The sequence below is a fragment of the Acetobacter okinawensis JCM 25146 genome (genome assembly GCF_000613865.1).
In the GTDB taxonomy this organism is placed as follows: Bacteria; Pseudomonadota; Alphaproteobacteria; order Acetobacterales; family Acetobacteraceae; genus Acetobacter; species Acetobacter okinawensis.
In genome coordinates this window covers 1-115,343 of the sequence record NZ_BAJU01000002.1, presented here as the reverse complement: position 1 = coordinate 115,343, position 115,343 = coordinate 1, and the positions used below count along the sequence as shown (strand labels likewise).

General features: G+C 56.4%; 79 protein-coding genes, 2 tRNA genes and 17 pseudogenes (1 of these 98 running past the window's edge). 42 read left to right on the top strand and 56 right to left on the bottom strand.

Annotated elements, in window-relative coordinates; translation table 11 throughout:
- Positions 1 to 811, bottom strand: a pseudogene (locus JCM25146_RS16505) (NAD-dependent succinate-semialdehyde dehydrogenase) (it extends 579 nt beyond the left edge of the window).
- Positions 812 to 1,243: 432 nt separating this feature from the next.
- Positions 1,244 to 1,837 (bottom strand): TetR/AcrR family transcriptional regulator, encoded by a 594-nt coding sequence (locus JCM25146_RS01955; RefSeq protein WP_025825488.1) that lies wholly within the window; start codon positions 1,835 to 1,837, stop codon positions 1,244 to 1,246.
- Between the two features lie 145 nt (positions 1,838 to 1,982).
- Between JCM25146_RS01955 and JCM25146_RS01950 the strand changes: the two genes are divergently transcribed.
- Positions 1,983 to 3,182, top strand: a complete 1,200-nt coding sequence (locus JCM25146_RS01950; RefSeq protein WP_025825486.1) for an MFS transporter — start codon at positions 1,983 to 1,985, stop codon at positions 3,180 to 3,182.
- Between the two features lie 79 nt (positions 3,183 to 3,261).
- Here JCM25146_RS01950 and JCM25146_RS01945 read toward each other — a convergent pair whose 3' ends face one another.
- Positions 3,262 to 3,468, bottom strand: coding sequence for a cold-shock protein (locus tag JCM25146_RS01945; RefSeq protein WP_025825484.1), 207 nt, complete (start codon positions 3,466 to 3,468; stop codon positions 3,262 to 3,264).
- 431 nt (positions 3,469 to 3,899) lie between these two features.
- On the opposite strand from JCM25146_RS01945, the gene JCM25146_RS01935 reads away from it, so the two are divergent.
- Complete coding sequence (locus JCM25146_RS01935) at positions 3,900 to 4,637, top strand: hypothetical protein (protein WP_025825482.1); 738 nt, start codon at positions 3,900 to 3,902, stop codon at positions 4,635 to 4,637.
- Between the two features lie 32 nt (positions 4,638 to 4,669).
- On the opposite strand, the gene JCM25146_RS01930 is transcribed toward JCM25146_RS01935, so the two are convergent.
- From JCM25146_RS01930 to JCM25146_RS16490, 4 genes and pseudogenes are all read right to left on the bottom strand, one after another.
- Positions 4,670 to 5,602, bottom strand: coding sequence for a DMT family transporter (locus JCM25146_RS01930; RefSeq protein ID WP_025825480.1), 933 nt, complete (start codon positions 5,600 to 5,602; stop codon positions 4,670 to 4,672).
- Positions 5,603 to 5,808: 206 nt separating this feature from the next.
- On the bottom strand, positions 5,809 to 8,601 hold the full coding sequence (locus tag JCM25146_RS20475; RefSeq protein WP_025825478.1) for a diguanylate cyclase domain-containing protein: 2,793 nt from the start codon (positions 8,599 to 8,601) through the stop codon (positions 5,809 to 5,811).
- Positions 8,602 to 8,788: 187 nt separating this feature from the next.
- Positions 8,789 to 9,372, bottom strand: a pseudogene (locus JCM25146_RS16495) (thiopurine S-methyltransferase).
- 108 nt (positions 9,373 to 9,480) lie between these two features.
- A pseudogene (locus JCM25146_RS16490) lies at positions 9,481 to 9,803 on the bottom strand (YnfA family protein).
- 54 nt (positions 9,804 to 9,857) lie between these two features.
- Between JCM25146_RS16490 and JCM25146_RS21850 the strand changes: the two are divergent.
- The 10 genes from JCM25146_RS21850 (at position 9,858) to JCM25146_RS01880 (ending at position 19,917) form a co-directional block, all read left to right on the top strand.
- A complete protein-coding gene (locus tag JCM25146_RS21850; protein WP_148298930.1) occupies positions 9,858 to 10,457 on the top strand; it encodes a hypothetical protein in 600 nt (199 codons plus the stop codon).
- Between the two features lie 4 nt (positions 10,458 to 10,461).
- Positions 10,462 to 10,848, top strand: a complete 387-nt coding sequence (locus JCM25146_RS20470) for a PAS domain S-box protein (protein WP_051543892.1) — start codon at positions 10,462 to 10,464, stop codon at positions 10,846 to 10,848.
- Positions 10,835 to 11,956 (top strand): GGDEF domain-containing protein, encoded by a 1,122-nt coding sequence (locus tag JCM25146_RS23190; protein WP_051543890.1) that lies wholly within the window; start codon positions 10,835 to 10,837, stop codon positions 11,954 to 11,956. The genes JCM25146_RS20470 and JCM25146_RS23190 overlap by 14 nt, the downstream gene beginning before the upstream one ends.
- Positions 11,905 to 12,660 (top strand): putative bifunctional diguanylate cyclase/phosphodiesterase, encoded by a 756-nt coding sequence (locus JCM25146_RS23185; RefSeq protein WP_242400843.1) that lies wholly within the window; start codon positions 11,905 to 11,907, stop codon positions 12,658 to 12,660. The genes JCM25146_RS23190 and JCM25146_RS23185 overlap by 52 nt, the downstream gene beginning before the upstream one ends.
- Before the next feature lie 161 nt (positions 12,661 to 12,821).
- Entirely contained in the window at positions 12,822 to 13,739 is a 918-nt protein-coding gene (locus JCM25146_RS01905; RefSeq protein ID WP_051543886.1) for an NUDIX hydrolase, read from the top strand.
- An 86-nt stretch (positions 13,740 to 13,825) separates the two neighbouring features.
- The gene (nadA, locus tag JCM25146_RS01900; RefSeq protein ID WP_025825474.1) at positions 13,826 to 14,806 is read left to right on the top strand and encodes a quinolinate synthase NadA; all 981 of its coding nucleotides are present in this window, start codon (positions 13,826 to 13,828) and stop codon (positions 14,804 to 14,806) included.
- Between the two features lie 22 nt (positions 14,807 to 14,828).
- Entirely contained in the window at positions 14,829 to 15,692 is an 864-nt protein-coding gene (gene nadC, locus JCM25146_RS01895) for a carboxylating nicotinate-nucleotide diphosphorylase (RefSeq protein ID WP_025825473.1), read from the top strand.
- Between the two features lie 326 nt (positions 15,693 to 16,018).
- Positions 16,019 to 18,394, top strand: coding sequence for a TonB-dependent receptor (locus JCM25146_RS01890; RefSeq protein WP_025825470.1), 2,376 nt, complete (start codon positions 16,019 to 16,021; stop codon positions 18,392 to 18,394).
- Positions 18,395 to 18,432: 38 nt separating this feature from the next.
- Entirely contained in the window at positions 18,433 to 19,212 is a 780-nt protein-coding gene (locus JCM25146_RS01885) for a tetratricopeptide repeat protein (RefSeq protein WP_025825468.1), read from the top strand.
- An 87-nt stretch (positions 19,213 to 19,299) separates the two neighbouring features.
- The gene (locus tag JCM25146_RS01880) at positions 19,300 to 19,917 is read left to right on the top strand and encodes a GcrA family cell cycle regulator (protein WP_025825466.1); all 618 of its coding nucleotides are present in this window, start codon (positions 19,300 to 19,302) and stop codon (positions 19,915 to 19,917) included.
- Positions 19,918 to 19,993: 76 nt separating this feature from the next.
- Here the strand turns inward: JCM25146_RS01880 and JCM25146_RS16480 are convergent, their stop codons facing one another.
- Positions 19,994 to 20,497 (bottom strand): bactofilin family protein, encoded by a 504-nt coding sequence (locus tag JCM25146_RS16480; RefSeq protein ID WP_035371770.1) that lies wholly within the window; start codon positions 20,495 to 20,497, stop codon positions 19,994 to 19,996.
- Positions 20,498 to 20,895: 398 nt separating this feature from the next.
- Here JCM25146_RS16480 and JCM25146_RS16475 point away from each other — a divergent pair.
- Positions 20,896 to 21,893: pseudogene (locus JCM25146_RS16475) on the top strand (adenosine kinase).
- Positions 21,894 to 21,926: 33 nt separating this feature from the next.
- Here the strand turns inward: JCM25146_RS16475 and rnd are convergent.
- Entirely contained in the window at positions 21,927 to 23,129 is a 1,203-nt protein-coding gene (rnd, locus tag JCM25146_RS01860) for a ribonuclease D (RefSeq protein WP_025825464.1), read from the bottom strand.
- A gap of 123 nt (positions 23,130 to 23,252) precedes the next feature.
- Between rnd and queF the strand changes: the two are divergent.
- A pseudogene (gene queF, locus JCM25146_RS16470) lies at positions 23,253 to 23,722 on the top strand (preQ(1) synthase).
- A 65-nt stretch (positions 23,723 to 23,787) separates the two neighbouring features.
- On the opposite strand, the gene atpC reads toward queF, so the two are convergent.
- The 6 genes from atpC to JCM25146_RS01825 all read right to left on the bottom strand — a co-directional run bounded on the left by atpC (position 23,788) and on the right by JCM25146_RS01825 (position 29,156).
- On the bottom strand, positions 23,788 to 24,195 hold the full coding sequence (atpC, locus tag JCM25146_RS01850; protein WP_025825463.1) for an ATP synthase F1 subunit epsilon: 408 nt from the start codon (positions 24,193 to 24,195) through the stop codon (positions 23,788 to 23,790).
- Between the two features lie 28 nt (positions 24,196 to 24,223).
- On the bottom strand, positions 24,224 to 25,696 hold the full coding sequence (atpD, locus tag JCM25146_RS01845) for a F0F1 ATP synthase subunit beta (RefSeq protein ID WP_025825461.1): 1,473 nt from the start codon (positions 25,694 to 25,696) through the stop codon (positions 24,224 to 24,226).
- Between the two features lie 31 nt (positions 25,697 to 25,727).
- Entirely contained in the window at positions 25,728 to 26,615 is an 888-nt protein-coding gene (locus tag JCM25146_RS01840; RefSeq protein WP_025825459.1) for a F0F1 ATP synthase subunit gamma, read from the bottom strand.
- Between the two features lie 16 nt (positions 26,616 to 26,631).
- Positions 26,632 to 28,167 carry a F0F1 ATP synthase subunit alpha gene (gene atpA / locus JCM25146_RS01835; protein WP_025825457.1) on the bottom strand — a complete coding sequence of 512 codons (1,536 nt, stop codon included), beginning with the start codon at positions 28,165 to 28,167 and terminating at the stop codon, positions 26,632 to 26,634.
- Complete coding sequence (gene atpH, locus JCM25146_RS16465) at positions 28,167 to 28,784, bottom strand: ATP synthase F1 subunit delta (protein WP_051543884.1); 618 nt, start codon at positions 28,782 to 28,784, stop codon at positions 28,167 to 28,169. Before atpH ends, atpA begins: the two co-directional genes overlap by 1 nt.
- A gap of 298 nt (positions 28,785 to 29,082) precedes the next feature.
- Positions 29,083 to 29,156: transfer RNA gene (locus tag JCM25146_RS01825), tRNA-Gly, on the bottom strand.
- 225 nt (positions 29,157 to 29,381) lie between these two features.
- On the opposite strand from JCM25146_RS01825, the gene JCM25146_RS01815 reads away from it, so the two are divergent.
- The 4 genes from JCM25146_RS01815 to JCM25146_RS01800 all read left to right on the top strand — a co-directional run bounded on the left by JCM25146_RS01815 (position 29,382) and on the right by JCM25146_RS01800 (position 32,148).
- A tRNA-Trp gene (locus tag JCM25146_RS01815) sits at positions 29,382 to 29,458 on the top strand.
- A 135-nt stretch (positions 29,459 to 29,593) separates the two neighbouring features.
- Positions 29,594 to 29,788 carry a preprotein translocase subunit SecE gene (secE, locus tag JCM25146_RS01810; protein WP_025825454.1) on the top strand — a complete coding sequence of 65 codons (195 nt, stop codon included), beginning with the start codon at positions 29,594 to 29,596 and terminating at the stop codon, positions 29,786 to 29,788.
- A 9-nt stretch (positions 29,789 to 29,797) separates the two neighbouring features.
- On the top strand, positions 29,798 to 30,328 hold the full coding sequence (gene nusG / locus JCM25146_RS01805; protein ID WP_025825452.1) for a transcription termination/antitermination protein NusG: 531 nt from the start codon (positions 29,798 to 29,800) through the stop codon (positions 30,326 to 30,328).
- Positions 30,329 to 30,519: 191 nt separating this feature from the next.
- Positions 30,520 to 32,148 (top strand): NAD-dependent malic enzyme, encoded by a 1,629-nt coding sequence (locus JCM25146_RS01800; RefSeq protein WP_025825450.1) that lies wholly within the window; start codon positions 30,520 to 30,522, stop codon positions 32,146 to 32,148.
- Positions 32,149 to 32,220: 72 nt separating this feature from the next.
- Here JCM25146_RS01800 and JCM25146_RS01795 read toward each other — a convergent pair whose 3' ends face one another.
- Positions 32,221 to 34,182 (bottom strand): S9 family peptidase, encoded by a 1,962-nt coding sequence (locus tag JCM25146_RS01795; RefSeq protein ID WP_025825448.1) that lies wholly within the window; start codon positions 34,180 to 34,182, stop codon positions 32,221 to 32,223.
- A gap of 264 nt (positions 34,183 to 34,446) precedes the next feature.
- On the opposite strand from JCM25146_RS01795, the gene JCM25146_RS01790 reads away from it, so the two are divergent.
- Both JCM25146_RS01790 and JCM25146_RS01785 read left to right on the top strand, forming a co-directional pair.
- Entirely contained in the window at positions 34,447 to 35,031 is a 585-nt protein-coding gene (locus tag JCM25146_RS01790) for a DedA family protein (protein WP_081774715.1), read from the top strand.
- Entirely contained in the window at positions 35,028 to 35,978 is a 951-nt protein-coding gene (locus JCM25146_RS01785) for an SDR family oxidoreductase (protein ID WP_025825444.1), read from the top strand. Before JCM25146_RS01790 ends, JCM25146_RS01785 begins: the two co-directional genes overlap by 4 nt.
- Before the next feature lie 13 nt (positions 35,979 to 35,991).
- On the opposite strand, the pseudogene JCM25146_RS16460 reads toward JCM25146_RS01785, so the two are convergent.
- Positions 35,992 to 38,340: pseudogene (locus JCM25146_RS16460) on the bottom strand (helicase-related protein).
- Between the two features lie 127 nt (positions 38,341 to 38,467).
- Here JCM25146_RS16460 and JCM25146_RS22345 point away from each other — a divergent pair.
- The 4 genes and pseudogenes from JCM25146_RS22345 (at position 38,468) to JCM25146_RS01760 (ending at position 42,420) form a co-directional block, all read left to right on the top strand.
- A complete protein-coding gene (locus tag JCM25146_RS22345) occupies positions 38,468 to 38,632 on the top strand; it encodes a hypothetical protein (protein WP_159101941.1) in 165 nt (54 codons plus the stop codon).
- Between the two features lie 69 nt (positions 38,633 to 38,701).
- Positions 38,702 to 39,598, top strand: a complete 897-nt coding sequence (locus JCM25146_RS01770; protein ID WP_025825442.1) for a ferredoxin--NADP reductase — start codon at positions 38,702 to 38,704, stop codon at positions 39,596 to 39,598.
- A 58-nt stretch (positions 39,599 to 39,656) separates the two neighbouring features.
- Positions 39,657 to 41,053 (top strand): annotated as a pseudogene (gorA, locus tag JCM25146_RS16455) (glutathione-disulfide reductase).
- A gap of 11 nt (positions 41,054 to 41,064) precedes the next feature.
- Positions 41,065 to 42,420: a dihydroorotase gene (locus tag JCM25146_RS01760; protein ID WP_025825440.1), complete on the top strand. Its 1,356-nt coding sequence runs from the start codon at positions 41,065 to 41,067 to the stop codon at positions 42,418 to 42,420.
- A gap of 99 nt (positions 42,421 to 42,519) precedes the next feature.
- On the opposite strand, the gene JCM25146_RS01755 is transcribed toward JCM25146_RS01760, so the two are convergent.
- The 20 genes and pseudogenes from JCM25146_RS01755 to JCM25146_RS01675 all read right to left on the bottom strand — a co-directional run bounded on the left by JCM25146_RS01755 (position 42,520) and on the right by JCM25146_RS01675 (position 67,901).
- On the bottom strand, positions 42,520 to 43,122 hold the full coding sequence (locus JCM25146_RS01755; RefSeq protein ID WP_159101940.1) for an HD-GYP domain-containing protein: 603 nt from the start codon (positions 43,120 to 43,122) through the stop codon (positions 42,520 to 42,522).
- Positions 43,123 to 43,262: 140 nt separating this feature from the next.
- Positions 43,263 to 45,359, bottom strand: a complete 2,097-nt coding sequence (gene bcsA / locus JCM25146_RS01745; protein ID WP_025825438.1) for a UDP-forming cellulose synthase catalytic subunit — start codon at positions 45,357 to 45,359, stop codon at positions 43,263 to 43,265.
- Positions 45,360 to 45,450: 91 nt separating this feature from the next.
- Complete coding sequence (locus JCM25146_RS20455) at positions 45,451 to 46,506, bottom strand: SGNH/GDSL hydrolase family protein (protein WP_051543882.1); 1,056 nt, start codon at positions 46,504 to 46,506, stop codon at positions 45,451 to 45,453.
- Positions 46,493 to 47,080, bottom strand: coding sequence for a hypothetical protein (locus JCM25146_RS22340; protein ID WP_051543879.1), 588 nt, complete (start codon positions 47,078 to 47,080; stop codon positions 46,493 to 46,495). Before JCM25146_RS22340 ends, JCM25146_RS20455 begins: the two co-directional genes overlap by 14 nt.
- 75 nt (positions 47,081 to 47,155) lie before the next feature.
- A pseudogene (locus tag JCM25146_RS20445) lies at positions 47,156 to 48,174 on the bottom strand (cellulose synthase subunit BcsC-related outer membrane protein).
- 914 nt (positions 48,175 to 49,088) lie between these two features.
- Positions 49,089 to 50,867, bottom strand: coding sequence for a tetratricopeptide repeat protein (locus JCM25146_RS20435; RefSeq protein WP_051543874.1), 1,779 nt, complete (start codon positions 50,865 to 50,867; stop codon positions 49,089 to 49,091).
- A gap of 240 nt (positions 50,868 to 51,107) precedes the next feature.
- A complete protein-coding gene (locus JCM25146_RS01730) occupies positions 51,108 to 52,241 on the bottom strand; it encodes an acyltransferase family protein (RefSeq protein WP_242400841.1) in 1,134 nt (377 codons plus the stop codon).
- Positions 52,242 to 52,324: 83 nt separating this feature from the next.
- Positions 52,325 to 52,975: an SGNH/GDSL hydrolase family protein gene (locus JCM25146_RS01725; protein WP_025825435.1), complete on the bottom strand. Its 651-nt coding sequence runs from the start codon at positions 52,973 to 52,975 to the stop codon at positions 52,325 to 52,327.
- Positions 52,976 to 53,085: 110 nt separating this feature from the next.
- Positions 53,086 to 54,069 carry a cellulose biosynthesis cyclic di-GMP-binding regulatory protein BcsB gene (locus JCM25146_RS24380; protein WP_081774706.1) on the bottom strand — a complete coding sequence of 328 codons (984 nt, stop codon included), beginning with the start codon at positions 54,067 to 54,069 and terminating at the stop codon, positions 53,086 to 53,088.
- Positions 54,066 to 55,643, bottom strand: a complete 1,578-nt coding sequence (locus JCM25146_RS24375) for a cellulose biosynthesis cyclic di-GMP-binding regulatory protein BcsB (RefSeq protein ID WP_025825431.1) — start codon at positions 55,641 to 55,643, stop codon at positions 54,066 to 54,068. The genes JCM25146_RS24380 and JCM25146_RS24375 overlap by 4 nt, the downstream gene beginning before the upstream one ends.
- A gap of 502 nt (positions 55,644 to 56,145) precedes the next feature.
- On the bottom strand, positions 56,146 to 57,261 hold the full coding sequence (locus JCM25146_RS01710; RefSeq protein ID WP_081774705.1) for a glycosyl hydrolase family 8: 1,116 nt from the start codon (positions 57,259 to 57,261) through the stop codon (positions 56,146 to 56,148).
- Between the two features lie 7 nt (positions 57,262 to 57,268).
- A complete protein-coding gene (locus JCM25146_RS01705) occupies positions 57,269 to 57,883 on the bottom strand; it encodes an SGNH/GDSL hydrolase family protein (RefSeq protein ID WP_242400840.1) in 615 nt (204 codons plus the stop codon).
- A gap of 76 nt (positions 57,884 to 57,959) precedes the next feature.
- Complete coding sequence (gene bcsD, locus JCM25146_RS01700) at positions 57,960 to 58,394, bottom strand: cellulose biosynthesis protein BcsD (RefSeq protein WP_025825426.1); 435 nt, start codon at positions 58,392 to 58,394, stop codon at positions 57,960 to 57,962.
- Complete coding sequence (locus JCM25146_RS01695) at positions 58,391 to 61,018, bottom strand: cellulose synthase subunit BcsC-related outer membrane protein (protein WP_159101939.1); 2,628 nt, start codon at positions 61,016 to 61,018, stop codon at positions 58,391 to 58,393. The genes bcsD and JCM25146_RS01695 overlap by 4 nt, the downstream gene beginning before the upstream one ends.
- A complete protein-coding gene (locus tag JCM25146_RS22335) occupies positions 60,960 to 61,988 on the bottom strand; it encodes a hypothetical protein (RefSeq protein WP_025825422.1) in 1,029 nt (342 codons plus the stop codon). The genes JCM25146_RS01695 and JCM25146_RS22335 overlap by 59 nt, the downstream gene beginning before the upstream one ends.
- A gap of 5 nt (positions 61,989 to 61,993) precedes the next feature.
- Positions 61,994 to 64,113: pseudogene (locus JCM25146_RS16435) on the bottom strand (cellulose biosynthesis cyclic di-GMP-binding regulatory protein BcsB).
- A gap of 194 nt (positions 64,114 to 64,307) precedes the next feature.
- The gene (locus JCM25146_RS16430) at positions 64,308 to 66,167 is read right to left on the bottom strand and encodes a glycosyltransferase (protein WP_051543868.1); all 1,860 of its coding nucleotides are present in this window, start codon (positions 66,165 to 66,167) and stop codon (positions 64,308 to 64,310) included.
- Positions 66,143 to 66,670 carry a hypothetical protein gene (locus tag JCM25146_RS20415; protein WP_051543866.1) on the bottom strand — a complete coding sequence of 176 codons (528 nt, stop codon included), beginning with the start codon at positions 66,668 to 66,670 and terminating at the stop codon, positions 66,143 to 66,145. The genes JCM25146_RS16430 and JCM25146_RS20415 overlap by 25 nt, the downstream gene beginning before the upstream one ends.
- Positions 66,667 to 67,428 carry a cellulose biosynthesis protein BcsQ gene (gene bcsQ, locus JCM25146_RS01680; protein ID WP_025825420.1) on the bottom strand — a complete coding sequence of 254 codons (762 nt, stop codon included), beginning with the start codon at positions 67,426 to 67,428 and terminating at the stop codon, positions 66,667 to 66,669. Before bcsQ ends, JCM25146_RS20415 begins: the two co-directional genes overlap by 4 nt.
- Before the next feature lie 44 nt (positions 67,429 to 67,472).
- Positions 67,473 to 67,901, bottom strand: a complete 429-nt coding sequence (locus JCM25146_RS01675; protein WP_025825417.1) for a hypothetical protein — start codon at positions 67,899 to 67,901, stop codon at positions 67,473 to 67,475.
- Positions 67,902 to 68,133: 232 nt separating this feature from the next.
- Here JCM25146_RS01675 and JCM25146_RS21840 point away from each other — a divergent pair, with 232 nt between their 5' ends.
- Positions 68,134 to 68,397, top strand: a complete 264-nt coding sequence (locus tag JCM25146_RS21840; protein ID WP_148298925.1) for a hypothetical protein — start codon at positions 68,134 to 68,136, stop codon at positions 68,395 to 68,397.
- 26 nt (positions 68,398 to 68,423) lie between these two features.
- Here the strand turns inward: JCM25146_RS21840 and JCM25146_RS01670 are convergent, their stop codons facing one another.
- The 3 genes from JCM25146_RS01670 to JCM25146_RS01660 are packed head-to-tail and all read right to left on the bottom strand — an operon-like array spanning position 68,424 to position 72,051.
- On the bottom strand, positions 68,424 to 68,888 hold the full coding sequence (locus JCM25146_RS01670) for a hypothetical protein (protein ID WP_025825415.1): 465 nt from the start codon (positions 68,886 to 68,888) through the stop codon (positions 68,424 to 68,426).
- A gap of 14 nt (positions 68,889 to 68,902) precedes the next feature.
- The gene (locus JCM25146_RS01665) at positions 68,903 to 70,039 is read right to left on the bottom strand and encodes a DegT/DnrJ/EryC1/StrS family aminotransferase (protein ID WP_025825413.1); all 1,137 of its coding nucleotides are present in this window, start codon (positions 70,037 to 70,039) and stop codon (positions 68,903 to 68,905) included.
- Entirely contained in the window at positions 70,036 to 72,051 is a 2,016-nt protein-coding gene (locus tag JCM25146_RS01660; protein ID WP_025825410.1) for a polysaccharide biosynthesis protein, read from the bottom strand. Before JCM25146_RS01660 ends, JCM25146_RS01665 begins: the two co-directional genes overlap by 4 nt.
- Positions 72,052 to 72,225: 174 nt before the next feature.
- Here JCM25146_RS01660 and JCM25146_RS16425 point away from each other — a divergent pair, with 174 nt between their 5' ends.
- Positions 72,226 to 73,143, top strand: coding sequence for an MraY family glycosyltransferase (locus tag JCM25146_RS16425; RefSeq protein WP_242400839.1), 918 nt, complete (start codon positions 72,226 to 72,228; stop codon positions 73,141 to 73,143).
- A 21-nt stretch (positions 73,144 to 73,164) separates the two neighbouring features.
- Here the strand turns inward: JCM25146_RS16425 and JCM25146_RS01650 are convergent, their stop codons facing one another.
- The 3 genes from JCM25146_RS01650 to JCM25146_RS01640 form a co-directional block, all read right to left on the bottom strand.
- Positions 73,165 to 73,608 (bottom strand): hypothetical protein, encoded by a 444-nt coding sequence (locus tag JCM25146_RS01650; protein WP_025825408.1) that lies wholly within the window; start codon positions 73,606 to 73,608, stop codon positions 73,165 to 73,167.
- Positions 73,609 to 73,765: 157 nt separating this feature from the next.
- Positions 73,766 to 74,179 (bottom strand): MarR family transcriptional regulator, encoded by a 414-nt coding sequence (locus JCM25146_RS01645; protein ID WP_025825406.1) that lies wholly within the window; start codon positions 74,177 to 74,179, stop codon positions 73,766 to 73,768.
- 170 nt (positions 74,180 to 74,349) lie between these two features.
- The gene (locus JCM25146_RS01640) at positions 74,350 to 75,774 is read right to left on the bottom strand and encodes a leucyl aminopeptidase family protein (RefSeq protein WP_025825404.1); all 1,425 of its coding nucleotides are present in this window, start codon (positions 75,772 to 75,774) and stop codon (positions 74,350 to 74,352) included.
- 112 nt (positions 75,775 to 75,886) lie between these two features.
- On the opposite strand from JCM25146_RS01640, the pseudogene JCM25146_RS16420 reads away from it, so the two are divergent.
- Together JCM25146_RS16420 and fdxA are read left to right on the top strand one after the other, a co-directional pair.
- Positions 75,887 to 78,471 (top strand): annotated as a pseudogene (locus tag JCM25146_RS16420) (helicase-related protein).
- Between the two features lie 165 nt (positions 78,472 to 78,636).
- Positions 78,637 to 78,969 (top strand): ferredoxin FdxA, encoded by a 333-nt coding sequence (gene fdxA / locus JCM25146_RS01630; protein ID WP_025825402.1) that lies wholly within the window; start codon positions 78,637 to 78,639, stop codon positions 78,967 to 78,969.
- 253 nt (positions 78,970 to 79,222) lie between these two features.
- On the opposite strand, the gene cyoD is transcribed toward fdxA, so the two are convergent.
- The 5 genes and pseudogenes from cyoD to JCM25146_RS01595 all read right to left on the bottom strand — a co-directional run bounded on the left by cyoD (position 79,223) and on the right by JCM25146_RS01595 (position 84,448).
- On the bottom strand, positions 79,223 to 79,555 hold the full coding sequence (cyoD, locus tag JCM25146_RS01620; protein ID WP_025825400.1) for a cytochrome o ubiquinol oxidase subunit IV: 333 nt from the start codon (positions 79,553 to 79,555) through the stop codon (positions 79,223 to 79,225).
- Positions 79,555 to 80,160, bottom strand: a complete 606-nt coding sequence (cyoC, locus tag JCM25146_RS01615; RefSeq protein WP_025825398.1) for a cytochrome o ubiquinol oxidase subunit III — start codon at positions 80,158 to 80,160, stop codon at positions 79,555 to 79,557. The genes cyoD and cyoC overlap by 1 nt, the downstream gene beginning before the upstream one ends.
- Positions 80,160 to 82,150 (bottom strand): annotated as a pseudogene (gene cyoB / locus JCM25146_RS16415) (cytochrome o ubiquinol oxidase subunit I). Before cyoB ends, cyoC begins: the two are co-directional and overlap by 1 nt.
- 5 nt (positions 82,151 to 82,155) lie before the next feature.
- Positions 82,156 to 83,082 (bottom strand): ubiquinol oxidase subunit II, encoded by a 927-nt coding sequence (gene cyoA / locus JCM25146_RS01605; protein ID WP_025825396.1) that lies wholly within the window; start codon positions 83,080 to 83,082, stop codon positions 82,156 to 82,158.
- Positions 83,083 to 83,674: 592 nt separating this feature from the next.
- A complete protein-coding gene (locus JCM25146_RS01595; RefSeq protein ID WP_025825394.1) occupies positions 83,675 to 84,448 on the bottom strand; it encodes a Bax inhibitor-1/YccA family protein in 774 nt (257 codons plus the stop codon).
- A gap of 198 nt (positions 84,449 to 84,646) precedes the next feature.
- Here JCM25146_RS01595 and JCM25146_RS01590 point away from each other — a divergent pair, with 198 nt between their 5' ends.
- From JCM25146_RS01590 to JCM25146_RS01580, 3 genes and pseudogenes are all read left to right on the top strand, one after another.
- Complete coding sequence (locus JCM25146_RS01590) at positions 84,647 to 85,171, top strand: hypothetical protein (RefSeq protein WP_148298924.1); 525 nt, start codon at positions 84,647 to 84,649, stop codon at positions 85,169 to 85,171.
- A 208-nt stretch (positions 85,172 to 85,379) separates the two neighbouring features.
- Positions 85,380 to 87,609, top strand: a pseudogene (locus JCM25146_RS16410) (PQQ-dependent dehydrogenase, methanol/ethanol family).
- A gap of 47 nt (positions 87,610 to 87,656) precedes the next feature.
- Positions 87,657 to 89,075: a c-type cytochrome gene (locus JCM25146_RS01580; protein WP_025825390.1), complete on the top strand. Its 1,419-nt coding sequence runs from the start codon at positions 87,657 to 87,659 to the stop codon at positions 89,073 to 89,075.
- Positions 89,076 to 89,230: 155 nt separating this feature from the next.
- Here JCM25146_RS01580 and JCM25146_RS23170 read toward each other — a convergent pair whose 3' ends face one another.
- The gene (locus JCM25146_RS23170) at positions 89,231 to 89,371 is read right to left on the bottom strand and encodes a hypothetical protein (RefSeq protein ID WP_242400836.1); all 141 of its coding nucleotides are present in this window, start codon (positions 89,369 to 89,371) and stop codon (positions 89,231 to 89,233) included.
- Between JCM25146_RS23170 and JCM25146_RS16405 the strand changes: the two are divergent.
- Positions 89,333 to 89,892, top strand: a pseudogene (locus JCM25146_RS16405) (uracil-DNA glycosylase family protein). The gene JCM25146_RS23170 and the pseudogene JCM25146_RS16405 overlap by 39 nt on opposite strands.
- 58 nt (positions 89,893 to 89,950) lie before the next feature.
- Here the strand turns inward: JCM25146_RS16405 and JCM25146_RS16400 are convergent.
- The 6 genes and pseudogenes from JCM25146_RS16400 to JCM25146_RS01540 all read right to left on the bottom strand — a co-directional run bounded on the left by JCM25146_RS16400 (position 89,951) and on the right by JCM25146_RS01540 (position 98,856).
- Positions 89,951 to 91,248, bottom strand: a pseudogene (locus JCM25146_RS16400) (glycerate kinase type-2 family protein).
- A 78-nt stretch (positions 91,249 to 91,326) separates the two neighbouring features.
- Entirely contained in the window at positions 91,327 to 93,561 is a 2,235-nt protein-coding gene (locus JCM25146_RS01560) for an FUSC family protein (protein WP_025825388.1), read from the bottom strand.
- Positions 93,562 to 93,714: 153 nt separating this feature from the next.
- Positions 93,715 to 94,248: an adenine phosphoribosyltransferase gene (locus JCM25146_RS01555; protein WP_025825386.1), complete on the bottom strand. Its 534-nt coding sequence runs from the start codon at positions 94,246 to 94,248 to the stop codon at positions 93,715 to 93,717.
- Between the two features lie 160 nt (positions 94,249 to 94,408).
- A pseudogene (locus JCM25146_RS24745) lies at positions 94,409 to 96,668 on the bottom strand (ATP-binding protein).
- A gap of 94 nt (positions 96,669 to 96,762) precedes the next feature.
- Positions 96,763 to 98,025: a multidrug effflux MFS transporter gene (locus JCM25146_RS01545; RefSeq protein ID WP_148298946.1), complete on the bottom strand. Its 1,263-nt coding sequence runs from the start codon at positions 98,023 to 98,025 to the stop codon at positions 96,763 to 96,765.
- A 150-nt stretch (positions 98,026 to 98,175) separates the two neighbouring features.
- Positions 98,176 to 98,856, bottom strand: coding sequence for a TVP38/TMEM64 family protein (locus JCM25146_RS01540; protein WP_025825383.1), 681 nt, complete (start codon positions 98,854 to 98,856; stop codon positions 98,176 to 98,178).
- 118 nt (positions 98,857 to 98,974) lie between these two features.
- On the opposite strand from JCM25146_RS01540, the pseudogene JCM25146_RS16390 reads away from it, so the two are divergent.
- The 10 genes and pseudogenes from JCM25146_RS16390 to JCM25146_RS01485 all read left to right on the top strand — a co-directional run bounded on the left by JCM25146_RS16390 (position 98,975) and on the right by JCM25146_RS01485 (position 114,025).
- A pseudogene (locus tag JCM25146_RS16390) lies at positions 98,975 to 100,026 on the top strand (COX15/CtaA family protein).
- A 316-nt stretch (positions 100,027 to 100,342) separates the two neighbouring features.
- Positions 100,343 to 101,931, top strand: a pseudogene (locus tag JCM25146_RS16385) (2-isopropylmalate synthase).
- Positions 101,932 to 102,147: 216 nt separating this feature from the next.
- On the top strand, positions 102,148 to 103,194 hold the full coding sequence (locus JCM25146_RS01520) for a rod shape-determining protein (protein ID WP_025825379.1): 1,047 nt from the start codon (positions 102,148 to 102,150) through the stop codon (positions 103,192 to 103,194).
- Positions 103,195 to 103,282: 88 nt separating this feature from the next.
- Entirely contained in the window at positions 103,283 to 104,197 is a 915-nt protein-coding gene (gene mreC, locus JCM25146_RS01515) for a rod shape-determining protein MreC (RefSeq protein WP_025825377.1), read from the top strand.
- Between the two features lie 4 nt (positions 104,198 to 104,201).
- A complete protein-coding gene (locus tag JCM25146_RS01510) occupies positions 104,202 to 104,765 on the top strand; it encodes a hypothetical protein (RefSeq protein WP_025825375.1) in 564 nt (187 codons plus the stop codon).
- A gap of 19 nt (positions 104,766 to 104,784) precedes the next feature.
- A complete protein-coding gene (gene mrdA, locus JCM25146_RS01505; protein WP_025825373.1) occupies positions 104,785 to 106,707 on the top strand; it encodes a penicillin-binding protein 2 in 1,923 nt (640 codons plus the stop codon).
- Positions 106,708 to 106,711: 4 nt separating this feature from the next.
- Positions 106,712 to 107,866, top strand: coding sequence for a rod shape-determining protein RodA (gene rodA, locus JCM25146_RS01500; protein ID WP_025825371.1), 1,155 nt, complete (start codon positions 106,712 to 106,714; stop codon positions 107,864 to 107,866).
- Between the two features lie 260 nt (positions 107,867 to 108,126).
- The gene (locus tag JCM25146_RS01495; RefSeq protein WP_025825369.1) at positions 108,127 to 109,317 is read left to right on the top strand and encodes an efflux RND transporter periplasmic adaptor subunit; all 1,191 of its coding nucleotides are present in this window, start codon (positions 108,127 to 108,129) and stop codon (positions 109,315 to 109,317) included.
- A gap of 4 nt (positions 109,318 to 109,321) precedes the next feature.
- Positions 109,322 to 112,477 (top strand): efflux RND transporter permease subunit, encoded by a 3,156-nt coding sequence (locus tag JCM25146_RS01490; RefSeq protein ID WP_025825367.1) that lies wholly within the window; start codon positions 109,322 to 109,324, stop codon positions 112,475 to 112,477.
- A 3-nt stretch (positions 112,478 to 112,480) separates the two neighbouring features.
- Positions 112,481 to 114,025 carry an efflux transporter outer membrane subunit gene (locus JCM25146_RS01485; RefSeq protein WP_025825365.1) on the top strand — a complete coding sequence of 515 codons (1,545 nt, stop codon included), beginning with the start codon at positions 112,481 to 112,483 and terminating at the stop codon, positions 114,023 to 114,025.
- Between the two features lie 91 nt (positions 114,026 to 114,116).
- On the opposite strand, the gene JCM25146_RS01480 is transcribed toward JCM25146_RS01485, so the two are convergent.
- Positions 114,117 to 115,328, bottom strand: a complete 1,212-nt coding sequence (locus JCM25146_RS01480; protein WP_025825363.1) for a tetratricopeptide repeat protein — start codon at positions 115,326 to 115,328, stop codon at positions 114,117 to 114,119.
- Between the last annotated feature and the right edge of the window lie 15 nt (positions 115,329 to 115,343).

The following is a 115,343-nucleotide window of genomic DNA, read 5'->3' as shown; positions in this document are numbered from 1 at the left end:
AGACGCTTGGCAGAAACACAAACCTGCCCGGCATTCCAATGGCGGCCAATAACGGCCCATTTTGCCGCTTTTTCTACGTCTGCATCGTCCAGAACGATAAAAGCATCCGCCCCACCCAGTTCCATGGTGGCCTTTTTAAGCGCTTTACCAGCTGTGCCTGCAATAATAACACCTGCACCTTCGGAACCCGTCAGCGCCACACCGCAAACGCGGGGGTCATTCAGGATCATGGCTGTATGAGGGCGCGCGGCGTACAGGTTGCGGAACAGCCCCTTAGGCAGCCCAGCTTCTTCCATCAGGGTCTGACAGGCAGCGGCACATTGCGCAGGTTGGATGCATGCTTGAGCAGCACGGCATTCCCGGCAGAAAGCTGGGGCGCAATAATGCGGACAACCTGATAGAATGGGAAGTTCCACGGCTCAATGGCCAGCACAATACCCAGAGGTTCGTGCACCAGCGTTGCCTTGCCTTCCGATGGATGCGCAACGGGTAGGGATTCAGGCTTGAGAAGTTCTTCCGCAAATTTTGCGTAATATTCAAAAATTTCGGCAGAAAGAATGACTTCTTTCTTGGATTCCTCAAACAGTTTACCCATTTCCAGCGTACCGAGCAGGGCGTATTTATCTACATCCCTACGCAAAATGGCGGCAGCGGCATTCATGATCCGCGCACGTTCTGCAAAGGATGTTTCGCGCCAGCTTTCATAAGCCTCATGGGCCTGTGTCAGCGCGGTCTGGACTTCTGCGTCCGTAGCATCGGGGAAAGTTGCAAGAACTTCGCCTGTATAGGGGTTTGTTGTCGCGTAGGCCATTTTACCTCACAAATATGATAGCATCGCCAAGGCGAAAACGAACGCATTCCGCCTGACGTCCCGTTTCCAGGCCGTGTATGACCTCGGGATAAAAATAAATAGACCAGTCAACTCTTTTTGGGGCAAACCGAAAGCTCTGGTTCCCACCTGCCCCTTCTGTCCGCCGCCAGCACAATGCGGTCGGTCACCTCTGTGCACAAAACCTTATGGGCCAAACCATGGACCGGAATGCTGCCACGCCATGGTTCGCTTTTTTGTGCAGCGCACGCTGTCTGTATATGTGTAGATATAGATAAGGTCAACGCAAAAAATAGACCGATCGTCTTGAGATTTCTCTCAGTTCAGCCACCATTATTGTATAACCACATGTAAACAAAAGATTTTTTAATTAAGACCGTTTAGGTCCCAATTAACGCAGATCTGCCATCCAGATTAGGGGAGAAGCAGCTGCTCCGAAGCCCGCAAGGTTTTTTCAAACGGTTGCGAGCGATGGGTAATTTTGACCATCAAGGTCGCTCCCAGCCACAACTGGTACAGAGCACCCGCCAGAACCTGTGGTTCCAAGCCACGTCGCACCGATCCCTCCTGCTGCCCCTTGGCAATTGTGCTGGCAATACGATCGATAGCCTGAGCCGTACCGGAATCCAGAATTCTGCGCATACGCTCGGATAAATCAGAAACCTCGGCAGCCAGTTTGACAATCAGACATTTATCGCCTGTTTTGCCATCCACATGGGTTTCCTGCCAGAAACGGAAATACGCAAACAGCTGGTCCGCCGCATTCCCTGCATCTGGCGAGAAGAGTGCATCCATTTTTTGCAGATAATCAGCCATGTATATCCGCAGAAGTTCCTCGCCAAACGCTTCCTTGGAATCAAAATAATGGTAGAATGATCCTTTGGGAATGCTTGCCACTTCCAGTATCTGGGAAATACCTACTGCAGAAAACCCACGCTCTCCAACAATAGAACGTGCAGCTTCCACAATACGCTTTCTGGCTGCATTATGCTTTTCTTCAACACTCATGCGTATTGAATAGAGTATCCACTAAAAACAGTCAATACAACTAGACTGATCGGTCTATATTTATAGCTACCACTGCCCTTTCTCTCATTGCAGCCATCGCATTGCACTGACTGGCAAAAGGCCGGAAATCTGTTCCAATTGCATCATGGCCATAATCCAGACATCAACCCCTAGCCCGCTACAAAGGGTTCTTACCGTCGTTCTGTTCAATCTGCTTGTCTATATTGTTATTGGCCTGCCGAATGCCGTTCTGACCATTTTTGTGCACACCACACTGGGGTACAGCACAACACTGGCCGGGCTAACCTTTGCCTTGCAGTATGCAGCCACATTTGCCTCCCGTTCCTCTGCCGGGCGGCTCATAGACAAGCTTGGTCCCAAACCCGTAGTTGTCGGGGGGCTGGCCGCCTGCGTCTGTTCAGGGCTGCTGCTCGGCTGGTCCGCAACGCTCCATAATGCCCCCGCCATATCCTTAGCAGTTATGCTGCTCAGCCGCCTTTTTCTGGGCTGGGCGGAAAGCTGGACCTCCACAGGTGTTATCATCTGGAACATCCACCGCGCTGGCGCAGAAAACACTGCGCTTGCCATCTCGTGGAACGGCATATGCTCTTACGGGGGCATTGCACTGGGGGCGCCAATTGGTGCGGCTCTGGCACTTCTGCCGCCACCTTACGGCGGGCTTGTTGCCATTGGGGCACTCTCCATAGTCCTCCCCCTAGTTGGGCTTGCTCTTATTGGTTTTTATCAAGGCCCCAAACCCCATGCTGCCACGCAAGCCCCCATCTCCTTCCGCAAGGCCCTGCATCTGGTAGTATGGCACGGATCAGCTCTGGCTGCGGGCTCCATCGGATTTGCCGCCATTTCGTCTTTTCTGGCTCTTTATTATGCCGTGCATCACTGGGACGGAGCCGCTACCGCACTGGCGGTATTTGGCATGGTGTTTGTGTGCATCCGCTTTTTCTTTGCTAGGCAGATCAAACAGCGCGGCGGCGTATTTGTGGCCATTGTCTCCCTGCTGGTCGAGGCTCTGGGGCTGATGATTATCGGCACCTTCCCATCACACGCATGCGCCCTGTTGGGAGCGGCCTTAACTGGCGCTGGTTTTTCGTTACTTTTTCCTGCATTGGGAGTTCTGGCGGTCGACCGGGCTGGACCATACAATCGTGGTGCAGCGTTAAGTGCCTATTCCGTTTTTCTGGATCTGGCCGTCGCCTGTTCTGGCTTTACACTTGGACCCATTATTGAACTCTCTGGCTACCGCGCCATGTTCCTGAGCAGTGCAGGCTGCTGCCTGCTCGGGGCCACCATAAGCTACATGCTCAAACGCACCCCAACCACGCCCTGAGTCTTCAAGCACACAAACCCGGACATAAAAAAAGCCGCCCCGAGAGGCGGCTTCAGACAGCATTTCTGCCAGTCTGGTCTTAAACTGCCTTGAGATTGACAGCGGACTTTTTGCCGTTACGGCCTGCTTCGATTTCGTAAGAAACCTGCTGCCCTTCGCTAAGCGAAGCCATGCCTGCACGTTCAAGAGCAGAAATGTGAACGAACACGTCCTGCGCACCATCCTCAGGCTGGATAAAACCGAAACCCTTGGTCGAATTAAACCATTTTACGGTGCCTGTTGCCATAACTAGGCTCCTTTTTTAACGTCGTGGTCGCGCACAGAACACGTGCGCAATCGTAACTTCCAACAGGACAAACCCGACACAACGCGCGCCGGTCAGCCTTATAAGAGCATCCACTTTGTGTGTTTACGCAGATTTTTCATCAACCCGCAAGATTTTATTTTTATGGTGCAAGAAATGAATTTTTAAAATCAGGATAACTGATTTGTAATATTGAACTTATTCATGGTTTTTTATGCTATGATTATTCATATTTATTATCTCATTTTCCCATTTTTATAAATTTTTTAACCCTAACCAAGAACCACGCCGCTCAACCTTTTTATTGTCATTCTGCCACACATCCACGCCATCGCGACGCTACACAGACACTGGATGGAACACACCATTCACGTTATGAAAACTCCGCTCACACAACCTTCAAGGCCTTTTTCATGCCCCACGCCCAAACTCCACAAAGCCAGCAAGCCAGTACGCATGGTGTGGTCTGGAAAGATTGCCCTGAAGCCACTCTGCTTAACCTTGTCACATCAGAAATTGTGCGGAATTTCCCGCGTCCCTTGCAAGACGATAACAGACGTGTCCACACCCCCACGCTCTTTGCGGCTCTGGGAAGTGTCTGCGGGTTTACCGCTCAAGCAAGCCTGTCTGCATTGATGGACGCAGGAGTAAGACCGGAGCAGGATATGATGGCCCACACATTGGCTGGGGGACGGACATTTCTATTTGGCGAACAACTCAACCAGTTTCTGATGCACGGAGACCCCAGCGTCCATAACCCCGGTCTGTGGCCCTGCCTGACCAGCCCCGCCCTGCAGCAAGGCTGCACCACACAGGATCTGCCAGACCTGAATGCCCAGTTTGCATGTGTTGCCAGCCGCCTGGCCACCGCAGAAGAAGGCGTACCCGATGTTGAGGCTTCGTTTCGTCCCCTGATTGCAACAGAAGACCTGCGTGAAGCCATGTGGGTTTATATGGAACCCATTTTTTTACAAAATTATCCCGATAAACCCGGCCCGCATGGTCCACTACCCAAACCATTATGGAGTTCAGCAATGAATGTGGCTGCCGGAATGCTGTACGCCACGCTCTTCAAGGTCATGGCCCCACGCACGTCCATGACCATTCTGCTGCAATCTGCCATTTTTGGTTCAAAAATCATAGAAAGCTGAAGCACAGCCCCACAAGCACGCCCGCCCTTTGCTCAACTGGCCATTTGCCCGGCCTTGCGGGCTTTGCGGCGAGCAAGACGCTCCTTCATGGCCATGCGCTCATAACGAATTCTCTGTCGCACCCAGTTCAGTATGCCAGATGACATCAGCACAATAATGCCGACAAAAGTCCAGACATCCAGCGGCTGACGAAAAACAAGGTAACTCAGGGCCACACCCCACACCATCTGGCTATATTGGGGCAAAGCCACGCGGTTGGCCGGAGCACGGGCGGTCGCCATCATCATCATCAACTGCCCCAGAGCAGCCAGAAATCCATACCCGAACAGATAAACCCACGCCGTCATGCTTGCAGGCCACTGGGCATGCAGCCCCATAAGAAGCCCGTTCCCGACCAGAGGCCCAATCAGACTGGAGCCAAAAAGGGACAGGCGCGTACGCTCCTTATCCGCCAGCCGATAGGCAATAACACTGCCCGCATTGGCAAACGCGGCAATAAGAGCACACAAATGCCCCCAGTGCAGCGCCCGGAACCCAGGACGCAGCACAATCAACACCCCAACAAACCCCAACACAACCGCCAACCATGCCCAGAATGTCACTTTTTCCTTGAGCAGTATCACGGACAGGATTGTCACGAATAACGGCATCAGAAACATAAGAGAAAATGCTTCGGGCATAGGAAGCAGCATAAAGGCTTCCACGCTGGCAGCCGTGGCGGCAAAAACGCAGCCTGCCCGCAACAGCCACATACCCCATTGCTGCGGCCGGACAATATCCAAATAAGATTCATCTGGCCTGCGGATAAACGGCAGGATAAGAAAACCAAAAAGCCCGCCAGAAAACGCAACTTCAAATGGATCAAGCTGGCCTGCCAGCAATTTGGAAAACGCATCGCTGACAGAAAAAGATGCGTAAGCCCCAAAAGCTAACGCCATGCCGGAAAAAAGAGTTTTAGTGTCCATTGAAGCCGCTATATCTGTGAGAAAAATCCTGAATGCAGGATAGTATTTGGTAGCAATAAGGGCCGATCAGCACAAAGTAAAACCTATTTTCCAGTTTTGTATTTCTGGCATCAGGTTTTTTAAGCAATCCTGCAGATTACACTCCAGATGCGGCCAAAAACATGTGGGCCAGCATAGGTAGCATCCATCTGCTACCTCTTGCCGTCTTATGTCAGTTGGGTGTCTGGAACATCATCTGCAAGATCGCTGGCCAGAAACCACCATTTTTCACGCGTTTTTTTTGTTATGTTTGGCGTGGTACATAGCATGTCAGCATTTTTTAACAAATGCTCCGCATCCGTGCCATCCTGCGGATAAAAGGCAAGACCCAGCGTCATGCCCACCATGGCGGAAGCACCTGTTGCGACCACAAAAGAGTCTTCAACCGCACCATGCAGGGTATTGAGCGCGACTTCGGCCTGCTCGGTAGCCTGAGCCGTTATCAGACCTTCAAGCACCACAACAAATTCATCTCCGCCCAATCTGGCAATATAATCTGTCTGGCGTAGCAGGCTCTGCAAGCGTTGGCCAAGCTGGAGCAACAGCCTGTCTCCTGCCTCGTGCCCATAAGTGTCATTCACCTGCTTGAAGCCATCCAGATCAATCAGACCGACCGCTACGGTCGTGGCACTCCGTTGTGCACGCGCCAGCGCCTGCGGCAGATATTCCCCAAGCGCCAGACGGTTGGGCAGGCCTGTCAGCACATCCTGCCGGGCACGCTGTGCCTCCTGTTCCTGCAAACATTCAATCCGCTGTTTGACGTCCAGCTTATCCAGAGCATGCCCCAAAAGACTGGCAACCCGCTTGCACAGGGCAATACTGTGCTCATCAAAAACCTGTGCCTGTGGAGACGCAAAGGTCATCAACGCCCAAATTCGGTCTCCCCGCCAGATGGGTGCAGACAGAACGGCACGCCAGTTATTAGCCTGAATAAAAGCAAAACATGGATTGCTGGCCTGCTCGGTCAACTCGTCATTGCTATAAACAACCTCCCTGCCTTTCCATGCACGCATGAAAACAAGAGGCTGTACCCGCGAACAGTCATCATTCAAACAGGTATTGATCTGTTCAATACCACCTGTCCCCTTACCTGCGCGGGACAATACATGGACTTGCCCCGCATGATCCACCCGACCAATCCAGACAGCATGGAACAACGTGTCCCGCACAAGATCCGAGCAGGTGCGGCTGCACATCTCACCTTCATCTGTCGCAAGCAGAACGGCATCTGCTGCGTTGACCAGTGCATGATAAAGGCGTCTGGCCACATCCCGACTTGTAACATCCTCCAGTGTCCAGACAGAAATATCGCTATGCAAATCAGATAACTGAACACCTGAACAGTCAGCAATCAGAATCTGGCCATCAGCACGGGCAAGGCGCACGCCAGCTATCTGCACCTCCCGTTTTTGTGCCAGCTCGTCATAGCACTCGGCAACACGTCTGAATTCATGATGATCTGCAAAAAGAATTTCCGTTGATTTTCCAACAAGAGCGTCTTCTGGCATACCCAGCATGTGGGTGGCGTAGGAATTGGTCATCTGCACCACCCTGTCTTTTACAAGCAGAATGCCCACCACAGAGTTATCCAGCAATGCCGCTTTTAACCGCTGACTGTAAATCCGGTCCAGACCCATGGAGATATTGATACAGACCTCTTTGAGTAAGATCTGAACCTGATCATCAAAAATATCTGATTTTTCGTGGTAAACACTAAAAATTGCCCAGACTTTTCCGTCCCTGTAAATAGGCAGAGCGGTGTTTGAGCGCAGCCCCAGCCTGAGCGCCTTTTCTTTCCATGGTGCCAGTGTGGCATTTTCCATAAATGATGCGTTAAATATAGGCGCGCCCGTACGCCAGACCTGACCAATAGTGCCCCGACCTTCGGGCACATCTGCACGTGCAGAAATAACAATATTATCCAGATATGTACTCGAGCCGCTTATGGCCAGAAACTTGAAATGTTGATTTTCATCCGGTCTGGTTATCAAAGCAATTTTAAAATGGGCATATCGTATGGCCATATCGCAGATTTCCTGCAAAAGACCGGACTCATTATTAGCCTGACTGGCACATTGGCTGGCCTGTGCCATAAACATGTTAAAATCGGTCAGCCGACGCAAACGCACCATCTGCTCCCGATCACGCCGACGAATGAGAAACTCTCCAACTATAACCAGCAGTGCAAGAAAAAGAGCCTCTGCACTCCAACGTGCAGGGGCCTGCTGGCTGTAACTACGCCACACGCGTGAAGAGGGAACCAGTGTCTGCACCACAAAGGGATACCCCGGAACCGGAGCCTGTGCGATCATCTCCGGCTTGACGGACAGTAACGGATGAACCTGCACCTGCATGTGCAACAGATGCGTTAAAGATTGCCCATTGCGGGTATCTATAACCGTAAAATCCCATTTTCTGTAATCCGGAGGCAGTTCCTGCTCATCCAGAAACCTGCTCAGACGATAGGGAGATCCTAAAAAATATCCTGTTTCGCCAGCATCCTTTTCATGCACCCGCATGGGAAGCACGACAGTGCCCTGATTTTCCGAATAATGCACGGGACCCAAAAAATGATTGGGCATCTTGGGAACAGCAGAAAAATCCCGTAGCGGCTCAGCCTGATGCTTTTTCTGCCCGGAAGTCGACCACTGTATGCTGTCCCCATCAGCCCCAAGCACGCTGAACGTCGAATACGCAGGACGAGACAGCAGGTAATGACGGAGCAAAAGTTCCATTTGAGCAGACATGGTCTCCGGTCTGTCATCCGGTCCATGGAGTGCTACCAAAGCCATATCGAGCTCTGTAAAGCGCGTGTCCAGTCGCTCCATAATCAGATTGGCATATGCCTGACCATCCCTGCGCGCGGCCTCGTTTACTTCTGTAATGGCGTGCTGGTATTCATCAAACTCGATCGCGGTACCACATATCACCACCACCAGAACTGGCAGGGTATAGTTCATAACCACTCCGGTCCGTTTTTTTGCATTCCTGAAAGAATGATACAAAACGGAAGGGAAAGATGAAATTTTGCTCACGCGCAGGACCATGTGTTGAATTTTACAACAAAAAATATACTACACCTACACTATACACTCCATATTTTTCCAAAGAACATATGGAAAATATTTTTATTACAATCCAATAAAGTCATTTTTTAAATTCTCTTTTTTGAGCATGTAAAAACCAGATATGCTCATATCCCGGCTCCCTTCCCTTGATGCCATTGGCCACGGGAAAGTGCTCTATGCTCGCAATGGTATAATCCTGAGCATAATACCGCTCCACATCTTGTGCCATAACCGCAAAAGGTGGACCGGATAGACGCTCTTGATCATATTCTACGCAAACCAGAAGCTGATCAGCACTTTTGGTAAGATACGTAAGGTGATGCGCATAGAGCGCAGCCATCTGAGGAGCAAAGCCACCAAAGCCGCCCGATCATAAACAATATCAACCGAGCCAAGCACATCAGGCGTTAGAGAAAAAATATCCGCGGCAAAAATTCTAATATTTGGCCCTTCAAATACCACCACTCCAGAAGGCAAGCAGGATATGGCCGGATGAATATCCAACTCCACAAACAACTGCTCCACCGCCAGACGGCTCAGCTCCACACCGATTACTCTATAATTGCTTTTCAATAGCCAGTGTATATCAAGGCTTTTACCACATAATGGCACAAAAACGCACGCACCCTGCGGAGCACAAGGGCCAGAGAAATATGCCACCATGCAGGGTGAGCATGTAACGCATGGAACCCGATCTCGTTGCGTTTCCATTTTGCAAGCCAGAATTGAGCGTCCATTTACGAACCCGCACCCTCCCATAGATAATAATGATTACGCATGTGGTACAAATAGAATCACCGCCGCACCCAGCAGACATAGACCTGCCCCAGTCAGGTCCCACCAATCTGGTGGCATACCCTCTGCAAACCACATCCACAACACGGCAACTGTAATGTAGATTCCCCCATACGCCGCATAGGCACGACCAGCCACAGAGGTGTCTACCAAAGTCAACAAATAAGCGAACAGCAACAGGGAGCCGCATCCCGCAAAAGCCATAAAGCGGTCCTACCAAGACGTAACCACGCCCAGAATGCAAAACATCCACCAATTTCCGCCAATGCTGCGGCCAGAAAAATCAGCCCGGTTTTCATCCCACTTCACGGTGCATCATTGCGCCGACACTCCCTCAACCCCATAATTTTTATTTGCAGATTATCATTCTTCAAGAAAAAATCATTGCTAAAACAAAATTAGATATCACCACGCTCCTCAGATCAGTTTTCATTCAAACCGTCAATCCGCCCTCTCCAATTGCACCTCCCCCCTCAAGACTCTCGGCAAAGTTGCATTTGCCCGCCAATTGTCACGATAATGTGACTCCCCTCCCCTACCAGCCATTGCGGCACCAGCGCATCCATATCGTTGTTATAAAAGAATTTTATGTACATTTTGATGATATTTCCCCAGTATGCGAGATGGGTAACAATACCCCTCCACGCCAGCCCAGAAAATACATGGAATATGTTTGTTTATTTATCACAAATATAGAGAAAATATATGGATTGGCCTTCCCCACAAATGTCGATTGCATTGGTTTTATTTTAAATAACACATCACATTTTCATCAAATACCTATTTTTATAAATAAATATTCAGGATTTCCATTGACTTTGCAGATTGAGATATATTCAAAATTTAAGGGGCATCGCACAGGAAACTATGCCATAGTGTCTCATGTTCTTTCATCTGGCATAGTCGTCTTGCAATCGGCTTCCTTCAGGTTTAGCCACATAGTCAAAGATTGAGTTCATGCCAGATTATGCAAACCCGCTCTTATCTTCGCGCATTAACGATACGTTCTTTGCCGATATCCTGGAGCAGGCGGCAGATGGCATCATTATCATTGATGACAGGAACAGGATCGTTTTTTTCAACACCGCTGCCGAACAACTGTGGGGCTATCCTGCTTCCACCGTTTTAGGCAACGATGTGAATACACTTTTGCCTCTGGAACACCGCGACCACCATACAGGCTATATCACGCACAACCGGCAGACGGGGAATCATCGCGTTGTTAACACATCCCGCGAAGTCACTTTCGTGCGGAGCAATGGTGATTATGTCGCCGCTGAACTTTCGCTCTCCACAGCTTTATTAGGGCCCGAAAAAAAAACGTTATTATATGGCGTTTATTAAAGGCGTTACAGAGGAAGTACATCGGCGCAAGCTACTTGAACTTCAAAGTCAGGTTTTTACATCGCTCGCAGGCTACACCACCATACAGGATGTGGCCGATATGCTCTGCAACAAAGTGGAAAAACTGGTCCCCAACAGTATTGCCGCACTTCTTCTGGTGACCAGCCATGGGGGCATATCCATACTGTCCGCAAAAAACTTACCGGGAAGCAAGGCCAAACAACTGGCAGGACTGGTCCTTACGCCATCTGATATGGAAGACCTGCGTAAACACCCCCACCATGCCTATGCCGTGGTCTGGCAGCACAAGCAAAGCCATGAACCCAGCACTGACCTGCATGACTGCTGGGCCTCAGCCATATGCAACGGCACTGGAGAACTTCTGGGCATTTTTGTACTTTTTTCATGCAACAAGGATAAGATTACAGACTGGCCTCAAAAAATTGTCACAGGGTGCATTCCCTCCTGCGCCTCTATTATAGAGCATGAAAGAACACGTTACAGAATAAGCCAGTATAACAATATAGATCCCCTTACCGGACTGCTAAACCGCTCTGCCCTGACAACCCGCCTTAAACAGATGGCCGCACAAACCGGGCAGGCACCATTTGCCATCCTGATGCTTGATGTGGACCTGCTGCAGGATGTCAACAATGTCATGGGGTATAATAGTGGCGATATTCTCCTCCAGACGGTCGCACGCCGCATTGCCTCCCTATGCCGGGCACAACATCTGGTAGCACGCTTGGGTAGCGATGATTTTGTGGTCGTCATGCCCGGGGCGGACAGAACAAAATCTTGCAAACTTGCCCACGACCTGAACTGCATTGCACGCGAACCCATTGAAGTGAAAGGTCGTGATCTGGTCGCCTCACTCAGTATCGGTATCAGCCTGTATCCTGATGATGGCACAGAAATAGAGGAAATTCTCGGCGCATCGGAAATTGCCATGCGGCAGGCAAAAAAGCAGGCCCGCGGAGGATTCCGTTTTTTGGCAAAGACGGTAACAGCAATGTACGTGAGCGCCTTATTATTGGGTCCGCGCTCAGGGAAGCCTTGCACAAAAAAGAGCTTTATCTGGTGTACCAGCCTCAGGTCTGCGCACTGACCGGCACCTTATGCGGGGTAGAAGCACTCAGCCGCTGGCAACATCCTTCTCTGGGATTTATCCCCCCTTCCACCTTTATTCCCATTGCCGAGGAAACAGGGCAAATCGAGGCCATTGGCCTATGGTCCTTGGAGAAATCCTGCGAACAGATTCGCAAATGGGAGCAAGACAATGTTTATGTGCCCATTGTCAGCGTAAACATGTCTGCCGTGCATTTTTGCAGCATGGACCTGCCAGAGCAGATTTTGTCCACGTTACAAAAATACAGTCTGGCCCCCCAGCGCCTGACAATAGAGATTACCGAAAGCGTTGCCATGCGGCAGGACCCCGAAACCGCATCCAACCTGAAAGCCATACGAGATATGGGCGTTGGGTTATCCATGGACGATTTTGGTACGGGGTTTTCATCCCTGTCACGTCTGGCGCAGCTCCCTCTTACCGAGATTAAAATAGACCGAAGCTTTGTTGAAAATTTTGAAAACAATATCAGCTCTCTTGTCGTCGCTGAGGCGGCCATCAACATTGGCAAGCGGCTCGGCATCAAGGTTGTGACCGAAGGGGTCGAGCACGAAGCACAGGAAACAAAGCTGCAGGAACTGGGCTGCGATATTCTGCAAGGTTTCTTCTACAGCAAACCACTGCGCGCAGAGGAAATCCCTTTATGGCTTGCAGCCCGCCCGAGCAGACGGGCCAGCAGGGGATAGGGAACCGCCAGTTCCCTTAACCCGCACTCCCCCTTTGCCATAACGCACTAAAACAGAGTATTCTACAGCGGTCTAATAACCAGCGTATGTAACCACCACTCCCCCATGAGCGACCGTAGCGGCACCATGCCAGCCACTCCTTTCCTTCTTTCCTGCCCAATATGATCCGCGATCTGGAGCCTCTACTGCCCGCCAGCGCGCAGCCCGTATTGTGTGAAACGGAACTGGTGGCCGTTCTGGTCTGCATCAGCCACAATACACCCCATATCCTTACCCTTGAGCATGGGCGCTCCTTCCCCTCTGGCCCCCTTATGGTTGAGCACCGCTCCTTGCAAAAGGGCATGCGTAACTGGGTTGAGCGCCAGACAGGCCTTAAACTGGGCCATACAGAGCAACTTTATACATTTGCAGACCCACGGCATGGCCACGGCCACCAGATGGTTCGCATTTCCTATATGGCGTTCATCCGGGAGAATTCCGAACACGCTCTGGCTGCGCACTCCATTTACGACTATTTCCCATGGGAGGACAGGCGCGACCCGGCCTCTACCACCCTGCTCCATACAATTGCTGGCAGACTAAGGCTCTGGGCATCTGGCAATGCGCAGCGCTGGCAAAGATGCGCCACGGTTTTTGGCCTTGATGGTCATCACTGGAATGATGAACTCAGCCTGCAACGCTATGAACTCCTGTGGGAAGCAGGACTGGTGGCAGAATCCAACTGGCAGAATACCCCCCTCCTGCCGGGCCTGAGCATGGTCCGTGACTACAGGCGCATTCTGGCCACGGCGCTGTCACGCATGCGGGCAAAAATTCGCTACACTCCTGCGGTATTCGACCTCCTGCCACAACAGTTTACGCTGTTACAGCTCCAGCAGGCCATGGAGTCCCTGGCTGGTCGCTTCATGCACAAGCAGAACTTCCGTCGTCTTGTACAGCAACAAAAACTGGTCAGTCGGACTGCGGAATACGATTCTCCTGTACAGGGACGACCGGCACAGCTTTATCAATTCGCCCCCGAAATGGCTGAACACTGCTATCTGGCGGGAGCCAAGCTCCCACTCCCAGCCATCTCCTGAAAAAGTGTTTGCCAGCACTCTTGCAATTCCTAAGCGCTATATATACTCATTAAGAGCATATATACGCGGAACAATGGAGCAGAACAATGTCTGCATCACTCATGGCCAGCAGGGACCAACTCTACCACCCTGTTGCCCACATTATGCTGCGGGAACAATGGGAAGCCAGCTATGCGGCAGACATTGAGGCCATTCTACGCCTGAAGCAGGAAAAGAACGCCGTTATCCTTGCCCATAACTACCAGACGCCGGAAATTTTCCATTGCGTGGCCGATATACGGGGTGACAGTCTAGCGCTGGCCCGTGCCGCACAAACCATTGATGCCGACACCATGGTTATGGCCGGTGTGCATTTTATGGCCGAAACCGCAAAACTGCTTAACCCGGAAAAAACAGTCCTGATTCCCGATGCAACCGCAGGCTGTTCTCTGGCAGCAGGCATTACCGCCGAAAACGTACGTGAACTCAAAAAACGCTATCCGGGCGTACCTGTTGTTACCTATGTCAACAGCACCGCCGATGTTAAAGCGGAAAGTGATGTCTGCTGCACATCTGGCAATGCCAGACGGATTGTAGAAAGTCTTGGTGTGTCGCGCGTTATTATGATTCCGGATGAATTTTTAGCCCGGAACATAGAAGCCGAAACCGGGATAGAAATGCTGACATGGCCAGCCCACTGCGAAGTGCATGAACGGTTTACCCCGCAGGAGATCAAACAATACAGGCGACTGCACCCCGGCCTAAGCGTTATTGCCCACCCGGAATGCCCGCCAGACGTGTTGGCCGCGGCCGACCATGCAGGTTCCACTGCGCAGATGATCGACTTTATCGACCAGAAAAAGCCACCCAAAGTCCTTCTGGTTACAGAATGTTCCATGAGCGATAATCTGGCCGCATTATACCCTCAAACCCAGTTTGTGCGCCCATGCAACCTATGCCCACACATGAAGCGGATCACCCTGTCCAACATCCGTCAGGCATTGGAGACCATGCAAACCGAAGTGACCATACCCGAGCACCTGCAGCACCCCGCCCGTATGGCGGTTGAGCGGATGTTGGCCATTTAACCCGACCGGAGCCAAACACACCATGACCACCGGCCTGCACCTGCCCGCCCTGTTGTGGGAGCCGATCGTACGCACAGCACTTATGGAAGATCTGGGCATTGGGGGAGATGTCACCACGCAAGCACTGGCAAAACCGGGGCAACAGCTGCGTGCGGCCTTCTGTGCACGCAAGGATGGTGTTGTATGTGGCCTGGAAGGCGCGCGACAGACCTTTGCCATGCTCGACCCAACCGTGCGCTTCAGCATGCTCAAACAGGACGGGCATCAGATCAAAAGTGGAGATGTGCTGGCAACCGTGGAAGGCAGTGCCTATGCCCTGCTGGCAGGGGAACGTACGGCACTCAACCTGCTCTCCCATCTCAGCGGCATTGCCACGCATACGCAGCAGATTGTTCAGGCCGTAGCAGGTACCAAGGCCCGCATTGCATGCACCCGCAAAACCCTACCCGGCCTGAGATGTGCGCAAAAATACGCCGTCCGTGCTGGTGGGGGCAGCAGCCACAGACTGCGCCTGGATGACGCCATTCTTATCAAGGACAATCATATTGCCCTGTGCGGCGGCAACATCGAGCAGACCCTGCATGCTGCCAGACAGTATGCAGGGCACCTGATGAAGGTGGAGCTGGAGGTCGACACACTCGAACAGCTTGAACAGGCCCTGTCCTGCGCAGGGGCGGACGTGTATCTGCTCGACAATATGTCCATCCCACAACTGGAGCAGGCCGTGCACATGATTAACGGCCGCGCACTGGCGGAAGCCTCTGGCGGCATTACCCTGCAAACAGCCCTGCCCATTGCCCAAACGGGCGTGGATGTTCTCTCCCTCGGATGGCTGACCCATAGCGTGCATGCACTCGATATCGGTCTTGATATAGTCGAGAACTAAATTCCCCCGCATCCCCGCCGACACGCCAAAAATCTCCTGCTTTATGACGGGCAACGGCCTGTACGCCGAGCATTACATCAGTACGTCCGCATAAAGGTTGCATATCGATTTGCTCGAATCAGACACAGAGTGTCTTTTTTGCAACGATTTGATTTCTTCATTTTATAATCATAAAATTTCACATATTTTTATTCATAATTATTGAATTTTATCCATTTTTTGTCCGCTGCGGCATACCTCCCCCTCGTTTGCACCATTGCTAATGATTCGTATTTACACATATTTCGCAACTGCGAATCATAATCATTTATTTCAGGCTGCATCACATGGGCTCATCTCCTATTCGCCGCTATCTTAACCCCACTCCTCTGGCTGTAGGGCTGGCCATGAGCTGTAATGCTTTTCCAGCTCTGGCGGATGAGGCCCCTGACCCCGTCAGTCATCACCTCAAAACAGACAACAGCACCGAGCAGACCGACACAAAAAACTCGGCCAGCCTTGCAAATGGTAAGGGGAAAGGCCCCAAAACCATTAAGCAGGCTAACGGCACCGAGGTTGAGCAGTGGACCGTCGTTGCATCCCCCATGAACACGCTGCGTTCTTCAATCGGCTTCAGCCGTATGCAGGACGATGTGCTGCATACACCACAAACCATCAATGTTGTGCCTCAGATTCTGATGCAGCAGCAGAATGTAAAGTCTTTAGATGAAGCGCTTAAGAACGTCCCCGGCATTACCGCTTCGGTCGGTGAGGGCGAAGGAGGGATGTCAGGCGACCAGTTCCTGATCCGTGGTTTTGCCGCACAGAACGACATTTATGAAAATGGATTACGGGACTTTGGGGTTTATACCCGTGACAGCTTTGATTATGACCACATCACCGTTATAAAAGGCCCATCTTCACAGGTGTTCGGCAATGGCACCACGGGTGGGGCCATCAACATCACAACAAAAACGCCTTACGCAGGCAACCACGTGAACGCCAGTTTTTCGGGCGGAAGTGGTTCGTATTATCGTGGCACTCTGGACATCAATCGCAAAATTACAGACACCATTGCCGTCCGCCTGACCGCCATGGGCAATGAAAACAATGTAGTCGGCCGCGATTACATCTACTCGCACCGTTGGGGCATTGCACCATCCATTATTTTCGGTCTTGGAAAAAAACTTAATTATACGTTGGAATATTTCCACCAGACTGACAACAGAATTCCCGACTACGGTGTGCCCGTTGCCACCAAACCCGGCACGGCCTACGGCAAACCGATGACCGAATATGGTATCAACCGCAACAACTGGTATGGCACCACCTTTGATCAGGACGACACCTCCACAGACATGCTGACAGGCCGCCTGCAGTGGGAAATCAACAAATACGTCACGTTTTATAATGACACACGCGGCGGTCTTTACAGCCGCTACTACTCCGCATCGCAGGAAGCCTGCGGACTCGCGACCTGTGTCATTCCCTACTTCTCATCCAATCCAGCCAGCGCTGTCATCTCACGCAATGGTGGGCTTGGCGGACCTAACCCCTACCAGCAGGATGACTGGTCGGTGCAGAACGTTGCATCAGCCGTTGCAAACTTTAACACAGGCAAGATCAGGCACCAGATTATTGGCGGGATAGATATTGAACATATCTATGACCGCCGCCGCAACTACGCTTACGCCAGCACACGCCCAGGCACCAGCCTGATGTACCCCTCCATGTATGTGCCGGGTCTGAGCCTTTGTGGTGCCGGTAGCTGCGCAAACAACCTGACCAACATGCCCAATGGGGTCGGCAAGAAGGAATGGAAAAAAGGCGACGCCACGGATGTCGGTGCTTTTCTGTCTGAACAGGTGTGGTTTGTGCCTTGGTTCTCCGTCAAGGCGGGCTTCCGCTGGGATCACTGGGACAGTCATTACAACGCAACCGGGGGCGACCCTGCCTATGCCGATACGCATCTGGGACAAACGCAGGATACATTCAACCCCAACGTCAGCCTGATGTACACACCTAATGACCACGCCATGGTTTATTTTAACTGGTCGGAATCCACCACACCGCTCGGTCTGTATGTCGCCAACAGTTCCGAACCGCTAACACCCAAAAACCAGAACTTTTCACCCGAGCGCGCCAGACTTTATGAACTGGGTGCAAAATACTCGGCATTCCATGACCGGATCGGCTTTACCGCCTCCATCTTCCGTCTGGAAAAAGGCAACTCCCTGCTCACCGACCCCAGCACCGGCAGCGTCAGTTCCTCGGGCGATACACAGCGCAATCAAGGTATTGAGCTGAGTGTTTCGGGGCAAATTCTGAAAAACTGGAACATGATCGCCACCTATGCCCGCTATGACAGCCTGACAACGGGCGGCACTGCGGCGGATATTGGCAAGCAGGTCCAGTATGTGCCACGCAATCAGGCGACCGTCTGGAGCACTTACGAAATCGCACCCAAAAAAGTTTACAACCTTCTGGTCGGTGGTGGCCTGACCTGGCGTGAAGGCGTGTTTCTGGACACGGCCAATACAGCCCGCGTTCCTGCCAATGTCGAATTTGATGCTGTTATTTCACACCACTTTGACGACCACTGGAAAGTCAGCATGAATGGCTACAACCTTGCCAACCGCCTGAATTACGGCAACCTCTTCTCCAACCGTGTTACGCCTTCAATCGGTCGGGCATTCCTGTTCAATCTGTCTGCTTCTTATTAAAGAAGAATGGCATAATGATCGGCAGGTACACATCTTTTATGACCCGCGTGGTCAAACGCAAAAAGCAGAGTACACCCAAACCTCCTCCTCTGCCCGATCATGTGCAGGCCATCTACCAGAAGGCGGCAAACGGCCACCTTCTGGAGCAGGTTCTGTGGGGGAAAATTCTGCTTAACAGCGTTTTTGTCCCACCAGACCCCGCACAGGCCTATATATGGTTTTCCATTGCCGCCCAGACAAACTATGGCCCTGCACACAACATGCTGGGCCGCTGCCACCATTTTGGCTGGGGCACTGATAAAGACTTAAGCAAAGCAGCACACCACTATGCCGCAGCCGCAGCTGTGGGGGATGAGTGGGGACGGTACAACCTTGCCATCATGCATATGCGGGGCCTTGGCATGCCGCGTGACCTGCCAACAGCCTTCCAGTTGTTCCACACCGGTGCACATCATGGTCACGCCAAATCTATGAACATCATGGCGCGTTTTTACGAAGAAGGCTGGGTTGTGAAAAAAAATCAGGCCAGCGCCTTTGACTGGTACCGACGCTCGGCCGAAAGCGGAGACTACCGGGGCTGCCATAACCACGCGACCATTCTGGTCGAGCAGGGTCAGCTAGAGCAGGCTCTGCACTGGTGGCAAAAAGCTTTACCCGATGCAACGTCAGATATTCTGCTGGCCATGAACCGCACATTGGCATCTTACGACCACCCGGTCGCCCGCTCCGTGCTGAAGGCAACACAGGAACGCCTGCAAACCCTCCTACACAAACCTGAACAGACCTCAGAACACTCGGATTTTGGGCTTTCCGCTTGAGATCAGAGTGCCTTCCTCCTAATATGAGAACTGTAGAAGCACTGGTATTTTGCCAGCCCGCCATGCAATGCTCAAAGGTGCCTGTTAATGGAGTGGTCCGAAGAAATAATCGCCCAGCTTAAGGACCTATGGGCGGAAGGTCTTTCAACGGCGGAAATCGGCAGGCGTCTTTCCATTACCAAGAACGCAGTGGTCGGCAAGGCACACAGGCTGGGTCTGCCCCCGCGGCCATCCCCCATCCGCCGCAACGGCAGCAAGCCCAAAACGGCGGCAGACAAACCCGAGCAGACCACAGCGGCCACACCCGTGCCAGAGGCCTCCACTCCGCGTGCCACAGGCCCAGTGGCTCCGTCCGCTCCCCCTGTGCAGCCAGCAACTATTGCCACCCCTGCTCCCGTGACCGAACACGCCACGCCCGCGACGGCTGCACCAGTCATTGCTGGCGGGGATGACAAAACCGCGCGGAAAGAAAAAGCCGCCCCTGTGGCACGGAGCACGACCAAACCCAAAACGCTCCTGCGCAGTATCTCCGACCCCGAGCCGCAAAAGCGCCGTGGCCCCGCCTGCTGCTGGCCTATTGGTGACCCCGGCACACCGGGTTTTCATTTTTGTGGGGCAACACCCATTCCGGGCAAACCTTATTGCGAAGAGCATGCGCAAATCGCTTATGTGCGCCTGCGTGACCGGCGCGACAGTGTGGCCTGAACAACCACACTGCACCCGTTGACCTGAAGGTAGCCAGAACGGCGCCATTCAGGTCAACGAGAAAACATCAGTCCGGTCAGCCTTCAATCGACTTGACTGGCTCAGCCGCACTCTCGGCGGTTTTGGCAGCACCACTCCCTTCGGACAGCATTTCAAGCTGACCCGTAATCTGGCCGCCATCTTCAACCTTCAGGCGGTGGCAGGCAGCCTTGCCCAGCAGGCGGCCACTGCCACGCACGGTCAGGCTGCCGCGCGCAGTCAACGCGCCATCCACCGTACCGGCGATTTCCGCGTTTTCCACTTCCACGCCACCACGGAACAGGCCACCGGGCATGACAACCAGTTCCTTGGCCGTAATCATGCTGGATTCGACAGTACCTTCCACCACCAGACGCTCTGCGTCCTGAACCGTGCCCTGCACGCTAATCCCACGCCCGACAACCAGCGTACGCTGCTCCGGCCCTTCTTTTTTGGGCTGCATCTGCGTGGGCAGGCCACGGGCAGCAGCCGCACCAGGCATGGGGGGAATGCCCGCACCAGCGGGGAGAGAGGAACCAGAAGGAAGAGGTGCACGACCCATGGGTGAAGTTTCCTTTAAATTATCAGAACGCGATACGGGAGCGCCATTTGTGGCCCCCCCTGCACTCCCGCATTGGACGAAAGAACAGTGCCAGATGCCCCTGCCGGACGCGCAGAACCCTGCTGCACGGTAGAGGAGGCCTGAGTATTTGGCTGACTCTCTTCAGGCTTACGTCTTTTGAACAAGAAATTCCCCCGCCTTTCTGGCTGCCCGTATTCAGGCAGCAATCCACATTAACAAGCTGCTGGCAGCACCAGCCCGGCTCCTCCAAACTTTTGCATGCAGGCAACCGTCTGGTCAGCAGCCCAGATTGCTTACGCCTTACTGTTGCCCTTTTTGTGGCAGCGCGCTAGCCAAACAACCACACAGATCATTTTTTCAGGAAAAATTTTATCGCCATGACCGGTCAGGACACACAGTACGATATTCTCGGTATTGGTAATGCCATCACCGATATTCTCGCCCGCACGGACGCCACCTTCCTTCAGGGGCAGGGACTGACCCCCGGCAGCATGACACTGATTGACGTGGACCGCGCCAACGCGCTTGAAGCGGCCTTGAAGCCAGAACAGGTCATGGGTGGTGGATCTGCTGCCAACACCTGCGTGGTGGCAGCCCAGTTTGGCGCGCGCGTTGCCTACCTTGCAAGGTCTCACGCGATGATGCGGGGCTCAAGTTCACACAGGACCTGCGTGACAACGGGGTGCAGTTCCCATCCGCCCCCCTGAACACACAAGTGTTTGACAACCTGCCTACCGCGCGTTGCGTGGTCATGGTTACACCTGATGGCCAGCGCACCATGGCGACCTATCTGGGTGCCTGCACCTGCTTTACCCCCGATGACGTGCTGCCCGACATGATCGCTGCCTCCAGCATTATCTATCTGGAAGGGTATCTGTTTGATCCGCCGCATGCGCAGGAAGCTTTCCGCCGGGCCGCAGCCCTTGCCCACAAGAACGGACGTCAGGTCGCACTCTCCCTGTCAGATCCCTTCTGCGTTGGCCGCCACCGCGATGCATTCCTTGATCTGGTCAAAAACCATGTCGACATCCTGTTCGCCAATGAAGATGAAATCTGCGCATTGTACGAAACAGAGAATTTTGACACAGCCGCCCGCCGCACCTTGCAGGATACAACCTTTGCAGCCCTGACCCGCTCTGGTCTGGGCAGTGTTGTGGTGCATGATGGCCAGCTGACAACCGTGGCCCCGGTACCCACACAGGTGGTGGACACAACGGGTGCGGGCGATGCCTATGCGGCAGGTTTCCTTGCAGGTCTTACCTCTGGTCGCAGCCTGCCAGAATGTGGGCGACTGGCATCTGTCGCTGCGTCCGAAATCATTTCGCACTACGGAGCACGCCCGCTTTCCAACCTGTGGGAAGAAATGGGCTTCTGATTACACAGCCTGCTCCAGCAGGAACGCTGTCTCTTATGGAGCAGCGTCCTGACTGGGTAAGGTAATAACCCGTCCACCCCTGACCTGAAGCGCGACCTTGCCCTCACACAGGGCCTGAGCCGCGTTTCCAAAAACCTTGCTCCGCCAGCCTGACAGCAGTGCAGGGGCCTGTGCGGGGTCCAGAGCCAGTGCTTCCAGCTCATCCATGGACGCCACCAGACGGGGAGCGACATCATGCTCCTCGCAACATGCGGTGAGCAGCACTTTCAGCAATGCCACCAAAGATGCAGGAGGGCGGGCGTTATCCTTGCCCTTCCCACGGGCTGGGCGCGGTAACTCGGACTCTGGCAAAGCCTGCGCCTGCTTGACCGCCTCCAGCAAGGCAAGGCCAGTCCGCCCTTCTGCCAAACCGCGGGAGACCCCCCGCACGCGGGCAAGCGCATCCACCGTTGTGGGAGTTGTCGCGGCTATTTCCAGCAGACTTTCATCCTTGAGCAGGCGCTGGCGCGGTACGTTCACACGCTGGGCCTCACGCTCACGCAGGGCCGCAACAGCACGCAACACGCCCAACATGCGGCGGTTGCCTGTGCGTGCCTTCAGCCGCTCCCACTGTTTTTCCGGGTCAGGACGGAAGGTCGCTGGGTCTTCCAGCTCCGCCATTTCCGCTCCCACCCAACTCAGTCGCTTGTCCTGTTCGAGCTTGTGCACCAGTTTTTCATAAACAAGTCGCAGCCACGTCACATCCCCAGCCGCGTAGATCAGCTGCGCATCCGACAATGGACGCACGGACCAGTCCGTGAACCGATGGCTTTTATCAATCATATGCCCAGTCAGGGAGCCCACAAGACTGTCATACCCGACCTGATCACCAAAGCCTGCCACCATGGCGGCCACCTGCGTATCAAACACAGGCGTGGGCAGCGCATCAAACTCATGCAGGAAAATCTCCAGATCCTGCCGCGCTGCGTGAAACACCTTGAGCACTGCAGGATCGGCCATCAACTCCGCCAGAGGGGTCAGATCCAACCCTTCCGCCAGCGCATCAATCAGCACCACATCATGGGCACTACCCACCTGCACCAGACACAGTTCCGGCCAGTATGTGCGCTCGCGCATGAACTCCGTATCAACCGTAACAAAACGCTCGGCATGAAACGGCTTGAGAGCCTCTGCCAGTTCCGGCGTGGAAGACACAAGCCGCGGCTGGGGAAAAACGGGAGTGGGTAATTTGGCCATGTTTCCTCCATACACCAGCAAACCCGAAAGCGACAGACAGAACCCATAACCCTGCACAGGAAACTTGACGAACGCCCCAACAAGCCGGACATCAAAGACAATCATGACCATCTGGAGCAAACCATGAGCACTGCAGACGATGGCCGCCACGCGCTAACCCAGCTCGGCCGCCAGATTGCCCCCCCCAACAACCCCGAAGAAGCCGTGCTGGAGCGTGTGCCCGCCCCTTACCCGGACAAGCGTTACATGGTCCGCTTTACCGCGCCGGAATTTACGTCCCTATGCCCCATTACCGGCCAGCCGGACTTTGCCCATATTGTGCTGGATTACGTACCGGACAAATGGATTGTGGAAAGCAAGTCGCTCAAACTCTTCCTGACCAGCTTTCGCAACCACGGGGCTTTCCACGAGCCTGCTCCGTACAAATCGCCAGCACACTGGTTGATCTGCTTAACCCCGTATGGCTTCGGATTGGCGCTTACTGGTACCCACGCGGCGGGATTCCGATTGATGTCTTCTGGCAGACAGGAGATGCCCCGGCAGGCGTATGGATTCCTGCGCAGGATGTGCCCAATTATAAAGGCCGTGGTTAAAAAAAACGGGCATAAAAAAAGCCACCTCAAGGGTGGCTTTTCTTTGACCTGAACGTGCAGGAAAATCAGCGGGCAATGCCTGCTTCAATTTCTGCCCGAACGGCCTGAATCTGGTCCTGTAGCACAACAAGACGGGACGTATCGGTCTTGTCTGCCTTGTCCCATGCTTCTGACAGGGCTTCAAGCTGTGCGGTGGCCGTATCAATAGAGATATCGCTCACCGGCACGGCCTTGTCTGCCAGCACCGTGCAACGTGTGGGGGTTATGTCAGCAAAACCACCCCCAACAAAATAGCGATCGGTCACTTTATCACCCTCATAAAGGGCAACAACGCCACCACGCAGAAGAAGCATCATGGGTGCGTGTTCCGGCATGGCGGCAATATCACCCTCCATGCCCGGAAGAACGGCCATATCTACTTCACGCGACACCAGAACCTTTTCAGGGCTGATTATCTCAATCTGGATTGGCATGAATGGTGCTCCCTCCAGAAGCCGGCTATCAGGCCGACTCCCTCAGTTTTTCTGCCTTGGCAATAGCTTCTTCAATCGTCCCGACCATGTAGAAAGCGGCTTCGGGCAGATCGTCATATTCACCGGCACAGATTGCCTTGAAGGAACGCACCGTATCGGTCACGGACACCAGCTTACCAGGTGCACCCGTAAACACTTCTGCCACATGGAAAGGCTGGGACAGGAAGCGCTGGATGCGACGTGCGCGCGCCACGATCAGCTTGTCGTCTTCAGACAGTTCGTCCATCCCCAGAATGGCGATGATATCCTGCAAGGACTTGTAGGTCTGCAGAATACGCTGCACTTCACCAGCAACCGCATAGTGCTCTTCACCCACAATTTGCGGGTCCAGTGCGCGGGAGGTGGAGTCCAGCGGGTCCACAGCCGGGTAAATGCCCATTTCAGCAATGGAGCGGTTCAGCACGGTTGTGGCATCCAAGTGGGCAAAGGTTGCCGCAGGGGCCGGATCGGTCAAGTCATCGGCAGGGACGTACACGGCCTGCACAGACGTGATAGAGCCTTTTTTGGTGGACGTAATACGTTCCTGCAGGGCGCCCATTTCTGTCGCCAGCGTGGGCTGGTAGCCCACGGCGGAAGGAATACGGCCGAGCAGTGCGGACACTTCCGAACCAGCCTGCGTAAAGCGGAAGATGTTATCCACGAAGAACAGCACATCCTGGTTTTCTTCATCGCGGAAGTATTCCGCCATGGTCAGACCAGTCAGCGCCACGCGGGCACGCGCACCCGGCGGTTCGTTCATCTGACCGAACACCAGTGCCACCTTGGAACCTTCGGTGGAGCCGTTTTCGCCCAGCTTAATAACACCGGCATCCTGCATTTCGTAATACAGGTCGTTCCCTTCACGGGTACGTTCACCAACACCGGCAAACACGGACACGCCACCATGTGCTTTGGCGATGTTGTTGATAAGTTCCTGAATAATAACAGTCTTACCAACGCCCGCGCCACCAAACAGGCCGATCTTACCACCCTTGAGGTAAGGGCAGAGCAGATCGACAACCTTGATGCCGGTCATCAGAATTTCAGAAGCGGCTGCCTGCTCGTCAAAAGCGGGAGCATCGCGATGGATGGGAGCGCGACGTGCGGTCTGAACAGGGCCCTGTTCGTCAATCGGTTCGCCGATCACGTTCAGGATGCGGCCAAGCGTTTCGGGGCCAACGGGCACAGAAATCTGTGCACCGGTATCGACCACTTCCGTGCCACGGACCAGACCATCGGTCGTGTCCATGGCAATGCAACGCACTTCATGTTCACCGATTTCCTGTGCCACTTCGAGCACAAGAACCTGATCGCCCAGCTTGACGTGCAGCGCGTTCAGAATTTTGGGCAGTTCGCCTTCGAACTGCACGTCAACAACCGGCCCTTTAATGGTGGTAATGCGGCCAACAGCATTGGTCTTCGTGGCCGCAGGGGCCTGGGTCTGGGTTGTGGTATCCGACATGGGTCAGCTCCTGCGGGGCATACGATCGGGCTCAGACAGCCTGTGCGCCCGAAATGATTTCGATCAGTTCGTTAGTAATATTGGTCTGGCGGGTCCGGTTATAGACCTGCGTCAGACTATCGATAGTGCGGCCAGCATTGCGCGTTGCGTTATCCATGGCCGTCATACGGGCACCGTTTTCACCCGCAACCGTTTCCAGCAGCGAAGCATAAATCTGGACCTGCAGATTGCGCGGCAGCAGCATGGCCAGCAGCGTTGCTTCATCAGGTTCAAATTCATACTGGGCCACGTCATTGGAAGCTTCAAGCTCAGTGCTTGTTTCTTCCACGACCATGGGCACCAGTTGCTGGCATGTCGGCACCTGCGTCATCGCATTGCGAAATTTGTTGAACACAAGCGTGCAAACATCAATCTCGCCTGCTTCCAGCAGGGCGTTGATCTTGTCACCCAGACCACTGGCAACGGAAAACGGAATTTCCTTTGCGCTGGTGCCGGTCACATGATCGACAATCAGGTCCGCATGGTCGCGCATGAAAAAGTTTAGAGCGCGACGACCAACCGGGAGCAGGCGCACCGTTTTGCCTTCGGACTGAAGGCGACGGATGGTCTGCACGGTCAGGCGATGAACGTTGGCGTTAAAGCCACCGCACAGGCCACGGTCACTGGTCATAGGAACAAGAAGATGCACCTTGTCCTGCCCGGTACCAGCCAGAAGAAGAGGCGCACCGTCCTCACCTCTGGTTGCACCGGCCAGTTCACCCAGCATACGGCGCATGGCTGCCGCGTAAGGACGTGCAGCTTCCGCGCTGGCCTGCGCCCGCCGTAATTTGGCGGCCGCCACCATTTTCATGGCGCTCGTGATCTTCCGTGTCGATTTGATACTTCCGATGCGCGCGCGCAGTTCCTTAAGGGAAGCCATGAGTGCTTCTGCTCCCTCAGCCGGCGAAGTTGCGGTTGAAGGCGGTCAGATATTCGGTCAGCCGCGCTTCAAGGTCCTTGGAAATGGCCTTTTCCTTGCTCAGCGTGTCCAGAATATCCTTGCCTGCGCTCCGCACATCGCTCAGCACTGCGCGCTCCCACGCCACAACCTTGTTAGCGGCAATGCCGTCAAGGAAGCCACGAGTACCAGCGAACAGAAGAACAACCTGCTCTTCCACCGAAAGGGGAGAAGCCTGCGGCTGCTTGAGCAGTTCCACCAGACGTGCACCACGGGCAAGCATCTTCTGCGTTGCCGGGTCCAGATCGGATGCAAACTGGGAGAACGCAGCCATTTCACGGTACTGGGCAAGTTCAAGTTTGATCTTGCCTGCAACCTGCTTCATCGCCTTGATCTGCGCTGCCGAACCAACGCGGGAGACGGAGCCACCCACGTTCACTGCAGGGCGGATGCCCTTGTAGAACAGGTCGGTTTCAAGGAAGATCTGACCGTCCGTGATGGAAATCACGTTGGTTGGGATGTAGGCAGCCACGTCGCCAGCCTGAGTTTCAATAACGGGCAGAGCCGTCAGAGAACCAGCGCCATTGGCGTCAGACATTTTAGCAGCGCGTTCCAGCAGGCGGGAATGCAGATAGAACACGTCACCCGGATACGCTTCACGGCCTGGGGGACGACGCAGCAGCAGGGACATCTGGCGGTAAGCCACAGCCTGCTTGGTCAGATCGTCGTAGCAGATCAGGGCGTGCATGCCGTTGTCGCGGAAGTATTCGCCCATTGCGCAGGCTGCATACGGAGCGAGGTACTGCAGCGGAGCCGGATCGGATGCGGTTGCGGCCACGACGATGGAGTACTTCATCGCGCCTTTTTCTTCCAGCAGACGCACAAGCTGTGCAACCGTGGAGCGCTTCTGGCCGATGGCAACGTAAATGCAGTAGAGGGACTTCTTGTCGTCGCCCTGCTCGTTCACGCCCTTCTGGGCCAGAATGGTATCGGTCAGGATGGTGGTCTTGCCGGTCTGACGGTCACCAATCACCAGTTCGCGCTGACCGCGACCAATCGGCACCAGAGCGTCAATCGCCTTGATCCCGGTCTGCATGGGTTCGCTGACGGACTGACGCGGCATAATGCCCGGCGCCTTGACTTCCGCACGACGCAGTTCAACGTCGGTCAGCGGGCCTTTGTCGTCAATCGGGTTACCCAGACCGTCCACAACGCGGCCGAGCAGGCCTTTGCCAACCGGAACGCTGACAACCATGCCCGAACGGGTGACGCTGTCACCTTCACGGATGTTGGTATCATCACCAAAAATAACGATACCGACGTTGTCGCTTTCCAGGTTCAGGGCCATGCCCTTCTGACCAGCGGACGGGAAGTCCACCAGTTCGCCTGACATGACATTCTGTAGGCCAAACACGCGGGCAATGCCGTCACCGACGGACAGAACAGTGCCGGTTTCGACCACATCAGATTCCTTGTCGAACGAGGCAATCTGCTGCTTGAGGATATCCGAAATCTCTGCGGGACGGATTTCCATCACGCGGCTCCCTTCATGGCGTAATGCAAACGAAACAGGCGGGTCTTGAGGCTCGCGTCATACAGCTTTGCCCCTACACGGACGACAAGGCCGCCCAGCAGGGTGCTGTCAACACGCTCACGAATATTGATACGGGAATAACCGGCCTCGGCCAGACGGGCCTGAAGCTGGGCGCGCTGCTCTGGTGTCAGCGCCACGGCGCTGCTGACCTCGGCCACCACCTCACCCCGGCGGGCCACGGCCAGCGCGTCAAGCGCACCAAGAATGCGGCGCAGCACCGGCAGGCGACGGTTATCCGCCACAACACCCACAAAATTACGAAGAATCTGGCCGAACCCCTGAGCCTCCAGCACGGCCAGCACGGCCTTGCGAGACACCAGAATATCCAGACGCCTGTCTTCCAGAACAGTGCGCAGGGGCGCACTTTCATCAATCAGGCGGGCAAGCGCTCCGCCTTCATCAAGCACGGTGTCCAGCTGCCGCTGCTCGGCGGCCAGATCATAAAGCGCAATCGCGTAACGGCCTTCAAGACCGTTGGCCGCAAAAGCAACTGCTTGTGCTGTCGTTACGCCCGAGGCCACCACTCTTTGGTTCTTTCCTTCTGTGCGCGCCGGCATTCCACACTGACAACGATGCAACCCAGACCACCAGACGATGAATCCAGATTTAATGCACCTGCTGGCGCGGCCTCTAGCATGACCACAACAGGCACGCAACTAGCTGAACACCCCTATTTTGCGCATCCACCCCGATGGAGCAGACCACGGTGCGCAAAAGTCCATATCTACACGCCCTGAACCGGAATGACGCACTACCCAAACAGAACAGGCAACACCCGCGATCAGACCCGACAGGTCGCTACGATCACGAAACAGCGAGGGATGAAAGGCTACAGAATTTGTCTGGAGAATATTTTGGAGCGGACAGAGGGAATCGAACCCTCCTCGGTAGCTTGGAAGGCTACAGCATTACCACTATGCTATGCCCGCGCACCAAAGTGTGGACGTTTATAATCCATCCTCCACGCATGCTGCAAGCCCCCGGCGTTTTTTTTGCGCAGGCGCGTATCTGGGCACACAATAATCTGCAACAGGCACTTGACTTTAGCGCCACAACATATTTTGTTCCGCCTCCTGTGATGCCCGCAAGATTGTGGCTGGTCAGACGAACGGGTTTCCGTTATAGGTCTTTTCCAGCCGTGGCGGACACGCTGCAGGGGTGTAGCTCAATTGGCTAGAGTGCCGGTCTCCAAAACCGGAGGTTGTGGGTTCGAGACCCTCCACCCCTGCCAGATTTTCTCGTGGTGTACGGAAGGTTCCGCTTTTCACCTGTAAAACGCGGCTTTATCGTACAATCTGAGTAGTGTTTTTAAAGACTGCCTCAACGTGCCGCACTGCGGCGGGGCAGAACAAGGAGAGTGTGCTTCGTGTCGTTCAGTCCCGGTAAGTTCCTGCATGATGTGCGTACCGAGGCGGAACGGGTCACATGGCCCACCCGCCGCGCAACGTTTGTCACCACCGGCGCCGTTTTGGCCATGGCAGGTATGGCATCCGTCTTCTTCTTCGTCGTGGATCAGTTGATCGGTCTCGGCGTGCGTCAACTTTTCGGGCTGGGAGGCTGAGAAAACGGCATGGCCAAGCGTTGGTATGTGGTCCACGTCTATTCGGGCTTCGAAAAGAAAATTGCACAGCACATCCGTGAAGACGCGGAACAGAAAGGGCTGAGCGATCATATTGACGAGATTCTTGTCCCGTCTGAGGAAGTGATTGAAGTCCGTCGTGGCCAAAAGGTGAACGCGGAACGCAAGTTCTTCCCCGGCTATGTGCTGATCAAGATGGAAATGACCGACGAGTCGTGGCATCTGGTCAAGGACACGCCAAAGGTTACGGGCTTTCTGGGCACCAAAAATCGCCCGACACCCATTTCTGCGGCCGAAGCAGAACGGATTATCCGCCAGACAGAGGAAGGTGTGCAGCATCCCCGCTCCGCCGTTACCTTTGAAGTGGGCGAGCAGATTCGTGTGGCCGATGGTCCTTTCACCTCCTTCAATGGTGTTATTGAGGAAGTGGACGAGGAAAAAGGCCGCCTGAAGGTCAGCGTATCGATCTTTGGCCGTTCCACACCAGTGGATCTGGAGTTCAATCAGGTCGAAAAGCTGTAATTCTTCAGCCACATTACCCTGTAGTTTTTAAAGGCGGCCCTTGGGTCGCCTTTTTTTATTGCAATTGTGCACCGTCCATCTGCCCTGCAAACTCAACAAACCCATTGCGGTCTTTGGAACACTCCGCCGAGTTCCGGGTTGTACCCTTGTCTGTTAGCCTTACGTGGCTTTTGCTTTGCCAAGGAGTGACCATGCCTTCCGCACCGACTCTTAGAGGAACAGCCCTGCTCAACAATGCCCTGCTCAACAAGGGCACCGCATTTACCGAGGCAGAACGGCGTGAATACGGGCTGGAAGGCCTCCTGCCCACACAGGTGGAAACACTGGACAGGCAGGTAGAGCGAATCCACAGACATCTGGAAGCCAAGCCCAGTAATCTGGAACGCTATATCTATCTGAGCGGCCTGCGTGATCAGAACCAGACATTGTTCTACCGCGTGCTCATGTCCAACCCAGCGCAGTTTGTACCTATTGTCTACGCCCCTACTCTAGCCGCAGTCTGCCAGCAGTTCAGCCATATCTACCGTCGCCCCCGTGGCATGTACATCAGTCTGGACATGCGGGGCCGAATCCGCGACGTGCTGCGCAACTGGCCCATGGAGAACGTGCGCTTCCTGTGCGTAACCACTGGCGGGCGTATTCTGGGACTAGGCGATATTGGCGTAAATGGCATGGGCATACCCATTGGCAAGCTCGACCTTTACACGGCTTGTGGCGCTGTTCCGCCCGAAGTGCTGCTGCCCGTACAACTGGATATTGGCACCACAAACAGCGCCCTGCGCGCAGACCCGCTTTACCTTGGCCTACGCCGCGAACCACCACCGCTGGAAGAGCTGGACGGGTTTGTAGAAGAATTTGTGCAAGCCGTTCAGGATGTTTTTCCCCACTGCTGCCTGCATTTTGAGGACTGGAAAGGCACGGACGCCCTCCATTACCTTGAGACATACCGCAACAGGGTTCTGTGTTATAATGATGATATCCAAGGCACGGCAGCCGTTACGCTGGCAGGCCTGATTACAGCACTCAAAATCAAGAACGAAACACTGTCCCAGCAGCGCTTCCTCTTCCTTGGCGCGGGTTCTTCCGGCCTTGGCACAGCGGATATGCTTGTATCCGCCCTGAAGCAGGAAGGCATGAGTGAGCAGGACGCCATTGCGCGCATCACACTCATGGATGTGGACGGCCTGCTGGAAAAAACCCGCTCTGACCTGACGCCGCAACAAAAGCGCTACGCCAAGTCCCTCCCCCCCTCACGTGACCTGCTGAGCATGGTGCAGACACTCAAACCCACCGTGCTTATTGGCGTTTCCACCTCCGGTGGTGCCTTTACGCAGGAAATTGTAGAGGCCATGAGTGCGCTAAACGAACGCCCCATTATTTTCCCCCTCTCCCTGCCGCAAAAAAACGCAGAGTGTACTGCCGAGCAGGCCTATGAGTGGTCAAATGGGCAGGCTCTTTTTGCTGCGGGATTACAGTTCCCCGAAGTGACCCTGAACGGGCGGACCTTTTACCCCGGTCAGGCCAATAATTTTTATATCTTCCCGGCACTGGGGCTGGCTGTTTATGCCACCTGCCCACGCCACATCACCGATGAACTGATTATTGAGAGCGCCCACGCACTGGCCGATCAGGTGGACCTTGCGGCACAAGAGCGGGGACGTCTGTTCCCGCCCCAGAGCGATATTCTGGACGTTTCCATAACCTCGGCCACACGTATTGCTGAGTTTATTTTCGATCAGGGTGCGGCCACGGTAGAGCGGCCAAAGGATATTCGCGCGTGGATTGAAAGCCTGACCTACACCCCGCATTACGCGGAGTAATTTTACCCAACCGCGCTACTGGCAGAGTCAAAAACCGACTCTGCCAGCACCGATTCGGGTGTGTGCGCTCACTCAGGCATCGTCTGCGGGCGCGGGATCAAACCCGAAAACCTGACCATAGAACGCCAGCTCCATTTGCAGGGCCTGACGTAGGGTCGCCTCCTTACGGAAACCATGCCCCTCACCGGGGAATTCATGCAAAGTGCAGGCCGCTCCCGCAGCACGCAGGGCCGCAGCCATGGCGTGAGCCTGAGACGGCGGGACGACCTCATCCTCCTCCCCCTGCAACAGGAGTACGGGAGCGCGAATCCGATTCGCCACGGACAGAGGCGAACGTGCGACATAAACCTCTTCAGCTTCTGGCCATGGGCCAACCAGACCGTCCAGATAACGGGCCTCGAACTTATGGGTCTCCTGCGCTAGCGCACGCAGGTCGGTCACGCCGTACAGGCTGACCCCTGCCGCAAACAGGTCCGAAGTCGCCAATGCCAGAAGAACAGTCATGCCGCCGGCACTGGAGCCACGAATGGCGATTCGCTTTGGGTCCACCCGGCCCGTAGCCACCATATGCCGGCAGGCGGCAATACAGTCTGCCACGTCCACAACACCCCACTGCCCTTGCAGCCTGTTCCGCCATGCGCGCCCAAAGCCCGTAGAGCCACCGTAATTCACATCCAGCACGGCAAACCCGCGAGACGTCCACCACTGGACCTTAAAGGAAAAACCATCCTGCGCCCGGGCAGTTGGCCCGCCATGCACCAGTACGATCATGGGCGGTTTTTCGCCCTGTGGCACACTCGTCCTGCTATTGGCTGGTGGATAGAAAAACGCGTGGCCCAACGGTGCATCCGCGCCATCCACCACAAAACGCACCGATTCGGGGCAGGAAATATCCGCTGCCTGTAACTCCAGCATGGCGGAACGGCGCAGCACCCGCACCACACCCTGCTGCGCACTACCCACGACAACAGCAGGCAGAGCATCGGCTGGAGCCTGAACCCATGCAAACTGTCCATCCGCCAAAGCAACGGGGCACTGGTCGGGACTTGCGGCAAAAGGCCGCGCCTGCGCATTGGCCATGCGCTCAAAGCAATGGCTCACCCCGTTCTGCACGCTCAGGGCCACACAGCCGCCATTGGCCAGAGGCTGATAACTGGTTTGGCCAAACACCCACGCGGGCTGCCCGATTTCCCCCTCCGGCATGGAGTAGGCCACCAGATGGGGCTCAGGCTGGCACAGCACCTCCCAGATTCTCCAGTGCTCACACCGGTCGGAAATCACAAGCAGCCGTCCATCCGCCGTCCAGCGTGGTTCCACCAGCGACTCGCCACCCGCAGCGCCTGCCAGCACCCGCACATCTTCCAGCGCACACAGGCTGCCATCCGCACTACGCACAATACGGCCCATGCATAAGCGCGTGGAATCCCACGGCATGTTAGGGTGGTCCCATTCAATCCAGGCCAGCGTTGTGCCATCGGGAGAGCAGGTGGGGGACATGTAAAAATCTGCCCCTGTTTGCAGCACAAGACCCTCTGCTCCGGCATGCGCCCCCAGCGTGACCAACGCTGCCTGTGGCTCCCCCACGCATCTATGGTCTTCACGCACAGCCATGACCGCGCGACTGGCCGGGTCAAACCGCAGGTCGGCAAAGCGCACACCCTGCACACCAGCCAGCAGAGCGGGCTGCACCGCGCCTTGCGCCAGAAACCAGACCTGCCCCGTGCGTCTGTGCGTATAGACAATGCCGTGTGGCGCCACCGCATAAGCCCCGCCGCCATACTCATGTACACGGGTGCCAACATCCGCATCCGTGGGCAGCACTTCCACCACGCCATCCGGTTCTGCCCACCGCATGAGTACCGTCCGCCCTCCCTCTGCCGGGCGGCGCTCCAGCCAGAACACACTCTGGCCGGTAGCACGCACCTCTGAAAAGCTCAGGCTTTTACCCGCCACCAGTGTAGCGGTTACGGGTGAAGGCCAACTGCCACAGCGTAGGGGCTGGAGCATTGGGGCTGACGCTGTATTCTGTTCCATCATGCGATACAGTCTATCATGCAAAACGCCTTGGGCGGAAAGGCATGTATCACGCTCCATTCCATGCTAGGCACTATGGAGCGATGCCTCTGTTTTCTGCTGCGGGCTTGACATGGCGGGAGCGACTCTGCTCCTCCCCACTGCTGATGTTCTCTGTGAATTGGATTGTCTGTTCTGTTACACGCTTTGGAATCCATCTTTTCGCTTGATTATCTGACAACCCTGTTCACCCGCTACGGCTATGGGGTGGTCGGCGTTGTTGTCATGCTGGAAAGCATGGGGCTGCCCCTGCCTGCGGAAAGCCTGCTTATTACAGGTGCTATTTTTTGCGCAACCACCCACAAGCTCCAGATTCAGGGCATTATTGTTGCCGGGGTCACGGGGGCAATCATGGGGGATAATCTGGGTTATCTGCTTGGCCACCGTCTGGGCCTTGGCATCCTGCGCAAACATGGCCCGCGCTTTGGCCTGACCCCCGAGCGCCTTCTGCTGGGCCGCTATGTTTTTCTCAAACATGGCGGACCGGTTATTTTCTTTGGTCGCTTTGTGGCAATCCTGCGGATGTTTGTTGCCATACTGGCCGGAGCGAACCGTATGCCCTGGCATACGTTCTTGTTCTATAACGCGCTTGGCGGCGTGTTCTGGGCTGGTGGATACACACTCTGCGCCTACCTGCTGGGCAGCGAGATTGCCAGACTCTCCGGCTGGCTGGCCGTAGGCTTTGGTGCGGCAACTCTGGTGGTGATCAGTGCTTTGTTCGTGTTCATCAAGCACAACGAAAAACGTCTGACGGAGGAAGCCATGAAAGCAGCCGAACAGGATGAACAGCTCATGTCCCCCCTGCCATGATGGGCCGCAGCCCCTGGCGGGTCAGCAACACCCAGCCCCCCCTGCATGGCCGTGTCGCACTGGTAACCGGGGCCAACAGCGGTCTGGGGTTTGAGGCCGCTCTTGGCCTTGCCCACCGTGGTGCAAGGCTCCTCCTTCCCATACGCAACCCCGACAGGGGACAAAGCGCGCTGGAGCGCCTGCTGGCGGCCTGCCCACAGGCAGATGTCACGCTGCTCCCACTTGATCTGGCCAGCCTCCGCTCCGTAGCCACATGCGCCCGCGCGGTTGCAGACCTTACGGACCACATTGATATTCAGATCAATAATGCTGGGATCATGGCCCCGACCCGCCGGATGGAAACGCAGGACGGATTCGAACTCCAGTTCGGTGTGAATCACCTAGGTCATTTTGCCCTGAGTGCGCACCTGCGCCCCTTGCTGGAAGCAGCGGACGGCGGTGGCATCCTTGTGAGCGTGGCAAGCCTTGCCGCGGCCAAGAACACTCTCCACTTCAATGACCTCCAGTCCCGCCATCGTTACAGCCCATTTGGCGCGTACCAGCAGAGCAAGCTGGCCAATCTGCTGTTTGCGCAGGAGTTGGCACGCAGGGCGGGGGAACGCGGCTGGAACCTGCATGCCCGCGCGGCTCACCCCGGTTGGGCAGCTACGTCCATTGTGGCCAACGGGCAGGCCTCAACCCTGCCCAAACCACTGGGTTTAATTGAGCAGACGCTGGGCACGGCTGTATTGCGCGTCATGGGCCAATCCGCTGCCGCAGGGGCAGAGCCACTGCTTTATGCAGCTCTCTCCCCCCAGGCGCGTGATGGCGATTATTACGGACCACAGGGCGCGGGCGAGCGCCGTGGCCCTCCCGGCCCGGCTATTGTCCCCGCTACCGCACGCAAGGCCAGTACGGCAGCCCGCCTTTGGGATATTTCGGAACGGCTGACCAACACCGCGTGGTAAGGCCGCGCCCCACTTACCCGTGTGTGGAGCGGCGCGCGCGGCTCTGCTGGCGCAGAACCCGTTCAATCCAGTCATTGAGCTTACGGGTTGTGTCTTCCGCCTCTTCGCGGTCTGGGTAAATGCTGGGGAAGCGCAGCGCCAGCCAGCGCCACGCCACAAGCCGCTTGTGGCGCTTTTCGGCCCGTTCCAGCTCCTCCCGCCCGGCCCGCTCTGCTGAGGGCAGCGGCCCCGTACCCGGCGGCAGAACCCGGCGGCCCGCCGCATGATCTGCTGCCCAACCCACCAGACGCCTAATCCCGTTATCCCGGTCATCCACCGGGCACATGGCGTAGGACCAGCGGGTGGTCAGGTCCAGCCTTCCACCCCCTCCAGAGCAGAGGCAATGGCAAATGCCTGCTCCATGTCTGAGAGACGGTAGTTGGGGTCATCCTTGCGCAGAACCGCCCTGTGAATGCGCGAGAGCACACCATACAGGCTCTGCGATCCTATTTCTGACGCAACAGCTTTGACGATATCCGCATCGGGCTGCACATAGGGGCGCAGATCCTCTGGCATTTCCGGGTCAGCATCAAGCTGACGCCTGACAAAACTGGGGCTACCTGCCCCCGCCAGTACAGCCACAATGCCTGTCTCGTGTTTGCCAAAGCGCCCGGCACGCCCGCCAATCTGCTTGACCTCCTGCACGGTCAGGTCACGGGTCTGGCGGCCATCGTATTTTTTAAGCGCTGCAAACACCACCCGCTTGATGGACAGGTTAAGCCCCATGCCAATAGCGTCTGTTGCCACCAGAATATCAGCCTGACCGTTGTTGAAGCGCTGTGCCTCGGCCCGGCGCACCTCCGGCTGAGCGCACCGTACACCACCGCCACACGCTTGCCATGCTGCATAAGGGCGGCGCGCAGGTCCAGAACCTCCCTGCGGGAAAAAGCGATCAGCGCATCCCCCGCGCCAAGGTCGGCCAGCCGCACAGGCTGGCTGGCGGCCTTGAGGGGGCTTTTGCGCTCAAGCGAGATCTCGTCCAGCGGGTCCCCGCACAGCTCGGCAATCCGGCGTACCATGGGAATACAGTCCGGCGCTCCGAGCACATACAGGTGGCGGGCCGGAGCACCCATAATGGCTGCTGTCCATGCGGCTCCGCGGTCCGTATCAAACAGCATCTGGCTTCATCGATCACAGCCACATCTACAGGGCTGTAGAACGGACACATTTCCACCGTTGCTGCCAGATGCCTGCTGCCCGGCACCTCAATCCGTTCCTCCCCAGTGGACAGGGATGCCTCGACTCCACGGGCCGCCAGTGCCTCGCGGAACTCATGGGCCAGCAGACGCAGGGGAGCCAATGCCAGCCCGCTCTCCGCCTGCGCCAACGCGTTGAGTGCCGTATAGGACTTACCGCTGTTGGTCGGCCCGGTAACAAGCGTGATCTGGCGGTTAAGAGCACGGGCGGTGCGAAAATGAGCCGCGTACTTATCCAGCGCCGCCACGCGGGCGATTACGGCATTCGCCACCTTGCGCCCCATATCGGGCGCATGCTTGCCCTTACCCGGACCTGTTGCCGGGCCGCGCTCATCCCTCCGCCACTCGGACAGGTTGCCCCGCAGGGCCACAAGGGCTGCGGGGTCAAACTCCCACCGCTCCCGCCCACCGGGTTCCTGCACCTTACGTGCGACCGGGAGCCTGTTCTCGGCAATCCAGCGCAGGGCCTCACGGTGGGAGCAATGGAGCAGGCGCGGTACCTCGTTGAACGGCACAAGGCTGCTCTCCCACGCCTTGAGCTGCTCTTCCTCCTGCTCCCGCCTGCTCTGGGCAGTTTTTTCAATCCGGCTGACCGCGGTCTGGCGCTGTGCCTCCTCCTTACGCACCGTCTCGAGGAACGGGTCGCCTTCGGGCAGGCCAAACGCAATGGCGACCGCCATAAGCAAAAGGTCGGTCTGGGCGGGAGAAGGTACGCGCCCGATATCCACCAGATCCGCCTGAATGGCCGCAAATGCTGCACGGGGGGATGCCCCATACCCGCGCAGGCGGGCCAGACTGACCGGCGCCAGAGCCTGCTCAAGCGCCTGATCATCTGCTGCGGGGTCTGTAATCCCCCCCACAGCCTCTTCTATTTCCTCCCGCGTGATCCAGATTCGGCCACTGCGGCGCGTGCGGTCGAGCAGGCGGGAAATCCATTTTTTACGCCGCACCTGACAAAGTGCTGCACAATAGACCTCTGCCGGCACCTCGCGCGCTCCGGGCTCAAGTGCTCGGGCAATCCGGCGCAGGACCTCGGTTTCTTCCTTGGGTTCGGGCAACAGGCCCGTCTGGGCCACGGCACGGGCAAGCGCTTCACGCGCGGGGGAGGCAGGGCTATCTGACGTCATACTCTACTTTTGCGTCATCCCGTGCTGCGGAACAATGGGCCTTGCCCCAGACTTCATGGAAAAATCAAACATTCGCCCCCAACATCGTGGCCGGGCGTGCAATTACGCTTGATATGGCGGCCACCTTGTGACCATTGTGCCCGCCAATGGCGGTTTGTGGCTTCCAAGCGAGGCTGTTCCTGCCCTGCTGTGTGAAGCGGGAACACGTCTTGTGACGAATTTGCACTGGCGTCCCACGCGCCTGCCCCTTAAAAACGCCGCCAAAGCACCAGGGTTGCCTTTTGCCTGTTGAAGCACTGCCCCCTATGGGCAAAAGCGCACCATCTCTCTGATCTGCTATAAGCGGAGTACAAAGCGGTCCATGTCTGAAACCATTCTTGATAACGACGTTCTCCCCCGGATGTCCGCCTCTGAAGTGCCAAGCAGCCTGCTGCCGGTAGAAGGGCAGGACGGCGTGTGGCACCTTGCCCCCCCGACAAAGGAATATGGGCACCTTTACCCGGCCAAGGTGCTGACCGTGCACCACTGGACCGACCGCCTGTTCACCTTCACCACCACGCGTGACCCCGGCCTGCGGTTTGAAAACGGCCAGTTCGCCATGATCGGGATTGAAGTGGACGGCAAGCCGCTGCTGCGCGCCTACTCCATTGCATCGCCCAATTACGCAGATGAAATGGAGTTCCTCTCCATTGCCGTGCCCGATGGTCCGCTGACCTCTCGCCTGCGCCACGTCAAGGTGGGTGATACGGTTCTGATCGGACGCAAGCCCACCGGCACCCTGCTGCTGGACAACCTGCGCCCCGGCCGCAACCTGTACTTCCTGTCCACCGGCACCGGTCTGGCTCCCTTCATGAGCCTGATCAAGGACCCCGAGTGCTATGAGCGCTACGACCACGTGATCCTGAGCCACACCGTGCGCATTTCCGGCGAGCTGGCCTATGCCAACCACATCCGCCATGAACTGCCCCAGCACGAGTTCCTTGGTGAGGACATTAGCGGCAAGCTGCTCTACTACCCGGCTGTCACGCGGGAAGACTTTGCCGTTACCGACCGCATCACCAAGCTGATTGAAAGCGGCAAGATCTTTACCGACCTGAACATCCCCGCACTCGACCCCGAGCATGACCGCGTGATGATCTGCGGCTCGCCCGAAATGCTGGCCGACACTGAAGCCCTGCTTCAGGCCCGCGGGTTTGATGAAGGCAACATGTCCACCCCCGGCGCGTACGTGGTGGAAAAAGCGTTTGCCGAACGCTAAGGCTAACCCCACCTGACTATAAAAGACCCACAGCCCAGCACCCAAGGAGCCCTGCCCCATGACGTATGACTTTGATCTTCTGGTCATAGGAGCAGGCTCCGGCGGTGTGCGGTGCGCGCGCATTGCCGCAGGCCATGGCGCGCGCGTGGGCGTGGTGGAAAGCCGCCACTGGGGTGGCACATGCGTCAATCTTGGGTGTGTCCCCAAAAAACTTATGGTCATGGCCAGCGACTACGCCGCCATGGTGGAGGACAGCCACGGTTTTGGCTGGTCCACAGCCCCCGGCACGCATGACTGGCCCACCCTGATTGCCGCACAGGACCGCGAGATCACGCGCCTGAATGGCATTTATGTTTCCATGCTGGAAAAAGCAGGCATTACCCTCTTTACCGGCCACGCCGAATTTGTGGACGGGCACACGCTACGCATTACGCCCTCCCCCTAGCCCCCACCGAGCAGCCCCGCACCATAACCGCCGAGCGTATTGTCATCGCCACCGGCTCCACCCCGACCAAACTCGATATTCCGGGTGCCGAGCTGGCCATTACCTCGGATCAGGCATTTTCCCTGCCACAGCGCCCCCAAAAGGTGGTCATGATTGGCAGTGGGTATATTGGCGTTGAATTTGCCGGTATTTTTGCAGGTCTTGGCTCCAGCGTAGAGCTGGTTTACCGCCGTGACCTACCCCTGCGTGGCTTTGACCCGGACATGCGCACGGCACTGGCCGATGCCATAGAAGCACGCGGCATTACCCAGCACCGCCACGTCAACCCCACCAGCATTACCCGCACGCAAACAGGACTGAACCTTACGCTGGATAACGGGCAGACCCTGAGCGCGGACTGCATTTTCATGGCAACAGGTCGCCGTCCCAAAATCGACTCGCTGGGGCTGGGCAACACCTCCGTTGCCACTGCAGAAAACGATCGTATTCAGGTCGATGCCAATAGCGAGACCACACACCCCGGCATCTATGCCATTGGGGATGTGACCGACCGTATCAACTTAACGCCGGTTGCCATTGCAGAAGGCCATAATCTGGCTGATCGCCTGTATGGCAAGACCCCGGCACGCCAGTGGTGCTATGCGACCACGCCCAAAGCTGTCTTTTTCTCCCCTCCCCTTGCAACAGTGGGGCTGACGGAAGATGAAGCCGCGCAAAACGGGGCTGTGGATATTTACCTGACCCGCTTCAACCCCATGCGCTACACTCTGGCAGGCCGCATACGCAAAACGGTCATGAAACTGGTTGTCGATCAACCAAGCCAGAAAGTGGTTGGCGTGCATATTCTGGGTGACGATGCACCGGAAATGCTCCAGGCTGTTGCCATTGCCGTAACGGCCGGGCTGACCAAAGCCGACTTTGACCGCACAATTGGCATCCACCCCACCTCGGCCGAAGAATTGGTGACCATGCGCACCCGCACGCGTGTCACCCCCAAAGCTGACAAGTAAGGACAGAGCCCATGGCCACACCCACACCAAGCACACAACGGCAGTCCCATGATCTGGCCCTCAAGAATGGCTCCGTAGTCCTGCCTGATGGCACGGTGGAAACAACGGTCTATGTCCGCAATGGGCAGATCAGCGCCATTGGTGGCACAGCGGATGCCGCACGTGTGGTGGATTGCACCGGCCTGACCATTCTGCCCGGCGTGATCGACACACAGGTCCATTTTCGTGAACCCGGTGCGGTGGAGAATGAAGACCTTGAAACCGGCAGCCGCTCTGCCGTGCTGGGAGGCGTAACCGGCGTTTTTGAAATGCCGAACACCAAACCCACCACGTCCACGCCCGAAGCCATAGCCGACAAACTGGCCCGCGCCAAAGGCCGGATGTGGTGCGACCATGCCTTTTACGTTGGTGCCACATCGGACAATGCCGATCAGTGCGGGGAGCTGGAAAAACTGCCCGGCACAGCGGGTGTCAAAGTATTCATGGGGTCTTCCACCGGTAACCTGCTGGTCTCCGACGATGCCATGCTCGAACGTGTCCTGCGTTCTGGCCAGCGCCGGGTGGCCATCCATGCCGAAGACGAAGCCCGCCTGCTTGAGCGCATGGGCGAGCGTGTAGAAGGCGACCCCGCCTCCCACCCTGTCTGGCGTGATGACGAGACCGCATTGCGCGCTACCCAGCGCATTTTGCATCTGGCCCGCAAAACCGGCAGGCGCGTGCATATCCTGCACATTACCACCCCGGCAGAACTGGAGCTGATCTCCCAGCACCGCGACATCGCCACCTGCGAGCTGACCCCCCAGCACCTTACCCTCGCAGCGGAAGATGCTTACCCACGCCTGGGCACCTTTGCCCAGATGAATCCCCCCATCCGTTCCGTTGCCCACCGCGATGGGCTGTGGCACTGGGTCACGCAGGGGATGCCTGATGTGATTGGCTCCGACCATGCACCCCACACACTGGCCAACAAGAGCAAGCCCTACCCTGCCTCCCCATCCGGCATGCCGGGTGTGCAGACGCTGCTGCCCCTTATGCTCAACCACGTTGCCCAGCACCGCCTGACCCTGCGCCGTCTGGTGGACCTGACATCAGCAGGGCCACAACGCCTGTTCGGGCTGGTGCGCAAGGGCCGCATTGCCGTGGGGTATGATGCGGACTTTACCATTGTGGACCTTAAAGCCCGCTGGACAATCGAACAGGACTGGTTGGCATCACGCTGCGGCTGGTCCCCCTTTACGGGGGAAACCTTAACCGGCAAACCCATTGGCACCATTATCCGTGGTGAGCAGGTTATGTGGGACGGCACACTGGCAGACAAGGCAACAGGCGCTCCTTTCCGCTTTGATGCAACGGACCGTCCTGCGTAAAAAATAACCGACTGACTCTGTAGTTATTGCCATTTTACCTCTGCGTTTTAATGGCAATAACTACACCCTGCGCGCCAGAGACCAGTGCGCCGCTCTGCCTTAAATTTTTTTTGCAGTCAGGCGTGTCGCCAGTATTTCATCCAGATGTTTAAGACACACATCTGCAAGGTCAGGATCAAAATGTGATCCTTTCCCCTCTTCCAGTTCATGGCGGATAAAAGCAATATCACACGCACCACGATACTCCCTGTGGGAAGCAAGTGCGTCTATGACATCGGCCAGAGTAATCACTCGGACCGATAGCGGAATCTGCTCTTCCTTCAGCCCAAGTGGGTAGCCTGCACCATCCCATCGTTCATGATGCATCAGCATGGCATCCAGAACCTCTATGGGAAAATTCTTTTTGTGCCAGAGCAGAATACCCAAACCGAGGGAAGGATGCTGGCGTACTATCGCTTTTTCCTCGGGGTTCAAGGCGCGTGGGGCCTCAAGAATTGTATTGGGGACAAGCAGTTTTCCGGTGTCATGCATTTTACCTGCAAGACGCAGCTTTTTTATGTCCAGACTATGCAGCCCGGCCAGTTTGGCAATTTTGCACGCAATCTTACCAACACGGTACCCATGCCCATTCTGAATGGACCCGGCCTGTTTGATTAATATCTTATCTGATTCTGAAAACAGTTTATGAACCTCGCGTGACAATATTCAAATCATTCTTCTACATCAGTTGCGTAGACCGTAAGCTATAGCGAAGCCAAAATCATATCTCAATAAATAGTTTGGGATTTATGCGTCAAAATATCTTTCTATAAGGACTAAAATGGTTCTGTTTTCTACAAAAATTATTTTAACGGGTGTCGGCGAAATACTGCAACAAGTAGAAAGTTAATAATACCGCGCGCCAGAAGGTTAAAACTATGCAATGGCTTGTCCTGCGAATAGTCACTCCAATGGGACCAGGCATCACTCCGGCCAAAAATCATTTCAACAATCCCGGTTTCATCACCCAGAGTGCTGTTTCTCCACTCCAATCTGGCAAATGTACCCTGCTGGTTAATAATCTGGGCTGGCACATTCATCCTGATTTTATCGTGCAGATTAACATATTCCACATGCACCGTTTGCAGACCCGCAGGCAGTGGGTCACTCATCCTCAGCGACACCCCACCCTTGGAAAGGTCCACAGTTGTTGCGGCGTAGCGTTGCTGCGCCACAGGGTCGATGACGGTCACGGCCAACTGGGCCGGAATGCGGGGAGCACGGCGGTTCTGCTTGCGCTCATAACCAACTGTAATCGCTGCAAGGACAATAAGAAGGTTAGCCAGAACCCATAAAAGATTCATGCCGTAAGTCTGGAACAGCAAGGGGTCCCCCCGATGCACGATCATCCCCACCACACCTACAATGGCCGCCACAATCAGGACAAAACACATGATCACATTCGGACGGACCATACGCGTATCAAGGAAGTTCTTTGTAATCAGACCACCTTTTGCTGTCACGTTGAACGTCCCACGGGAAGGGGCAAAAAACGCCACCAACACAACTGGTGCCAGAAAAATTGCTATTGATGTTTCGTAAACATAATTCCAGATCGAATAACGCCACCGCCCCTGTATGCGGGACTGGGTTATAAGCGACTGTAACAGATGCGGTATGGCATAAATCATGACCGCAGCCGGTGTTGCATAAATAATATTCTGCCCCAGACACAGAAATGCCAGTGGTGCGATAAGAAAAATAAGCCGTGGAATTGGAAAGAAAAAATGCAGCATGGCAGACAGGTAACACAACCGTTGCCCTAAGCTGAGCCCACGCCCGAGCAACGGATTATCAATCCGAAAAATCTGCACCATGCCTCTGGCCCAGCGGATACGCTGCCCCACATGCAGGGCCAGACTTTCTGTTGCCAGACCACCTGCCAGTGTTTCGCGCAGATAAGCGGACTCCCAGCCCTTACGCTGCATTTTTAGGGATGTATGGGCATCTTCCGTTACAGTTTCCACCGCAAAACCATGAATACTTTCCAAAGCCTTGCGACGCAGCACGGCACCAGACCCACAAAAAAGGGTCGCATTCCAAAAGTCGTTTCCGGGCTGAACCAGACCGTAGAACAGATTACTCTCTGGCGGGATATGCCCATAAGTATCCAGGTTTCTCTGAAACGGGTCGAGCGAGTAAAAATATTGTGGTGTCTGCACAAGAGAAATACGGGGATTCAACACCATCCACCCAATTGTGCGCAGAAGAAAGCTTTTGACCGGAATATGGTCACAGTCAAACACGGCAACCAGTTCGCTTTGGGTCTGCATAAGGGCATTGTTCAGGTTGCCAGCCTTGGCATGCACATTATTCGGGCGGGTGATGTAACCTACACCAACCTCTTGTGCAAACGCCTGAAACAGAGGCCTGCGTCCATCATCAAGCAAATACACATGGAGTTTGCCTACAGGCCAGTCCATTGCCATAGCTGCCAGGACCGTATTCCTGACAACATCAAGGTCCTCATTATAGGTCGGAATAAAAACGTCTATATCTGGCCAAAAACTTTTATCTTCTGGCAGAGAGCATTCCTTACGGTTGAGCGGCCACGACAGCTGCATGTAACCCAGAAACAGAATAATCCACGAGTACGTTTCCGCAAACAGCAACGTCAGCATCAACGCGCTCTGCCACCATCCTTCAAATGCCAGCGTATATGAAAGACGCCAGAAAATATAACGCAGGGAAACAAAGGTCGACAGGCCGATCATCAGAAGGCTGGGCAGGTAACCATTTTTTTTACGAATGAGAAAAGCACAGAGCAGCACCCCCCCGCTCAGTAGAATCTGTGCAACGGGTGAAACCACAGCCTGACTGGCCACAAGAACAAGCACCGTCCCGATCGTGATCAGGATATAAGGAAGTGCCTTTGATGTGCGTTGCGGGGGAAAAGTCATAAAATATGGCTACCTGACCTGAGGAAACTGCCGGAAAGAAAAACACACATACATGCCCGAATGCAGCGCACGACCATCACCTGATCCACGCTCAGTGCACGCCCTGCGCAAAACCCGTTTTGATGGAAGCCCATATCAGACTGGCCAGTTCTGCCTGCCCTTCTGCCGTAAAATGGGTAAAATCCTTATCCCAGTACTGCGTGTTACCCGGATTGGATAAAACAGAGCCCGGAGCAAATGGATCGACAATTGTATCGGGACGTAATGTACCCGCAGCCTGTGCTGACATAACCTTGGAACGCAACACGGGATCTGTTGGTGCTTCAGCCACCAGCACAACATAATATTTCAGGGCCTGCAGACCCTGTATTACCTTGCCAAGATTGATCAGTGTTTCATCATACCCGATGTGATTCTGGCTCAGGTGGTCATTATACCCCCCGAACACAACGGCTACATGATTGCCTGAATGGGCTGCAACCTGTGCTGCTGCGGGCAGCATGCCCAGTAAATGGCGCGTGGTCGCACCCGAAACAGCAAGATTATAGCTTTGATACTGCCCATATGCCTGAGCAAGCCTTGGCCAGTTCCGCCCGTCCGCCACACGGAAACCCTCCGACCGGCTATCCCCCAACACGACAAGCGCTGGCCTGACCTGCGGCATCTGTTGTCCTTGCAACACGGCCGCCACACGGAACTGCTCAACCGCATTACTATCATTGACGTGGTCAGCCAACACCAAGCCAGTCCAGATGCCCGTATTACGCCCCTGACTGAACCACTCTCCACCATCCGCATTAAAGCCGATATAACCACCCTTGAGACTTGGCACATTCATCCTGCCATGCCCCACTGCCTGCATATTGCCCGATTGCAGATGATAAGTGGCCCCATGTGCCCACACCGAGAATGTTGCAGGCGCGTTGGTTATGACCAGACTGGTCCGCTGGTCCGGGTTGGTAGAATCTGCCAGATGCACAAACCCATCCAGTTCGTACCCACCAAAATAGACCTTGAACGCACGCCCCGCCTCTCCCAACAGAAGGGGGACAGGATATGCCGCATAACCGGAGTTGGACGACGCATACGCGCCAGTCGTGCCAAAAAAGAAGCTCTCAGAATCTACGTGCAGGTCAGGCGGCAGCATAAATCCGCCGGGACCATTCTGCTCTCCCCATGAAAGCAGGCATGCCGTTAACCTCTGCCTCCCCCACATGCACAACGGCCTTACCAGGCACCGCCAGCAGGTCATGCCCCTGTCCGGACTGGTCATACACACGGGTGACAACCGCATATGTCCCCCGATCACGCTGGTTTAGGGGAGCGTCATCTAGCCGCCCATCAGCAGTAATATCCAGAGTAATGTTTTGCGGCTGACCTTGCATCATCAGGGTAACACCCAGCGCGTGGCCCGTGTACCCAGAGACCATGCGCACGGTCCCTCCCGCAAAAAGCGTGTGCTGCCCGAAGGCATCTGCTGGCAGACCAGAGGAGAAAACAGGCTCCCACCGAGCCGCATGCGGGCGCACGGACGCGGCGCGCCAAACATGCCCACACGCCTGCCACAGGTCCTTTACGGCATAACCCTGAGTGGCATCATCCGTTGCAACAGGTGCCCGAGCGACACCCGCTGTTGCAGCACATGTCTGCCCGTACGCCACATGCGGAATCATCGCCCCCAGCAAAAGGACTGTGCACAGGACACTACAGGTCTGTTTCATGTCGTTCCTTCAGCAGACCAGGCACCCCTTGCGGCACCTGAACATGAAGTCTTGCAAAAATACATGATAATCAGGCTAGAAACTATCAATGGTGTAATGGGCCATGAGAATAGCCGACACTTCCGACCAGCTTCCTGCACGGCTGTAACTCGCCTGCACTCCAAGACGCAGACTGGGCGTTACCTGATACACGACCCGGCCCTGCACATTGCCCGCCACACCACTGGCAGACTGGGCACCCTCCGTGTTCTGCCCAATAGCCGCAGGCTGCAACCCGTCATTTAGTGGGAAGTAGGGAGCGGCATCACTGTGATAGTGCTGGAAGCCTCCCTCCCCACGCAACAGCCAGGTCCACATATCACGATGCCCCGTCCATTCGAGCGGGATCATAATCGCGTAGTAAGACTGCGGGGAGAAGTACCCCCCCTGCCCCCACGTAAACAGGTAGCTGTTCCGACGGTAACTATAATAGGAAAAATTCAACCCGGTCCGCACAATCATGCGTTTTTCATGGTCCTGCCAAACCTGTGCATTACCACCCGCCTGCACATCCAGCTCCGTATTGGCCACAACATGGGTCCCGTCCAGATATGCAAAGCCTGCTCCTGCATAAAGGTCCCACATTGGATGCCCCCACTCCAGCATGCCATGGCCAAATTCACGCGTGACACCACCCCACTTGCGTCCGCTTACGGGATCTTTCATCCCCGCATAAGAGAGTTCGCTGTTTGTCACCATCCGCCGGCCACCACTAACCCGCAACACCAGATCGCGCGTCAGATGTGGCGCAAATTCGACCCCACCCACCACATTGGCAATGGGGAACCCAAGCGGGTCGACCCCACATCCGCACTGAACCAGCGGTTGACATAACTCACATTCAGCCCAACGCCTTGCACATAATAGTGGTGCCCCCTGCCCGCACAGACCCCATCTGGCCCAACGGTGGCGCACTGGCCAAACTGATGGTTGGAATCTGCATTAGCCAGCGGATTGCCTGTAAACAGAAATGTCGGTGCCACAGAGAACGACAACCGGTGATCCCATGACTGAAAAGGTAGTGTGGCAGTCAGGGGCAGGGCCAGTTCGGTCATCTGCCCAAGCCCTTCTATGCCTGTGCGGTTACGCACATAAAAATTACCGTCTATCTGTGGAGAAAGGGAATCGTGCAGATAAACAATCGAACGGTTATTGGCCTCTGGGGTCGTGTCTTCTGGCAGATAATGGTAGGAGGCAGGCAGCATGACGCCCTGCAAATCCCGATAACCGGATTCAATTAACGGCCAGCGGTAGTCGGGGGCAAGCACGGCGTGCTGTTCGCATGCATCGCTCTCCTTACTATCACAATCGGCTTCCTGCAGATGTTCCATGGCTGCAAGCTGCATGCGCATGTTGTTATTGGACCTCGCACTCTCGGCCAATGCGCTCCATGTCTCGGACGCTTCGGGCGCAAGTGCCTGCAAGCGTTGCGCCATGGTGTTGGCTGTGCTGGAATCCCCCGCCATGGCCGCATCATGGACGGTCGCTGCCAGCACGCGCCGGTTATTTGGTATGCTGTCCAGCACCTTCATGTCCTCAACCAGAGCGCGTTCGGGCATATCCTTGGCCGCATACACACGGCTCAGTGCCAGACGGCTCTCAACCGCATCCGGATTGGACTCGATGTAGGGCGTAAGCAGATGCAGTGCATCGTCCGGCCACCCGTTCCGCACCAGATGGTCTGCCTGTATGGCCGTAAACCCATCTTCGATCGTACGCCGCACCTCGGCTTCATGCTCGGTAGGAGGGGTCGTCTGAGCCTGCGTATCAAATGCATTCAAAGTGGCCGTAATGTCCTGACTGACCTTGCGATGAAAAGATGTGCTGCCAGGCATGGCCAGAATATGCAGATACAACCCGGCATAATTCAGCCTTTGGGCCAGTGGCATGTCGCGCACCTGAGCATCTGCCTTTTGCAGCACCGTATATGCCGCCTGTGCCTCATCATGCCTGAGGAGTGCATCGGCTGTCAGCTGGGCCCGTTGCCCTGTAGGTCCGGGCGATTGGCCAGCGCCAGCAACCCGGCTACCGGCGAGGCACTGCTGCTTTCGGCCTCCTCCACCTCCATACCTGCCTGAGCGCGTGTCATAAGCCGCCGCATATCAGGGGTCATGGCAGCAGAGGGCATACGTTTGAGCAAACGGGCCGAAGTGGCAAAATCATTCTGCCCATCCGCAAAAACAACACCTGCTGCCAGTGCTTCCTGCGAAGGGACTCGCTGGGTCAGCATGGCATCCATGACTGCCTGAGCCTGCTCCGGGCGATGCGCCGCAACCAGTGCCTGAGCGAGCTTTAGCCTGACCCACGGATCATTGGGGGTCAGGCCGACAGCCTCATTCAGCAACGATACACGATCCGTCTCGCTTGCTGCCTGCTCAACCTGCTGGACCAGCTGCGCACTACGCACGCGGGCGGCAAGAACTGTCTGCACATTGCCTGTCTGGCGAATAACCTCTGCTGCCTCATCCGCCCGCCCATCCTGCAAGAGCATGGTAATCAACATTGACAGGGCAGCTTTGTTCCGGGGCAAGCGCAGGAGCACGCCACGGTAAGCCTCTTCCGCCTCGGCCCGGTGCCCTTCCTGCATTTCCAGCTGGGCACGGAACAGCAGCGCTATGGCCTCCTGCCCTGGCTGGCTGGCCAGTTGCCCTATGTAGCGTCGTGCATCATCATCGCGGTGCGCCGCAATGGCGCGGGAGATCTGCATGGGCAAGGGATTGCTTCCCGCCATGCTCTTACGCATGCCAAGCAGGGCAGTCTGCCACTGCGCTGCAGTCGCAGGGTCTGCCGCCATGGCCTGCTTGAAGTTCTGCTCGGCCCGGTGCCAGTCATGCTGTCTTTCAGCAATAAGACCCATGCCGCCAAGAGCGGCGGCATCCTGTGCATTATAGGCCAGAGCCTGCTGGAAGCCTTTTTCAGCCTCATTAACATGGCCTGAATTCAGATACGCATACCCGTCAATCCGCGCAGTGTCGGCATCAATCCGCCGCTGCTCCTCGCGCGCTTTGGCAAGCCGATCAGCAATTTCAGCATCATTAGGGTGCTGCGCCAGCCATTCATAATACATGGGAACAGAGGAACCACGAATGGCTTCCCATAACAGGGCCTGCCGCCATGCCGCATAAGCCTGCCGACGGATACGGGGCGAAATATCAGCCGCGGCCAGTGCTTTGAGCCGCTCTACCCCCTCTGCCCGCGATATTTCACGGTATGTCAGTATCCGGTAATATAAAAGCTGTGCATCCAAGTCTGTTGGCTGCTGTTGCAACCAGAGCTTGAGCCGGGACACTGCCTCCTGATAACCAAGGATGGTTGCTCCCAGAACACCATAATATTCCAGCGCCAAATCTGGCGGTGGTGGCCCATTCCCGAACAGGGCCTTGTACGCCATGGCCGCCTGTAGCATGGTGCCCGATGCTGCCAGCGCACGTGCATGCGCAAGCTGTGCCTTATCCACAGGTTTGGTTGCAATAATGCGGCTCAATGCCATGCACAGGTCCTGTGGCGCACCATTGGCTTCCATCTGGGCCAAAGTTTTTTCAGCCCCCGCACTATCCCCCTGCGCCTGTTGGGCCGTACCCAGCAGCAGAAGAGCCCGTGGATTCTGGGGGGCAATATTCAACGCACGTCTGATGGTATCCGACACACGGTCAAACTGATGCTGCGTCAACCAGTACTGCGCATCCGACAGCAGGCGATTGAACAGGATAGTATCTGCCGCACTTTCCCCCCGAACAGGAGAAGACATGACCACAGGCACAACTTTGGCGCAAAAGGCGAAGGAGCAGCCCCGCCGACCACATTGAGCGTCTGTGCAAACCCCACCGAAAACGTGACCAGACACCCACCCCCAATGGCACCAAGCAGCACACACCATCTGTTTTTGCCGGAGGCACTAACAGCCCGCCACACCGCCGGGAATGCAGTGCTTTCGGCTGTCGTGGCGGCATACAACAGACCAGTGGGAAGTTTGGCCATAATGGTGGCGTCAGTGCACGCGTGACATGGCGGAAAGCCATGCCAGCCCCGCAGCAGACACGAGGCATAGACCAACCAGAACAATGGCTCCACGCTGACGGGCAGAGGCGATAGCGCTGTTTTCGTAATTCAACATCGGCCGTTCCACACAAATGTAGCTCAACGTCCCGGCAATAACGGCACCCCCCAGAACGAGCGCCATGGTCATACCCTGCACTTGGCTAGCCAGCACATAGGTCGCCATAACAATGGCCGGCCAGTGCCACAGGTACAGGGAGTAGGAAATAACTCCAACAGGGGAGAGCGGTTCCAGCAGGCGACGCGTGGCTGCGTGTGGTTGCATAATAATCAGCATGGTCGCCACACACGGCAGAAGAGCCATGTAAGACGGGCAGGCATATGCAAGGTTATAAAATACCCCGCACAGCACCAGCGTGACCACAGACAGAGCATAAGTCAGCCCGGACAGCAGCCGCGACTGCGGCAAAGCGGGCAACACCCATATGACAGTGCCGAGGCAGAATTCCCACAACCGTGCAAAAATATTATAATAACCAGCCTGATCCCCAGCATGATAAGCGACCATACTATACGCAAAAGATGCCACCATCACGACATACAGAACTGCCTGCCTATAACGCAGCGCGGACAGCAGGAGCGCGATCAGGAAAATAATAAGATAGAACTGCATTTCCAAAGAAAGGGACCACGTATGCAGGAACGGGTAGGCAATACTTTGCCCTTCAAAATAGCCTACATGATGACTGGCCCAGATATTTGACAGATAGATCAGGGAGTAAGCACCATTCTGCGCGATATCCGCCCGGTCACTCGGTAGAACCCACCACAGCATGCTGGCTGAAACCAGCAGAATCATCACCAGAAGTGCTGGTACAAGCCTGTAAAGACGGCGCAACACAAACCGCTCGGGACGAAAAGGATGCTGCATAAACGCAGACCGACCCATAAAATAACCTGAAATAACAATAAAAATATCTACACCAACAAAACCACCCTTTAACCATCCTGCATGAAAAATCATAACAAGCAGAACAGCCAGTCCACGCAGGCCGTCAACATCCCGCCGCCGGTTAAGTGGAAAGAACTCTGCTTTCAGCTTATCTTTCCACGTTTGTTGCACCATCGTTAACGACATGACCTTGACCACCAAATTTCTGCCATATGAAGAATAGATTGTAAGTAACGCCTATAAAAAATACGATGTTTTTATTTATGCATTTTTTCCAGAATAGGCATGGTCTGCTGGAGTATGCCATTCCCCCATACTTTATAACTGGCAGGTGTCAGATGCACACCATCAATAGTTTTGGGGCTACCAGGCTGCATCAGCTTTGTGCCGTCAATATAAGTGCATGGTGCCACTTCATCTTTGAGAAAAGATGCCATTTCCTGAGCACGTTTGTCGGTTTTACCATAACGGGGGCTATATTCACCCCACGTTGGCCCCACCCAGATACACGCGGTATTGCCTAAAGTCATGGTCAGGGTCTTGACCTGCTCGTCAGCCCAGTTTCTGGAAATTTCGCTCTGCCCGTAGGCAGCCATTGTATCTCCCAATACCACAATAACAACATCCGGGTGCCATTGCGCGATCAGCGATGTAATCGGCGGCGGGGAGGTGGGGGTCATGTTGGGTGGGCTCAATGGTGCATCCCCAATGCGCTGGGCTGCACCGCATCCGTTGTTCGGGTTAGGCACCACCCAGTCTGCCGCAGTGGAGGAACATACGCCGTAGGTCACCACCTTTGCGCCAGCCCGGGTATAGGCTTCAGGCAGGATCGTCAGCAGGGAATCCTTAAATGTAACATGGCTATCCCCAATAATGAGCAATGTCAGCCCAGCCAGAAGTGCGCTCATGATCGTGTTATTATCCCTTGTCCATCATTCACTATCGGCAGATCTGCCGCATTGTCTGCCCGGTACCCTCAACAGTTACCGGGAAGACGGAGGCATCAGTCACAGCCTGTTTATGAGTCAATCGGCTCATCTTCACCTTGCAACTGCCGCTGCAACCGACGCCGTGCATGAGCACGCAGCCACTTGGCCGTACCAACTGCCAGCAACCCGGCACCAAGCAAACTGGCCAGAATAACAAGAAGCACATGCGCCTCTAGCAAGAGCTCAATACGAATCCAGAGCGGCAGAGAACCAACCGTGTAAAGATAGGAATTACGGTAATTTTTAAGTACATCACCATTTTTTATAACCAGATCACCCTGCACGGCAGGCAGCTTCTGACTATCGAGCAAAGATGCCACCATCTGTTGCAACTGCTCTGGCCGATCGCCAAGAATGGCCACGACAGACCGATGATTGGTATAAGGGGATTCCCCGCCGATCAGAAGAGATGCATTGACGATTGGAGCATTCAGCACAGACTGAACATTGTTATGCTGCCCGCCATTATCCCTGTCCTGAAACAGATACCAAAGCCCATCAAGCAGGGTTTTCTGCCCGACATGAATTGTCTGCCCACTAATTTCATAAGCTGAGCGGGATAAAAGCGTTTTTGCCGCTCCAAGCTGATCAAGCGTAGAGAGAACAATAATGTCTTTTGCAGCCCCCAGCCCCGCCAGATCAGCACTGGAAACAACATCTATGCCAACAGCCGGGTATTGGGTGGCGCCCCCCAGAAAACCCATAAGATTCAGAAAAGCCGTGCTTGTACCGGAATCCGGCTGGGCTGGAAGCACAACCGCTGTCTGTGAGTAATCTGCCATTCTGGAAAACGGAAATGCAGAACCTGCAAAATAAGACAGGTCAGGCAAAGTGGCGTAATGATAGCTGTCACTGAAATCCAAGGTAGATGTTGAATCTACTTCAGCAATAAAATCATCATTCGTGCGGCGGCAGGCGCCCCGGTCAATCGGCAAGACGTTAAAGTTCAGGTCCAGCTGGTTACGACCACCAAACAGCAGCCATGGCGGAAGGGTGGCATCAAAGGTCATCATCCCGCCCTGATACCCGGCAGATGCGCTTCGGCTTTTTTCCAGAAAACGTCAGAAAATAAAGGAAAACTCTGCACATAGGCATTGTTTACAAGCACATCCAGCCGCGCGCCCTCATGCTCGAATGCTGCTGCAACAGGAGTTCTAGCCCGCAGCTTGACTGGAAAAGCGTGCTGTTTCCATCGGTACAGGTCGGGTGGAATGCGGAACGGCACGTAAATACCCAGTGGCGCCCCGCCCTGATGCTGCAGGTCCATGGCAGACATCAACTCACCAAACCGCACAGCGCGATCAGTGGGGACAAATGCTGGAGCATCATAAGGTTTACGTGGAGCCAATGTTACATCAGACACAACCCTGAACGGCACGTCGCCCAATGTATCGGTCGAAAAAGCCAGGACACGCGCTGCCGTTTCAACGTCTTTCTGGTTCTGGCCAGTCACAACCAGCACTGTGCCATTCGGGTCATTAGGATTGGCGACTTCAAACAGCGTTGGGCCGGAAGGAAGTGTTCCATTGCTATCGAGAGGAATATTCTCCCCAACCTCTACGGCATTACCCATTTTGGGGAATGTTGCCGCGACTGGGAAAGATGCCCCACGAAAATCAGCCAGCTTACCAAACCATGATGCGACAATGCCTGCGGCCTTCAGATCATGCAGTCCACTGGCATAGGGCAACACGAAGGGAATCTTGAGAACCTCACGCAGGTTCGGATCAAAAAATGGTTCAGGAAGGTGGGATAATTTACGAACTGGAGGTAACTTGACTGTTGCAATAATAACTTTGGACAGGTCCGAAACCCGCGCCCAAAGCACACCATTATGCATGTCGTTACAATCGCGCCGATACTCGCCAGAAAACTGGAAGTTCAGATGATTCAGACGCGTAAAGAAAATAGGATCAATATCAAAAACAAGTGGACCAAAACGTGAATTTTTCAAATCAACCAGAACAGTACCAACATACTGTTCGTTCAGGGTCACTGTCAGGCTGCTTGCTTCTGGCAGCAGGGAAGGCGACATGGCACCATCAAGAACAATCTGCGCCCGGGTAACAATTTCATCTGCCGGAATGGGAATATCCAGACCCTGCAATGGTGAAAAACCACGCAATGTCATTGGAGCCGTCAGCCCCAACTGCCGAAGGCTCAAAACCCGAATAATTTCAGGGGACGCGGGAGCCGGTTCTGGCAAACCCACGGCTGGAGCCTGAGCACTCCCAGCAAATACGGGTGCAACCGCAGGTGCTACGACACCACCCTGCACAGGCGCTGCCGGAGCCTGCATTACATCGGATGCCGGAGCGCTTGGCGGCGGCATATCCGGCACCGCCGCCCCGGACACAGGAGCGGCCGTTGGGGCAGCAGCAGTCGGTACAGGTGCGGCCACCCGCGCCCGCGCATTGAGCGACACATCAGACGGTGCCAAAAAAGGACTCGGGCGCTCTGGCACCTGATACGGCGCGGAATCCTGCTGCGATGCAGCATATACAACGGGGCAGCCAGCCAGAAACACCCAACTGGCCATGCTGGAAGCGCTGACAGACCAGATCACGCGGAAACAGGATTTGAACACGAACGGTCTTTCTTTTAACAAATTTGAGTGAACACCCCTTCCTCTGGTCGTCGCGTCAACGCTTACCCAAAAAGAAGAGAAGGTTTAAGGCGTAAAATACCATGCATCATACCCTGACGGAGCAGAGAAATTACTCCACTTAGGCACAATATGAATTACTGTAAGAAGAATTTTCTTGACCCTACAGAGTTAATGAGATGTCGATCAAATTAAATTAAGTTAACTCATTTGTAAACAATAGAAATATCTGCGGCAGAACAAAATGCTCTCCCCATAGAATCTCGACATTTATAATAATAAATTATTGATTCTCTTCTCATTTTTGGAATTATAATTGTACATACAACGAAAAATTTATTGAAATAATTTCCTGTAAATCATGAATTTCTAAATTTTTATTCTTAATTTCCCTAAAATCCCACACACCACACCAAAAGTTTCTTTAAGCAAATGAAAATTTCTGTGGCTGTCAAAAACAGTAATGTTTACAAGCTGTCAACCGTTACCATTTTCCCCGGCCATATTGTGCGGCCATGATATCCGCTCCAAACTGACGCTTAACAAGACCGGACAACATGGCAAGAGATGCGGAGTAATAGTTTTCATTACTCTGCACGGGTGGCATGGCCCCTGCCATATTCCCAAACCCGCATGCGCCACCAATATCGTAAAATCCCGGTGGGGCATTATATGCTGACCGTTCGCCTGTTTTTAAATCTACCCAGGCAGGCAATCCACCTGTAGGCCAAGCGGTCCAGTAGTTTTCGAACCCGGCCATCAGATCCCCGCCCAACTGCCCAGCCCAGGCAAGGTAAAGAGGCACGCGTACCGCATCGTAAGAAAAACGGGGAGGGAACTGGGGCGCAATGGACAACTCACCCGTATGGGATGACATTTGCAGCCAGTCTGGCGGCAACTTCCACCGACCAAAGCGCCCGTTGCGTATCAGCGTCAAACCATCTTTTATAAGACCACGCCAGACTTCCGCATTATCCAGACCTGTTGCAAGAATCAGGGAGGGCATAACGTAGTAAGACAGATTAACGGTCACAGCATCAGGGGTTGAAAAACCAACACATCCTGGCAAGAGAACCCGTTTTCCTGCAATTTTCAGGACAAGCTTTTTACGGACATCTTTATAAATAGCCCGCGCTGCTTTTAAATATTCCGACTTCTGCCAACGGTAGCCTGCAAAAGCCAATGCCAGCGCAATCAGCAGATCCCCATCCGTTGCATTATTACTGTCCGGCACATGGGGCGATGTATCTGGCAGGTAATGCCACGCATGTAAGGCACTATCAGGCAGTTTAAGGTTATTCTCAGTCCAGGAAAAAATCTTTTCAAATGCCTGTTTATCATCACTGGCCTGAGCAAACAGCATCCCATAGCCCTGCCCTTCGGTATGGGACTGGGAGCCATTGCCGTTATCAATGATCCGGCCATCATCACGCAAAAAATGCGAGGCATACCAGGTCCAGTCGTCCACAGCCTGCGCCATCCCTTTTTGGGCACACAAAGGCAGTGCCGCAGCAGACCACAACAAGGTACGGCGTGACAGGCTCATGCCCTGCGAATGATCTGATGCCTGCTTACCGTACATTGTTTCTATGCCTCGCATTCTCGTTTTACTGGCCTTTGGCCAGCATGGGCTCTACATTCTGGATGATTGCATTGCTCCACTTTGTATAATCTTCCGACGTCAAATGCAGACCATCTTCAGTGCTCACGTCTTTCTGCTGCAACAGCTTGGTCGAATCCACATAATGACAAGGCTGCACTTCCTTGTTCAGAAGATTGGCCAGTTCAACTGTGCGCGCTTCGGTTTTTCCATAACGTGGATTATAATGCCCCCAGGTCGGCCCGATCCACACGCATTTGGTTGATCCTATATCCGACACCAGTGCATGGACCTGATCCTTGATCCAGTCTGTCGGCATCTGTGGCTGGCTGTAACCAGCCATGGCATCTCCAAAAACCACAACCACTGCATCGGGGTGCCACTGCTGCATCAGCGCCTGAATGTTGGGCGGTGCATCATTTTTATCCATCGACACATTGATCCGCTCGGTACCAATACGTTTGGTATAACCACAGGCATTCAGGGGCTTTTCATCCACCCAGTCTTCCGGTTTGGATGAACACAGACCATAGGTCACAACCTTAGCCCCCTGTGCGACAAACGCCTCCGGCAAAGACGCGACAAGAGTATTCTTATGCGTCAGGTGACTATCACCGATCATAAGAATTGTAAGGCCAGCAAGCAACGGATGCATTCTTGGAAACCCTTCCCGTTATTACAGTAGTCAAGTGACAGTGCTATTGCCCGTAAGTCAACACAACGACATTGGGTACGTCTGCTTTGTTCTCCACGGACCAACTGATACGTGCATCCGAAAGAGAATCCGGCTGCTGTTCCAGCCAGACACTATAAAGACCAGCCAGCGCAGATGCCAGCCACAAGCCCGGGGGCTCTCCCATGCTCCCGACAACGGGCAGACCAACATGGCGGAGCACCAGTTTTTTAGCTAACGTATCCACTCGCAGCGTAACGCGCCCCCACTCCAGCAGAGCAAGTGCTGCGTTCATTTCCATCTCCAGCGCTTCCAATGTCTGGCATGGTGGCAAGCCAAGGCGGACAGCCATCTGACGCCCTACATCTTGCAGGAATCTGTCGCGGCTTCCACTCCCCACCTGCGCGTCAAAACTACGGGCAAGTTCCTGCAAAAACAGTGACATTCCGATGACTTTCATTGGGTATCCAGAAAAGTGTAATGCGCCGCCAGCCCAGCGATAAACTGGTTCCATGGTCCAGCATTCTGGAACTGGAAGTTAGCACCTACGCGCAGGGCGGGAGAAACCTGATAAGAAAAATTGGCATGTGCTCCACCAATCAGATGGTTGGATGGACGTGCCTCCCCGATTGGCTGGTCTGCATCATCAATATTGGTCAGCGCCTGCGAATGGTAGTTCTGATAACCAAGCTGGCCACCCACATCCCACAGCCATTTATCAACCTTGCCAGTATAGGTAATGGGTACGGTCACAGAAAAGAAGGATTGGGGGGAGAAGTAGCCGCCATAACCATAGCTGTTATCCGGATAGTTCTGATCCGGAAAAACATACTGGTTATTATCAAAACGGAACCACGTCAGGTTTGAACCAATCTGCACTTCCTGATTATGATTTTTGTAAACTGTAACCGCACCACCGATCCCTGCCTCGTATTCTTCATTGGTGCGGGTGTTCTTACCATCTAGGTATGCATAACCACCCCCGCCATAAACGGTGTAGCCATTCCCGGAATAGGCCAGTTGCAGGTGAATGTGATTCTTCATCACCCCACCCCAGGTTTTTCCAGTGTCCTTGTTTTTCATACCGGAGTAAGACACCACACTGTCGGTCAGCGCACGTCTTTCCACCACAAAACTCAGATGCAGATTATCCGTAATCTGGGGGAAAAACTGCAACCCCGCCACAACATTACTGCTTGCAAAACCAAGGGGGGTAGATCCCACATCCCCTTTAAGCCAGTTCCACTCATACCCCGCATTTAACGCCACACCTGCAGCGTCATGACCAGAATACTGCGCCGGACCATCCCCTGCAGAAAGGGAGACCGGCGTCACAGAAGCATTCAGGCGTCCCTGACCCCATTGCACGGAGCCCGCAATAGGCACTTCCACATCAACCAGCTTGCCCAGACCCGCGCCGTTGCGAGTATTGAACACCGGCCCAACATCCAGATACGGTGCATAGGCCTTGCCAGTTACCTCAATTTCACGATCAATCGAGGCAAGCATGGGGTCTGTTGTTTTGGTCGCACCAGCCTGTGACACGCCATGACGGAAGGGGTTTTCTCCATCTTCCACCTCTACCGGCGTACCAACGCTTTCCAAACGCAGCATACGTGCCTGCGCCAGCGCATTCAGAGCTTCCGTCCAGTTGCCTCTGGCTTTTGCTACGACAGACGTCCCAACCCATGTCCGCGGGTCAGATGGCGCACGTTCGCGCATTGAGTCCAGATCCTGCCGGGCCTGCTCCAGATCATGGAGTTCAACATTCAGGCGGATAGCCTGCAGACGTGCATCCAGGTCGTCAGGGTTCTGGTTCAGAACTGCGCGTGTAATGGACAGCGCTTTTTTTGCATTGTGATCTGACTGATACAAACGGGACAATGCAAGCTGCGCTGATGACTGATCCGTTTGCAAGGCGGGTGCCAGAACATCGTAAGCCTCCGCGCGTTTTCCGTCATCATTGAGCTGGTCAGACCTTTGAATGGCCAGACCATTTTTTAGACCCTGAAGAAATGTTTTTTCTTCATCTGTTAATTGCATGCCTTCAAGTGACGCCAGCACATGCCGCACAGCCGCAGGTTTTTGTGCCGCCAGCATCACACCGGCATAGGCGATACTCTGCCGTGCAGATGGCACACGGGCAAGGCGGAGCATCTCATTGAGCAGACCAACAGCGCCCGCAGCATCCCCCCGTTTGAGAAGCGCTTCCCCCATCAACTGGCCGCGCGCACCAGTGGTATCCTCACCACCCTGCTGAGCAATGCGATTAAAGTATATTCTGGCTTCCTGTGGATCATCTGGCGCACCGGCAACAAGCTTCTGAAACCTGATGCGGTCAGCAATCTGCCTGATATCCGGGGTCATCCCCTGACGTGGCAAAATCTGAAGCAGCCGCTCGATCAGATCCGTATCCTGAATCTGATTGCCGTAATAGATACCCGCCTGAATATTAACGACAGGTGCCCCTTTCTGCACAGACAGAAGGGGCTCCATAACATCGGCAGCTTCGCCACGGTTGCCGCCATCCACCAAAGCCTGGGCAAGATGCAGCCGCAACCACGGGTCATGCGGCTGCGCCCTGACTGCCGCGCGCAACAGGTTAATTTTTTCATCCAGACCTGTCGCCGCATTGGCCTGCCGGATCAGATCGGCTGCGGCAACCTGCTTCCCAAAATTGGGGGAAACCCGTGCTAGCCTACGCTCGACATCTGCAAATTCCGCCGTATTCCCAGATGAACGAAGCAAAGCATATAAACCCTGCAAAGCATCGGCATTATCAGGCTCTATCGCCAAAGCCTGCCTATAAAAAGCCTCAGCCCCATGCGGATTATTCTGTTTGGCAGCCACATCGCCCGAAAGCGCCAGAAGACCCGCCTGTTTGGGATCTATCGACAGAGCCTGATCGATAGAAGCTTTGGCTTCTGTATAGTTTCCTGGCTGCATCAGGGGTTTTACGCGTGCATACGTCGTGGCAACCTTGGCTGAAGCCAGCGCAGAAGACCACTTGCTGGCCGTCTGGGGGTCAACCTGCCCGGCTTTTTCCAAAAGATCGCTGGCTTCCTCCATACGGCCTTGCCGCATACGCACCAGCAAGTCCCCCCAAGGCATCTCCATCAGTCGGCCGTTCTGTGACTGCCTGCGAAAAATACTTGTCTGCATCGGCAACACTATCATTTGCCAAAGCCTGATAGCCCTGCGTGCGGTTAAGCAGAGCGCTCTCCGGCTCAGCAACCGCTGCGTGCTCCCTGATAGATTTGACGTCCGCATCCTGCGGATGCACTTTTAACCAGGCATCATACTCTGGAACACTTTCTGGCGTTTGCGCCAGCCAATGCAATGTTTCGCTCCACGCATGATCAATGGCAGAACTCTGTGAAGCGGAAAGACCACTCAAAGCCGCCAGCTTTTGCAAACGCTGTAAACCATCCAGCCGGGTGGCAGGTCGCCAGGTTAAAACCTGAGCATACGCAATCTGTGCGTCAAGGTTATTGGGGTTTTTCTCAACCAGTTGCTTAAGGCCCAGTCGCCCCTTATCGCGGTAACCGACGGCACCAGCCATCGTTTCGTAATACTCGACGGCATAGGCTGCTGGCGGACCATCGGGAAAAAGCTTGCGATAGGCGGCGGCGGCAGCACTCGTTTCGCCCGCTTTTGCAAGATCACGCGCACCCGACACGTCTATTTCCTGCGCGTGCCCATGCACCAGAGCAGCCTGAAGGGCTTGTGTTTCCGGCGCGTCTGGAAAACGCCGGGTCAAGGTTTGCAGCGCAGCATCGGCTGCGACGGAATCTCCCCCTTCGTGCGCCCAAAGTCCCTGTAGTTGCAGAACACGCGGATTATCAGGAGACAGATGCGCTGCCTGTGCCAGCGCCTGCCATGCCTGATCCATTTCCTGATGATCGTGCCAGTATTGTGCTTTCTGCAGGAGCAGATTGCCTACATCCACTGACGAGGAGGCAGCCGTTCCCAGCGATTCAGCACAGACAACAACAGGCACGGCAAAAGCCGCGACCCCCGTTATCCCAAATCTAATCGCTGTTAAACGCCTCATGCCGGTTACGCCTCGTTCCCTTCGTTCTGCTTTAAATACGCACGACGTCTGGCAGCGCGGGCAGCCAGCATTTTACGCAGTACAGTCCCGCTAGCAACAATGCCAAGAGCTGCCAAAATAATAATGCGCCAAGGATGTTCGCTAAAATACCAGTCACTCCATATCCAGAATGGAGCGTTACCTACTGTAAATGTCGAACCACTACGAGAAGCAAGAGTTTTATGTCCGGTGACAAATGTAAGATCACCCTGGATTCCTCTTTCAAGCGTAGGATTTTCTATGGTGTTGATCACAGTATCCAGCCCTTGCGGCGCTCCTGCGACAAGCACAACAACCGAACGCCCTTTTGTAAGCGGAGACTGGGTACCAATAAGTGCTCCTCCCCCGCTCAGGGATACACTCCCCTGGAATGTGACGGTTTTTGCACCTTGTATGACGTTATCCGCAAACATGTAGCGGATACCGTCCAACAGTGTGCGCTCCTTCAGGCGCAAGCGGTCTCCCTCAATCTGATAGGGCGATCCTTTCAGCAGGTCAGGCCCCTGAGCCGGAGCCTGTGTGCCACCGGTTGCCAGCTCTATCATCAAAATATCCCGGTCTTTGACGCCTGCCACATCCTTTGAGGACACAACATCCACGCCGGATATTGGCAACCATGTATAGGAGCCAAACAACCCTGCAACATCCAGATATGTCGTCAGCACGCCTGTACCCGCATGCTCCGGCAGAACAATGGCTGTCTCTGACAGATCCGCCATGCGTGTAAAGGGAAAACCGCTGTTTGCAAAAAGGGCAAGGTTAGGCATGACAGCCAGATGGTAGGCACGACGCATATCCAGAACTGAATCCGGGTCCAGTTCCAAGGATATATCCTGCGCCATGGCACTACAGTCACGGCGGGCCATGGGCCGACCATCAAAATAGAAATCAAGCTCGTTCTGGCCGTAAACCCCCCAGACCGGCAGTTCAACATGATGTTTCTGTATTGTCGGACGTTCAGGCAGAAAAGCACTTAACCATGCAGGCAGTTTTTGCGCATGCGACCACGGAAAACTATTCAGGTAGATACCGTTCAGGCTCACATCCACGCGCGAATGCTGGAGGTCGATATTATCCGCCAAAGGTGGATGAAAGCTGAAATGTGAATTGAACGGACGACCACGCCAGGTATAGAGGTCCGGCGCAATACGGAATGGAATGGCCAGAGTACCCGGCACATAACCATGGCCTGTCAGAGCACTCTGGCTGACAAGTTCACCAAACCTGACAACCCTGTCCGTTGGCAAAAATGCTGGAGCATCATACGGCACACGGGGAGAGAGCGACAGGTCGGCTCCCCCGGTCTGAGATAGATCTCCAAAGCTGCCGGATGTGTAGGCAAGCGTGTTGGCCGCCTGCAATACTTCCGTTACATTGCGGCCAGTAATGACAAGCAAAGTGCCATTACTGTCAGACGGGTTAGCAAGCTCTGCCACCAAAGGCCCTGCAATGGTCAGGCTTTTTCCCAGACTGTCTGGCAGGTTGTCCGCCGTACCCATGACAACGGCATTCCCCGTCTCAGCCACATGGTGCGAAACCGGGAAGGTGACATGATGAAAGTCTGCCTGCTTTCCAAACCAGGACGCAACAATACCTGCCGATTTCAGCAGGCTCCGCCCATTTGCATTCCCGACAGAAGCCTGCTCTGGCAACACAAAAGGGACGACAGCCCGGTCAACTGCCCCCGTATCCATAAAGGGGGCGGGCAGTGCGGATAGGTAACGCTTTGGCGGCAAAGGTGCCGTGGTAATGGAGAGTTGCGACTGCCCGGAAATCTGTCCCCAGAGAACGGGCTGATTTCATTACCGCAGGTAGCCGTGTACTGGCCCGCAAAGCTGAAGTTTACAACATTCTTGGACAGGAAAAAGAAAGGGTTAACGGTAAACTTAACCGGCCCAAAAGCTGATTTTCCCGGCGTGACCGGAATTGTGCCCACATACTGGTTATTCAGCCGGATGGTAATGCTGCTGACAGTTGGCAACAATGAGGGAGAAAGAGCACCAGACAGGACAAGCTCTGCGTCTGTTACCAGCTCGCCTTTGGGCAGACCAAACGTAATCCCCTGAATAGACGCAAAGGGCGTCATCATCAGGGTATCTCCTGCTCCCAGCTCCTTCAGGCTCCAGGTTTTCTTATTTACACCAACCAGAGCAGGCGCTGCATCTGCTACAGGTGCACCAAACGTCAGGCCTGGTGCCTGCGCCCCCTGCGAGGACTGGTCCTGCACCGCAGAGGCAGGGTCTGCTGCATTCACCGTAGGGAGCGGCGGCTCTCCGTCAGCTACTGGAGAGTCAGATGGGGCAGGCGGTACAGCCTGCGTTGCGCCGCCGGTGGCGCAGCGGCGGCGGCAACAGCTGGCGCACCCCCGAGCGGCTGCTGTGCCCAGCCAACAGCCGGCAGAGCCGTACCGAGCAGGAAAAGACACAATGTCGCTGTTTTTTTCTTGGGTGCGACAATCACGGCTTTTCTTTCCGGTTTTTTTTCAACAACAGGGGAACGACGAGGCTGGACCTTGGATTTGGAAGGAGGAAGCTTCTGGCTTGCAGCACCCGGTTTTTCCTCAAAACGGAACAGGCTGACAATGCTGCTTACTGCAAGCCACAGGCTACGCAAAGGCCGATCTGGTGGGTAGTGCCCCCAATCCACCCACGCGTCTGCCCGCCCAAAAACAAACCGGACCACTTCCGCCTCATGACGTAGGGAATCGTAGCGCCAATCCAGCCCGATTGACTGCTTGCCCACCCATATAATTTCGCCCTTCAGGCAACCTTCTTCAGTAAACACATGGACAATCTGGCCATTTTTCCACTCATTCAGTGTGCTTTCCGTAACCTCAACCTGACAGCCCCCGGTGGACACATCCATAATATGTGTCGGCAGCAACTGACCGCCTTCAGAACGCAGCGTCACCGGCAGACGCACCTGAATACGCGCCTTGCCCCGTACCTGGCGGGATTCGTGCCCTACGGCAATAGCCAGCAGAAGAGTAAGAATGCTGATGCTGATCCAGACTTCATTCAACCACAATGCATTAAATACAACCTGGGAGTTATGGAACATGAACAGCCGGTAAAAGCCGTAAAGCATGCCCATAAACAGAAATCCGCTTAAAATGACATTGGGATAAACGGCCTGCCAGTCCAGATAAGCCTGTTTGATTGTCCCGCCTTTATCCGTCACATTAAACTTGCCAAGCTTGGGAAAAAGCATTGTCACCAGCGTGACGCGCACCAGAAATGTCGCCAGCGTTGTTTCGTATATTTCACCCCAGAACGAGTACCGCCAGTTCCCGTTCATGCGCGCTGATGTGCAGATACAATGAAAGAAATGCGGCAAAACATAAGCACAGAGCGCCATGGGAGACGCAGCAATCAGTGTCTGGTTGAACACCAGAAAACATATGGGGGACGTTAAAAACACCAGACGGGGAATAGCAAACAGAAAACCTGCCATAGCCGAAAAATAGCAGATTCTCTGCGGCAACTTCAGACCCGGACCTGTAAACGGATTGTCGGTACGTAAAATCTGGATCATACCGCGGGCCCATCGCATTCTCTGACCAATGTGCAGGATCAGGCGCTCAGTCGCCAGCCCCGCGGCAAGCGGCAGACTAAGGTATGCTGTAGACCAGCCACGGCGTTGCAGTTTAAGGGCCGTATGCGCATCCTCAGTTACGGTTTCTGTGGCAATCCCGCCGACTTCCATCAACGCATCACGCCGGATAACAGCGCAGGAGCCGCAAAAAAACGACGCGTTCCAAAAGTCATTACCCGGTTGCAGCAGGCCGTAAAAACTGTTGCCTTCCGGTGGCACGCGCATGCCATTGGCCAGATTCCTCTGGAACGGATCCGGGGAGTAAAAATGATGCGGTGTTTGCAGCAGACCAACACTGGGGTCGGTCACAAACCAGCCCATTGTGGTTTGCAAAAAGGCACGGCATGGCACGTGATCGCAGTCAAAAATTGCGATCATCTCACCATCCGTCAGGCTGAGGGCGTGGTTGAGATTACCTGCTTTGGCATGGGAATTGTCTGCGCGGCTGATGTAACCGATCCCCGCGGACTCAGCAAACTGCCGGAACTCATCGCGGTGACCGTCATCCAGAATAAAAACATTCAGCTTATCTGGTGGCCAGTCCATGGAGCGCAGGCCAACGCGGTCACCCGCACAATACTCAGGTCTTCATTATACGTAGGAATATAAACATCTACACTTGGCCATTGGTCAGAATTGTCCGGCAGAGGTGCTGGCTTTCTTTCCAATGGATGTACTGTTTGAAAATAAATCAGTAACAGCATCATAAACGCATAGGCTTCTGCCGAAAGCAGAATAATGCCCAAAATCGCCTGAAATGTCGTTTGAAATACCAGCGTATCAATCATCCGCCAGGCCAGATATCTAAAAGACACAGCTAGTGAGAGTATTTTTAAATACAGTGTAGCCGTATCATCCTTGCGGCGATTTATAATGAAAAATGCAATAATTCCGGCAATGCCGACAATAAGCTGTCCACCCGCTGACAGGAAAGACAACGTAACAACAAAAAATCCGACAATGGAAAAACACAGCAGAAAAGCTGCAAGCGCTTTGTGAACACCCCGATCAACACGGAACAGATTGCTCAGCCGATCAGACAGTTTCATGAACGTGCTTCCAGATAACGATGGACCCGTTCTGAAAGATTATTCAGATCGGCCGCAGCACGAGATAAAGGTGCATAGTCTGGCACTGGCTGCTGCATGGCCAGTGCTTCCCCCACATATTCGTCCCGATGCACAACACCAAAAAGCGCCTGACCTATTTTTTCAGACAGACCGGAACAGATAGAGCGCCCCAATCTGGTCATCGGGTCGAACTGGTTTAATACATACCCACGGCGCACATTGCGGACTTCTGAATAGATTTTTCGCGCAGCAATATTGGAATACAGCACTGCAGAGGCCGCATCCACCGCAAGAATAGTCAGCAGCAGATCCACATGGGGCAAAATGGCCTGCAACATGACAGAAGGCCCCGGAGGTGTATCCACCACAACCACAATGCGTGGAGACTCAGCCATCTTTACCAGCGGCTTCCATAACAATTCAGGCTGTTGCCTGATAATACTGTCTTTTTTAATGCTTTTCCCTGCAGAAAGCTGGCCATAAGGCAAAGTGACCACGCCACTCTTGCGGTCTTCCTTAAGGGCTGCCTCCCATGATTCGAAATTCCCGACAGATTTTACAAAACCCTGCTCATCAGCCACATCCCCACCAAGGTGGAGACGCAGCATGTTCTGCGGGTCCAGGTCCACGGCCACTACATGATAATGCCGTTTTTTAGCCAGACTGGCAGCCAGATTGGCTGCAATCATGGTTTTGCCGACGCCCCCTTTTGGTGAAACACAGCAAATCAAGGGCATACGAAGTACTCTATCAAAAAGTGTCGAACCAACATTTTCAACAATTAGCGGAAAATATCCGACAAATTGGAAGCAGGCCGGAGTTGGTCCCGCTTTCCCGCAAGGAAAGCAAAAACATCCCGCAAAGACTGTTGCTGGGATTTTATCTCAACGTCACTCTCTGAAGATTTGGGAGAAGGAGAATTGACGGGTTTTTGACGGACCTCAGCTTCCACGGGAGCCTCTGTTTTTACAGAGGTCAGTATTTCAGCAAGAGCATCTTTAACCGGAGCAGTTGCAACCGGTTGAGAAGCCTCTTTGACCCTCCGCCCGACAGGGGCTTCAACATCAGGCAGGCTCGCAAGGTTATCAAACTCTTTATATTTCAGATCCGGTTCCTGCACAGCAACCCTGAGGCCGGAAATATCGTCTGCGCTGCTTGATGGCTGGCTAGAAACTTTGGCAAGTACTGCATCGACAAGTGGAAAACCCATCACTGCCTCCTCTATCCTATCGTTGCGCAGTACGAAATTTATTTAAAAACTTCTACGCGCTGTTGGTTAACGATACCGCATTACGAACAGTTCACAAAGAACAGTCCCTCTCTACGGTACAAATTTACTGAAAAATTCACTATATTCAAAAATCATACAAAATAGACTAGTGTGTTTTTTCTATATCATACAAACAAAAAATACATCATTGAACCCATGCAAATCTTAACTTTTGATTATTCCACAAAACGATCAAAAAATAAATTCAATAATCCAAAAAACATACAATCGGATCAAAACATCTCCACACCGTATTTTCTCAGATAAAAATAATATTCTTCAAGAATTAAAAAAATTTAATACACTATATTTTAGAAAAGAAACAAAACTCCCTGCGCGTGGCGGCAAAAAAGGGAATATCCGCCCCCTCCTTGCCGATAAATCCACAACCAGAAAACCCAAACAAAAAAACTTTTTTACTCTATTAGATATCTAAAAAACTAACGAATATTCCATACATTCTCATGGAAAACTGGAATGCTTAAACGGATACCGGTCCACCATCAGACGCAATGGCGCAAAGTCTTTGTTGGAGAATGTTTCCGACCGCACCCATGATCCATCCGGAGATTCCACAAACACGGTTGCATTCCAGTCTGCGGCGCTGATTCCCGTCCATAGAGTCAGGGTCAGCACATCTTTGCCCTGCGCATCCTTGAGAAAAAGATGAGAATCGCCAGAAGATGGTGGTGTGCGACTTAATGGCCCCCAGCCAGATTTATGCCCGTCCAGCCATTTATTCAGATCAGCCACCTCATCCTTTTCCAAAGCTCTCTGGTGGTGCATGGGCCCGACATCTATAACGGCACTGGCCACCTGAGGGAACGAAACAGGTTTGAAGTTGGGCAGGGCAAAAGTCCAGATAGCGACCGATGTGCTGATCGTCAGAACCAGAAATCCAATGATAAATGCTGTTTCTTTACGCATAAAAACTGTCTTTCTTACCCTTTTACTGCGGCAATAACACGCGCCACATCTTGATCGGTCAGTTCTGGATGGATAGGCAGCGCCAGAATACGCTGTGCCAGATCATCAGAAACAGGAAGAACCGCCCCATCATGGTGGTCGCGGTAGGCAGGCTGTTTATGCAGTGGCAAAGGGTAATAGATAGCCGAAGGCACCCCTCTGTCTTTCAGGCGGGCCTGAAGGTGCTCTCTTTCTTCTGCACAGCCAACAAGAATAGCATAAATAGCCCATGCACTCCGGCTATCAGCCACACGTGCAGGCACCTGCACATGCCCGCCAAGACCTGCATCATACTGCGCCGCAATGGCATCCCGCCGGGCCAGCTCTTGTTTAAAAAAATCCAGCTTGGCCAGCAGGACTGCGGCCTGCAGGGTATCCAGCCGACCATTCATACCCGTGCGCAGCACCTCGTACCGGGTTGTGCCTTCGCCGTGCGTGCGTAAGGAGCGGTAAATTGCGGCACGCTCAGGATCGTCAGTCAGAATAGCGCCACCATCGCCATACCCCCCCAAAGGCTTGGAAGGAAAAAAGGACAGGGTCGTCGCCGTAGCCTCGCGCCCCAGTGGTTTACCTGCCAGTTCCGCTCCAAAGGACTGCGCGCAGTCCGCCATAAGAAACAGACCTTCATGCTGGGCGATGGCCCGCAATTCCGGCCACGGAGCAGGCTGGCCAAACAGGTCCACCCCGACAATGGCGCGGGGCCTCAGTTTACCAGCAGCCCGCACCGCCTGAATACGACTGCGCAGGTGTTCAGGGTCAATCTGGAATGTTCTAGGGTCCACATCCACAAATACGGGCGTAGCTCCCAGCACCAAGGGCACTTCCGCCGTAGCCGTGTAAGTAAAGGCCGGTAGGAATACTGCATCCCCCGGACCAATCCCCTCGGCCATCATAACAATCTGGAGCGCATCCGTGCCGGAAGAAACACCTACGCACTCACGCGCACCTGCCCATGCCGCCAGACGTCCCTCAAGCTCTGTAACCTCTGGCCCCATAACAAACCGGCAGTGCGCCAGAACGGCATCCAGACGCTGGCGGAGCGCTGGCCCTATCCGCTCCTGCTGGGCTGCAAGATCAAGAAACGCAATGGGCCTGTCGTCTGAACTGCTCATGGTGCCATCTGCTCCGTACCATCGGCCTTTATCTGTTCGTTCCTTACAGCATCGGAGGATTTTGCACCAGCCGGTGCCAGGGAGCGTACTTCTCCATGAGGGTTATGGTCAAATTCCGGCACAAGCTGGCACAGGACCTGTAACGCTGCACCCACCTCTCCACGGCGGGCATGGAGGGTAATCTGGTCAACCGCTGCACGCACATCTGCCAGCTCCACCACGCGGGGAGTGGCCATGAACAGACCCGGCGCATCGGTCGGCACCGGAGCCTCACGTCCGTGGAACAGCTCCTCGTACAGTTTTTCCCCCGCACGCAGGCCAGTAAAATGAATGGCCACATCCTCGTCCGGTTTAAGCCCGGCAAGGCGCACCATCTGCCGTGCCAGATCAACTATTTTTACCGGCTCCCCCATATCCAGCACAAAAATGCCACCGTGGCGGAGCAGATCATCCGTGCCGGTCGCTCCGACCCCGGATGTCCCGCGCACACTGGCCTGCAAAACAAGCCCCACGGCCTCCGGCACGGTCATGAAGTAGCGCCGCATTTCCGGATGCGTGATGGTCAGCGGTCCGCCCCGCTCCAGCTGCCTCTGGAACAGTGGCACCACAGACCCCGTTGACCCCAGCACATTGCCAAACCGGACCGTAATGCAGCGCATGCCCCCACCGGCTCCTGCTGCACGGGCCTGAATATCGAGCGCCTGACAGTACATTTCCGCCGCACGCTTGGAGGCTCCCATCAGACTGGATGGATTGACCGCCTTGTCGGTGGAAATAACCACCATGGCGCCCGCTCCATACCGGGCGGCGGCATCGGCCACGACCCGTGTGCCGTGCACATTGGTCAGCACCCCTTCCTCCGGGTTTGCCTCCACGATCGGCACATGTTTGAGGGCTGCGGCATGAAACACCAGATCAGGCTTGAAATGTGCCATAACGGCGTCCATCCGCTCTTCATCACGGACATCAGCCACAACGACCTGACGTGGAATATCCGGCGCACAATCGGCCAGTTCCACATCAATCTGCCAGAGCGCGAACTCACCATGGTCAAGCAGAACCAGACAGGCAGGCCCAAGCTGAGCGATCTGGCGTACCAGTTCTGACCCGATAGTGCCCCCCGCCCCGGTCACCATAACTGTGCGCTGCCTGATCAGACGCTCCATGCCCGCATGATCGAGAGATACCTGCGGACGGTTAAGCAGATCTTCAATCGGGATGGGTCGCAAGTGCACCTGGTCAGCGGGCGTAAGTTCGGTCATCACGGGGGTTCTGAGCACGGCAATCCCGTAATCGGCCGCCACAGCCAGCACCCGGCTGAGCGCTTGCCCCTTAAAGGCGGGGTCCGCAACAACCAGAGCCTTGGGCAGGCTCCCCGCCTTGCGCATCCGTTCCAGCACGAGCGATATTTCCTGCACATGGCCCAGAATCGGTACATTCTGAATGCGCTGCCCAGCCTGCTGCTTAAGCCCCACCAGCCCCACGACGCGGATATTCATGTCATGGTTGCGTTCAAGCGCCATCAGGTAAAGATCAGCCGTATTGGCCGTCCCGATCAGCACCACGCGCTGCCGCCCCTCCCGCCGGGCCACAAGCCTGTGCGCCACACGAAGGGAAACACGCGACCCACCCAACAGAATGAGCAGAACCATGGCGTAAATAACGGGAAAAGCCTCGCTCGGGAGCGGGAAGCCAGCCCACACCAACCCGACAGAAAACAGCAGCGCACTTGCAACAGATGCACCGGCAATACCCAGCAGGTCCGAAACACCGGAAAAACGCCAGTATTGCTGCGGAATTCTGAATGGAATCCCGCTCACTGCCAGAGAAACACCCCCACCAGCCAAAAACCACAACGGGTGGAGCAGACCATCCTGCGGGGCTGCCAGCCAGCGGGCCAGAGGGGCCGCCAGCGCTGCCAGCGCGCCATCAAGCAGGATATTAACAGCAATCCTGTTCAACGGCCAAAATCTTGGATAGTGATGCTGGAGTTGAGAAGGTTGCGATACCATGATCCTGCACATATAGCCCAGCCCCTGACATCCTAGAAGCAGCCTAACCGGACAATGGCCTTATTTCATGCCTTTTTTTTTCTACGCTCTGGCATTTTCCTGTCTGTTTTGCGCAACATGGCTGTGCGCTGCCCTTGTTCGGCGCATGATCGGCTGGCAATCATGGACCACCCCGTGCACCGCAGCGCACATGCCACCCCCACACCCAAAGGGGGAGGAATCGGGGTTATGGTGGCATTCGGGCTATTTTTCCCGCTTATGCAGTTGCTGACAGGGCAGCCGGTGCTCTCTTTGAGCTGTATTCTAACCGCCTGCGCCCTTGTGCTCCTGTGCAGTGTGTCATGGCTGGATGACCTGTACCAATGGCCTCCAACCATTAAACTGGCAGCACAAACCGCCGCCGCGTGCATGGTGGTGGGGGGCGGCATAAGCCTGAGTTGGCCAACACCTTTAACGGGGGCCATACTCTCCGTGCTCTGGCTGATTTTCATGACCAATGCCACCAACTTCATGGATGGGCTCAACGGGCTTATTTCCGGCTGCCTGAGCTGTGCTGCTGTGGCGCTGGCCGTTGTTGCCCCGACTTTTGGGGTGCCGGAGCTCCAATGGCCATCCCTGCTTCTGGCCTGCAGCCTGCTTGGCTTTCTGCCTTTCAACTTCCCTCATGCCCGGATTTTTATGGGGGATGTTGGCAGTCAGGGATGCGGCCTGCTTGCTGGCACCGCAGCGCTGTATATTGCCAGCCACACAACGCTGCCCGGTGGCTGGCTGCTTGGGCCGGCGCTGCTGTTTCCACTGATTTATGATGTAGTGTTCACACTCATCCGGCGTGGTTGTGCTGGGCACCCGCTCCTACGCGCACACCGTGGACATCTTTACCAGATCCTGCACCGCAGCCATGTGCCAGTCCCAGTGGTATCTGGTCTGGAGTGGTGCATGACCCTGTGGGGATGCACCATTGCCAGCCTTGTAGCACCCACCGCCAATATCTGGACCAGCGCAGGCGGGCTGGCCCTGCTTATGCTGCCCCAACTGGCATGGACCGCATTTGCCGTTGCACGTACCCGCACACACCCTGTTGGCAGGTGGTAAACGGCTCGCCCCACCAGAGATTTATTTGAGTGTAAACGTCAGCCCCTGCGCAGACCCGGCAAGCCTTGCCCCCTGCGATATGGTCTCGATCTTGATCCGCACACCATTCCTGTTTTCCAGCACCGCTCCCCCCAGACCCTGCCCCAGCGTGGCCTCACCATGGGCAGCGGCATAAGTGCCATCAAAATCCTTCAGTCGGTGCAGGTTATAAACCGTACCCGTGCCCTCGATCTTGGAAAAGCCAACAGCGGCAATAGTGCCCCCGGTAATGGAGAAAGTGTGGGTCTTGCCGCCATATGTCAGCTTACCCTCCCCCCACGTATACCCGACCCCAATATCGGCCGATTTGGCGGTCAGGGTCAGTTTGGCTGTAGGGGCGCCCATGGCGTCAGCCGCCTGCGCTGCGGACACAGCACCAAAGGAAACAGCCAGAGCGGCGGCAGCAACAGCAGAAGAAAAACGCATGGGGTGGTTTCCTTTACCTGATTGACAAGGTTACCGAAAACAACGCCCCCAATACAAAAAAGTTGCCCGCCGCACGGGTTTGACCATGCGTGAACATGGCCACACCCCGCAACAGGGCAACTTTAATCCGCCTTACAGGCTGGATAAAATCGGCAGCTCAGGCTGCCGCAACACGGCGCAGGCGGCGCACGGTTGCAACCTTGGGTTCCTGCTGGGCGCTCTGGCCCGCATCACGCACGGTGGTGCCCATAATGGAACGGATTTCCTTCAGGTAGGACGCGCCCTTGGGGGTGCGCTGCACCAGAACGGAACGACGATCCAGCGGGTCCACCTTGCGGCGTGCCAGATCCAGCTCGCTCAGGCGGTCCAGTGCGCGGGTAATGGCAGGCTTGGACACGTTCAGGCTTGCCGCCAGACCACGCACCGTATGCCCGCTCTCGTCCAGATAGCAGGTCAGAAACACAGCAAGCTGACGGGCGGACAGGTCCGGCCCTTCTCCGCGTACCAGTGCAACAACGGTATCCCGCAGGGTCTTGACCAGATCCTCTGCCTTTTCTGCGGCCTGTGCCATGACGTTCAACTTCCTTTTCTGCCGTGGGCCAGAGCTTTGGCCCGTCCGGCTGTGTTGTTCCGGCCCCTATTCAAACCGGAATGAATTTCATGTGCTTTATATAGACACCGAAACGATTTTTTAAAGTGTTGTAACAAAAAATTATTACGCTCAGTCAACTTGTCCTAGCTTTACGTCTTTTCCGTGTCATTCGTTCCACAAAGAGAACGGATTACACGGAAAAGTGCACGAATTCCGGGGGTATCGCCCCCTTCCGGTCGCCCCGGTCTGCTGGAATCGTTCCATGCATAACTATCGACATGCGCCCAGCGCTGGTCTGGTTTTACAAATTGTTCCAAGAACAATCCCGCCGTAATTGCTCCCGCCATAGGGCGGGAGGCAATATTGTTCAGGTCCGCCACAGAGCTTTTCAACCAGCCCACATAGCCCTGCCAGAGCGGCAGACGCCACAGGGGGTCTGCCTCATATTCCGCAGCTTCTGCAAACAGTATGGCCGTGGAATCGCTGTTGCAGAACAGAGCTGGCAGGTCCGGCCCCAGCGCCACGCGGGCCGCACCTGTAAGGGTGGCCACATCCACCAGCAGGGCCGGTGCGCTCTCACCCGCCTCATACAAAAGATCACTCAGCACCAGTCGCCCCTCGGCGTCGGTATTGCCAATTTCCACAGTCAGGCCCGACCGGCTACGGATGACATCCAGCGGACGCATGGCGTGGCCGGACACGCTGTTTTCCACGCAGCCCAGCCGCAGCTCCAGCCTTACGGGCAGGTCCTGCGCCATGACCAGCCAGGCCAGTGCCAGCACCGTGGCGGCTCCGCCCATGTCCTTTTTCATCCGCAACATGCCACTTGAGGGTTTGATGTCATACCCCCCGCTATCAAAGCACACACCCTTGCCCACAAGAGAGATAAGGGGTGCATCCTTACCTGCATGCGTACCACTCCAGCGGGCCAGAACCACCCGTGGCGCGCGCTCCGAGCCATTGCCCACATGCGCCAGCAAGGGGTAGGCCGCATCCAGTTCTGCCCCCTTGATCACCTCCACATCCGCACCCAGCGGGCGCAACGCCCCCTTGGCCTCACGCGCAAGGTCGGAAGGGCCAAGCAGGTTGGCTGGCATGTTGATCAGGTCTCGGGCAAAGCAGATCGCGCGTGCCATCTGCGCCGCCAGCCCCTTACGCTCCCCTGCCGTAACCACAAGCCGGGGCTGTGCAGGGGCCTTGTCTTGCGTCTTCAGGCTGTAGCAATACGCCCCAAGGCAGAAGCCCAGAATAACATCATCGCGCGCCACATCGTCTGGCACATGTACGCACCACTCCCCTTCCGGCAGATCAAGTGCAAGCCTACCAAACATGAACGGGTCACGCACATCTGCCGCAGGCAGGCCAAACAGCGCCTGCACCTTACCCTCTGGGCCGGGCACCAGCACCAGTTGTCCAGGCCGGGCCATAAAGCCGCAGTTTTCGGCAAATGCCACGGCAGGCTCACCCGCCAGTGCCACCCACGTCTCTCTCTCCTGAGCACGCACAGCATAGACGGCACACAGTGCCTTGCGCCTGCGGGCAACGCTCAGGCAGTCCAGATCACGAATAGGCATGGCATTCCTCCTTCTTGGGGCACCCTGCGCCTCCCTTTTGCATCATGCAACGGGGGAGATTCTGCTCATTGCCGACTTGCTTTTCGGAGCGGGGCATCCGACCATGCACAGCATGACGGTTTCCACACGCCAGATGGTTCCTGCCCTGCTTACTGCCCGCCTTGCAGAGCGGGCACCTGTCCGGGCTATTCTGGGCCCGACCAATACCGGCAAAACCCATCTTGCGCTTGAGCGGATGCTGGCACACTCCTCAGGGATTATCGGCTTTCCGCTCCGGCTTCTGGCGCGGGAGAACTATGACCGCATGGTGCGCCTGAAAGGGGTGCGCTCGGTGGCGCTGATTACGGGGGAGGAAAAAATCATTCCCCCTCAGGCCCGCTGGTTTTCCTGCACGGTTGAAGCCATGCCCATGAACCGCCCAGTGGACTTTGTGGCGGTGGACGAAATCCAGCTTTGCGCCGACCCCGAACGCGGACATATTTTTACCGACCGCCTGCTCAACGCCCGCGGCCTGTCCGAAACGCTGTTCCTTGGGGCAGACACCATTGCCCCGTTGATGAGAACCCTGATCCGTGACGTGGAGGTAGAAACACGCCCCCGCCTGTCCAGCCTGACCTACACCGGCCATACGCGCCTGTCCCGCCTGCCACCCCGCACGGCCATTGTCGCGTTTTCCATGGCGGATGTGTACGCCATTGCTGAACTGATCCGGCGCAAACGCGGCGGCTGCGCCGTGGTCATGGGGCAGTTATCCCCCCGTACCCGCAACGCGCAGGTTGCCCTCTACCAGAACCGCGAGGTGGATTACCTGGTTGCGACCGATGCCATTGGCATGGGTCTGAACATGAACATTGACCATGTTGCCTTTGCCGGGCTGTCCAAATTTGACGGGCAACGCCACCGCATGCTGGCCCCGGCCGAAATTGCCCAGATTGCAGGCCGCGCAGGCCGTGGCACACGGGATGGCACCTTTGGCACCACCGGAGAATGCCCGCCCCTGCCCGAGACCATGGCCGAAGCCATAGAAACCCATCATTTTGAGCCACTTCCCTTTTTATGGTGGCGCAGCAGCAAGCTCAGCTTTGCCTCCCCTCAGGCCCTGTACGACAGCCTGTGCCGGAAAACCCCGCACCCCAGCCTGCGCCCTGCCGAACCTGCATCCGACATGCAAACACTCAGCGCACTCATGCAGACCCCTGCTGTGCGCACACTGGCCACCACGCCCCAGCATACACGCCTGCTGTGGGAAATCTGCCAGATCCCTGATTTTCGCAAACTGGGGCTGGACAGCCATATCCGCCTGTGTGGCCAGCTCTTTGCCATTCTGGCCAGGGATGGACGTCTACCATCCTCATGGCTCAAAAGCCGCCTTGCCAGTCTGGAGCACACAGGGGGAGAGATAGAGGACCTGATGCACCGCCTGATGGGCATTCGCACATGGTCCTACGTTGCCGCCCACCCCGAATGGGTGGAAAACGCCCCACACTGGCAGCGCCACACCCGCATGCTCGAAGACGCGCTCTCAGACGCATTACACGAAAGACTGGCCAGCCGGTTTGTAGACAGGCGCGCCGCCAGTCTGGCCCGCAGGCTGGAGGAGGCCGATGGCGCCCCCCTGCTGTGCGCCATCAGCAAAACGGGCGAAGTGTGCGTGGAAGGGCACGACGTGGGGCATATGCGCGGCTTTGCCTTTACCCCGGACCCTCAGGCTGCCCGCTCGGACCAGACGCTCATTCTCAAGGCCGCACGCCGCGCGGCCCGCAGCGAGATCCCCCGGCTTGTCACCCGCTTTTTGCAGGCACCGGAGAGTGAGATCACACTCAACCTGCAAACAGGGCATATTCTCTGGCGTGATGACCCCATTGCCCATTTGCGCAAAGGTCCCTCGGTCCTGCACCCTGTCATCCATATTGAAGATGCTGAATTTCTTGAAAGCGCCCACAAGAGCAGAATACGCGAGCGGCTGGCACAGGTCATAACCAACATTCAGCAGCAGGCCCTTGCCCCCCTGTTCCGCGCCGAGCAGGCTGTGGCAGATTACCCCCTGCTCCGTGGCATTGTGCACGCCATGATGGAAAACGTCGGAGTTACCACTCTTGCCGCTCCCCCGCACCTTCCCCCCAAAGAGGCCCATCTGCTGCGGCAACAGGCCATACGGCTGCATGGCGCACTGGCCTTCTGCACCCCCCTGCTCAAACCCCAGCCTATGGCGTTGCGCAGTCTGCTCCTACGCATCCATAATGCCCTGCCCATCGCAGAGCTCCCGCCGCCGGGGGCAGTTTCCATGCGCCTGAATACGCCACCAGACGCAGCTATGCTGGCACTACTCCGCAGCGTAGGCTGGCTTGCAGGCGGCGGTACACTTATTCGACTCGATATTGCTGCCAATATTGTGCAGGACATGCGCGCCTGTGCGCGCGCACGCCCAAGCCTTTGCCTCTTTCTCTGGCATCACGGCTGGGGGTGAGCAAAAAAGACCTGCCAGAAGTGCTCAAGGGGTTGGGAATCCGCCTGCAGTCCCCAACAACCATGCCCCGACACCATGCTGGCCCACCAGCGCCTTTTATGGTTTTGCCAACACGCCGGCCAGAAAAAAGAAAACAGCGTCATTCCCGCCCCGAACATGGCAAACATCTGCAAAATGCCCAAAACAGCAGTCCTTTTGCCATTTTGAGCATGCTCCGGCGACAAATGTAGGAGCAGCTCTGCTGCCAATGAAGTACCCCCTTTCATCCAAGCGGGTTGCCATAGGGCCAAAACCCCATCATATCTGCGCCATCCTTGGTGGCGCGACCGGACAGTCGCCCATCTGACCCCACGCGGCGAGCATGCCTCGACCGCCAGATAATTTCGGAGATGGCAATGACCTACGTGGTCACTGAAAACTGCATCCGCTGCAAATTCATGGACTGTGTGGAAGTCTGCCCCGTTGACTGCTTCTACGCCGGTGAAAACTTTCTGGTCATCAACCCGGATGAGTGCATTGACTGCGGCGTGTGCGAACCTGAATGCCCGGCCGAAGCCATTTTCCCCGACAGCGACGACCGTTCGGCAGCATGGGCGGAAATCAACGCAAAATACGCCAGCCAATGGCCCAACATCACACGCAAAGGCACGGCCCCTGCTGATGCGCAGGAATGGAAAGACAAGCCCAACAAGGCTGAGTTGCTCTCCCCTGAGCCGCATAAAGACTGAACCTGCACCCCCTACAGGTTCCACCATAAAAAAGGCACCGGAAACCCCGGTGCCTTTTTTATGGCCCAGCGACAAGGCCTACACAGGCCAAAGACCAACCATACAGGGCGCGCCATAGCCTGCCCATACGCGCCAGTGCCATGTAAAACGCCCCACCATATGCCCAACAAAAAACCCCGGAGCCTGAGGCCCCGGGGTTTTTGTGCTGACCACCACCCCGGCACAGGCCGGAGTGGTAACGCCGTGCATGATATCAGCGAGACATCATGTTGATGGACGTGTTGGCCATGATGAAGACCGTCCCGACAATCAGGATGGACACGAATGCAACGGTGAAAACAAACGCAATGTTGTTCCAACGTGCTTCCGAGCCACTACCCATGTGCAGGAAGTAGTGCAGATGCACCAGAACCTGAACAAGTGCCAGAACAGAAAGCACCGCCAGCGTGCCGGTTGGCGCAAGGCTGTGGCTCATCACCACACCAAACGACAGAACCGTCAGAATAACAGCAAGAACAAAGCCGATAAGGTACGAAGATACGCTACCGTGGCTCTCGCCCGAGGAGGATGTGTTCGGATTGCTCATCAGATCATGCTCGCCAGATAGACATAGGTGAAAACACAGATCCAGACGATATCCAGGAAGTGCCAGAACAGGCTCAGGCAGGTGAGCTTGTTCATCATGCGTTCCGGAATTTCAGTTGTCCCCATCAGCTGAACCATCAGGGTAACAATCCAGATCAGACCACACGTCACGTGCAGACCATGGGTGGATACCAGCGTGAAGAACGCAGACAGGAATGCACTGCGATCGGGGCCAGCGCCATCCGCGATCATGTGCGCGAATTCACGCACTTCCAGACCAACGAACCCAAGACCAAGCAGGAATGTGACGCCAAGCCACATAATCACCTGACTGATCTGGGTCTTATGGGCGGCAATCATGCCAAACCCATAAGTGATGGAGGAGAGAAGCAGGAGGGCTGTTTCCAGCCCAAGCCCACCAAACTCGAACAGTTCGTGGGGAGTAGGCCCACCATTGAACTGGTTACGCAGGACTGCAAACGTGGCGAACAGAGAGCCAAAGATAATGCAGTCCGTCATCAGATAGACCCAGAACCCGAACACCACCGTATTTTCGTGGTGATGCTCGTCGTGGCCTGCGGTCGGAACAGTTGTGTTCTGTGCCATTATTCTGCTGCCTGTGCCATCAGTTTACGGGTGTGCTCGTTCTCGATCCGGGCAACCTCTTCAGCAGGGATATAGTAATCAATATCCTTGTTGGCGCTGCGTGCGATGACCGTAGCGATCACGCCCACAAGACCAATGGCTGCCAGCCACCAGATATACCACACAGCGGCAAAGCCGAAGATCAGGGCAAACGCACCAGCGGAAATACCAGATGCCGTGTTCTTGGGCATATGGATCGCTTCGTACTGAGCACCAGCCTGACGGGTATCAATGCCATTTTCCTTGTCATGCGTGAACGCATCGAGCGAGCTCACATGGGGGACAATAGCGTAGTTATACACCGGCGGAGGAGAAGACGTGGACCATTCCAGCGTACGACCGTTCCACGGATCACCCGTGAAGTCGCGGTTTTCGGGCTTGTTGCAGTCGCGGATGGAGACAAAAATCTGCATCAGCTGGCAAACAACACCAAACAGGATGAGCACTGCGCCAACTTCGGCGATCAGCATCCAGGGATGCCAGGCCGGGTTGTCATAGTGGTTGATACGACGGGTCATGCCTTCGAAACCGAGGACATAAAGCGGCATAAAGGCAAAGAAGAAGCCAACGAGCCAGAACCAGAAGGCGCGAATGCCCCATGCTTCGTTCATTTTGAAGCCGAGAACCTTCGGAGCCCAGAAGTTCATGCCACAGACGTAACCGAAGTACACACCACCGATAATCACGTTATGGAAGTGGGCAATCAGGAACAGGCTGTTATGCAGCACAAAGTCGGAACCGGGGATGGCCATCATCACACCGGTCATACCACCGATGGTGAACACCACCATGAAGCCAACAGCCCAATACATGCAAGCATGGTACTGGATGCGACCTTTATACATGGTGAACAGCCAGTTGAAGAGCTTAACACCGGTCGGGATGGAGATGATCATGGTTGCGATGCCGAAGAAGGCATTCACGTCCGGACCAGCGCCCATGGTGAAGAAGTGATGCACCCACACAAGGAACGACAGCACCATGATGGAGCAGGTTGCATAGACCATGGTCTTGTAACCGAAGAGCGGCTTGCCCGAGAAGGCAGGCACCACTTCGGAGAACACACCAAAGGCAGGCAGAACAAGGATGTAAACTTCCGGATGACCCCAAGCCCAAATCAGGTTCAGGTAAAGCATCTGGTTGCCGCCACCATCATTGGTGAAGAAGTGCATACCGAAGTAACGGTCCAGACCCAGAAGGGCAACAGCAACCGTCAGCACGGGGAAGGTCGCCATGATCAGGATGGAAGAGCAGAACGCCGTCCATGTGAACACGGGCATCTTCAGCCAGGTCATGCCTGGAGCGCGCATCTTAACAATGGTGACAAAGAAGTTAACACCGGTCAGCAGCGTGCCAACACCAGAGATCTGGATCGCCCAGATATAGTAGTCAACACCCACGCCAGGCTGAACTGCATTTCGGACAGCGGGGGATAAGCCAGCCAGCCGCACTGCGAGAACTCACCAATGAACAGGGAGACGTTCACCAGCATGAACGCAACAGCCGTCATCCAGAAGCTCAGGTTGTTCAGGAACGGGTAAGCCACGTCACGTGCGCCAATCTGGAGCGGCACAATGAAGTTGAACAGACCGGTCATGAACGCCATGGCCAGGAAGAAGATCATGATCGTCCCGTGAGCGGAGAAGATCTGGTCGTAGTGATGCGGGGGCAGGTAACCGGGGTTACCGGCATAGGCCAGCGCAAGCTGGGTACGCATCATGATGGCGTCCGCAAAACCGCGGGCCAGAGCAACCAGCGCCAGTACAATGTACATGACAGCCAGACGCTTGTGATCGACAGAGGTAAACCACTCTTTCCAGAGGTAGCCCCACTTGCCGTAATAGGTAATCAGTCCCAGTACCGCGACACCGACAATGAGAACGCCGATGAACGTACCTACTAGGATCGGCACATCCAACGGGATGGCCGAAAGCGATAGTCTCCCTAGCATAGATCCTATTCCTTCATATTCATGTCGGACATCGCGGACTGCTGCACCTGAATCATCTTGCCAGTGCTTTTGTCCATGACCATGCCGTTGTTGTATTTGGCAACGATCGTGTTGAACATGCCGGGTTCAACATGCGCGAAATATTCGACGGGGTTCGCTTCGCTTGGTGCTGCCAGTTTGGGGTAGGTCTGGCTGTCCAGCTGTTCGGAAGATGCACGCACCTTTTCAACCCAGGCGTTGAACTCATCATTGCTCATCGCCAGAGCATGGAACCGCATATCGGAGAAGCCACGCCCACTGTAGTTGGCGGATTCACCCATGTAATCGCCCGGCTCGCTTGCCAGCAGATGAAGCTGGGTCTGCATGCCTGCCATTGCATAAATCATGGAACCAAGACGCGGGATGAAGAACGAGTTCATCACGGAATCAGAGGTGATGTCGAAGTCAACAGGCGTATTGACCGGCATTGCCAACTGATTAACTGTTGCAATTCCCTGTTCAGGGTAAATGAACAGCCATTTCCAGTCCTGCGCCACAACCTGAACATGCAGCGGCTTGGCATTGGATTCTGCTTCAAGCGGCTTGTAGGGGTCCAGAGAATGACAGGTCTGGTAGGTGATCACTGCCAGAAACAGAATAATCAGGGACGGAACGCCCCAGATCACCACTTCAATCTTGTTGGAGTGGCTCCACTTCGGCAGATATTCGGCACTCGTGTTGGACTGGCGATACTGCCAGGCAAACCAAAGTGTCAGAATAATGGTCGGAACCACTACGATCAGCATTGCGACCACAGAGGTGGTAATAAGGGTTTTAATCCCCTCTCCCACCGGGCCTTTCGGGTCCAGAACGTCTAGTTCGCACCCGGCAAGCAGCAACGCTGACGATAGGCCGCCCAATCGCGCCGTTCTCGCCAGTAACTTGTTTTTCATCGCACGCCTCTTGGTTCTGACATCAACTTAGCCTCACAAAGACTTTTGTCCTGCTGCCACAGAAGCCTGTCAACAGCAAGAAAAACCACGTCCCGGCGGGGGTGATCCACACCTGCACCACATTCTGGTCCTCCGGTAAGAAGACCCGAACATGGTGCATACGGCGCAGCCACGAACCCGGCGGAAACGCATTGCGCACACTTTATTCCCTACGCGAGGATTCTCAAACGTCAGAAAAGTTCCATCTGCCTTTCGTCACAATCAGTTAGCCGTTTTAAGCATGGCATTTGCCCACTTTTGAGGCGTCTGGGGGAGTGAAAGGGGACCTCACAAACTATTTCAAAATATTTCAAAAAATCCAATAATGGCAAAATTTAGTCTGAAATTTCATATTGTTAGGGACCACACAAAATCTCACATCCGTGTTACAACTCAAAGAATTGAAATCAGGACCATTTTGGCACCCATTCTTGATTTTCATGCCATCATTCGGACCAAGCATAACTGCCCATACAAAAAAACCCGGCCATAACTGACCGGGCTTTCCTTTGACGTGAGCAGAACGCGCCATCATGGTTCTGGCAGGCGGGTCTCAATCGCTGGAATTGCGGACACCCATGAACTGCAACAGGAACTGGAAAAGGTTGATGAAGTTCAGGTAGAGGCTCAGCGCGTCATAAACACTGCGCTTGGCGGTCATTTCCGGGCCTTCATACGCAGCAAGCTGTGGGTATGTGACCCGAATCCGCTGAGCATCAAACGCGCTGAACGCCGTAAAGATGAACACCCCGACAATGCTATAGAGATAGTACACCGTCGGGCTCTTGAGGAAGAGGTTGACCAGACCGGCAATCACCAGACCAAAAAGGCCCATCATCAGAAAAGACCCGAACTGGAGCAGATTGGCCTTGGTGACATACCCCCACAGGGAGGTCGCACCGAACATGCATGCCGTTACCAGAAACACGCGTACAATGGACGTATCGGTATAAATGACAAACACGCTGGCCATGCTGGCACCCATGGCAGCACAGAACGCCCAGAACAGACCCTGTGCCCCCTGAAGGGACAGACGATTGATCCCGAACGACATGACCAGCACAAACGCCAGCGGGGACAGCATAGCCAGATCACCCAGCAGGGTCGGGCGCGGCAACGGCCCCGCCGCAGTCTGGAAAACCTGAAAGAACAGGCTGCTCAACCCGGTATTGGCAATGGCGTAAGCCACGATTCCGGTAAGCAGAAGGCCAGATGCCATCCAGTTGTAAACACGCAGCATGTAGCTGCGCAGTCCAGCGTCCAGACTGGCCTGATCGTTCCAGCCTGACGCTGATGCGGGGGAACGGTAGTCGCGACTAAACGACATGGTTTTCTACTCTCCTTATCCAGACAGGTCTGGCTTTGCTTTATACTTGTGGCTGCCCTGTCTTTCCGTCAAGGGTGCGGCACGTCATATAATAGCAGGGCCTGCGGGCAATCGTCGGGGTTATGGTCCCTATATGTCCCACACCCAGTCATAAGGCCAGTTATGTACCTTACTGTTGGTCTTTCCCTCCCTGTGGATATGCGCATTTTTCTGCACGGTTTTCAGGACTTCTTCCCTTCCAGGGAATGGCGGCCCGCACCTGTGCTCTATCTGCCGCTGGTCGCCTTCGGGCGCATGCAACCGCCCGAGTGGGAGGAGCTGGACCAATACCTGTACGCGCTCCACCTACCCACCCCGGTCACACTCCGGCACACGGGTTTTGACGTGTCGGCCAGAGGGAACCGAATCATGCTGGAAGCCACGGTGGAAGCCTCTGTTATAGATCACCTTTCCGTGAAAATCCGGAACGCGGCACGGCAGGCCGGTGTGCCTTCCAGCCACTCCCTTCTCCCCTCTGGCATCGCTTTGGCGGACATCACTGAGGTGGACCCCACGGCATGCAATCTATGGCTCGCAACCCACCGCCATCTCTTTGCCCAGACAGAAGAAGTTTGCGAATTCACCGTGTTCAAGACTGGAAAAAACCGTGAAAACACCTTTTTGGAAGTGATGGCGGAGTACCAGTTTTCGGACCTTTATACCGCCCCGCCCAGCATGTTATAACAGAGTGTTTCAGATGTGACACACACGTTCACATGCGCATCTCAACTGCATTTTCATACGCCTGTTCCCCATCAGGAACGAATATGTGGGGATGCAGCTATTCTCTTGGCGTGATTGACATACAGCGCTGGCCTTGGCTGATGTGTGAGAAACCGGATTTCCGGCTCTATTTTTCCTCATCTTGATACACAGTCGAGGACATGAACGCATGACCCGCCCCGCCTCCGCCAAGAGACGTTCGCTGCTAGGAATTCTCGCGGCTGGAACAATCTGTGCCGCTGCCCTACCTTACGCAGCAGCCCCTGCCCGCGCCGACAGTCTGGGTGACACGGGACAAGCCATCATCCACGCCGATGAGCACCCCGAGAACTGGCTGTCCTATGGACGCACCTACTCTGAACAGCGCTACAGCCCGCTGGATCAGATCAACCGCTCCAATGTTGGTAACCTGAAGCTGGCCTGGTACTTCAACCTGGACAGCAACCGCGGTCAGGAAGGCACGCCTCTGATTGTGGACGGCATCATGTATGCCACGACCAACTGGTCCAAAATGAAAGCCCTTGATGCGGCAACCGGCAAACTGCTGTGGGAATACGACCCCAAGGTGCCCGGCAACATTGCTGACAAGGGCTGCTGCGATACGGTTAACCGTGGCGCAGGCTACTGGAACGGCAAGGTTTACTTTGGCACGTTTGACGGCCGCCTGATCTCCCTGGATGCCAAAACCGGCAAAAAAGTCTGGGAAATCAACACCATTCCTGCCGATGCCTCTCTGGGCAAGCAGCGCTCCTACACTGTTGACGGTGCCGTCCGCATTGCCAAGGGTCTGGTCCTGATCGGCAACGGTGGTGCAGAATTTGGTGCCCGCGGCTTTGTCTCCGCCTTTGATGCGGAAACCGGCAAGCTGAAGTGGCGCTTCTACACTGTGCCTAACAACAAGAACGAACCCGACCATGCAGCGTCGGATAATGTTCTGATGACCAAAGCCTACCGGACATGGCCCCAACGGGGCATGGGTCCGTCAGGGCGGTGGTGGCACCGTGTGGGACTCCATTGTGTATGACCCCGTGTCCGATCTGGTCTATCTGGCCGTCGGTAACGGTTCCCCCTGGAACTACAAATACCGCTCCGAAGGGATCGGCAACAACCTGTTCCTGGGCAGCATTGTCGCCGTCAAGCCTGAAACGGGTGAGTATGTCTGGCACTTCCAGGCCACCACCATGGACCAGTGGGACTACACCTCGGTCCAGCAGGTCATGACCCTTGACGTGCCAATCAATGGTGAGATGCGCCACGTTGTTGTGCAGGCTCCCAAAAACGGCTTCTTCTACATGCTCGACGCCAAGACGGGTGAATTCCTGGCTGGCAAGAACTATGTGTACGAAAACTGGGCCAGTGGCCTTGACCCGCTGACGGGCCGCCCGATCTATAAGCCTGAAGGTCTGTGGACCCTGAACGGCAACTTCTGGTACGGTATTCCCGGCCCGCTGGGTGCCCATAACTTCATGTCCATGGCGTACAGCCCCAAGACCCACCTGATCTACCTGCCAGCACACCAGATTCCGTTTGGCTACCAGAACCAGGTTGGCGGCTTTAAGGCGCACCCGGATGCATGGAACCTCGGTCTGGACATGACCAAGACCGGCCTGCCTGACTCGGCCGAAGCCCGCTCCGCGTACCTGAAGGACCTTAAAGGCGAACTGCTGGCATGGGATCCGGTTAAAATGGAAACCGTGTGGAAGATCGACCACAAAGGCCCATGGAACGGCGGCGTTCTGGCAACTGGCGGCGACCTGCTGTTCCAGGGTCTGGCAAACGGCGAATTCCATGCCTATGACGCCACAAACGGTGCCGACCTTTACAAGTTTGACGCACAGAGCGGCATTATTGCTCCCCCCATAACCTACAGCGTCAACGGCAAGCAGTATGTTGCGGTTGAAGTGGGCTGGGGTGGCATCTACCCGATCTCCATGGGTGCGATGGGCCGTACATCTGGCTGGACAGTCAACCACTCCTATGTGGCCGTGTTCTCGCTCGATGGCACAGCCAAACTGCCCGCCATGAACGAACTGGGCTTCCTGCCCGTCAAGCCGCCTGCGGAATATGACACCAAGGAAGCTGCCAAAGGCTACTTCCAGTACCAGACCTACTGCCAGACCTGCCACGGTGACAACGGCGAAGGCTCCGGCGTGCTCCCCGACCTGCGTTGGTCCGGCGCAATCCGCCATGAGGATGCGTTCTACAACGTTGTTGGCCGTGGTGCACTGACAGCTTATGGCATGGACCGCTTTGACACGAGCATGAAGCCTGAGGAAATCGAGTCCATCCGTCAGTACCTCATCAAGCGTGCGAACGAGAGCTATCAGCGTGAAGTGGATGCCCGAAAGAATGATCAGGGCGTTCCGCTGACCCCGGTCGTGGGCATTCCGCCCCAATAAGCGGCAGTCATGACGTCATTCGGTACACAAGCGATACAGTGGTAAAAATGATGATGAACAGACTAAAAGCCGCTCTTGGAGCGGTCACTGTCGGGCTTCTGGCAGGAACCTCCCTGGCACATGCACAGGGAGCTGAGGAAGACCTGATCAAAAAGGGCGAGTATGTCGCTCGCCTTGGTGACTGTGTGGCTTGCCACACAGCACTGAACGGTCAGAAGTTTGCAGGTGGGCTGGCAATCAAAACCCCCATCGGCATGATTTACTCGACCAACATCACGCCTGACCCCACCTACGGGATTGGCACCTATACGTTGCAGGAGTTTGATGAAGCCGTGCGCCATGGCATCCGCAAGGATGGCAGCACGCTTTATCCGGCCATGCCGTATCCCGCCTTCTCCCGCATGACGCAGGATGATGTGAAGTCGCTTTACGCGTACTTCATGCATGGTGTGCAGCCGGTCGCCCAGAAAAACCGTGAGGTCGGCATCAGCTGGCCCATGTCCATGCGCTGGCCGCTGGCTATCTGGCGCACCATGTTTGCACCCACGCCCAAGGACTTTACGCCTGCTCCGGGTACGGACCCCGAAATCGCCCGTGGTGAATATCTGGTCACGGGTGCCGGGCATTGCGGTGCGTGCCATACGCCCCGCGGCTTTGCCATGCAGGAAAAAGCGCTGGATGCAGCCGGTGGTCCTGACTTCCTTGCCGGTGGCGCACCGATCGACAACTGGATTGCTCCGAGCCTGCGCAACGACCCTGTCGTAGGTCTGGGCCGCTGGTCTGAAGATGATCTGTTCCAGTTCCTCAAGTCCGGCCGTACCGACCACTCCGCCGTATTTGGTGGCATGGCCGACGTGGTTGGCTGGAGCACCCAGTACTTCACGGACTCCGACCTGCACGCCATTGCCAAGTACCTGAAGGCTCTGCCGCCGGTTCCGCCATCACGCGGGGATTACACCTACGATCCGTCCACGGCTCAGGCGCTGGATTCTGGCAACACAGCCAGCAACCCGGGTGCACGGGTTTATGTTGAACAGTGCGCAGCCTGCCATCGTAACGATGGTGGTGGTGTAGCCCGTATGTTCCCGCCGCTGGCCGGTAACTCCGTGGTGGTCACTGACGACCCGACCTCCATTGCCCACATCATCGTGGCTGGTGGCGTGCTGCCGCCCACCAACTGGGCACCTTCGGCTGTTGCCATGCCGGACTACAAGAGCATTCTGTCCGACCAGCAGATTGCTGATGTGGTCAACTTCATCCGCTCTGCATGGGGTAACAAGGCACCTGCCAACGTGACCGCTGCTGACGTTCAGAAACTCCGTCTGGACCACGCCCCGATCCCGACCGCAGGCTGGGCTGACCCCACGGCAGCAACGGCTACATGGGGCCTGTTCATGCCGCAGCCTTACGGCTCTGGCTGGACCTTTGCACCGCAGACCCACACCGGGGTAGACGCAGAGCAGTAAGGTCTTACCGACCCCTGCTTCGCCCTTCCTCTGAGGGACACGACCAGAAAAACACCGCAGTGGCAAGGCTGCGGTGTTTTTTATTGCCCTGCACCACACAGCAGGTGCCCTGCTCTTGGGGAGCAAGACTTACCAGCACACACCCCCGCCCTCTTTTATACGCGGGGTTGCAGCCCCATATGCTGTGGGCGTGATACTTTGCTGAACAGGACCTTCCCCTGCCACCACACACCACAACAGACCACCAGCTTGACAGCCTGCTCCAGCAGATCCGTGGGTGCACGGCCTGCGCCCATGCGCTGCCACTGGGGCCACGGCCTGTATTGCATGTCTCCCCCCGCGCACGGTTGCTGATTGCAAGTCAGGCTCCGGGCACCAGAGTGCATGAGACGGGAATTTCGTTTAACGATGCCTCGGGCGAGCGCCTGCGGGCGTGGCTGGGCATGGACCTGCTCTTTTTTACGATACGGAAAAAGTGGCCATTGTGCCCACGGGGCTATGCTACCCCGGCGTGCTCCCCAAAGGGGGCGACAAGCCCCCAAGGCCGGAATGTGCACCACTGTGGCGCAAGCGTATTCTGGACCATCTGCCCAATATCCGGCTGACCCTGCTGGTCGGCTCCTACGCGCAAAACCATGTGCTGGGCAAAGGCAAGGTGTTTGAGCGGGTAGAGCAGTTCGAGCGCTACCTGCCCACCTATTTTCCCCTACCGCACCCCTCCTGGCGCACGGGCATGTGGGAGCGGCGCACCCCAGCCTTTGCCCAGACTATTCTGCCCGCTCTGCGCCGCGAGGTTGCTCGCGCTCTGGCGGCATAAAACGGACTTATGTCCGCCGCTACGCTGCGGCGGCTTGGCGGGCAGGCCTAGCAATGCATCAAGCGATCAATAGCAGGCGTATATCATTCACGTTGGTCAGTGTTGGACCTGTTACGACCAGATCCCCCACGGCCTTGAAAAAACTGTAACTGTCATGGTTGCGCAAAAATGGCTCGGCCAGACACCCGGCCTGTGCCGCACGGGCCAGTGTGTCGGGCGCAAAAATGGCCCCTGCGGCATCCTCCGTGCCGTCTATGCCATCGCTGTCTCCCGCCAGCCCCCAGATACCGCTCTCGCCCCCCAGAAACTGCGCGCAGGAGAGCAGAAACTCCGTGTTGCGCCCCCCTTTGCCCGCCGTCTCCCCAGCGCGGATGCTGACTGTTGTCTCCCCCCCACTCAGCAGCACGGCAGGGGGACGCACAGGCAGGCCATGCAGGCGGGCTGAGCGCGCCATGCCCCCCAGCAGAATACCTGCCACCTGACTCTCCCCCTCCAGCGCATCCCCCAGAATAAGTGGGGTCAGCCCTTGCTGGCGCGCAACTTCTGCTGCGGCCTGTAACGCCATAAGGGGGGTTGCAATCAGCACCACACGGTTGCGCGGGTCCACAACAGGTGTGTGCGCCCGTTGCGCTGCCACATGGCGTTCAAGCACCTGATGCACGGCAGGAGGCAGGTCCAGCCTGTAGCGCGCCACAATCTGCAGGGCGTCTGCCCCAGTACTGGCCGGGAGCACCGTTGGCCCACTGGCAATGACCGATGGGTCATCCCCCGGTACATCGCTGACCACCAGAGTAAGGACCTGCGCAGGACTGGCAGCCTGCGCCAGCCCCCCGCCCTTGATGGCGGACAGGCGCGCCGCACGGTGTTCATTTCCGTAATGGTGGCACCGGAGTGCAGTAGCTGCCTGCCGACCGCGCGCTTGTCTTCCAACCTCAGGCCTGGTGCTGGGAGCGCCATAAGGGACGACCCGCCACCAGAAACAAGGGCTATCACCAGATCATCCGGGCCAAGGCCGCGGACCGCCTGCATGGCCGCTCTGGCCGCGGCCTCACTCCTGCCATCGGGCACAGGATGGGAGGCTTCAAGGATGCGCACATGCCGTGTGGGCGCAGCATGCCCATCCCGCGTGACCACAACCCCTTCCAGCGGCACATCGGGCCATGCTGCCTCTAACGCTGCGGCCATGGCGGCAGAAGCCTTGCCCGCACCCACCACAACACAACGCCCCTTGGGTTTGGGCGGCAGATGGGCCGCCAGCACCAAAAATGGGTCGGCACTGGCTACGGCGGCATCAAACATGGACCGCAACACGGCTCTGGCCCGCGCATGATCCCATGCGTGGCTTGCATCTGACATGATGGTTCCCCTTTTTATTCTGGCCTGCTCCTGAACACCTTTGCCCCGCGCACCACCCGCAGGCAGCACAGACTGCGTTCAGGAAAACGCCTTGTCCAGATACGGGGAGGATGCATCAAAGAACGCCTGATTTTCCTTCAGTTCCGTTTCAATCACATGCAGGCTGGCCAGCACACGTAACATTTCCTCGCGCACGGACAGATTGGTCTCCGCCTGCTCCATACGGGTCAGATATTCCACGGCCAGATGGGCAGCACGTGCGGTGCGTCCATACTGCCCACCATACCGCCCCGAAAACTGGCGCATGCGGTTCATCATCGCCTGTGTGGCGTGCCGGGCATCGGCTGGAAGAATGTCCCGGGCCAGAATAACGCGCAGGCGCAGCAGGTTCAGCTCTATGGTCATGCCAGACAGCACACCACTGACGTAGCGGTCACGCACATAGGTGTTCCGGTCATCGGTGGTCATGGAAGCAAGGCGGACAAAGCCATCCACCCCACGGCCAATAATTTCGGTCATTGGGGGGGCGGCACGCTGCTGGGCCAGCCTGCGCAGGCGGCGCAGAATACTGACCCGCAGGTCCCAGCGCAGACCATCGGGGTCAAAGGGCAGGAACAGCCGGTACATCCACATGGAAAAAACCATGGCCAGAAACAACGGCAACGCCGTGTTGAAATACAGGAGTTCGTCCATCCGCCCCTGATTCATGGGGCCGATGAGAATGGGCAGGAACAGGTTATACGCAACGGCTGCCAGAATAAGAGGCGGCCATGCAAACGCCAGCCCCCCCACCAGCATGGGCACAGCCAGACAAAGGGCCAGTGTTTCGTAAATAGTGGGCTGGGCCATAACCCACAGGTCAAGCAGCCCGCTCATACCCACCACAACAACTGTACCATGCAAAAACGCCTGCGTGGCCAGTGCAGGCTGCTCCAGCGTGGAGAACAGGGCGCAGACGATGGAGACAAACATCATGAATGTCAGCCCATCCGTCCAGCCTGTTGTAATCCAGAGAATACCTGAGCAGAAAATGGTGACCGAAGCGCGCAGACTATTGGTAAAGGCCATGCGCCAGTCACGATAACTCCGCATAGGATAGCGGAAATGGTCGTGGAGCACGGGGTTGCGGCTCATTTCGAACTGCTCAATGGCCTGTTGCAGTTCGTCCAGAATAGCCCCGAGTTTGTGCAGAAGCTGCCCCTCGCGCGACAGGCTGCTCTCCTGCGCCACGTCAATGGGCGGGTTTGTGGCCGCGATCATCTCCTGCTCAAGGCAGGTCGCTGCAAACTGGGTACAGGTCGCGCGCAGGGCCACCAGATCCCGCAGGACAGGAGCCACAGGCAGATCGTCCGAAAGGCGCTGGGGAATGGTCTGTAAAAAATCGGCCACCTGCCCAGCAACCTGCCGGTAATCCCTCCCCTGACTTTCCGGCATGGAAAGCAGGGCCCCCAAATCCAGCCCGCGTGACATCAGCACGGCTATGGCGGCAAGAGCGGCACGGGCATGGTCGCCCTCATGCTGGTGTTCGCCCATTTCCACTTCGGCAAACTCGACCTGATCGCTCAGGCTGACAATGGTTGTGAATACATCGGGGGAATTGGCTACGGCACGCCGGTCCCCACCCAGCAGGCGCACAAGGGCTGGGACTGCACCATCCAGAGCCTGCACAAAGTTGGTGGCAAGCCTGTTCCTTGCCCGCAGGCCAAGCCTGTACTGGAACAGGGAGGAAATGGTGGTTTCCACCACAATGCCCAGCGTAATATACGTGGCACGCGCCATGGCGATATGAAAAATATGGTCCGGAGCCGCAGCCCCATCCAGCGCAATAATGGCGTAGGTAAAACCAGAGGCCCGCATGCCATGGATACGGTAATTGGTCATGGTAGCAGGGCCGGGCAGCAAAGTACCTACAAAGCAGAACCCGCCAATACCCACCGCAACCCAGAAGATATAGAGCAGCGGCGACTGCGGCATACTGCCCACAAGGACAAGGGCACAGATGGTACCAACCACCATGCCAAACATATGCCACCGCGCCTTGGCAATGGATTTGCCGCGCGTACCCTGTGCAACCATCCACACGGTCAGGGCGGCCCATTGCGGGCTACCCAGCTCCCACCACAGGGCAATGCCAAGAGCTATGAGGGAGGAAATGGTGGTGCGGAGCGCATAACCAAAAGACAGCAGGTTAGGAGCAAACAGCCAGCGCAACCTGCTCAGGTCACGCGGGGGGCCACCGCCCTCCAACGCCTGACGGACAATGGTGCTGAGGGCCTGACAGAGCTGGCCAAATGAAAACGCCGCAGCCTTCATGCCGCGTTCTGCCGGTCAGGACTGATCATAAATACTGCCATTCGCCTCTTCTTACCTCAAAGAAGCGCAAAAGCGTATTCACACCTCGTATGCCCTGTCCTGCACCCAGCGTTCCGCACAGGACATGGCATGAGGGAAAACCAGGTTCCGCTTTTAGTCTTCGTAGGACAGCAGGCTTGTTACGGTCGTATCCAGCTTGTCACGCCCACCAAGGCCGATCAGTTCAACCAGAACGGACGCGCCAACAACCTCGGCACCAGCCTTGCGCAGCAGAGCAATGGAGGCTGCCAGTGTGCCACCGGTTGCCAGCAGGTCATCCATCACCACAACGCGCTGGCCGGGTTTGACGGCATCGGCCTGAATTTCCAGCGTATCGGAGCCGTATTCAAGGTCGTATGTGTGGGCAATTGTCTGGCCGGGCAGCTTGCCGCTTTTGCGCAGCATCAGCATGCCACAGCCCATCCGGTCGGCAATCGGTGCGGCAGTCAGGAACCCGCGGGATTCCACAGCGGCCAGCAGGTCTGGCTGAAGGGGAGCAATCTGGCGGGTCAGACGCCCCATGGCAATCTGCCATGCATCGGGGTTTCGCATCAGGGTTGAAATATCGTAAAACAGAATACCCGGCTTGGGAAAATCTGGAATGTGACGGATGTAATCCTTGAGGTCGATGTCCTGACGTCCCGTCATGATATGTGACAATCCTTACATGCATGCGCCCAACGCCGTGGAAGCGCGTTTTCCATCCTGCCTTATTCCCGTAGGTCAAGCACCGCTGGCGAACAGGTCTTTGGCAACCGGCCCCGCTCTATCCCGCACGGGAGCGTTCCGCAAGGGACGATCTGGTTGCTCAGGCTCCCGCCCGCGCCCCCAGTGCCGCCGTTACGGCCTCCATCAGCCCATCACGGCGGAACGGTTTGGCAAGCAGGCGCGCATTGGGCACACTCCCCTCCGGCGGTGGGGAATCGAGGGTCAGATCGCCCGACATGTACACCACCGCCAGCGCGGGATAACGCTCAACCAGCACGCGGGAGAGGGTCACCCCATCAAGCGGGCCGGGGAGCTGGATATCAGTCACCAGCAGGTCGAGCGTACCCTCAACCCCCGCTGCCGTATCAAACGCCTGCTCGCCATCTCCTGCCTCAAGCACCCTGTGGCCAGCCATGCCCAGAATGGTCACCACAATATCGCGGATGGCGGCATCATCCTCCACCACAAGCACCTGCAGGCTGCGCCCCTGTGCCTGTGGCGCAGGGCTTGCGGGCCTGACTGGCGCTGACCGGACTGCCGCCGCAGGCTCATCCTCCCCCACATGGGCGGTTAGGGCACGCGGCAACCACAGCGAGACCTCGGTGCCGCTACCACGCCCCGTGGCCACCACAACGCGGCCATTAACCTGCTGGGAAAAAGCCAGAACCATGGCCATGCCAAGACCCGTACCGGCCCCTTCCCGCTTGGTGGTGAAAAACGGCTCGAACAGACGGTCCATGACCTCACGCGTCATGCCAAAACCGCTGTCCACCACATCCAGCCTGACCCAGTCGCCCGCAGGCAGGGGGAGGGGTCAGACACCACACGAATACTGCGCCCCTCCTCCACCGGCAGGCCCATCAGATCCGCATTGACGGAGAATGTGACATTGCGTGCCGTAATGCGCAGCCGCCCGCCAGATGGCATGGCGTCACGCGCATTGATGGCCAGATTGAGCACGGCACTTTCCAGCTGTGCCGGGTCCACGCGCACGGGCCAGACGTCGGCCACAACACCGCACTCCACCACAATGCGCGGACCAATAACACGCCCCAGCAAACCACCCAGAAAGGAAAACAGGTCGGACAGGCGCAGCGAATCGGGTTCTCCGCGCTGTCTGCGCATGAAGGAGAGGAGCTGCCCTGTAAGAGCCTCGGAACGATGACCCGCATGGGTAGCGGCGGACAGATACTCCTGCCGCTGCTCCACCTGATCGGGCTGATCGTATTCCGACGCAAGCTCAAGGTTGCCCAGAATAACCGTCAGCAGGTTTTTGAAATCATGCGCAATGCCTGCGGTCAGCTGGCCAAGGGCGCGCAGCTTCTGCGCTTCACCAAGGGCGCGCTCACTACGCAGGCGCATGGTAATGTCGGCCGCAGTCAGCACAAAGCCGCGCCGCTCGGCCGCCCCATCGGGGGCAAAGAACAAGGTGCGGCACAACTCCAGATCGGCACCATTGCCACCCTTGCACTCCACCACTACCGGGGGAGCCAGCTCCCCTTTGGACAGGCTGCCCTCAATATGTTCAAACGGCTCCAGCAGGGGCACACCATCCACCACCAGCCGACCGCTCAGGGCGTTATAGGACAGACCAGTACGCAAAAAATCCTTGCCCAGACCGAGCACCGTGGCCAGTTGCTCATTCCAGTGCCACAGGCGTCCATCAGCCCCGAACACCGCAACCCCCAGACTCAGGCTGTCCAGCGTCGCACGCAGCCGTAACGCCAGATCGCGCGAGGAGGCCTCTGCCCTTGCCGCAGCAAGGGATGAACGGTCCAGCACCCAGCCCGCCGAAATCATGCTGAGAACGCCGGTCAGAATCCCCAGCAGCGCCAGCCTGCGCTGCCAGCTTGTATTGCGCAGCATGTTGGCCACGCGGTCTGCCTGATCCAGTGTGCTGGCGCGGCTTAAAACAGACAGGTTCTTGTCCAGTGTTGCCAGCAGGGCGGCCCCACCCTGCGGCATGGCATCGGCTGATCTGGGCCATGTGCTAATCGTCTGGAGTTGATGCTCCACCACATCAAGCACCTCCTTGCGCCCCCCGCCCTCACGCAGTTGCACGGAGCGGAACCCATCAAACCCCGCGCGGGCATCGGCCAGCTGGGTTACGGCCTGCTGGTAGCACTCCCCGTCAACCGGGTTATGTTCGGCCTCAAAGGCATAATGCAGATACGGGCATCACTGGTGGCGTGGTGCACACCGCGCAGATAACTGCCTGCTGCCGTGCTCTGACGGTCCATGTCACCATGGCGGGCCATGTCATTGCCGAGTTCTATGCCAATGCCACCAAAGGTCACAATCAGCACGCCAGCTCCGATAAGAGCCAGAATATGAGCCCGTCTTGCCGGATGCCGTAGCATGTCAGGCATGCTCCCTTTAGTTATGTGTCCACCACGCCATGCGGGCATGGCATCTGTAGCCATGGTTGAGCAAGGCATGGCTGCCCATGCGCGATCAGGCACCACCCCGCCCGATGGGGCGGAGCGCATGCATACCCAGCATCATAAGCGCACCAAGGCACATACATCCAGCCATTGGTAACGCAGATGTGGCCGCAAACAACCCGACAACCACACCGGCCAGGGCGCCAAGCACGTATTGCAGCGTACCTGCCAGCGCCGATGCCGCCCCCGCCTGGGAGGGATGGTCGGCCAACGCCATCATCATCGCATTGGGGAAAATAATACCCGTAGGGGCCAGAGCCAGCACCATGGTGGCAATAACCAGCCAGACCTCATACGCCTTACTGGCGGGGGAGGCATACCACCCACCCCACAGGCTGACCCCCACCATAAGCACCGTGCCCACAACCGACAGGACCACCCCACCAGATAGCAGGCGACCGGGGTCCACCCGCCCAACCAGCAGGCCATTGACCTGCGATGCCCCGATCATGAACATCGCCATGACCCCGAACAGCATGGAAAAATGCAGCGGCGAAAAATGAAAAAGCCGCACAAAAACAAACGGAGCTGCCGTAAGGTAGCTGAAGGACATAAACGTCGAGCAGGCCGTCACCATAGCGTAAACGCTGTACCCCCTATCCCCGAGTAAAGTCACATAGCGGGTCAGCAGAGTAATGGGGGAGAGGCTCTGGCGCTTCTGGTAGGGCAGTGTCTCTGGCAGCACCCACAGCACGAGGGCCACGCACGCCACACCATAAACCGCAGACGCCCAGAAAATAATCCGCCACGAAACAAATTCCACTACCAGACCGCCCAGCATGGGAGCCAGAATAGGCACAACCCCCATGACCATAATCAGGCGGGACATCATACGCGCCCCCGCCGCCCGGTCGGACACCACATCGCGCACACAGGCCGTTGGCACCACCAGACTGGCCGAAGCCCCGACGGACGCCACAAACCGGGCGATGGAAAATGTGGTGATATCAGGCGCAAACGCGCAAACGGCAGAGGCTGCGGCATACAACGCATTGCCCACCAGCAGGGGCATGCGCCGGCCATATCTGTCGGCCAGTGGCCCCACACTCAACTGCCCAATGGCAAGACCCACAAACCAGATGGCCAACGTAAACTGCACATTCCCCGCAGTAGTATGGAAGCTCTGTTCCATGGCCGGGAAGGCCGGCAGGTAAATATCGGTCGAAATAGGGCCAACAGCAGTCAGGAACCCGAGCAGCAGGGCCAGCCACCCCGGCACCCCACTGGCAAAAACAGGCCGCGCACCCTCACGCGCCGCTACAGGCCGTTCCATGGAAGAAGATATCATACCCGGCCCTCCGAGCATGACATGTCAGGTAAATGCCGCAAATGGATTATCCCATTGAAAAAAACAATCAGGGGTATGGGGTCTGCCCGCAGGGCCTGACGTAAAAAACGCCGGATTACCCTGCCACAAAGCGGCCTAGGGTTGCCCGCTGGCCACAGCAATGCGGGTATGCCGCCAGAGCCACAGACCCAACACGGCGGAGAGCGCAAACAGTGCGCCCCCTAACCCATACTGCCAGCCAGACCCCACCTGCACACCAGCCCCCAGCAGCACTGCAACGGCGTTCTGGGGCAGCGCACCCAGCAGGGTTGCCGCAACAAATGGCCATACCGCCATACCGGACACGCCCCCAAGCAGGTTAAGCAGCAGGGCTGACCCAACCGGCAGCAGGCGCAATGTCAGAATACTCAGAAAGGGCTTGTGGGTCAGAAAGGCATCCAGCTTTTCAAACCGTGGCCCAAGGCGCGCCTGCGCCCATGAACGACCACCCCATCGGGCCCATAAAAAACCGGCCACACACCCTAATGTAGAGGCGGATGTAATCATGGCAAGCCCCTCGGCCACACCATAAGTCACTCCGGCGGCAAAACCAGCTACCTGCCGGGGCAGGCCAAATGCACACCAGACCGATGCCCCGGCCACAAACACAAGTCGTCCACCAAGGCCCGCACGCAGCATAGCCGTACTGCCCAACACATGCTCCAGAGCAGGCACATGCCGCAGCCCGATGGCGCCCGCAACCAGAATAAGCAGCATAAGCACGGGTTTGAACAACACCTTGGGGGAGTAGGCGGGTGCTGGGGGGGGTGGTTTCATCCCTTGGGCGCTAGCATCTTCTTGCCGCGGGCCGCAAGCTGGCTGTAAACCCTAGCCATAAAGTTTAACTCCAGCGCAAAAGAGTGCCATGCCCACTACGCCCCAGCGCCAGCAAGAGATGACGCCTGCCCACCGCCGCCTGATTTCTGGCTGGCTGTTCCTTCTGTGTTTCATGCTGCTGGGCATGATCGCCATTGGCGGTGTGACGCGCCTGACCGGCTCTGGCCTATCGATCATGGACTGGCAGCCGGTCAGCGGCATGATCCCGCCCCTGTCCCATGCAGAGTGGGAGCGGCTGTTTGCGCTGTACCAGACCATTCCCCAGTACCACCTCCAGCATGAGGGATTCGGGCTGGAAGGGTTCCAGAAATTTTCTGGGCCGAGTGGATCCACCGCTTCTGGGGGCGGCTCATGGGGCTTGTGCTGCTGCTTCCACTCCTGTGGTTTGTGGTCAGGGGCATGATTACCCGCCGCCTTGCGGTGCGGCTGTTTGTGTTTTTTATCCTCGGCGCTCTTCAGGGTGGCATTGGCTGGTTTATGGTCGCCTCGGGCTTTCGGGCCAACAGCACGGCTGTGGAACCCGTCCGGCTGGTGCTGCACCTGAGTGCGGCCCTACTGCTGTATGGCGCCATCCTGTGGACGGCCTTTTCCATCCGCTGGCCCCAGCCCGAACCAACGGCCCAGACCCCCGGTGTACGGCTGACACGGCGTCTGGCGTGCATCAGCATTGGTGTGCTGTGCACCACCATTATTGCGGGCGGTTTTACGGCAGGCACGCATGCGGGCTTTTTGTTCAACACCTTCCCGCTTATGGATGGGCACCTTGTTCCCGCCGACTATGCCCAACTCTCCCCTCTGTGGATGAACTGGGTGGTCAACAAAGCCGCCATCCAGTTTGACCACCGGCTGCTGGCCACCCTGACCGCCCTGAGCATTGGTGCCGTTCTGCTGGCTGGCCTGCGCAAAGGTGCGGGCCTTGGCCCACAGGCGCAAAACGGCATTATTCTGCTCGGCTGGGCGGTGCTGATCCAGTACGCGCTGGGGGTGACCACCCTTTTGCTGGTGGTGCCGGTATGGGCAGGTGCAGTGCACCAGACCTTTGCTGCCGTGCTACTCGGGGTCATGCTGTATGTGCTGCATACCCTGCGCCGGGGCAGGCCGCAGGGTTGACGTAAAGCCAGATGAATTGCCCACCCCGGTCATTTTCCTGTTGCACTGGCACGGGAGGGCGGTATTCTACCGGTCATGATTTCCGACCGGTTCATGTCCGATTCCCTTACGACCCGCGTAACAGCGGCTCGGGGCGGCGTGGCCTTTCGTCTGGACCTTCTCCTTCGACTTATCAGCCTGAGCGATCCGGGTGGCCCTGCGCCGCCACGCCCAGGGGATTTTTTCAAGCGAGAGCGTCTGTGCCCCGCACAGGCAAAATATATGGCGCGCCATCCCTTATGGCAGCGCCGGACCAGAGTAATTCAGGAACATTTTCATGTCTGCTGATTCCACCAGCTTCAACCACCCATCTTTTGGCCGCATGACGCCTGACCGTGTCATTATTTTTGACACCACACTGCGTGATGGCGAGCAGTCCCCCGGCTTTTCCATGAATCTGGCCGAAAAGCTGCGTATGGCCGAGGCTCTGGCCACGCTGGGCGTGGATGTGATCGAGGCGGGCTTTCCTGTTGCCTCAAAAGGCGATTTTGAATCCGTGAACGAAATTGCACGCCACACCAAAGGCGTGGTGGTCTGTGCACTGGCCCGCAGCGGGGGTGCTAAGGACATTGTCGCCGCAGGCGAGGCACTGGCTCCGGCCGAACGCAGGCGGATCCACAACTTTATCTCCACCTCCCCCCTGCACATGAAGTACAAGCTGCGCATGGAGCCGGAAACGGTTCTGGAACTGATCACCTCCGGCAATACCGCAGCACGGAACCTGACGGATGACGTGGAATGGTCCGCCGAGGATGGCTCGCGCACGGACCCCGACTTCTGTGCCGCTGCGTGGAGGCTGCCATCAAGGCCGGGGCCACCACCATCAACATCCCCGACACGGTAGGCTACGCAACGCCCGAAGACATGGAAAAAATCTTCGCCATGGTGCGCGCACGCGTGCCCGGTGCTGATCAGGTCATCCTGTCCGCCCATAACCACAACGATCTGGGGCTGGGCGTTGCCAACACGCTGGCGTCCCTGCGCGGTGGGGCGCGGCAGGTGGAATGCACCATCAATGGCATTGGCGAGCGCGCAGGCAATGCGGCGCTGGAAGAAATTGTCATGGCGCTGCGCACCCGCCACGACCAGTACCCCTACACCACCAACATCCAGACCACGGACCTGCTCAAGGTCTCGCGCATGCTGGCCACTATTACCAGCTTTGACGTGCAGCCCAACAAGGCCATTGTAGGCCGCAACGCCTTTGCACATGAAAGCGGCATTCATCAGGACGGGGTGCTCAAAAACGCCGCGACCTATGAAATCATGACCCCCGAAAGCGTGGGCTGGAGCCGCTCCTCGCTGGTCATGGGCAAACACTCCGGCCGCGCCGCCTTCCGCGACAAGCTCAAGGCTCTGGGTTATGCCGACATGGACGACGCCCGCCTGAACGAGGCGTTCTCGCGCTTCAAGGACCTGGCTGACCGCAAAAAGGTGGTTTACGACGATGATATTGTCGCGCTGGTTGATGATGAAGCCCGCGACCACGACCATATCCGCTTTGCGGCTCTGGACCTGACATCCTCCTCCGGCAAGCCCTCCTCCGCCGCCCTGACCATTCAGGTCGATGGTCAGGACGTGCAGGCCAACGCCACGGGCAACGGCCCGGTGGATGCGGCCTTTAATGCACTGCGGCAGGCCTTCCCGCACGAGGCACGGCTGGCCCTGTTCAGTGTTGGTGCCGTCACCGAAGGCACAGACGCACAGGCCCGCACCACAGTCCGACTGGAAGAAGACGGCAAGCTGGTGGACGGTCAGGGCGCGGATGCGGACACTGTTGTCTCTGCCGTACGTGCCTATGTGCATGCCCTGAACAAGCTGCTGGTCAAACGTGCACGCACCGCACCAGAAGCCCTGACGGCCTGATTGGCTCCACATTGGGGGGCAGCACCCCCCTATAAGCGAGGCAGACACCCCCTTCCGTACGAAATTATGCGGAAGTTTATGAACAGAGGGCTTGTCTGCCTCGCTATGCGCCGTTAATCCGTGCAGATATATTGACCAAAGCGACCGTTGGGGTCCGTTTTGTTTGCTCACCCCTTCCACGTTGTCGCGTAGCGCCGCTTCAACCAGGAGTCCTGGATGTTCTCTCGTCTGCTCGGTCTTATGTCTGCTGACATGGCCATCGATCTCGGTACTGCCAACACCCTTGTCTATGTCAAAGGGCGTGGCATTGTACTGAACGAACCCTCGGTTGTGGCGATTGCAGACATACGTGGCAAAAAGCAGCTTCTGGCCGTGGGGGAAGAGGCCAAGCAGATGGTCGGCCGGACTCCGGGCAACATTGCCGCCATCCGCCCCATGCGCGACGGTGTTATTGCCGATTTTGACGTTGCGGAAGAAATGATCAAGCATTTCATTCGCAAGGTGCATAACCGCCGGGCCTTTGCCAGCCCGCAGATTATTGTGTGCGTCCCCTCCGGCTCCACTGCTGTGGAACGCCGCGCCATTCAGGAAAGTGCGGAAAGTGCGGGTGCGCGCCGCGTGCTCCTGATTGAAGAGCCCATGGCCGCAGCCATTGGTGCGGGCCTGCCGGTAACCGAACCTTCTGGCAGCATGATCGTAGATATTGGCGGTGGCACCACGGAAGTAGCCGTTATCTCCCTCGGTGGCATTGTGTATGCCCGCTCGGTGCGCGTTGGTGGGGATAAAATGGATGAAGCCATTATCTCCTACATCCGCCGCGCCTATAACCTGCTGATCGGGGAAAGCTCGGCCGAGCGGATCAAGATCAACCTTGGCGCAGCACTCCCCCCCGATGACCCCGAAGACAGCGGGCCGTGGCTGGATGTAAAGGGCCGCGACCTGATAAACGGCGTCCCGCGTGAGGTTCAGGTCTCTCAGGCCCAGATCGCTGAAAGCCTGATGGAGCCGATCAGCCAGATTGTGGATGCGGTCAAGACCGCACTGGAAAACACCCCGCCTGAACTGGCAGCCGATATTGTGGACAAAGGCATTGTCCTGACCGGTGGCGGCGCACTATTGTACCGCATGGGCGACGTCCTGCGTCTGGCCACGGGTCTGCCTGTAACGGTAGCGGAAGATGCCCTGTCCTGCGTTGCACTGGGTACGGGCCGCGCGCTGGAAGAAATCAAACGTCTGCGCAATGTGCTGACCACCATGTACTAATGTCCCGGTCTGGTGCGGGGGCTTAGTCCCCAACCCATGGTCTGGTGTGGTTTTTCATGCCGTCAGAGATAAAGGCATCCGGTTTTTCATGGTCCCGGTTTCCATTCAGGTAAGGCAGGCATTGAGCAAACTGGTTCTGCCAGTTCTGCTGCTCATGTCTGTCGGGATCATTATTGCCGGGCAGGCCGACCGCCCTCTGGCAGACAAGGCACGCATGCGCGTGGCCGATGTACTGGCCCCCCTTTGGAGCCTGCTTTCACGCACACAGACCGATAGCGAACGTCTGGTGCACGGGTTAAAGGAAGCCCGCAATCTGGCGGAAGAAAACCACCGCCTGAGTGCCGAAAACGCCAACCTGCGCCGGTGGTACGAAGTTGCGGTCTCCCTCGCACGGGAAAATGACACCCTTAAAACCGAACTCCACTGGGTGCCAGAACCCACGCCCGCCTTTGTAACCGGCCGGGTTGTGGCCGACAGTGGGGGTATTTATGCCCGCGCCGTGCTGCTGGTGGCAGGCACCAGCAGTGGCGTGCAGACTGGTAATATTGCGCTGGCCGCCAACGGGCTTGCTGGCCGCGTTACAGAGGTTGGCACGCATGCCGCGCGCATTCTTCTGATTAACGATATTGCCAGCCGCCTGCCGGTAGAGCTGGAGTCCAGCCATGCCGCGGCCATTATGGTGGGGGACAACTCCCCCCTGCCCCGCCTGCTCTATTACTCACAGGACACACGCCCCATAGAGGGCGAGCGGGTTGTAACCTCTGATCAGGCAGGGGCTTTTCCCTCCGGTATTCCCATTGGCAACGTGCATTACCTGCACCCCGGTCAGCCGGTAGTGCAGCCTTTCGCCCGGCTGGACAGGCTGACCATGCTGCGCGTGTTCGACTTTGGCCAGTCCGAGATCGAACCCCCTGAAGCCCCCGGCCATGTGCCCCTGACCCGCCCGCACCGTGCGTTGACACTGCCGTTTAAAACATTGCTCGGTCCGGGGCAGGAGGGATAACGCCATGCCGGACCCGCACCCCCCACGCTGGGAGCATGATACCGAAACACAGCTGACATCCCGCCAGCGACTCGACCGTACGGCACGGCACCTTCTGCCATCGGTTTTTACCGCACTGGTCATTATTTTTTTCTCTGCCCCTGTTAACATTCCCGGATCAGCCGAGCTGCTGCCCGCCATTGTCATCAACACCGTGTTTTTCTGGTCCGTATGGCGGCCATCGGGCATGCCTTCTCTGGCGGTTTTCCTGCTCGGGCTTTTTATGGACCTGGTGGGCTTTACACCGCTGGGGGTCAGCGCCTTTATTCTGTTACTGGTGCATGGCATCGGTGGTTATGCCCGTTTTGGTCTCATGCGGATGAATTTTTTAGTGGTATGGTGCCTGTTCGGGCTGGTAGGAGCGGCTGCCGCAGCATTGCAGTGGGCACTGGCCTGCCTGTTCCGCCTGCATCTGCTTGATCCGGCACCCGCCTTTTTTGAAGCCTTGCTCTGCATAGGGGTCTATCCGTTGCTTTCCGCCACTTTCTCGTGGTTCCTGCACATTCTGGACGAGAAGGACACGCCATGACCGCATGGGGGGTGCTCCCATGTGGCTAAAGCGGCGTAAACGCGACAACCGCCGCCTGATGCCCATCCGTGACCAGAAGGACCCGGCACGCGGCATTTTTACGCGCCGTGCACTGCTGTGCATGGCTGTACAGGTCGGGGCTCTGGGCGAGCTGGCCCGCCGCCTGTACCATATCCAGATCAACGATGGCGACCACTACGCCCGCATGGCGGCCAACAACCGTGTAAGCAAACGCCTGCTGGCCCCGCCACGCGGGCGCATTGTGGACCGCTACGGCATAGCCCTTGCCAATAACAAGGAAAACTGGCGCGCGCTCCTTATGCCCGAGGAGACAACGGATGTACCCGGCACCATAGAACGTTTTTCTGCCCTGATTCCGCTGGATGAGCGCGACCGCAATCGCATTGCGCGCGAGCTGCGCCACCAGCGCCGGTTTGTACCCGTCATGCTGCGTGACTTCCTCTCATGGGATGAGATGGCGCGGATCGAGCTGAACGCACCCTCCCTGCCCGGTGTGCTCATTGATGTCGGCACGCGCCGCGTGTACCCCGAAGGGGAACTGCTGGCGCATATTATTGGCTACGTCGCCCCGCCGAACGAGAGCGATGTAGCACATTCCACCCTGCTGGCCCTGCCGGGCATGCGCGTTGGCCGTGCCGGCATAGAGCAGAATCAGGACGAAAAACTGCGCGGCACCGCAGGTTCGGTGGAAATGGAGGTCAACGCCGTTGGCCGCGTTATTTCCGAATTGAACCGTGAGGAAGGCGTACCGGGGGAAGAAATTTCCCTGACCATCGACCGTGGGCTGCAACAGCGCGTGCTCAACCACATAGGCGACCAGACTGCCTCTGCCGTGGTCATGGACTGCCATAATGGCGAAGTGCTGGCCATGGTCAGCACACCCTCGTTCGATCCCTCGCTGTTTGACAGCGGTGTCAGCCACGCACAGTGGATCGAATGGACAAACAACCAGCATACGCCCCTTATCAACAAGGCTGTGGCCGGGGTGTACCCCCCCGGCTCCACCTTCAAACCGGCTGTGGCCATGGCAGCACTGGAATCGGGGCTTGTCTCCCCCACGGACCGGGTTTTCTGCCCCGGTCATCTGGATGTAGGGGGCACGCGCTTTCACTGCTGGTCACGCTGGGGGCATGGCTCGGTCGACCTGCATCTGGCCCTCAAATACTCCTGCGACGTCTATTTTTACGAAATCGCCCGCCGCATTGGCATGGACCGCATTGCCCAGACCGCGCACCGCATGGGCCTTGGCGTGCCGCTGGATATTGAACTGCCCCACACCCGCACCGGGCTGATCCCCACCCCGGCATGGCGGCAGGCCCACCACCACCACTGGAACGGGGGGGACACCATTGTCAGCGGGATCGGGCAGGGGTTCATACAGGTGACGCCTCTGCAACTGGCCACCTACACCGCTCGCATGGCAACCGGCCGGGCCGTACAACCCCACCTGATGCGCGCGATCAATGGCGAGATCAGCCCCATGGCGAACGCCGAGAACTGGCCTAGCCTCAACATGCCCGAAAAATACCTCGAGGCCCTGCGCGCAGGCATGTTTGCCGTGGTAAACGAACCCCACGGCACGGCCCCCAAGGCGCAGCTTGACCTGCCAGGCATTACCATGGCGGGCAAAACAGGCTCGGCGCAGGTGCGCCACGTCTCACGCGCATTGCGTGAGGGCGGGCACTTCAACTCCGCCAACCTGCCGTGGGAATACCGCCCCCATGCGCTGTTTATCTGCTTTGCTCCGTATGATGCGCCACGCTACGCCGTTTCGGTCGTGATCGAGCATGGCAACACCGGGGCAGATGCCGCGGCCCCTCTGGCGCGCGACATCATGCGCGACACACTCCTGCGTGACCCTGCCAACCACACCACACCCCCGCCTGAAAGCGTGGCCACTGTGGATGACAGTTTTGAATAACCGCATCAGGTTCCATAAACGCCTGCTGCGGGCCGAACCCAGCTTCCGGCTTATGGCCAAGCTGTGGCGGATAAGCTGGCTGTATGTGCTGCTTATCTGCACGCTGGCGGGCATTGGCTACGTGACCCTCTACTCCGCCGCCGGGGGCGTGCCTTACCCGTTTGCCGCCCCACAGGCCGCGCGCTTTGCCGTAGGGCTTGTGCTTATGGTGACTGTGGCCATGTTGCCCCCCCGGGTGCTCATGCGTGCATCATGGGGGATGTACGCGCTCTCACTCGTGCTTCTGGTCGCGGTGCTGCACATGGGCCATGTGGGCAAGGGTGCCGAACGCTGGCTTATGGTCGGCGGGCTCCAGATCCAGCCCTCCGAGTTCGCCAAGATCGCCCTTGTGACCGTACTGGCCACATGGTTCTCGCGCATGAACCATGCCCGTATGGGCAACCCGCTCTGGCTTGTTCCCCCTGCCTTTATGGTGCTGGTGCCGGTTGCGCTGGTCCTCAAGGAGCCCAATCTGGGTACGGCGGTTATTATCGGAGGGATTGGCGCATCGCTGTTTTTTACGGCGGGCATGCGCCTGTGGCAGATTATCCTGCTGGTGCTGCCTGTGCCCTCTCTTGTGCAATTTGCCTACGGCCATCTGCATGATTACCAGAAGGCGCGCATTACCACCTTCCTCCACCCCGAAAGTGATCCGCTGGGAGCGGGCTACAACATTATCCAGTCCAAGATTGCTCTGGGTTCGGGTGGGATGTGGGGGCAGGGGTATCTGCACGGCTCGCAGGGACAACTCAACTTCCTGCCCGAAAAGCAGACCGACTTCATTTTTACCATGATCGCCGAGGAATGGGGCTTTATCGGTGCTGCTGCCGTTATTGCCCTGCTGGTCCTGCTGATTATGGGGGGAATGGTCATGGCCATACGCTGCCGCAACCGTTTTGGCCGACTGATTGCGCTTGGCATCAGCATGAATTTTTTCTTTTACTGTCTGGTCAACCTGTCCATGGTCATGGGGGCAATTCCTGTTGGCGGGGTGCCTCTGCCGCTTGTCTCCTACGGGGGATCGGCCATGCTGAATGTTATGCTGGGGTTTGGTCTGCTGCTTTCAACATGGGTCCATAGGGACACACGGCTGGACGAAAGTGGCGGCAGCCCCGCCTGACACCCGCTATAAAGCTTGTTTTTACGGCCTGATCTGCTCTTGACTTGGAGCGGCTGCACTTTTAGCTTGCACGCTAAAGGTAACACTTAGTACTGTTTTTTCTGCCTTTCTTTTTCCACTCTGTTTTCTCCACATGGCGGCATCTGGCTCACGCTCCCCAAAGAGCTGGACGGGATGGGTTCCTCCCCCTTCCTGTCCAGCAAAGCGTGCCAAAGCCTGACACGTGCGGAAAACCCCTCAACACACAGGGCCACACCAAAGTGACAACACACACTTTTTCTTTTCGTCCGGTCCTGCTCTGCACGGTTGCCCTGCTTGCTCTGGAAGGCTGTAAACGCCAGTCCAACACAGCACATGTGCCGCCACAGGCCGTGGGCGTTGTAACCATACAGCCCCAGCCCGTAAGCGTGCACACCAGCCTGCCCGGACGCACGGATGCGTTTGAAATTGCTCAGGTTCGCCCACAGGTTACAGGCGTTGTGCTCAAACGCCTGTTTATCGAAGGTTCGGACGTTGAGGCTGGTCAGCAACTCTACCAGATCGACCCCGCCCGCTACAAAGCCGTGTACGACTCCGCACGTGGGCAACTGGCGCAGGCCATGGCGCTGGAAGGTACCGCCCAAGCCAAGGTCAACCGCTACAAAAAGCTGGTGCGCGAACACGCTGTAAGCCAGCAGGACTATGATGATGCCGTAGCGGCGGAAAAACAGGCCCGTGGCCAGATACAGAGCGCACAGGGGCAGGTGGAAAGTGCGCAGGTCAACCTTGGCTATACCAAGATGTATGCCCCCATTTCCGGCCGTATTGGCCGCACACTTATTACGGTTGGCGCGCTTGTCACGGCCGACCAGACCAGCAATACGGCCATTATTACCCGGCTTGACCCCATTTATGTGGACGTGAACCTGCCTGCCATTACCCTGCTCCGCCTCAAGCGTGAGCTGGCGGACGGGCGTATCCAGCGCCAGGCCAACGGCGAAGTGCCCGTAACCCTGACGCTTGAAGACGGCTCCCCTTACGAATTCAAGGGCCACATGGCACTGGCCGAAGTAAACGTGGATACGACAACCTCCACCGTTATTGTGCGCGCAATCATGCCCAACCCGCAAAAGCTGCTGCTGCCGGGCATGTATGTCCACGCCCAGCTAGACGAAGGTGTTGACCCCAATGCCCTGCTGGTGCCGCAGGAGGCCCTCAGCCGCAACACCCATGGCGACCCGCAGGTCTGGGTTGTACAACCCGACAACACGGTAGCCCTGCGCCAGATACAGATTGGCATGGCCATTGGCACCAACTGGCTGGTGACGGGGGGCCTTAAGGCAGGCGAGCAGGTGGTGGTCAGCGGTACGCAAAAGATACACCCCGGGCAGAAGGTCTCGGTACAGGCCAGCAAACCCAAGGCCGACACTCCAGCCGACTCCGCAGCACAGCCTGCGCAAAAGGGGCAGTAAATCCATGTCGCTCTCGCGGTTCTTTATCAACCGACCCATTTTTGCGTGGGTGATCAGCCTGATCATCATGCTGTTTGGCGGCCTGTCCATCCTGCGGCTGCCCATTGCCCAGTATCCCAGCATTGCCCCGCCCCAGATCGCCATTACCGTGACCTACCCCGGCGCATCTGCCGATACGGTCAATGACACGGTCGTGCGCCCCATACTCCAGCAGATGTTCGGGCTGGATCATCTGGAATATATTGCAGCCCAGTCCTATGCCTCCGGGCAGATGGAAATTGACCTGACCTTTGAGCAGGGCACAAACCCTGACATTGCGCAGGTGCAGGTGCAGAACAAGCTCCAGCTTGCCCAGCCCAAACTGCCGCAGGAAGTGACCGCACAGGGTCTGAGCATTACCAAAGCGGTCAAGAACTTCATGCTGGTTCTGGGCTTTATCTCCACCAACAACTCTATGAGCGGCTCCGATATTGCCGATTATGTTGCCTCCAACGTGTCCGACCCGCTCAGCCGTGTAACTGGCGTGGGGGACCACACGCTGTTCGGCTCCGAATATGCAATGCGGATCTGGCTCGACCCCAACAAGCTGTTCAACTACGCCCTGACCGTGCGGGATGTGGAAACCGCCATCCAGACCCAGAACATTCAGGTCTCCTCGGGCGAGCTGGGTGGTTTGCCCGCACGCAAGGACATCCGCCTAGATGCCACGATCATTGGCCCAACGCGCCTGACATCGGCTGGCGAGTTTGAAAAAATTCTGCTCAAGGTCCAGCCCGATGGCTCGCAGGTTCGCATCAAGGATGTGGCGCGGGTGGAGCTGGGGCCGCAGACCTACAACACCTCATCGTACTACAACAACCACCCCGCCTCGGGCATGGCGCTCAAGCTTGCTCCCGGCGCCAACCAGATTTCGACCGAGGCCGCCGTCCGCGCCAAGATTGATGAGCTGGAGAAATTTTTCCCACCGGGCCTGAAAACCGTTTACCCGCTGGATACGGAACCGTTCATCACCCTCTCCATTGAGGAAGTGGTCATTACCCTGCTCGAAGCAATCGGGCTGGTCTTTCTGGTCATGCTGGTGTTCTTGCAGAATTTCCGGGCAACTCTTATTCCCACCATTGCCGTGCCGGTGGTGCTGCTGGGCACGTTTGGTCTGCTCAACATCTTTGGTTTTTCCATCAACACACTCACCATGCTGGCCATGGTGCTGGCCGTGGGCCTGCTGGTGGATGACGCCATTGTTGTGGTGGAAAACGTGGAACGCGTGATGTCGGAGAAAAAACTCTCCCCCATCGAAGCAGCCCGCGTCTCCATGGACGAAATTTCAGGGGCGCTGGTTGGCATTGTTCTTGTGCTGACGGCAGTCTTTTTGCCCATGGCCGCTTTTTCCGGCTCCGTGGGGGTTATCTATCGCCAGTTCTCCATTACCATTGTCTCGGCCATGTGGCTGTCGGTTCTGGTTGCTATGGTGCTGACACCAGCATTGTGCGCCACCATGCTCAAGCCCGGAACACACGTCAAAACCACAGGCCCTGCAGGCTGGTTCAACCGTAACTTTGAACGCCTGACAAACGGGTACCTCAATGGTGTGCGCAAACTTATTGCCTCTACCGCACTCTCCATTACCTGTTTTGTGCTGATCAGCGCGCTGGCGGGCTACCTGTTTACCCGCCTACCCAGTGGCTTTTTGCCAGATGAAGATCAGGGGCTGATTTTTGGGCAGGTCACCCTGCCCCCCAACACCCCCATGGAGCAGACCACAAAACTGAACCGCGAAATTACGGATTACATCCTTAAATCCGAAGGCGGTCTTGTGGAATCTGTTTACGCCATCAGCGGGTTTAACTTTGCTGGGCAGGGGCAGAACTCCGGTGCATTCTTTATCCGCCTCAAGGACTGGAAAGAGCGGCCTCTTGCGTCGCAGACATCTGCTGCCATCGCGCAGCGGATTATGATGCACTACTGGTTTGACCCGCGCGCCCAGATTTTTGCCGTCAACCCGCCAGCCGTGCTTGAACTGGGTAACGCCACGGGCTTTGACCTTGAACTGGAAGACCGCGGCCACCTTGGCCACGAGCAGTTGCTGGCAGCCCGGAACATGGTGCTCGGCCTTGCCAGCAAGGACCACCGCCTTATGGCCGTGCGCCCCAACGGCATGGAAGATGCATCGCAATACCACCTTGATATAGACCGCGAAAAAGCAAACGCGCTGGGCATTACGATTGATGACATCAACACAACAATCGAAGGTGCTCTGGGCTCCATCTATGTCAACCAGTTCACCCGGAATGACCGCGTCAAGCAGGTTTACATTCAGGGGGATATGGACTCGCGTATGCTGCCACAGGACCTGGATAAATGGTACATCCGCACCAACACCAACACGCTTGCACCCCTTAACACCTTTATTCGCGGCTACTGGCTGACTGGTCCGCAAAAGGTGGAGGATTACAACGGCTTTAACGCCTTTGAAATTCTGGGCCAGCCAGCCATTGGTTACAGTTCGGGGGATTCCCTTGCTGCCATCAAGGACATTCTCAAAAAACTCCCTGATGGCATCGGCTTTGAATGGACAGGTCTGTCCTTTGAGGAAATCTCGTCAGGCTCTTCTACCGGCCCACTCTATGCACTGGCCAGTCTGGTTATTCTGTTGTGCCTTGCTGCACTTTACGAAAGCTGGGCTATTCCCTTTGCCGTCATGCTGGTGATTCCACTGGGAATTCTGGGGTCCATTGCCGCAACCCTGTGGCGGAACATGAACAATGACGTGTATTTTCAGGTTGGGCTGCTCACCACCGTAGGGCTGGCTGTTAAAAACGCCATTCTTATTGTGGAGTTTGCCAAAGCTGCCTTTGAACGTGGTGAATCGCTTGAAGATGCCGTGCTAACTGCCGCGCGTGAACGCCTGCGTCCCATCCTCATGACATCCATCGCTTTTGTGGTTGGGGTGTTCCCGCTGGCCGTTGCCACAGGAGCGGGCTCCGCCTCACGCGTAGCCATTGGCACCGCCGTGGTGGGGGGCATGGCCACCGCAACACTTCTGGCCATTTACTTTGTGCCTGTCTTCTTTGTTCTGGTTCTGCGTGTATTCCACGTCAAACGTCAGAGCGAACGCCAAGAGAGTGCACCACCTGCCCAGACCGCAACCGGGAACGAATAAGATATGGCTCATCAGTCCTTTTTCCGTCGCTCCCCGCGGCTCCGTGTTGCAGTTATGGCTGTTGCTGCAACACAGGTCCTGTCCGCGTGTACCATGATCCCCAAATACACGCGGCCCACCCCACCACTGGCCAAGACCTGGCCCGGTTATACCCAGACAGGTGAAGCCACTTTGCCAAAAGTGGCAGCTGATATTGGCTGGCGCGAATTTTTTGTGGACCCACGCCTGCAAGCCCTGATCACCATTGCCCTGCGTGAAAACCGTGACCTGCGCACATCCGCTGCCAATATTGCTACGGCACAGGGACAGTACGATGTACAGCACGCCGGTTTGTTCCCTACCATTTCAGCAACAGGTGGGCCCATCTATCAGGTTCCATCCAATGCTGCGGGGCTTAGCTTTGCTCCCGGGCTTGAACAGGGCCGGAGCGATGCAGCCTATGGTAGTGGACGTGTTTTTAAATACTATTCTGGTGGCATCGGATTTTCGTCTTACGAAATCGACTTTTTTGGTCGTATCCGCTCCCTGACAAAAGAAGCTGCCGAACGCGCCCTGAACCAGCAGGAAAACATGCGCAGCATGGTTATCAGCATCGTCTCTCAGGTCGCCATAGCGTATATTACATGGCTGGGAGATAGGGATACGCGCACACTGGCCCAGAACACCCTGACCAGCCAGCAGGGCAGCCTGAAGCTGACACAGGACAAATACAACCACGGTGAAGAAAACCTGCTGACCGTACGCCAGCTGGAAACGCAGGTGCAGCAAAGTGCCACCCTGCTCGCCGATGCACAGCGTAAGGTCGAGCAGGACGAAAACCTGCTGACCCTGCTCATTGGCGCACCCATTCCACAAAACCTGCCTGCACCCCTGCCCTTGGGTAAGCAGTCGATTCTGGCAGACCTGCCTGCGGGCCTGCCATCGGACCTTCTAACCCGCAGGCCAGACATTGTTGCCGCAGAGCATGACCTGCTGGCCTCGCAGGCCAGTATCGGTGCAGCCCGTGCGGCCTTTTTCCCGCGCCTGACCCTGACGGCATCAGACGGTGTTTCCAGCCTTCAGTTCCACAAGCTGTTTACTGCTGCCGCCACCACCTGGGGCCTTAACCCCAGCCTGCAAGTCCCGCTGTGGACATGGGGTATGAATAGCGGCAACCTCAAGGTGGCCAAGGCAACCCGCAACGGCAAAATTGCCGCCTACGAAAAAACGGTGCAGACCGCCTTCCGCGAAGTGGCAGATGCCCTTGCAGCCCGCAAAGCCTATCTGGACGAGAAAAAACAGATGGACGATCTGGTCTTTGCTGCGGGTGATGCCTACCGCCTTGCAAAACTCCGTTATGAAACAGGGACAGATTCCTACCTGACCACACTGGACTCACAGCGCTACTACTTACAGGCCCAGCAGTCCCAGATTACGGTTGCTGTCGCAAAATACCAGAATCTAGTGACCATTTACCGCGCCATGGGGGGTGGCTGGCAGGAAGGGGCTCCAGCAGCCCAAGCGCCAGACAACAAGGCCGCACAACCCGCTCCGCCCAAAGCCGGGTAGCAGACAAAGAACATATCATAATAAAAAGGCCGCATAACAGCGGCCTTTTTTATTACTCCCAGATTATTGCGTACCAAGTGTACGGCAATATTTACCCAAGTTTGAGCACCCAGAGCTGGGCAATATCATATGCCCCGTTATCCCCTGCAACGCTCTTCAAAGTCTGTATGGCCGCAGCTTTGTTCCCTGCCTGCATCTGGGCAAGTCCAAGGTGCAAGCGGGCAATATTGGGGTCCGTTACCCCTTTGGCAATAGCCTGCTCCATCAGAGCCAGCCCTTTGTCTGCCTGCCCGAAGGTGACATAGTTATACCCCACATTCAGCAGAGCATTCCCCGATGTCTGGGCAAGAGCAGCTTTTTCATCTTCTGCGATAGACGCTTTTTTATCGGCAATGGTTTTTTCAACCAGCGCTTTCAGGCGAGCCTGCCTTGGTGCTTCTGCTCCCTGGCCAAGAATCCCCTGTTTGTAACCCTGATCCATCAGATCCAGCGCAAGTTGGGGCATATGGCCCTGCATTGCGATTTCCGTCATTTCCATAAAATCGCGCGCGGTGGAAATGTCTCCCGCAGCCAGACGGATACGGTACACATCAAGCTGCAAGGCAGGAGGGATTTTTGTATTCACAACCAGTTCGTGCAGCAGAAGTGCCCAGTATTCTTTTTTAGGGTAATCACTGGCCAACAGAACATAGGCATGGGTCGCGGTTGTAGAATCCTTAAGAGCCGTGGCACTGGCTGCCAGCATCTGCAACTGCGATTCAACCGGCTTCTGCCCCGCCTTGACCGTTCTGGCAATAATCGGGGTTAAAACACGCACCGTTCCTGCATAGTCTTTTTGCAAATAATAAGACTGAGCAAGCAATGTTTCCATCTGCGGGTTAGGACCAACGTCCTTGAGGTAGCGCTGGATGGCAAGAACTGCCTTGGGATAATCCTTGGCATTATAAGCCATTGTCCCTTCCGACATCAGCATCTGGTTTTTCAGATTGCGCGGTGTGCGGGGGGATGCGATCAGTTTCTCATAAGCGGCGGTGGCCTGCGCAACATCCCCTGCCTGCGATGCCACTGCGGCGCGCATCTGAGCAATGGTGTAGTCTTCATAGGCACTTTTTCCGGCCACGCTGTCGGCTTCGTTCACGGCCGCCAGCGCCTTGGTATAGTTATGCGCCGCAAGAGCACTCTGTGCCTGCTGCAGGGCGGCACCAACCGGCTGCCCCAATGTGTCCGCCGCATATGCCGCCGGAACGGCAAGAGAGAAAACGGTCGCGGAACACAAAAGGCCCCGCACAAAACGCATGGTCATGCTCTTATCACTCCC

Excerpts from the sequence above, each read along its gene's own strand:
- JCM25146_RS01955 (WP_025825488.1), bottom strand. The coding sequence starts at position 1,837 with ATGAGTGTTGAAGAAAAGCATAATGCAGCCAGAAAGCGTATTGTGGAA.
- JCM25146_RS01950 (WP_025825486.1), top strand. The coding sequence starts at position 1,983 with ATGGCCATAATCCAGACATCAACCCCTAGCCCGCTACAAAGGGTTCTT.
- JCM25146_RS01945 (WP_025825484.1), bottom strand. The coding sequence starts at position 3,468 with ATGGCAACAGGCACCGTAAAATGGTTTAATTCGACCAAGGGTTTCGGT.
- JCM25146_RS01935 (WP_025825482.1), top strand. The coding sequence starts at position 3,900 with ATGCCCCACGCCCAAACTCCACAAAGCCAGCAAGCCAGTACGCATGGT.
- JCM25146_RS01930 (WP_025825480.1), bottom strand. The coding sequence starts at position 5,602 with ATGGACACTAAAACTCTTTTTTCCGGCATGGCGTTAGCTTTTGGGGCT.
- JCM25146_RS20475 (WP_025825478.1), bottom strand. The coding sequence starts at position 8,601 with ATGAACTATACCCTGCCAGTTCTGGTGGTGGTGATATGTGGTACCGCG.
- JCM25146_RS20470 (WP_051543892.1), top strand. The coding sequence starts at position 10,462 with ATGCCAGATTATGCAAACCCGCTCTTATCTTCGCGCATTAACGATACG.
- JCM25146_RS23190 (WP_051543890.1), top strand. The coding sequence starts at position 10,835 with ATGGCGTTTATTAAAGGCGTTACAGAGGAAGTACATCGGCGCAAGCTA.
- JCM25146_RS01905 (WP_051543886.1), top strand. The coding sequence starts at position 12,822 with ATGATCCGCGATCTGGAGCCTCTACTGCCCGCCAGCGCGCAGCCCGTA.
- nadA (WP_025825474.1), top strand. The coding sequence starts at position 13,826 with ATGTCTGCATCACTCATGGCCAGCAGGGACCAACTCTACCACCCTGTT.
- nadC (WP_025825473.1), top strand. The coding sequence starts at position 14,829 with ATGACCACCGGCCTGCACCTGCCCGCCCTGTTGTGGGAGCCGATCGTA.
- JCM25146_RS01890 (WP_025825470.1), top strand. The coding sequence starts at position 16,019 with ATGGGCTCATCTCCTATTCGCCGCTATCTTAACCCCACTCCTCTGGCT.
- JCM25146_RS01885 (WP_025825468.1), top strand. The coding sequence starts at position 18,433 with ATGACCCGCGTGGTCAAACGCAAAAAGCAGAGTACACCCAAACCTCCT.
- JCM25146_RS01880 (WP_025825466.1), top strand. The coding sequence starts at position 19,300 with ATGGAGTGGTCCGAAGAAATAATCGCCCAGCTTAAGGACCTATGGGCG.
- JCM25146_RS16480 (WP_035371770.1), bottom strand. The coding sequence starts at position 20,497 with ATGGGTCGTGCACCTCTTCCTTCTGGTTCCTCTCTCCCCGCTGGTGCG.
- rnd (WP_025825464.1), bottom strand. The coding sequence starts at position 23,129 with ATGGCCAAATTACCCACTCCCGTTTTTCCCCAGCCGCGGCTTGTGTCT.
- atpC (WP_025825463.1), bottom strand. The coding sequence starts at position 24,195 with ATGCCAATCCAGATTGAGATAATCAGCCCTGAAAAGGTTCTGGTGTCG.
- atpD (WP_025825461.1), bottom strand. The coding sequence starts at position 25,696 with ATGTCGGATACCACAACCCAGACCCAGGCCCCTGCGGCCACGAAGACC.
- JCM25146_RS01840 (WP_025825459.1), bottom strand. The coding sequence starts at position 26,615 with ATGGCTTCCCTTAAGGAACTGCGCGCGCGCATCGGAAGTATCAAATCG.
- atpA (WP_025825457.1), bottom strand. The coding sequence starts at position 28,167 with ATGGAAATCCGTCCCGCAGAGATTTCGGATATCCTCAAGCAGCAGATT.
- atpH (WP_051543884.1), bottom strand. The coding sequence starts at position 28,784 with ATGCCGGCGCGCACAGAAGGAAAGAACCAAAGAGTGGTGGCCTCGGGC.
- nusG (WP_025825452.1), top strand. The coding sequence starts at position 29,798 with ATGGCCAAGCGTTGGTATGTGGTCCACGTCTATTCGGGCTTCGAAAAG.
- JCM25146_RS01800 (WP_025825450.1), top strand. The coding sequence starts at position 30,520 with ATGCCTTCCGCACCGACTCTTAGAGGAACAGCCCTGCTCAACAATGCC.
- JCM25146_RS01795 (WP_025825448.1), bottom strand. The coding sequence starts at position 34,182 with ATGGAACAGAATACAGCGTCAGCCCCAATGCTCCAGCCCCTACGCTGT.
- JCM25146_RS01790 (WP_081774715.1), top strand. The coding sequence starts at position 34,447 with ATGCTGGAAAGCATGGGGCTGCCCCTGCCTGCGGAAAGCCTGCTTATT.
- JCM25146_RS01785 (WP_025825444.1), top strand. The coding sequence starts at position 35,028 with ATGATGGGCCGCAGCCCCTGGCGGGTCAGCAACACCCAGCCCCCCCTG.
- JCM25146_RS01770 (WP_025825442.1), top strand. The coding sequence starts at position 38,702 with ATGTCTGAAACCATTCTTGATAACGACGTTCTCCCCCGGATGTCCGCC.
- JCM25146_RS01760 (WP_025825440.1), top strand. The coding sequence starts at position 41,065 with ATGGCCACACCCACACCAAGCACACAACGGCAGTCCCATGATCTGGCC.
- bcsA (WP_025825438.1), bottom strand. The coding sequence starts at position 45,359 with ATGACTTTTCCCCCGCAACGCACATCAAAGGCACTTCCTTATATCCTG.
- JCM25146_RS20455 (WP_051543882.1), bottom strand. The coding sequence starts at position 46,506 with ATGCTGCCGCCTGACCTGCACGTAGATTCTGAGAGCTTCTTTTTTGGC.
- JCM25146_RS22340 (WP_051543879.1), bottom strand. The coding sequence starts at position 47,080 with ATGAAACAGACCTGTAGTGTCCTGTGCACAGTCCTTTTGCTGGGGGCG.
- JCM25146_RS20435 (WP_051543874.1), bottom strand. The coding sequence starts at position 50,867 with ATGTCTTCTCCTGTTCGGGGGGAAAGTGCGGCAGATACTATCCTGTTC.
- JCM25146_RS01730 (WP_242400841.1), bottom strand. The coding sequence starts at position 52,241 with ATGGTGCAACAAACGTGGAAAGATAAGCTGAAAGCAGAGTTCTTTCCA.
- JCM25146_RS01725 (WP_025825435.1), bottom strand. The coding sequence starts at position 52,975 with ATGAGCGCACTTCTGGCTGGGCTGACATTGCTCATTATTGGGGATAGC.
- JCM25146_RS24380 (WP_081774706.1), bottom strand. The coding sequence starts at position 54,069 with ATGATGACCTTTGATGCCACCCTTCCGCCATGGCTGCTGTTTGGTGGT.
- JCM25146_RS01710 (WP_081774705.1), bottom strand. The coding sequence starts at position 57,261 with ATGCGAGGCATAGAAACAATGTACGGTAAGCAGGCATCAGATCATTCG.
- JCM25146_RS01705 (WP_242400840.1), bottom strand. The coding sequence starts at position 57,883 with ATGATCGGTGATAGTCACCTGACGCATAAGAATACTCTTGTCGCGTCT.
- bcsD (WP_025825426.1), bottom strand. The coding sequence starts at position 58,394 with ATGAAAGTCATCGGAATGTCACTGTTTTTGCAGGAACTTGCCCGTAGT.
- JCM25146_RS01695 (WP_159101939.1), bottom strand. The coding sequence starts at position 61,018 with ATGCGGCAAGGCCGTATGGAGGAAGCCAGCGATCTTTTGGAAAAAGCC.
- JCM25146_RS22335 (WP_025825422.1), bottom strand. The coding sequence starts at position 61,988 with ATGAGGCGTTTAACAGCGATTAGATTTGGGATAACGGGGGTCGCGGCT.
- JCM25146_RS16430 (WP_051543868.1), bottom strand. The coding sequence starts at position 66,167 with ATGGACTGGCCACCAGATAAGCTGAATGTTTTTATTCTGGATGACGGT.
- JCM25146_RS20415 (WP_051543866.1), bottom strand. The coding sequence starts at position 66,670 with ATGAAACTGTCTGATCGGCTGAGCAATCTGTTCCGTGTTGATCGGGGT.
- bcsQ (WP_025825420.1), bottom strand. The coding sequence starts at position 67,428 with ATGCCCTTGATTTGCTGTGTTTCACCAAAAGGGGGCGTCGGCAAAACC.
- JCM25146_RS01675 (WP_025825417.1), bottom strand. The coding sequence starts at position 67,901 with ATGGGTTTTCCACTTGTCGATGCAGTACTTGCCAAAGTTTCTAGCCAG.
- JCM25146_RS01670 (WP_025825415.1), bottom strand. The coding sequence starts at position 68,888 with ATGCGTAAAGAAACAGCATTTATCATTGGATTTCTGGTTCTGACGATC.
- JCM25146_RS01665 (WP_025825413.1), bottom strand. The coding sequence starts at position 70,039 with ATGAGCAGTTCAGACGACAGGCCCATTGCGTTTCTTGATCTTGCAGCC.
- JCM25146_RS01660 (WP_025825410.1), bottom strand. The coding sequence starts at position 72,051 with ATGGTATCGCAACCTTCTCAACTCCAGCATCACTATCCAAGATTTTGG.
- JCM25146_RS01650 (WP_025825408.1), bottom strand. The coding sequence starts at position 73,608 with ATGCGTTTTTCTTCTGCTGTTGCTGCCGCCGCTCTGGCTGTTTCCTTT.
- JCM25146_RS01645 (WP_025825406.1), bottom strand. The coding sequence starts at position 74,179 with ATGGCACAGGCCGCAGAAAAGGCAGAGGATCTGGTCAAGACCCTGCGG.
- JCM25146_RS01640 (WP_025825404.1), bottom strand. The coding sequence starts at position 75,774 with ATGCCTATTCGTGATCTGGACTGCCTGAGCGTTGCCCGCAGGCGCAAG.
- fdxA (WP_025825402.1), top strand. The coding sequence starts at position 78,637 with ATGACCTACGTGGTCACTGAAAACTGCATCCGCTGCAAATTCATGGAC.
- cyoD (WP_025825400.1), bottom strand. The coding sequence starts at position 79,555 with ATGAGCAATCCGAACACATCCTCCTCGGGCGAGAGCCACGGTAGCGTA.
- cyoC (WP_025825398.1), bottom strand. The coding sequence starts at position 80,160 with ATGGCACAGAACACAACTGTTCCGACCGCAGGCCACGACGAGCATCAC.
- cyoA (WP_025825396.1), bottom strand. The coding sequence starts at position 83,082 with ATGAAAAACAAGTTACTGGCGAGAACGGCGCGATTGGGCGGCCTATCG.
- JCM25146_RS01595 (WP_025825394.1), bottom strand. The coding sequence starts at position 84,448 with ATGTCGTTTAGTCGCGACTACCGTTCCCCCGCATCAGCGTCAGGCTGG.
- JCM25146_RS01590 (WP_148298924.1), top strand. The coding sequence starts at position 84,647 with ATGCGCATTTTTCTGCACGGTTTTCAGGACTTCTTCCCTTCCAGGGAA.
- JCM25146_RS01580 (WP_025825390.1), top strand. The coding sequence starts at position 87,657 with ATGATGATGAACAGACTAAAAGCCGCTCTTGGAGCGGTCACTGTCGGG.
- JCM25146_RS23170 (WP_242400836.1), bottom strand. The coding sequence starts at position 89,371 with ATGGGCGCAGGCCGTGCACCCACGGATCTGCTGGAGCAGGCTGTCAAG.
- JCM25146_RS01560 (WP_025825388.1), bottom strand. The coding sequence starts at position 93,561 with ATGAAGGCTGCGGCGTTTTCATTTGGCCAGCTCTGTCAGGCCCTCAGC.
- JCM25146_RS01555 (WP_025825386.1), bottom strand. The coding sequence starts at position 94,248 with ATGACGGGACGTCAGGACATCGACCTCAAGGATTACATCCGTCACATT.
- JCM25146_RS01545 (WP_148298946.1), bottom strand. The coding sequence starts at position 98,025 with ATGGAACGGCCTGTAGCGGCGCGTGAGGGTGCGCGGCCTGTTTTTGCC.
- JCM25146_RS01540 (WP_025825383.1), bottom strand. The coding sequence starts at position 98,856 with ATGAAACCACCCCCCCCAGCACCCGCCTACTCCCCCAAGGTGTTGTTC.
- JCM25146_RS01520 (WP_025825379.1), top strand. The coding sequence starts at position 102,148 with ATGTTCTCTCGTCTGCTCGGTCTTATGTCTGCTGACATGGCCATCGAT.
- mreC (WP_025825377.1), top strand. The coding sequence starts at position 103,283 with ATGGTCCCGGTTTCCATTCAGGTAAGGCAGGCATTGAGCAAACTGGTT.
- JCM25146_RS01510 (WP_025825375.1), top strand. The coding sequence starts at position 104,202 with ATGCCGGACCCGCACCCCCCACGCTGGGAGCATGATACCGAAACACAG.
- mrdA (WP_025825373.1), top strand. The coding sequence starts at position 104,785 with ATGTGGCTAAAGCGGCGTAAACGCGACAACCGCCGCCTGATGCCCATC.
- JCM25146_RS01490 (WP_025825367.1), top strand. The coding sequence starts at position 109,322 with ATGTCGCTCTCGCGGTTCTTTATCAACCGACCCATTTTTGCGTGGGTG.
- JCM25146_RS01485 (WP_025825365.1), top strand. The coding sequence starts at position 112,481 with ATGGCTCATCAGTCCTTTTTCCGTCGCTCCCCGCGGCTCCGTGTTGCA.
- JCM25146_RS01480 (WP_025825363.1), bottom strand. The coding sequence starts at position 115,328 with ATGACCATGCGTTTTGTGCGGGGCCTTTTGTGTTCCGCGACCGTTTTC.